A 115,343-nucleotide genomic window follows, 5' to 3' on the forward strand; every position below is an offset into this window, starting at 1 on the left:
TAGTTCCTGACGAGGGAGGCGAATTTACTGGTACATCGATCGAGTAAATTACATTACGGCTAACGCTGGGAAACTCTGTGATTCCATCTTCGTCTGCCTGATCAAAATCATTATCGCCGGATTCGTTGTTGTTCTCGCCTGCGCCTACGGAATAAGGTGCAGCCTCTGTGTCCACAATAGATCCGATAGACAGTCCTGCCAACTGTCCGTGCTGTGCGGGTACGAGATTATTATCCTTATCGCGCTCAAAACTCACGGGCAAATCACCAAAATCATAGAGGCGCGCCACGGTTACCTGGTAATCTTCGATCTCACCGGTGGGAGTCGTACCGGCGTCATTAACGACCGCGGCGCTCATGGCGCCGTTTCCAATGCTCCGTTCGTCTAGCGTCGCTCCGCCGCTTGCTGCGGTAGTAAAGTCATAAAGAACCTGACCAGACAAGCGAAGGCGCATGTACAGTTTTTCTGTGCCTGCCGGAATTGCGCCTGTTTGTGCGGCCGTCCAGGTAAGCGTGCGTGTAGTGGCACCAGTTGCGGTAAAGTTCAGTGTTGCCGTAGTTAATTCTCCAAGTTCGAATTTCCCGTTGTTGTTGAAATCAATCCATGCATACAGGTATTTGGTAGCCGTGCTTGGGCTGGTGACCGGCACTGTGATGGAATAAGCCAGGCCTTGCTTCACCGATTCAATCGGAACCGCGAGGCCGTCTTCTTCGGCTCCATCGCCATTTGGTGTATTATTGTCGGCACCGGCCGATACCGATTGCGGTGCAAGGCTGGCTGACGGCGCAAGTACGCCAAGCCGAAAACCGGCAAGGGGAATGTGTACGCCCGGCATGTAAATCCCGTCTTTGGATTGGTCGTAAACTGTGGGCGCATCGCCATAATCGTATTGTGCTGAGGATACACTCGCCCAGGTTGTGCCCACATTGATGCCGTCAATCTGCAAAGAAGGAGCGTTAGCAGCGGTGCCCTGGTAAAGGTTAACCGAGGATAACGGCACAGAAGCGGTAATATCCTCTCCGGTCGAAGCGCCGTATTCGATGCTGGCTGTCGCAGGTTCCGAGGCGAGAGCCGCCGAACTTACAAACAGCTTTGCCAGGTCATTGGTCGTGCCGGTAACAACTTCGTATTTGAGGACGATGAAGTAATTTGTATTAAAGTTTCGCACCGTTGTTTCGTATACGGGAGCCGTGGCTGCGCCTCTCGAAATACCGAAGCTAAATCCCGCTCCGTTGGAACGAATATATACCCTGGCACCATATACGAGCGGCGACGTGCTATTTCCCAGGATATAAAAATAATCCCCGGTTGCCTGGGCTGCCGATACGTTTACCACCATTGAGTTGTAGGTTGTGGCGTTAGCGGCTGTAAAATTCCGGTATACGTCTTGCCCGCTGCTTGCCAGGCTCGCTTTGTTACCAAAATCATTGCCGATAGTGGAAGCGACGGCCAGGTTGCCGGCGGTGACGGATATCGCCGGTGTTCCACTTGCTCTCACGGCCCAGTTAGCTGCGCTGAGCAAAGTACCGCCGGTATGGTTAAAACTTTCATTGAGTAACGGCTGTGCTTGAACTGCTACGGCAGCAAACAACATGAACAGCAGCCACCGCGCAAACCGCCCGAAGGACGGCTTCGGAAGTAGAAGATTTTCCATTTGAAATTGAATAAAGTTGTACTTTGATTCTTGAAAATCAGGGACAATATGCCCCCGGGGAAGCTGGATCGAGCGCAGCATCCCTTGGTGTTTCCGGAAGCAAAATCCGGACGTCGGCAGGCTTGTTTAAGTGTAAGTTATTTTTTTGCTAAGGAACACCTTGCCCGAAGCTTTTGACCAAATGCGTATTGATGCAGGCTACGTTTTTGAACGATGATGAAATGTTGCGGGTACCCTGCAAAAAGCTGAGGATTTCAACCCCACCTAAGACATAGTATGCTGCCGGGCGAGCAGGTCCCCGACTTGCGTAGCGTTGCTGCTGAACTGGGAAGGTTTTGAAAAAAAGGATGTTACCCGGGGGATTTGTAGTGCGCACGTCGTGATGGTGTGTTGAGTGTGAAAGAATTCTGCGTGTGGGTCTTTTTCAGGATAGAATTAGTGTGGGATGCTGATATTTGACGATGGCTGACATTTGCGTAAATATTACACTTTGTATAGATATAGATGGGGTGTAATTTTGTCGATTTAGTTTGACTGTTTTGTCATTATCAACAAAGCGCGCTGGAGGTGCCGAAATGCTTATGGAATTGTAGCGGGCATCGGACGATTAATTTGAAGGAATGACAGCAGCCTCTGAATGCGTACAAATATTTTTTAAACACTCATCAAGTTGATAATTGATGTAGCTAGCAAGCTGATAGTCAGTAAGCTCGGCAATATTTCGTCGATAGTCGTGCGACGATTTCAGTATCGTTTTATATCTATCGAACAATTTCTACATAAATTTCTTTTGAATAGATATGTATATAGATATATACTTGCGAAGCATTTGCCCAGTGAATGTGGTGAGTAGGTATGATGTTCAAATACCCAGACCGGGATGAAAGGAAGTGCTGGTTACGATGCTGGTGTCCAGTAGGAGTGTAAGTGAACCTTCTTCATGGGGTTGTTCTAAATCGTTGGATTAATTTAACTCATTTTTGGAAGCTTTGTTTGTCTTTTGCCGGGCAGTGCTCGTTGTTTTGATTATCTGTTCTAGTCATTTTGTTGAGGCTCAGGCCTTCCGGAATTTGGCCGGGCGGGAAGTAGGTTCGATGTCCAATGCCAGAGGGATGGTTCAGGACAAGCAGGGCTTCATGTGGTTTGCCACCTACGCCGGTCTATTCCGGTATGATTCCCACACGCTGAAAAAATACCTGCATAATTCCTCCGACCCACACTCCATTTCGTCCGACATGCTGAATGCCGTCTTCTGCGATTCGAAAGGCGACCTTTGGGTGGGTGGAACGGGTGGACTAGATCGGTACAACCGTGAGACGGACAATTTTACGCACGTCGATCACAACCTGCCCAACACCAATCCCGAAACCAATAACAACATTTATTTCATAGCGGAAGACCGGGATCGCCGGATACTGGTGGGAACGCCTTTCGGCCTGAATAGTATCAAGGTTACAAAAAATGAAATCAAGGTTACCTATATTCTTCACCGTACTTTTGAGGGGCTCGATAAGGATATTTTTTCGGTAAGCCAGACAAGCCAGGGTGATTTCTGGGCGGGAAGCGATAATGGGTTGGTGCATGTACCCGCCAATGGAGATTCTCCACGAATCTTTCGTTTCAATTCAGCCAATAAATCGCCGCTGATCAATGATTTCCGTACCCAGTACCTGGATGAGCGCAATGTAATCTGGTTGGGGCCGAGCTCTGGCGGTATTGTGCATTTCGATATAGCGACCAAGACATTCAAGCCAATGAAAGACTTCGTCGCGCCGGACGGAGGGATACCGGTCGTAAGCTGCATCCTGCCCGATGGCAAGGGTAAACTTTGGATCGCGACGCATTCCGGATTGGCCCTGTTCGACCCTGTGGACGGTAAGGCTATTTGGTACAAAAACCAGCCGGGCAACATATATAGTCTGGCCGATAACCTCATTCAATCCATGTGTGTGGACCGGCAGGGAGGAATATGGCTGGGAACCTACTATTTCGGTGTCAGCAATTTTTACCCGAATGCCCCCCGTTTTCTCCCATGGCCATTTACAGTAAACGGCATCTCCGATGTTCGCTATGCCAATTCATGGATGGGCAACAGCAGGCATGGTAAACTTTGGGTCATCGCGAAGGATCAGAAAAAGTTGCATTTGTTTGACCCGTCGGATATGCAGTCGCGCGCGTTCGATCTGAATCTACGTCCCTCCTCGGACTATTACTATTTTTATATTGACAGGGACAATACGCTCTGGGCTGCCGGAAACACGGTACTGACAAGCGTCAATCTTAATTCCGGGGACTATCACCATTATCCCATTGCGGCCACCGGAAGTTACAAGGAGCTGGAAGATGGCAGGGTACACGATGTTCTGGAAGATTCAGAGAACCGGTTCTGGCTGATAGGTACTTTTGGGGCATTGTTGTTTGACAAACCTACGGGCCGGTTCAAAAAGTACAATTCTGTCACCTACGCCCACAGTATACTGGAAGATTCGAAGCAAAATATCTGGATAGGCGGCGGCGACGAAGCTTTCGTGCTCAAACATGGGGCGGCCGATTTTGAGGAAGTGGCTACCGACAAAAGCAGGGGAGGCGGAAATTTTGCTGCGGTATGGCGACTGGCGGAAGACACCGCAGGTAGAGTATGGGCAGTCACCCGGCAAGGTTTGCAAAGCTTCGATCACGCTTCGGGCAAATTCCGGCTTGATCCGAAAATAGCGCTTTCAAAGATCGAAGATATCCAGATAGACAAATTGGGCTATTTTTGGCTTGCTACCGAGGCCGAACTGACACGTTACCATCCCGACAAAAAGACCCTGCAAACCTACGGCTACCAGGATGGCCTTCCCTTCAACGGGATTTCGCGTCCCGCGTCGAGCGTGAAGAGTACCTCAGGAATTCTATACTTTACGACCAACAAAGGGATTTTTCAGTTCTCGCCCGACCAGGTGATCGCAAGGAGTGGTACTTCGAGGCTGGTGTTTACACAGCTGAGGTTGTTAGACCGGGAGATAAAAGCGGGAGATAACACCGGTTTGCTCGCACGAAATCTTGATCAAACCCGGGAATTGACCATGCGTCATAACCAGAACATCTTCTCAATCAGCTTTGCGCTGCTAAGCTTTCCAAGGTCGGAACGAAACCGGTACGCTTACAGGCTGGAAGGGTTCGACAATACCTGGACCTACACCGGAAACCAATCCGCTACTTATATGAACCTCCCACCAGGTGACTACGTGTTTATGGTGAAAGCTGCGAATGGAGATGGTTATTGGAACAAGGAGCCGCTTCGGTTGAAAATTACCATTCTACCCCCGTGGTGGGCCACCTGGTACGCCTATCTGTGTTACATTCTACTATTCGCCTCCGCGGTTTACGCGGTTACCCGGTTTTTGTGGCTGCGCAGCTCGTTCCGGAAGGAAAATGCGCTGAACCAGGTTAAGCTCGACTTTTTCACCAATGTGTCCCACGAAATCAGGACGCACCTTTCACTGATTTCGGGGCCAATGCAAAAAGCTTTCCAGCATGCATACGATGGTAGAACCGTTGAACATTATTTGGGTTACGCTAAAAACAATTCCGACCGGTTGTTACTATTGATCAATGAGCTGCTCGACTTCCGCAAAATCCAAAGCGGCAGCGTCAGGTTGCAGGTGCAGGAGCACGATGTGACCAAAATGATGAAAAGCGTCATGGCAGCATTCGAGCATACTGCTAAGGAAAAGGGCATCGAAACGGTACTGGTATGCCCGGACACAGCCGTGCTGTTGTGGATGGATATGGCCCAGATGCAGAAGGTATTTTATAACCTGCTTAGCAATGCTTACAAATTCACGCCCGAAGGCGGTAGGGTGGCGGTGCGTATTGTGGAAATTTCCAACGAGGTGAACATTACCGTAGAAGACAATGGCAAAGGCATACAAGAAGCTCATTTACGGAAATTGTTTACCTATTATTATCAGGCAGACTCCGAAAAACCCGGCTATGGGATCGGGCTGGCGCTTTCCAAGAGCATTGTCGAGCAGCACAGTGGCGAGCTTACCGCAGAGAGCCGTCTCGCGACCGAATCCATGCTTGGTTATACAAAACTGACAATCAGGATGCTACGTGAAAACAGGCATTTTTCTCCCGATCAAATTGTTTCGAAAAGGGGCGATTACATTGCCAGCACGTTATCGGAAACGACGGCAATGTTGCCCACCGTGTACGACGGCGTCTTTGCGAAGAAGGCCAATACGATCCTGATCATCGAAGACAACGACCAGTTACGCCTGTTTATCAGGGAGCTTTTTGAAGCGGAATTCAACACGTTGGAAGCTGAAAACGGACTTCGGGGCTTGCAACTTGCAAATGAGCATCTTCCCGACATCGTCCTGTCGGACATTATGATGCCCGATATGAATGGTTTGCAGGTGTGCGGTCACTTGAAAGAGAATATTGCAACTTCACATATACCAGTCGTATTACTGACGGCAAGAGCACAGAATCAGCAAATCATCGAAGGGCTGGCCACGGGAGCGGACGACTATCTAATCAAGCCGTTCGATCCGCGAATTCTCGAATTGAAGATTGGTAATCTAATCCGGCAGCGGGATGATCTTAAAAAACGTTACCAACAGTCGGTCTTGATGGATCAACAAGGGAGTGAGCGTATTGCCCGGGACAAAAACGAGGAATTTATCGGCAAACTCAGCTCATTGGTCAAGAGGAATATTTCCGATCGCGACTTTGGGGTCAATGAACTAGCTATGCAGATTGGCATGAGTGTATCAGCATTGTATAGAAAGTTGAAGTCTCTTACGGGTATGACTATCAATGAGTTCGTTAAAATAATCCGATTTAACGAGGCCAAAAAACTGCTCGATTCGGGAGTTTACAATGTCAGCGAGGTGAGCATTATGATCGGTTTTGAGGACAGCAAGTATTTCAGCACGGAATTCAAAAAGATCTTCGGCAAAACGCCAATCGAGACGAAAAGGGGGAGGTGAGTCTAGCGACCTTGTCAGAATCCTATGATGTTGAGCGCTAATCCCGCGTAAAGCCCCGGCCTGCGGCTTTCGTCCATAAGAAATGTGGTGGCTGCGATGAAAACTCCGGGAATATTACCGCACACATTCAAGGGGTTTTGTATACAGCCAAATAGACGGATGCGATAATCTTCGTCACAAGGAAATGAGGGTTTTTGAGATTCATGGATAAGTAAACAATCTCGTAACTACTCTCGGATGTATTTCTTTGTTAACAGGCGCGGCGCGCAACCTGAAAATACTACTAGCTCATCATTTGTCTGAAAAATGTTCCAAGCAGTAGGGCAAACCGTACAATCTACAGGCCCACATTTCTCGGAAATTTCCCTCGCTGTATCTTTATTTATGACAAACCACTCCCCGTTTACCTGATACGCCTTGGGTGCGCAGCAATTAGGCAAATTCCTAGAATCTAGTATAACACCATCGTGCCTAAAACTGACGTTCGATTCTCCGGGGACAGAAACCCATTCTGGTTTGTCATTCACAATTGTTTCTGTGGCCACATATTTCCAAGTGCCAACAATGCCTTCGATTTCCGGAGCCGGTTTTGGATTATCGCTTTTACAAGCAAAAAAGGCAAACAGGAGTATTGGTGCTAGTACGAGATTTTTCATATTTTGAAGTTTTTAGATAGGATGGGTGTTGATCCGTAATAGTTGGAAACCTTGGAATTCTATTAATCACGGATGTAACGTCCTAAATTTGAACTCTTGGCTTGTCGGTGGCTATCAGCGCATAGCATGTCGAACCGGATATATACTTTGGCTTTGATTTGTATCTGGCTGAAAATCAAATTAATAATATATAATTTCCCCCTTGGTCTTATCCGCCGGCATGAAAACCTGTTTAGTCCCCATAACCGAAGTCGAACCAAAAGAAAGTTTTTGATTTGATCCGTTTTCGGACTGATCCCAAGTTTTTGATATGATCCCCGAAATTCTGAATTGCAATTTTCAGTGATTGTAAATGCAAAAAAGCCCCTCAACTTGCGTTGAAGGGCTTTTGTACCCAGAGCCGGAGTCGAACCGGCACGAGTGTAACCTCATTGGTGTTTGAGACCAACGCGTCTACCGATTCCGCCATCTGGGCATTCTCTTACTTGTTGGGAGTGCAAAAGTAGGCAGAAAAAGAGATTAAGCAAGCCTCTGGTGCAAATTTTCGCAAGATTTTTGTGAGAAAATTCCGGGAGCGTTGCTAACACGCTTATTCATAGCGCAATGCCTCGATAGGGTCCAGGCGCGATGCTTTGATCGCCGGGTAAATGCCCGAGAGCACGCCTACCATCACGCATATTGCAATGCCGACGGCCATCCATAACCATGGTACCACAAAGGTGCTTGTTTCGCTGATAAGACTGGTAATGGAGTTTCCGACGATGATGCCGAGAATCAAGCCGCCGATGCCGCCGAGGATGCAAACGACGATGGCTTCGATCAGGAATTGCATGCGGATCACGCGCGGCGTTGCGCCGAGGGATTTACGGATGCCTATTTCACGGGTCCGTTCGGTAACGGAAACGAGCATGATGTTCATCAATGCAATAGACGCGCCGAGGAGCGTAACGGTGCCGATCACGAAGCCGCCGATGCGGAGGTAACCGCTGACTTCCGCAAAATCTTTCACCATGGCATCTGCCCGGTCGATGGTAAACGAATCTTCTTTGCCAAGTTCGTCGCCACGGATGCGGCGCATCATGCCGCGCGCTTCTTCTACGATTAGGTCGCCATCGGCAACATTGGGAGCCGAGGCGGTGATATTGTAGGTAAGTGTGCGGTTGGCGGCGAGGCCGCGGCCGTTTTCGAGGGGAATGAGAATGAGCCGGTCGGAGTTGTTGTCACCTCCCAGCGAGCCCTTTTTATCGAGCACACCTATCACTTTATACCGGCTGCCCATGAATGTAATTTCTTTATTGATCGGGTCGCCGCGCTCGAAAAGCTTGCGCGCAATTTCCTGACCCAAAACTGCAACATTCAGCGATTTTTCGAGGTCATTCTTGTCGAGATTCCGGCCCAGGGCGATTTTGTAGCCGTTAATGCCCAGGTACTGGTCGTCCGAACCGACGACATTGCTGTTCGGGTTGGTTTTGTTGCTCCGGTAGTTGACCTGCACTGCACCGGCAATATTGGCCGAAAGGGAAGCGGTAGCCTGGTAGGTGGCTTTGAATTTGTCGGCGAATGCTTTGGCCTGGCGGTAGGTAATGGTCGTGTATTGTTTGCTCCGGCGGCCGCCGCTGCGGAACTCGTCGTCGTCGTGGTTGCGGACGGTGAAAGTATTGGCGCCAAGGTCGGCGAAGCTGCTGTTGACGGAGCCCTGAATGCCGTCAATGGCCGTGAGAATGCCCACGAGAGAGGTAATGCCGATGGCGATGATCATGGCCGTCAGCACGGTGCGCAGGAGGTTACTTTGGATCGAACGCAGGCCTTCTTCGATGTTTTCGCGTATAATCATGGCATTTAATGCTGGCGCACCAGAAACAGGGTTTGGTCGTTAGTAATGAAGTCCGAATGATGTCCCCGGAGAGTCCGAACGTATAAAACCGGTATAGGTTTTGTGGTAGATTTCGGAACGTGACGGTTTCTTTATTATATTTAATCTTTACCTGAATGTAAAACTGCGCATGAAAGTCGAAAGAATCAAACCAGTGATACGCCTCTATATCCCGCTCGTCATTTTTTTGATCGGCTCGCTGAACGCGATGGCAAACCGCCTGCTGATCCCGATGGACGAGTCGCAAAAGAACCATTTGAAGGCTTACGGCATATCTTACTGGATACTGAAAAATTATGAAATGGAAATGGACTGGCTCCTCAATTACCGGGGCGGCAGTTTCATGGTGGCTTATAACCAGCAGTTTGCATCGGAAATGACGGTTCGCGGCGTGAGCTTCGAGGTGATTTCGGAAGGGCAGGCCGGGCAGATACTGAACCAGATCAGCGCGCCGGACGTGAACATGGATGCCGTGAAACTGCAAAAAGCACCCCGCATTGCGGTGTATTCTCCCAAATCCAAACTACCCTGGGATGATGCGGTGACGCTGGTGCTAACCTATGCAGAGATTCCTTACGACGTCGTGTACGACGATGAAGTTTTGAATAACAAGCTGCCTGAATACGATTGGCTGCATTTGCACCATGAAGATTTTACCGGTCAGTTTGGTAAATTTTTCCAATACAAAGATTATCCCTGGTACCGCGAGCAGAAAAAGGAAGCAGAGGAAACGGCTACCAAGTTCAGCTTTAATAATGTGCCGCAAATGAAGCTGGCGGTCGCTAAACGGATCTCCGAGTTCGTGACCGGGGGCGGTTATATGTTTGCGATGTGCAATGCGACGGATACATTCGACATTGCGCTTGCCGCCGACGGCGTGGATATCGTGGATGCGATGTATGACGGAACGCCCGCCGACCCTTCCGCGAACGGAAAGCTGAATTACAGCAATTCATTTGCATTCCAGGATTTCAAAACGATCCCGTATCCTTACGAAATCGAATTTTCGGATATTGATAACCAGCCCGACGAGCGGGGTGTGATCGAGTCGAACGACTTTTTCTCGCTCTTCCAGTTTTCGGCCAAATGGGACCCGGTACCGAGCATGCTCACGCAAAATCACCAGACCATTATCAAAGGTTTTCTGGGCCAAACCACTGCATTCAAAAACCGGTTGATCAAACCCGAGGTAATCATTCTCGCGGAGAATAAAAATGCCAAGGAGGCGCGTTACATTCACAGCACGCACGGCAAAGGCTTCTTCACATTCTACGGCGGCCACGATCCCGAGGACTACCAGCACCGGGTAGGCGAGGAGCCCACCGATTTGAACCTGCATCCCAACTCGGCAGGCTACCGTTTGATCCTGAATAACATCCTTTTCCCCGCAGCAAAAAAGAAAAAGCTGAAAACCTGACGAAAAGTTAACAGCGTAAGAAAAGCGTTTGAAATCACACCGACCGTGCGTTATCGCACGGTTTTTTGTTTTTGTATTTTAATGTAATGTATTGATTATCATTGTGTTAAACATTGGCACGGATTTCGGATAAATGAAGGTGTATTAGCCATGAATTTTTCCACTTGAAAACCTCCAATCAAACCCACATGGATCGGGAAATTGCACCGGAATATGTCAAGCAAACGCGTAACCGTCGATGGGTGCTCATCGGCGCCGTGGCAATAGGGCTGGCAGTCCTGTTTTACTTTTTCAAAGAATCACTTTCCAGCACGCTCGAAAGTGCCCGAATTCGCACCGGCACCGTAGAGACCGGCGATGTCGAAAACACGCTTACCGCCTCGGGCGAAATTATTCCCGCTTACGAGCAGATCTTCACGAGCCCGATCCGCGCGAGTATCAAGCGCATTCTCCTCACGCCCGGTACCCGCGTGCAGCCGGGCCAGCCTATCGTGGAGCTGGATAAGTCACTGACCGAAATCGAATTTGAACGCTACAAGGACCAGCTAGAACTGAAAAAGAACGGTATCGATCAGCTTCGGATGAAGTTGAACAAGGATTTGTACGATGCCGAGATTAATGACAAGATCAAATCTTTGAATATCAATAAGCTAAAAGCAGATTTTGAAGATGCCAAACGGCTCCAAAAAGTAGGCGGCGGGACCGTCGAGGACATTACCCGTGCCGAGAATGCATTGAAAATCGCCGAACTCGAAAAGGGGCAGCTCGAAAACGACCTGAAATATAACCGCGAATCGATGGGGGCGAGCCTGCGGGAGACCGAACTCGGTGCGCAGATCGAAGGTAAAAATTTGCAGGAATTGCAGCATAAACTTAAAATGGCCGACATCGTGGCCGATCGCCCAGGCGTGCTTACGTGGGTGAACGAGAATATCGGTTCGTCGGTAAATGAGGGCGAAATGCTGGCCAAAGTAGCTGATCTGGGCAGTTTTCGCGTGGAAGGAAGTTGTTCCGATGTGTATGCCGAACAGGTGAAAGCCGGGCTGGGTGCTATCATCAAAATCAATGAGACGCAGCTCCGGGGCGTGATAACGCAGGTGAAACCCGCCGTGAAAGATGGCGTGATCGGTTTCACGATCCAGCTTGAAAATGCCCGGAATGAGTCGCTGAGGCCAAATATGAAGGTGGAAGTGTATGTAGTGACGAGCAAAAGTGCCAAAACTTTGCGCGTTGCAAACGGCCCGGCGTTTAACGGCAAGCGCAGCCAGTATGTGTATGTGCTTGAAAACAATGTGGCCCGCAGGCGACAGGTCGAAACCGGGCTTTCCAATTTCGATTATGTCGAGATAAAAAGCGGTCTGAAAGCGGGGGAGAAGGTGATCCTGACCAATATGAATGAGTACGAACATCTGGAAGAGCTAACCATTCAATGATTATGAAACAGCTTTTCCTCTGGATTTTTGTAATGCTTTCCGGCACCGTTTTCGCGCAAACACGCAAGCTGACGCTCGAAGAAGTGGTGCAGCAATCAAAGGAGCAATCCATCGCCTCCAAACAGGCTGTGACGCAAAAAAAGACCAATTATTGGCAGTTTCGTTCGTTCCAGGCCGATTACAAACCGCAACTGAGCCTTCTCGGCACGGTACCTGGTTTTACGCGGTCCTACATCGAGGTCGAACAGCCCGACGGTACCGTTTCATTCCAGCCGGTTTCAAAGAACAACTCCATTCTCAGCTTGTCGCTCAGCCAGAACATTGCCATGACCGGCGGTACCGTTTACGTGCAGCAGCAAATGCAGCGGTTCGACGATTTTCAGCGCGATGTGACGCGCTATAATGGCATTCCGTTTGAAATAGGTATTAAACAGCCGCTGTTCCAGTTCAATCCCCTCAAATGGGATCGCAAGATTTCGCCGCTGAAATACCAGGAGGGTAACCAGCAATACATTCAGTCGATGGAGCAGGTGGCGCTGGATGCCAGCAGTTACTATTTCGACCTGCTGGTGGCGCAGGTTAATTTGCAGATCGCCGAGAAGAACCGGAGCAACAATGACACGCTCTTCAAGATCGCCAGGCACAAGCTGGAATTAGGTAAAATATCTCAAAACGACCTCTTGCAGCTGCAAATGGGATTGCTTACTGCGCAAAAAGACCTTGCTTCCGCCCAGCAGTCGGCAGCGGTAGCATCGCTCAAACTGAAAATGTACATGGGCACACGCGATGAGCGCGAACTGGAACTGGCCATTCCGGCGGAAGCCGGTGAATTCGCGATCAATCCTCAAATCGCCCTCGACGAGGCATTTGCGAACCGCTCAGCCTCGGTGGCATTCCGGCGAAGGCTCCTCGAAGCCGAACGCGATGTGGAGAATGCCCGGCGTACCAACGGCCTCAATGCAACGCTGAATGCGACATTCGGCCTGTCCAACCAGGGTAATCTCCCGCGCGACGTGTATGTGAGCCCGCAGGACCGCGAGTTTGTAGAACTGCAACTGACATTGCCCATTCTCACCTGGGGCCGCAACAAAGCGCAAACGGAAGTCGCCCGCGCCGCACGGGAATTCGCGCAGCAGTCGGTGGAGCAGGATAAGCTTACCTTTGAACAGGAAATTTTCACCCAGGTGACCCTTTTACAAATGCTCCAAAAGCAGGTAAAACTCACGCAGGTAGCCGACGGCATTGCCGCCGACCGTTACCAGATCGCCAAAGAGCGTTTCATCCTGAGCGACCTCAGCGTAACCGACCTCGGCATCGCCACCCAGGAAAAAGACATCGCCCGCCGCGACTACATCCTCGCATTACGCGATTACTGGCAGGCGTATTACAGCCTGCGGCTGCTGACGCTGTTTGACTTTGAGCTGGGGAGGAAGATCGCATATTGACCGCCGACGGCCGACCGCTGACCGCCGATCGCGATCATAGTGTTGATTTTTAATTAAGTGATTAAAGAACAAAGAAAAGACAGGACCAGACACGATTCCCTAATGTAACAGACAACTTGTCGGCGGTCGGTGGTCGGCCGTCGGCGGTCAATAAACAAAAAACATCCAACATACCCGTGCCATGATCAAACTCCAAAACGTAGAAAAAGTGTACCGTACCAGCTCGATCGAGACGCTGGCTTTGAACAACATCAATATCGATGTGAAGAAAGGCGAGTTCGTTTCGATCATGGGGCCTTCGGGTTGCGGGAAGAGTACATTGCTTAACATTATCGGGCTGCTCGATGCGCCTTCGAAGGGCCAGATCGAGATCGATGGCTCGCCGGTGAAGCGTTATACCGACAAACACCTGGCCGAATTGCGCAACCGCAAGCTGGGCTTCATTTTTCAGAGCTTTCATCTGATAAATGATCTATCGGTGATAGATAACGTCGAAATTCCGCTGCTTTACAGGAATTCGTCGGCAAAGGAACGCCGCGAGCTGGCGCAGGAAGCATTGGAAAAAGTAGGACTGAGCAACCGGATGAAGCATTTTCCCAAACAACTTTCCGGCGGTCAGAAGCAGCGCGTCGCCATTGCGCGTGCGATCGTAGGCAAGCCCGAAATCATCCTCGCCGACGAACCCACCGGTAACCTCGACAGCGCCATGGGCAACGAAATCCTCGGCATTCTCCAAAAACTGAACACCGACGGTGCCACCATCGTAATGGTCACCCACGACGAAGCCATGGCGAAAAAGACGGACCGGCTCATCAGGCTGTTTGATGGGACGCAGGTGAGTTAGGGCCTCCGGCCCGACGGCCGACCACCGACCGCTGACCGCCGATCGGTGGTTCTGATCGTGTTTTTTATCCCAAATTAACCCAAAGTCGACGCTAACAAGCAAGTAATCGGCGGTCCGCGGTCGGCCGTCGGCGGTCAACAACCCAACTGCTCAAACCCCAGCCCCATGCTAACCAACTACATCAAAATCGCCTGGAAGGTATTGCTGCGGCATCCTTTCTATACATTCATCACGCTGTTCGGCATTACGCTTACGCTGACTGTGCTGATGGTGGTTACTTCTTTTCTTGACCACCTTTTCGGGCCGCATTATCCCGAGGTCAAGCGTGGTCGGTCGCTGTACATTGCGACTGTGATACAGACCGATTCTGCGAGTACCACCATGTCGTCGGGCCCGGCTTCGTTCGACTTTTTGACGAAGTATGCCAAGTCGCTCAAATCGGCTGAACGCGTGGCGATCATGAGCAATTTCAGCTTTTCGAACGCCTATGCAAATGGCAAGCGGATCAAGTTGAACACAAAATACACTGATGTCGATTTCTGGTCCGTGGCCGATTTCGAATTTCTCGAAGGCAAGCCTTACGACGAAACAAACGTCCGCAATGCCGACCACGTGGCGGTTATTACGGATGCATTGCGCGAACAATATTTTGGAAATGACGCGGCGCCTGTGGTGGGTAAAACCATTGATATAGAGAATATTAACTTCCGGGTGATCGGGGTTGTGAAAGGCAGTCCTCCAACGAGGCTTTATACCTATTCGGATGTTTATTTTCCCTATACAGCGCCCAAGAGCAATTACCAGGAAAAGGGAATGCGCGGCCGCTTCGTAGCCATAGTGGTAGCCAAAAGCGCGGCCGAACGGAAGGATGTGCAAGCGGAATTCGATAGCCACGTTGCCCGCATTCCAAAAGCAGAGTATTCGGAAGATAAACGATTTAATATGTTGATAGTCAAAGCGGATACTTATTTTGACCATTTTATAAATATGTTCACACGTAGTGACAAAGACCGCGTTGCACTCTACGGGATCGTAGGGCTCGTATTGCTGATGATCATGGGACTGCCGGCCGTGAACCTGGTCAATGTGAACGTGAGCCGCATTCTCGAACGTGCGTCGGAGATCGGCGTGAGAAAGGCGTTCGGAGCACCGTCGAAAGCGCTTTTGTGGCAGTTTATCATTGAAAATGTGTTCATTACCTTCATCGGGGGGGCATTTGCCCTGTTGCTAACGTTGGTGGTGATCCATTTCATCAATTCCAGCGGCTGGATCGCCTATGCCGACCTGACGATCAACCTGCCCGTTTTCGCGATCAGCATACTGGTATGCCTCGTGTTCGGGTTATTGTCGGGCGTGTTACCGGCTTTCAGGATGTCGCGGCTAAAAATAGCGGAAGCGCTGAAAGTGTAATCATTCACACATTCTCTCATTCAAAATTAATTGCCATGTTACGACATCTTTTTAAATTGATTTGGAATAAAAAAGGCACGCATTCCCTGCTGATCATCGAGGTGTGGGCCGCATTTATGGTACTTTTCGGCGTGTTGACGCTCATCGTTTTCAACCTGCGCAACTATTTGCAGCCCATCGGATTTCAGTATGAGCAGGTTTGGAACCTCGAACTGTCGTCCAACCAGGACACGACCGAACTCGCCCCGAAATTGCAGCGCGCCATTCAGCGCGTGCGGTCGTACCCACAAGTGACGGCCGCGAGCCGCATGAGCAGCAATACGCCCTTTTCGGCAAACCAGATAGGCAATTCGATCACTTACAACAAGGTCGATGTAGGCGGTGACTTTTATTATACCGACGGCGAACTGGCCAAAGTGCTAGACATACCACTCAAAAAAGGCCGTTGGTACGCCGAAAGCGACCGGGTTGGTAAATATGTCCCGATCGTGATCAACCAGGTAATGGAAAGCAAGCTGTTTCAGAACGAGTCCGGCTTGAATAAGGTGGTCAAACGCGATGAAAAGACCTCCTATAAAATTGTGGGCATCGTCGACAAGTTCAAGGCGAAAGGGCTGTTTATGTCGGATACACCCGGTCTTTTTCAGATACTGGACAAAGACGATCGCTGGAATTCGAATATATTAATCAAAACTAAACCCGGCACAGACGCAAACTTCGAAGCAAAGCTTGTGAAAGATATGGCCATGATGCTGCCGGGCTGGGGTGTAGAAGTGGGGTATCTCAAAGATTCACGTAAAAATCGTGAAAATCTGACGCTCGTGCCCGTGCTGATATTCCTGATAGTGAGCGGGTTTCTGCTGACAAATGTGGCATTGGGACTGTTCGGAGTGCTTAACCTGAACATTGCCAAACGCAAAGGCGAGATAGGCCTGCGCCGTGCCATGGGTGCCACGGAATCGGGTGTTACCAGTCAGTTTCTTGGTGAAATATGGGTTCTTGCTACATTCAGCCTGGTCATAGGCCTTATTTTCGCAGTCCAGTTTCCGCTCATGAACGTTTTTGACCTGGATCGGGAAATTTACATCATCGCTATTTTGGCCGCCGTTGCCGTAATTTATATCATTGTAACACTATGCGCCTGGTTCCCCAGCAAACAAGCCGCCGCGATACATCCGGCTGTGGCGTTGCATGAGGAATGACGTTGACCGCCGACGACTGATCGCCGATCGCCGTTCGCGTGATGCGGTCAATCGGGCCGCGACAATCAAGCAATCGGCGGTTGGCCGTCAGCCGTCGGCGGTCAAAAAAACATCGCTCACAACCAAGTACCATGCTCCTAATCGTAGACGACGACATCGCCATTCGCACTTCGCTATTGCTTCTTTTGAAAAAGGAGGGCTTCGAGGTGCGTGGGGCGGGGTCGCCGGAAGAAACTTTTGAAATACTGAAAGTGGTGACGCCCGAGCTGATATTGCTCGACCTTAATTTTTCGATCGAAACGTCGGGGAAGGAGGGAATGCAGTTGTTGCAGCGGATCAAGAAACACAATGCGGCCATCCCGGTGATCCTCATCACAGGCTGGGGGACGATCGACCTGGCTGTGCGTGGGATGAAAGAAGGCGCCGCGGATTTCGTGACCAAGCCCTGGCAGAACGATTACCTCATCCAGTCGATCCGCACGATCCTCAACCTGGCTAAACCTGCCCAGCAGGCGGGAAGCCGGCGGAAACTGGACCAGCAATACCATTTTGAAAACATAGTGGGCGAAGACCCGAAACTGCTCGACATCCTCGAAACCATCGGTCGCGTGGCACCTACGGACGCGCCCGTGCTCATTACGGGCGAGAGCGGTACGGGCAAGGAGCTCATCGCCGAGGCGATCCATTTGAACAGCCGAAGGAAAGTACGCCCGTTCGTGAAAGTGAACCTGGGCGGCATCTCTTCGACATTGTTCGAAAGCGAGCTGTTCGGACACGTGCGGGGCGCATTCACCGACGCCAAAACCGACCGCATGGGCCGTTTCGAAATGGCGCACCGCGGGACGATCTTCCTCGACGAAATCGGGGAGCTGGATCTTTCCAGCCAGGTAAAGCTCCTGCGCGTATTACAGGAGCGCACGTTCGAGCCGCTGGGAAGCAGCAAGAGCCGGACGGTGGATGTGCGGGTGATTTGTGCTACCAACCGTAATCTCGAAGAAATGGTGGCGCAAGGCACATTCCGCGAAGACCTGTATTACCGTATTAACCTCATTACGGTCAAACTCCCCGCATTGCGCGAGCGGCCGGACGATATTCCGCTGCTATCGGCGTTTTTTGCGGATAACCTGAAAACCATTTATAACCGGCCGGAGCTGAAAATCGGCAATGCGGCATTGAAATGGCTGAAAACGCTCCCGTTACAGGGCAATATCCGCCAGCTCAAAAACCTGGTGGAAAGGACGGTCCTGCTCGCAGGCAACAATTTGCTCGATATCGATGATTTTCAGCGGAATCTCAATGCGGGTAATGCTGCATCCTCGCAAAAGCACGTGCCGGAAGTAGGCAGCGTCACCCTGGAAGAAATGGAGTACCAGATGATCGTCCGGGCGATGCAGCACCATCAGAACAAAGTGAGCAAGGTGGCCCGCTCGCTCGGGATCACACGCTTTGCATTGTACAGGCGGTTGGAAAAATTTGGCATATCCTTTGATTCGGAAGAGGTATGAGGTTATCCACGAAGACGAAATACATTGCCTACATTACCATCGTGCACCTGGTGCTGGTGTTGCTGGTTTATAAGCTGCTATTTGAGAATAAGGCCTTGTTCATTGCCTCGGAAGTGTTTTTGTTGCTATCGGCGGGTATGTCTATCGTTCTCTACAACAATTTTATGCAACCTATCCAATTTGTGAAGTCCGGAATCGAAGCTATCAAGGACAAAGACTTTTCGATCAAGTTCGTTCCGACGGGCAAAGGGGAAGTCGATGTACTGATTGAGGTCTATAACCTGATGATCGATCAGCTGCGCGAGGAGCGTATCAAGCTGAACGAGCAGCACTTCTTTTTGGAAAAACTCATTGAAGCCTCGCCCATTTCCATCATCATTCTCGACTACGACGACCGCATCGAATCGTTGAACAGCAAGGCGAAAAGCCAGTTTGAGCAGGATGGTACACTGATAGGCAAAAAGCCGGAGGAAACCAATCTGCCGCTACTGATCGAGCTGGCCGGCATTCTCGACGGCGAATCGAGGATGATCAAGACCAACGGCATCGCGACGTTCAAAGCGCAGCGCTCTCATTTCATGGACCGCGGCTTCCGGCGCTCGTTTCTGATGATTGAAGAATTGACCAACGAAATCCTCGAATCGGAGAAGAATGCATATGGTAAGGTGATCCGGATGATGGCGCATGAAGTGAACAATACCCTGGGCGCTACCGATTCGATATTGCAAACTACCACACATTTGCTGCCTGACAGCGATTACCGCGATATCAAGGACGCATTGCACGTCGCCTCGGAACGCAATCACCAGCTTACGCGCTTCATGCGCAACTTCGCGGACGTCGTGCGCCTGCCTGCGCCTATGCCCGAGCGTTCGGATATGGGAATGCTTACGCGCGATGTGGCCGTGTTTATGCAGAATGCGGCATCAGTCCTGAATGTAAAGGTGGTGAGTGAATCGGAAGAAAACGTGTTCTGGAACGTCGATAAGGGGCAAATGGAGCAGGTGCTGATCAACGTGATCAAGAATGCCGTGGAGGCTTGCGAAAGCGGGCAGGAGGTACGGATAATCACTACTGTCGACCGCCTGGTAATCCGTAACAATGGCAAACCCATCGATCCCGAAGTGAGTACCAAACTTTTCAATCCATTTTTCAGCACCAAACGCGATGGTCAGGGCATCGGCCTCACCTTAACCCGCGAAATCCTCGGGAGCCACGGCTTCGATTTTGCATTGGAAACAGGGCCCGATGGCTGGACGGAATTCCGGATCAGCAAATAGGGGCATTAACCTTTGCGAATGCTTATCGCGAATGCCTTGGCTGGGTTCGCGACCATTAATGTGCGGATGTCGGCTTCTGTAAGACCTTGCGCTTTTAATGCGGGAACAAGCTTGTTGGAGATCGTCGTGAAGCCACGAAACTCGCCGCCATCCGGCTCTCCGGGACGGTACCAGCCCGCATCGTGCGAAATCAGCACCTGGCCGAGGCGGCCCTTGTTTTTCAGGAATGTAATCCAATCGACGTGCTTGCTGATATTATCTGCATTCACCCCATCCAGGCTAATCCAGCAACCGCTCCGGCCCACACTTTCCAGTTCCTCTGCGCTCCCGTTCGCATGTACCCACACGAATGCGGAAGGATGCACACCCGATGTTTTCAGTATTTCAATTTCCTCCCGTGCAGGTAACGCAGGCCCCGTGTGCGAGCAAATGGTAAGGCCTGTTTTCAAATGCGTAATCGCCGCGGCCCAGATCAATTTTTGATGAAGCTCGGACAATGCACCGCTGTTGACGCCGGTTTTGATAAATCCGGGCCGGATGCCGGTACCTTCAACGCCCTTTTCAAACTCCGCAATCCATCGGCTTGCGAGCTGTTCGGCAGTTTCGGTGAATGCCCATTTGGGTAAATACTTATTGTCGGAAGCACCATAATACCCGGTATTGGTGAGGATATTGAGGCCTGATCGTTCTGAAAGCTTTTTCAGCAAACTAACATCCCTGCCGATGAATGCCGGCGTACATTCTACCAGCGTCCGAATGCCGCGTTGTTTGATTTCCAGTAAGTAGGGCAGGACTTTCGCGATAACCTCATCATGCTTCCAGCGGTCAGGCGAAATCTTCTCCGCCCCGATGAAATCGACCAGTACATGCTCGTGGATTAATGTCGTACCGAGTTTCGAAACGGGGATTTTGCCTTGAACGGAATAGGTGTAAGGCGGATCAGCGGGCTCGATAGCTGCTATGAATGGAGCTGCACCCCATGTTGCCAGGAATTGCCTGCGAGAGATTTGATTCATTTCGAATCGTTGTTTTCGAAACTCTTTTGGTCCATACCTGAGGTTTTGGACAAGTCCATCCGTGCATTGTTCCAAAAAACAAACAATGCCTCATTATCAAGCATCATTTGTCTCAACCGGTCCATCGGTGATTTCGCTAACCAGATTTGCAATTGAAGTTGCTTGATATGTTCGGGAGTGTCAGTCATGGTTAAAAAAGATCAAATGTGTTTAGGTTTAATTTACCTGCCCAATCGTTAATATAATGCCAATCCAGTTCGTCTATTTGCATAAGATTCCGGATGTCATCCATTTGAATGGCGGATTGGAGAGATTGAATCCAAATCAGCTTGGATAATAGCAAATCTTCCGGGCTAACCACGAATATTGTTTTACCGAAATAGTCAATCGCTTTTCTACGATCAAATTCCGTTTGTCTGTACACTTCGTTTTTAAGAACTACAAAATCAGCCTTGTATCCGGAGGCGTGGTCAATAATATTGAACATACCCGGATTCCTAACAGCTTCCTTTATGGACTCTTCATGGCAATAATAGCCTACCTGAAAGTGAGCGGTAAATCTAGCAACGTCCTGAGGAGTCAGGTGTATGATAAAATCGAAATCTCTTGTCGCTCTTGGAACAACGTACAGACTCATCGCGACGCTTCCCGAAAGCATGTAAGGAATATTTAGGCTACTAAGAACACCGATAATTTTATCAAAGAATTGAAGCATGCTCTACTGATCGTTATTACCAGCGTAGAATCATGTTTCATATAAGAAACATACCAACAGATTAAAGAAAGATGTCCTTGATAATCTGGTCAAATCCTACACATTTCGAGCACTAATGTAGGATTTATGCTTCATATATAAACATACGAAGTGATTGGGAACTACTCAATCACAATAAACGGCATAGGGCTGAACGAGATCACGAAGATGATGAATGCGACGATGCCCAGGATCATCCGTCGTGAGTCGAGTGGAGTGTTGTCTTCGGTTTCTGGGTGGCGAATGCCGAGGAAGCGGCCGAGGATTAATACGAACGGCAGCAAATTGACAGAGCCGTCCCAATCCGGGCGGACGTAGGTCACGGCGAACTGGCCGACGACGATCAGCAGGCTGATCATCAAGGCTGTCGATGGATTATCGAATGCCCTTTTGAAACAGATATAAAGGAAATAAATGTAAATCCCGAGGTACAATAGCCGCTCGTAAAATTCCGCATCGCTGCCCGTCGCGAATGACTCCGTGCGAAAAACGCCAAGGCCTGCGTAGAATGTGAAAATGCCGAACAGGACCGGCGCAACGATATCAAAGCGCTTCTTGCCGATCATGCCATACAGAATGTGCCCGCCGTCGAGCTGGCCGATCGGGATGAGGTTCAGCGAGGTGAAGAACAATGCCAGATATCCTGCAAAAAGGTAGGGATAGTGTATGATCTCATATGCGTGCGGAAGGCGCGCGGGATCGGCCACGTAGTTTTTAAAAAGCCAAAACAGGATATTATCGCCAAGGATCAGGTTCCCGGCCGGGTTTTCGTACGCGAATTGGGGATAGTTGAGACCAAACCGCTCGTACTCAGGATGTATCTTGAAAATGTAATCCGGTGGCGGCAAATGGGTGAAACCGTACCAAAGCACTACCAATGCAGCCACAAAACCCGCCAGCGGCCCCGCAATGCCGATGTCAAAGAATTTTATACGCGATTTTACAACCTCTTTAATTCGGATAAACGCACCGAGCGTTCCGATACTTTGCGAAATGCCAAACCATAACGGAATGTAAAACGGCAGGGTAACCTTCACTTTATGCGCCTTCGCGACAAAGTAATGCCCGAATTCGTGGATCGTCAGGATCAGCAGAAAGGGAATCGAAAAATGGAAGCCTTGTACAAATTCCGCCCAGCCCATAGGTTTGGTGGGAACGGGTACTTCCTTGCCGTCGGGTTTGCCGATCAGGAAAAAGATCATGTCGTACACAAAACCGAATATGTTCCCGAACATCCATTCCGCACCGGCCATCGTCGTGGTGATGATGGTGATGATAAAAAGTGCTGCCTGGATGATGTGGGTTCGTGTGTTAGACTGCATAGTCTTTGAGGTATTCCAGAATTGTGACCGGCTTTTGGACGTGGATGGTTTCGATGCCGAGCTCCGCGGCGGCGCGGATGTTATCCGCATTGTCGTCGAGGAAAAGCGTTTCTTCCGCTTTCAGGCCGGCCTGGTCGAGCACTTGCTGGTAAATGCGGGTATCGGGCTTCATCAGGCCCATTTCGTAGGATAGGAAAACGATTTCGAAGAGATCTTCGAGCTTTTCAACGCCCGTCGATGCTTTCAATATCTTGTTGACCTGTGTAATGTGGATCGAACTGGTGTTGCTGAGCATGAATATGCGGTATTGCGTCGCGAGCTTTTTGAGCAGCTCCACGCGCTCGGGCGGGAGGTCGAGCAATAGGCTGTTCCATGCGGTGTCGATCGCTTCGTCCGACAGATCAGGAAAACTCAAAATCTCGCGCACGTAGTTCCGGAATGTGGGTTCGTCCATTATCCCGGTTTCAAACTGGCGGAAAATTTCGCTCTCTTTGAAAATAGTGAGTATCTCGGTCTGTTCCCGCCCGCTCAGATCGGCGAATGATTTGGAAGCAATAGGTACATCGATGTTGAGAATGACGTCACCGAGGTCAAAAATGATATTCCTGATCTTGTCGTTTTTCATGGAAATGCTTACGCTTCAACTACTACACCCATTGCACAGAATTTCTCGATACGCTGATCGATCCGGTCTTGTTGTTCAATGGCCGAGAGTTCGGCAATATTTTCGAGAATTGATTTTTTCAGCTCGTCGGCCATCCATTTGTGGTCGAGGTGGGCGCCGCCCAGCGGCTCGGCGATAATGCCGTCTACAAGTTTGTAGTTGGTCATATCTTTCGCCGTAATTTTCATTGCTTCGGCCGCCTGCTCCTTGAAATCCCAGCTTCTCCAAAGGATCGCCGAGCAGTTTTCAGGGGAAATTACTGAGTACCAGGTGTTTTCGAGCATGAGCACACGGTCGCCAATCGCAATCCCCAATGCACCACCGGAAGCGCCTTCACCGATCACGATACAGATCACGGGCACTTTCAGCATGAACATTTCTTTCAAATTGCGAGCGATCGCCTCGCCTTGTCCGCGCTCTTCGGCTTCCATTCCGGGGAATGCTCCCGGGGTGTCGATCAGCGTCACAATAGGCTTGTTGAATTTCTCGGCCAGCTTCATCAGGCGCAATGCCTTGCGGTAACCTTCCGGGTTCGGCATGCCGAAGTTACGGTGCTGGCGCTGCTTGGTATTGCGGCCTTTTTGCTGCCCAATGAGCATAAATGATTGCCCGCCGACATTTGCCAAACCACCGATAATAGCCGGATCGTCGCGCACCTGGCGGTCTCCGTGCAATTCAATGAACTCGTCGCAGATCAGTTCGATATAGTCGAGCGTGTAGGGGCGATCGGGGTGGCGGGAGAGCTGCACACGCTGCCAGCGCGTGAGATTTTCAAATATTTCTTTTCGAAGGTTGGTGATGTTGCCTTCCAGCAACGCAATGGCATCCGAAAAATCCACATTGTTTTCATTTGCCAATGCTTTCATTTCTTCGAGCTTGCGTTCGAGCTCGGCCATAGGCTTTTCAAAATCCAGGTATGTTCTCATAATTCAGGTTCTGGTGTGGGTTATTAACAGGCGAAATCAGGGGCGTCAGAGTTCATAGGTATTGCCCCGTAACGGCGTTTCCACCGAATGATAGCCGATTTCTTGAATTTTACTTTGGAATTCAGCCATGCTTTGCTGCTCTCCGTGGACGAGGAAAATGCCTTTCAGTTTTTCCGGATCCTGCATTTTTACAAAATTAATTAAGTCGTTTTGGTCTCCGTGGCCGCTAAATACGTCAATTTTTTCAATATTAGCCAAGACCGGGTACTGCTTTCCGCGAATCGAGATCGTGTCCTGCCCATTCAAAAGCCGCCAGCCGAGCGTCCCTTCCGACGCATAGCCAATCATCAGGATCGTCGCATAAGGATTGCCGATATTGGCCTCCACGTGCGCTTCCACGCGCCCACCCTGTACCATTCCGGACGACGAAATGATAATGCAGGGTTCGTTATAATTCGAAACCGCCCGGCTCGCATCGGAACTTTCAAGGTAGATCAGGTTCTCGAAATCGAAGAGCATGTCATTGTCGTCCTGAAACGTCCGCGCTTCCTTATTGAGCATCCGAACATGCTTTTGATAAACCTTGGTGCTGCTATGCGCCAACGGGCTGTCGGAGAATACTTTAATGACAGGAAACGAGCGGTCGAGGTAGAGCTGGTTGAGCGTGTAGAGCAACGCCTGCGTCCGGCCGACGCTGAACGATGGTATGATAAGCCTGCCCGGAATGTCGATGCACGTGCGTTTGATCACATCGGCAAGCGTCTCCACAGGCCCGCGCTGGTCTTCATGCAGGCGGTTTCCGTAGGTCGATTCACAGATCAGGTAATCCACCGGCGGTATTTCCTGCGGGTCGGTCAGCAGCGGATAGTTCTTCCGGCCGATGTCGCCCGAAAAGCACAGCCGTTTTTTCTCCCCATTTTCATACACTTCCAGCACGATATGCGCAGCGCCGAGCAAGTGGCCGGCTGCATAGTAGGTTACCGTCACATTGTCGGCAATGCGGTAGCGCTGCCCGAATGCAACGGGCACGAAGTTGTCCAATGCCTCGATCACATGCTTTTCAACATAGTAATCCATCGGCACCTCCCGCTTCTTCTTGCCGCTTCGTTTCTTGGAATTGATGCGCGAATTGAGCCGTTTCTGGTGCAGGTTGGCCGCGTCTTTCAGCAAAAGCGACGTCAGTGCCATGGTAGGCTCGGTGCAAACCACCCGTCCTTCGAAACCTTCCTTGTACAGGTTCGGAATGTTACCCGAGTGGTCGATGTGCGCGTGTGTGAGCAGTACGGTGTTGATCAGACTGGGTTCAAACGGGAAAACGCTCTTCTGCTGTTCGTATCTTGTTTTCTTGCCGATCTCATCCAGATCAAAATCGGAGCCGCAGTCGATCAGGATGCGATAGTCGTCCGATTCCAAAAGGAACATACTACCTGTGACCTGCTGCGAAGCCCCCCAAAATGTCAATTTCATATAAATAGTATGGGGTGAAAGCTATATTGGTATTTTTCGTCTGGCGGAAAAATCAATATGACTATTGTCTCATTTCTTTGTAAACTACTAATCAATTGTCTAATATCTTACAAAAGTACCAAAAAACAGCCTGAGATGCGGACATTAGTTACTAGTTTAGACGAAGCGGCACCATTTTTGTGCCCTGCGAATATTTAATATGATGAGAACCACCCTTCTTGCGCTTTACATACTACTCACTATCCGAATTGCATCGGCGCAAGTCATCGACAGCGCCGGACTTGTGCGTTTCTCTGACGCCGTGCTCGAACTGCAAAACAGCGAATTCATGCGAAGCGGCTCGCTGGCTGTGAGTGTGAAGGCCGTCAAAGAAGGCAAAAATGTATTTGCATTGAATGCAGAACGTTCGCTGCCGTCCGCATCTACACTAAAACTCGTTTCCACAGCAACCGCGCTCGCCCTCTTCGGTGGCGATTTCCGGTTCCAGACCTTCCTCGAATACGACGGTATACTTCGCGGTGACACGCTCGCGGGCAACCTCTACATTCACGGTACCGGAGATCCGTCCCTGGGAAGCGATCGGTTTAAGGGTTATCCTGCGGCGCCGGAAATGATTAGTCGGTGGATAGCGGCGGTGAAAAAATCGGGTATCAAATACATCAAAGGCAAAGTCCTCGCCGACGCCTCATTTTTCGACAAGGAAGCCGTTGCCAGCACCTGGATCTGGGGCGATATGGGCAACTATTACGGCGCAGGAGTACAGGGACTGAATTTCAATGAAAACTTGTACCGGGTCAAATTCAAACCCGGAGCGGACGTGGGCGACCCTACCACCGTTCTCGGCACCGAGCCGGCTATTCCATACCTGTCGTTTACGAACCAGGTCACCACGGGCGAGCGGGGCTCCGGCGACAAAACGATTATTTACAGCAGTCCATTGGGCAATAATGTGGTCTTTACGGGCACTGTACCGGCCGGTAATGCCACTTTCACCGTCAAAGGCTCGATTCCAGATCCTGCATGGTACGCGGCTTATGCCCTGAAAAACGCATTATCCGGCAATGGCGTCGTGGTAGCAGAAGCCGGGCAAGTTCCTGGCAATACGGTCTTGCTTACACCCAATCCGAAGAAGATTATCGACGAATACAAATCGCCTCCCTTGCGCGAACTGTGCCAGCAAGCCAATTTTTGGAGCATTAACCTTTTTGCGGATGTTTTTTTCAAACAGTCGGGCAAGCGGCTATCGGGCAGTTCCGGTTTCGACGATGCGGCTACGGCCATTACCGGCTATTGGTCGGGAAGGGGAGCCGATTTACGGGGTTTTTATATTAAAGACGGGAGTGGGTTATCGCCTTCGGGCTCCATCACCGCCGGCAGCCTGACCGACATTTTAAATCTGGCCAACAAGGATGCCGGTTTTAAAGACTTTTACCAAAGCATTGCCGTGCTCGGGCAGAATGGCACGGTGCGCAACCTGGGAAAAGGCACGCGTGCCGCGGGTAATGTGCATGCAAAAAGCGGGTCTATTGAAGGTACGCGGGCGTTCGCCGGTTATGTGACTGCGAAATCGGGGACGCTGTTGAGCTTTACGATCATTGCACACAAGTATGTCCCGGGGAGTAATAGGGTGATTTCCGATTCGCTTGTGAAGCTGATGACGCTGATGGCGGAGTTGTGAGGAATGGGAGTAAAGGGAGGATGGAGGAAAGGGAGGATGATTGTGGCATTTGAAAAATTGTATTTGTTGTGGTATCCCTAATGGGATTTTTACTCGCAGATGGTACATTGTTTACTACCAACATTACGTGCCTGACGGCACTCGGCGCTTGATGTGCGAAGTCGCGTTAGCGACGTGATATTGGTAGCACGTCGAAATTTTATTAGTGAGCGGAAATGCCGTAGGCATGTAACAACAGGCGCTGTGAAACGAATAGCGAGACCAATCTGTGTTCACGATTTTATTTTAAAGCCAAGCAATCAACGGGCAGGTTTTGTGAAGGAAAATAACCCGAGAGCACAGGAACGCTGCTTTTTGAGGTGTTCTGACCGGCCGGAGGCCTGCGAATAGCGGGCACGAAGCAAGAGCTTCGCGCCATTCGTTTCACTACTGAACAACTTTTTCGATCACCAGATTATGATTGGTATAAATGCAAAGATCAGCCGCGATCGTCAGCCCTTCCCGTACCATTTCCTCCGCGGTCAGGTGACCCGCATGCTTTTTCAATGCCTGCGCTGCCGATAATGCAAAATTCCCGCCCGAACCGATCGACGCAATGCCGTTCTCAGGCTCCAAAACATCACCAGTTCCCGAAATGACGAGGATTTCATCTTTGTTAGCCGTAATCATCATCGCTTCCAGCTTGCGCAGGTAACGATCGGTGCGCCAGTCTTTGGCCAGTTCAATGGCCGCGCGTTTCATATTTCCGCCGTAGCCGTTCAGTTTTTCCTCAAAACGGTCGAGTAAGGTGAATGCATCGGCCGTCGAACCTGCGAAGCCGACGAGGATTTTGCCGCCTTGCAGCGTGCGGATCTTTTTGACATTACTCTTGGCAACGGTATTGCCCATTGTAGCCTGACCATCCGCGCCCAGGGCGACCGTGCCGTTATGCAGTACACCCAGGACGGTGGTAGCGTGTATTTTCTCCATATGAATGTTAAATGACTCGATATTCTTTGCGAAACAATTGAAAACCCTCTGAAAACAAAAGTGCCAGACCTTGCGGGCCTGACACTTTTTCATGCATTCGTATTTTGGTTAAACCAGCATGCTCATCGGCTCTTCCAACAGTTTCTTCACCGTCAAAAGGAATTGAGCAGCGGTCGCGCCGTCTACCACGCGGTGATCTGCCGAAAGCGTCACTTTCATGATATTGGTCGGGTAAACCGTTCCATCTTCCTTGAAAGCAGCTACTTTCTTGATCGTACCGATCGCCAGGATACAGGAATCCGGCGGATTGATGATCGCTGTGAATTCGTCTACACCGAACATACCGAGGTTGGACACCGAGAATGTGTTGCCTTCCCAGTCTTTCGGTTGCAGTTTTTTATCTTTCGCTTTGCCGGCCAGGTCTTTTACTTCACCTGAAATGGCAGAAAGCGTTTTCTTGTCAGCTTCGCGGATTACCGGCACGAGCAGACCTTCGTCCACTGCCACGGCTACGCCGATGTTGACATAATTGTATTTACGGATCTTGTCACCCAGCCATGCGGAGTTCACGGCAGGATGTTGCTTCAATGCCACGGCGCAGGCCTTGATCACCATGTCGTTGAAAGAAATCTTCGCGGTAGCCACTTCGTTCAGCTGCGGGCGCAGTGCCATTGCCTTGTCCATGTTGATTTCCATGGTCACGTAGAAGTGAGGCGCAGTGAACAAGCTTTCGCTCAGGCGGCGCGCAATGGTCTTGCGCATTTGCGAGATAGGCGTATCGGTATAGTCGCCGGGCGTCGCCGCGCCGGTTGCTGGTGCAGATGCCGCAGGAGCTGCTTCGGTTTTCGCGGCAGTTGCAGGTTGCGCAGCAGCCGGAGCTTCTGTTTTAGCAGCCGGTTTGAACTCGTCCACATCGCGTTTTACGATGCGACCGTTGTCACCGCTTCCTGCTACTTCGCTCAGATTAATGCCTTTTTCGTCGGCCAGGCGTTTTGCCAATGGCGATGCTTTCACACGGTCGCCGGAATCCGCTACTGAAACGGCTTTCTCAGAACCATTTACAGCAGGGGCAGCCTGTGCAGGAGCAGCAGCCGCAGTTTCAGCAGGCGCTTCGCCGTTTTCACGGGCCAGCAATGCTTCCACGTTCGCGCCTTCTTCACCGATTACGGCAATGATTGCGTCCACAGGAACCGCTTCGCCTTCTTTAATGCCTACGTAAAGCAGCGTACCGTCTTCGTATGCTTCCAGTTCCATCGTTGCCTTGTCGGTTTCGACTTCGGCCAGGATATCGCCTGATTTTACTTTATCGCCTACTTTTTTCTGCCATGAAACCAGCGTACCTTCTTCCATGGTATCGCTCATTTTCGGCATGCGCACTACCGCAGCATTGATTTTCTCGGTAGAAGCGGCAGCAGGGGCTGCGCCAGCAGGTTTCGCAGCTGGTGCGGATTCTGGTGTTACCGTTTCAACGGCAGGGGCCGCCCCGGCAGAGGCAGGAGCTTCTGCTTTCGGAGCTTCGGCGGCAGGAGCAGCAGATCCGTTTCCGGCACCGTCGAGCAGCGATTGATAGTCTTCACCCTCAGCGCCCACGATCGCCATGATACCGTCGATAGGTACCGCGTCGCCTTTTTTTACGCCTATATAAAGAAGGGTACCGTCCCAGTAAGATTCAAGGTCCATGGTTGCCTTGTCGGTTTCAACCTCAGCAATCACTTCACCGGATTTAATTTTATCACCTACTTTTTTGTGCCATTCCGCGATAACACCTTCTTCCATGGTGTCGCTCATTTTGGGCATACGAATTACTTCTGCCATATCGCTTGTTAAGGTATTTTTGTTCTTGGTCGAAATTCAGACTTTGGTCAAAATTACAATAAAAGGTGAATAGGAGAGAGGTTTAACATTATAAAATTGCCCCTCTCCATCGCCGAAGTCATCCTTTGGATAATTAACCGGTCTTGTAATGCTTGATAATCAATGCGGTATGGCCGATTAGCGCCGCTTTGCCATTTCCCGGCGCGGAAAACAGCGCACCAACACGCCGCTTTCATGGCTTCCGGGCGATATAGGAATGATCCGCCAAAAGATGTGAATTAAGCCATTCTGTGGGTTTCGGGCCCGGATCCATTTTCGGAAGCCGCAGCGTTCTGAAAAAGCTCTTCGCGACGCGCATACGCTTTTTGAATGTGTAAGAGGTTTCACCAAATGCATTACCCGGCCGCTGCACAGTTACGGCGGCGCACTTTAAACCAGCTTTGGCAATCAACCCGATCAGATAGGGGGAATAGGGTAAGTAGGGAGCAAACCGGACGGCCGCATCTTTTTTCAGCACCATAAACAACCCTGCATTCATCGGCACCTTCCTTCCTGAAAACCAATGTACCATTCCTTTGAAAAAATACGAGGTAAGCAGCCGGCCGGGCGATTCATACTGGCCCTGACGTTTGGCAAACACAACATCTATACCCGGTTGCATTGCATTGATCAGCGTCGACAAATTCTCAGGCTCGTCCTGCAAATCGGCGTCCATGGTAGCGACCAGTTCTCCGTGGGCGAATGCCATTCCCACGATCAGCGCATTGCTCTGGCCGGCATTCTTTTTTAGATTAATAATATGAAATGCAATATCGGGCGGCAACTCGCGAAGAATAGCCAGTGAATTGTCCGGTGAAGCGTCGTTGACATATACAATCTCGCATGCAATGGGCAACGACGCGGCTACCTGGCTGATCCGCTTGTGTAAAGCCGCCAGCGTCGAAGCGCTCTTGTATACCGGAATGATAATGCTGATCATCAATAACCCTTTGTGTAGTCGACGATATTCAGGAGCGTTTCCCCACGCATGTAGCGCGCGAGATTTTCTTCAAAAAGAGGCTGCCATTTAAATTCCGGGCCTTCGAGGCTGCGGCCTACGTGCGGGGTGATCAAAATCCCCGGCTCGGCCCACATCGGATGCGACGCGCGCAATGGTTCTTCTTCGAAAACATCCAGCGCGGCCCCGGCCAGTTTGCCGCTCCGCACACTTTCAAGTAACGCCTGGTCGTCGAGCGTGCCGCCTCTTCCTATATTGACCACAAATGCGTGGCGGGGCAGCTGATCCAGGATTGCACTGTTCACGAAATGGTGCGTTCCCGGGGTTTTGGGCAGGCAAATGATCAATGCGTCCGTTTCGGGTAATTGCGCCTGCCAGTTTTGCTGTCCGAAGAGAGTAATACCTTGCTCTTCCGAGTCATCGGGCCGGTTTCGTACTGCCGACACCCGTCCGCCCATCGAAGTGATCATACGTGCAATCTCCTGCGCCAGGCTTCCCCATCCGAGGATCAGGCACCGGCTGCCGTGCAATGTGCGTAGCCTGTGTCGTTGCCACGACCGCTCACGTTGCTCGTCGCGGAGCAGATGGAGGTTGCGGAAAAGCGCAAGCAGCAGCGTGAGGGTATGCTCTGCCAATTCGGCATCGTATACGCCCCGGGCGCAGGTAAGGGTGATGCTTTTATCGAGCAGTCGTTGTTTTTCGGTTAAAATAATGTCGACACCGACGGAGTTGGACTGCATCCAGCGAAGCTTTTTTGCAAAAGGTAGACTTTGAATGAAGTAGCGGTTCCCAAGCACTATTTCGGCATCCTCTATAAACCTGCAAGCTTCTTCCAACGAGTGCGCAACTGCTATTTCGTGACCCGGCGCGGCTTGCCGCAATCGCTGCAAATGGGCCGCTACCGGCTCGTACATGAGTAGGATCATGCGTGATGCGGATTGGTGGTCCAGCGTTCCACTTGCTCGCGGAATGCCTGGAAATCGGCATGTGCCTCTTCTTGCGACCGGTTCCGGGCTTCGTCGTAAGCTTTGCGGATATGATGTACCATGTGTTCCATGCTGTGGGTGGCGTGGTCCTTGATGAACGTGCGGCGCAGGAAGCTGAAATCGATTCCTAGGCGGGCATATTCGTTGATAAGGTACTTGCTGGCGATAGGCATTCCGTTGGGTGGGTAGGTAACGCCGCCAGCTCCAAGAGGTATTTCGAAATGCCTGCGAATGTCGGTTACGGTTTCGTTCATAAGCGGAACGAAGATATTCCGGCTGTTTTGCTGGATATGCAGGTCGTTCAATCCAATATAGGCCCGGCGAAGGGGCAGCTTGCTGAGTTCGGCCATGCAGTCGAGCGCCGAAATCGTTTCGATCAGGATATTAAAACCGGCCCTGCCGCCGATCATTTGTAATGTGTCGCGGGCCTCGGAAACGGTTTGTACCATCGGTAGAAAGATCTCGTCTGCACCCGCGCGCAATGCAAGCTCCACCTCCTCGTGCGTATGCTCGTGTGAAAAGCCATTGATCCTGCATATCAGCTTACCTTCCGGGGTTGCTTCCCGGACACGGCAGAGGTCGTCATACGTATCGTAGTTGATCTGCGTGTCGAAATTTTCCTGCCGTAACTTTTTCCCCTGATTTTCCCAATCGACAATAATGCCGTCCACCCCGGCAGCAATGGCCGTTCGGACGATCTCCGGGTCTTTCGAGAATAGAAACAGCTGAAAATGGTTGGGTAAATTTGGATTCACAAGGCTCTTGTTTTCTGTGCAACGATCAGACAACTGGTACCAAAAGGGATCTTCTTTTTCTTTCGAATGGCATTCACCTCCCAGCTTAGCAAACCTCTCAGCAAGCGTGCGGTGGTCGGGCGGCCGGCCATGTGCTCGTTTCGTTTTTTGTCCGGAGTATTATCTTTTTTGATGCCAAATTTTTCAGGTAATACCCGCGCAAGCCACATGGGCGCCCACACGAGTGAGAAAAAATAGGTCGCATAAGTAACTTTGAAACCCGTTTTAGCCAGCAATACGGTGAGCTGCGGGAGCGTATACCGCCTGAAATGCCCAAGCTGCACATCGTTTTCCGACCACAAGCTCTGGAATGCGGGGACGGTCAGCATGATCCTTCCGTCGGGAGTAAGCAGGCGGTTGATGTTTTCGAGAAACGCCTTGTCGTCTTCAATATGTTCCATCACATCGAAGAACCCCGCTGCGGGAGCGGTTCCGTTCACCTGGGCCGCGTATTCTTCCAGCGTGCTTTGGATGGTCGACCGGATGCCTCGCTTCCTCGCATTTTCGATACCGGTGGCATAAGGTTCCACCAGCGTCACATTGTAGCCTGCATTTTGCATGGCCAATGCGGTAATGCCGTTCCCTCCGCCAATGTCGAGGAAATCCTGTGGGAAGTCGTTGGCCTTCATGGTTTCTACAAGGCATCCATTCCGGTGCTGGTACCAGAACGACATGTCCTCCATTTCAAAACACACCGAATTCCCGTCGTCCGGATAGGAAACAAGCCATTTTTCTCTGTTTTCTTCAATCATCGTTTTTCTGCTGTGATGATCTGGAAAGGCAGAAATGTGTTCAGTCCCGGGATTTTTTCAAGGACCGGCTCACTTTTCTGGCCTAATGCCGTATTGGAGAAGAAGGGTGGGTAAAAGCCAAATCTTTTGATATTCAAATTCTTCCAGCCCGCGTATTCCGCCGCACTGAACAGTTTCTTTTTGGTCATGTCGGCCACGCCTTTGTCGCCTTCCCACGACATCCCGGGCGTGAGCGCGATTTGCAGGTAGTAAAGCGGATTGTAGGCGTTGGGTTCAAGAAACACGAGTTTGCCACCCGGTTTCGCGATGCGGTACATGGCCTGGAAGCATGCATGCAGGCTGTGAAAATGGTGCAGCGCCATAAAACCCATTACCACATCAAACTGGTCGTTCAGCTCCTCGGGCGCGTCGAGGATGTCGGCGGCGTGGAGTTTAACGGGAAACTTGTTGTCGTTGTACACGAGCAACTGCTGCAAAAGGAACGGCGAAAGGTCGAGCCCTTCCACCTTGTAACCCTGGGCAAGGAAGTTCAGCGTGTATTTTCCCATTCCACACGCGACGTCGATGATCCGGTCGTTTTTTTTGATCCCCGCAAAATCGATGACCTCCTTCACATGCCTGCGCACGTAAGGCGAGGCAACCGGTATCATGGTTTTTTTGATTTTGTGCCCGAAATAATCGAGTTGCTGGTTGTTGTGGAATTTGATGTTGGAAACGACGATGCTCATAAACAATGGGATTCCGTTTTTGTGTGGTAATATACGCAAAAATGCTCCCGGAGAACAACCGCCAGCCAACGAGTTTTCTATCGGTTACGAATAATTCCTATCGAATATACTTCATTGATTATTAGTAACTTCATATAGACTTACGTGCCATATCGCCGAATTGAATATCGCCAGCTTGCGCAAACCGGACTTTTCGGGATCACGAATGTTTTCTACGGATAAAATATAGTCGCATTGCAGGTCGCGCAGTGCATCGTGCGAGAGCGTGATCGTACGGTCGTGAGGGGGCATTCCGCGCGTCATGTGTGTTTCAAAATAGGGGAGTTGCTGGTCGTAAACGATCAGGCATTGGCTGCCCCAGAAATCGAAGAAGCCCTTGTTACTACCATTCTTTTCGAGTTCGCCGGCGATGATTTTGCGGAACTTGTGCTTGTAGGGCAGTGGATAATTGCTCGAATATCCGTCGATGGTACGAAGGCCATTGTATTGCGCCACAGCCGGTGGAATGCCGATACTAGCCACACGGTAACTTTTCTGTGGTTTACCGATGGCTGTTTTGATGTTGTCGAACATCCGTTCGGCGTAATAATCTTCGTAGGTGAAAATGTAGTGGTAAGGAACGATTGTGATGATCTTTTTGAAAAAGCGCTCGTAGTAGGTAGGCTGGTAGGCGAAACAAACCGTTAATTGGAGTGCGGCCACGACCACCAGCGTGCGGGTTTGGTATTTTGGAATAATAAGCAGAAAAGCCTGCGCTGCCGCAATGTGCCAGAGCATTTGCAGGAAAATATGAAACCTTTCCAGGCTGAACATCCGGAGCACGTCAGAGCCATTCCGGAGTGCAACCAGCGGCCCCCAGTTTAGTAATGCAATGTAAAAGCATATCACCACGATAACAGACAACGTCGCGGTAAGCGCGCGTGGGACCTCCCTTCGCCGAAGAACATGCAGTGCATAAGTCAGGCACACAAACGGCAGCAGCACGAAAGTATGCAGCGACAGCGCCACATCGACATTGCCGAGCAGGAAGTACCGCGCGAATATTTTCAGGCAAACGCCTAACGATACGGGGAACCGCTGCATTTCAGTGCGGTGCGAAACAAACCCTTCGCCGCCGAGCAAGTTCTGGATCAGGTCGATTTTCGTGGCGAGGTATACCGCCAGCAGGATAGCAAATGCAAGAAGCAGCCGCCTGACCGGCCGTTTTTGAACAATATCCCAACCGATCAGCACCCCGAATGCAAAGAGAATGAATACACCGGCAGACTGAAAATTGGAAGTAAACGGAAACGCCGCCAAAATCAGCCAGTTCCAGATCGCGGGCTTCGCATTCCGGATGTTAAGGATCACAAAAAGGAGGAGAGGCTGGCCCGCAATGCTCAGTCCCCAGGTAGGAAGAAAAGGCGTAAACGCAAACGACAATGCCAAAAATGCCGAAACGGAATCGCTAACCCCTAAATGTCGGCGGCATAACAACCACATACCCACCAGCGCAGCCGCGCTGATGAAGATATTGTAAACTTGAAAAGCGTAAAAGGTAGGCAGCAGGAGGTTGAGCCAGTAGTATACATTATAGGTACTTACGAGCGTGAATTTCGGTACACCACCCATAAAAGGCTCGATGATCGCGTACGGGGGTGCCCATGCGTACGCGGGCTGCGTGGCGAGGCGGTACCATACCACAAAGGAATCGAGCGAGTCGAAGGCGTTGAAGAATGCGCCGGGACCGAGGAAAATGGTGGGCGCGTGATAAAGCAAAAATACCAGCAATAACCCCCTGAGGTAGTACTGCTGGTATTTTGCTTTCATATTTGAATTTGCTAGTTGATCTTCAAAACAGCCATAAATGCTTCCTGCGGAATTTCTACATTACCAACCTGACGCATCCGCTTCTTCCCTTTTTTCTGTTTTTCAAGCAGCTTGCGCTTGCGGGAAATATCACCACCATAACATTTGGCCAAAACGTCTTTCCGCATCGCTTTTACTGTTTCGCGGGCGATGATTTTCTGACCAATGGCCGCCTGGATAGCGATCTCGAACATCTGACGCGGGATCAGCTCGCGCAGTTTTTCGCAAAGCTTCTTGCCCCATTCATACGATTTCGATCGGTGTACGATGGCCGACAATGCATCCACCGCCTCGCCATTGAGCATTACGTCGAGCTTCACCATGTCCGACTCCTGGTAACCTGCCAGTTCGTAGTCGAGCGAGGCGTAACCTCTCGATATGGTTTTGAGTTTATCAAAGAAATCAAATACCACCTCGGCCAGCGGAATGAGGAATTGGAGCTCCACGCGCTCGGCAGTGAGGTATATCTGGTTTTTGAGAATACCACGCTTGTCCATACACAGGTTCAGGATCGGGCCGATGTAGTCCGATTTGGTGATGATCTGTGCATTGATGTATGGCTCTTCGATGTACTTAATGTGGTTAGGCTCAGGCATTTCTGACGGCGCGCTGATATTCAGCAGTTTGTCTTTCGTCGTCAAAACCCGGAACTGTACCGATGGCACCGTCGTGATCACAGTCATATCGAACTCGCGTTCCAGACGTTCCTGGACGATCTCCATGTGCAGCATTCCGAGGAAGCCACAACGGAAACCGAAGCCGAGCGCCGCGGAAGTTTCAGGTTCCCAAACCAATGCCGCGTCGTTCAGCTGCAATTTCTCCATCGCCTCGCGAAGCTCTTCGAACTCGCTGGTATCCACTGGGTAGATTCCGGCGAATACCATCGGTTTAACCTCCGAAAAGCCGACGATCGCTTCGCTGGCAGGACGGTCGATATGGGTGAAAGTATCACCTACCTTCACCTCTTTGGCCACTTTGATACCCGAAATCAGGTAACCCACGTCGCCGCATTCTACCACTTGCTTGGGGATTTGCTGCAAACCGAGCGTACCGATTTCGTCGGCGAAATATTCCTTGCCGGTCGCCATGAACTTCACCTTGTCGCCTTTCTTGATGCTGCCGTTTTTCACCCGGAAAATTACCTCGATACCGCGGTAAGAGTTGAAAACCGAGTCGAAGATCAATGCCTGCAAAGGTCCTTCCGGATCGCCGACGGGCGCTGGGATACGCTCCACGATCGCATTCAGGATGTCCTCGATACCAATTCCTTCCTTGCCGCTGGCCGGGATAATATCGGCACGTTCGCAACCCAAAAGGTCAACCATTTCATCCTTGATCTCCTCGGGCATGGCACCGGGAAGGTCGATTTTGTTCAGAACGGGGATGATGACCAGATCATGGTTGATCGCCAGGTAGAGGTTGGAGATCGTTTGCGCTTCGGTACCCTGTGAAGCGTCCACGAGCAGCAATGCGCCTTCGCAGGCGGCGATCGAGCGGGAAACTTCGTAGGAAAAGTCCACGTGCCCCGGGGTATCGATCAGGTTCAGTATATATTCTTCTCCTTTATAAATGTAGTTCATCTGGATCGCGTGGCTCTTGATCGTGATGCCGCGTTCGCGTTCCAGATCCATATTGTCGAGCAATTGCGCCTGCATTTCGCGCTGCGATACAGTTTTGGTAAATTCCAGCAGACGGTCCGCCAGGGTACTTTTCCCGTGGTCAATATGGGCAATAATGCAAAAATTACGGATTTTCTTCATGAAAGTAGTTCCTATTCCAATGCTTTGAATATATAGTTCAGGTCAAAGCAATCACAAAATTACGAGGGTAATTAATATTTCAAGATGTTTTCAAACAGAAGTTGAAACTAAAAATGACAACCCTGCTCACAAGCTCGCGGGACGGACCGCCTGCGCGATACGCTTACGCTGCGGCCAGGCGTAAAGACAGAACGCGAGGATCGTGAGCATGACAAGGGGTAATAATTTGCCATAACGGACCATTGCGGCAGTCAGGACGGTCATTGTCAGTAGGATAGCGGGATGGGGTAAAAAGTGCAGGGCGGTTCTCAGCCAACTGGCCGGGGATTCTTTCGGGTTCTCAGTACATGGACTGATCTGATCATTAAAATCGAATATTTTTAAGCATTTCAGGAGCACGCCACTGTGCAACCGGCTGTTGCAAGCCAGGTGCCGGGGCCAGGTCAGTAAAGAACCATAGGCCGTTACCAGCGCGAAAAGGAACGGCCCGAAAGTCATGTGCATCAATAAAACCATCGGCAAGTGCAGTACCAGCGCCATGAGCATGGCGTAGATGATCGTTTTGCGGCGGAGCAGCAGGATGGCAATGGCCATTTGCAGTACAATAACCCCGATCCCCATGATCTGGGACAGAAAACCTGCCGGGAATGCACGGGCCAGTTTCATATAGGACGCTATCTGATGTTTGGTCACGAGCAGTGTTTCCATGCTGGCGCCAGTCCACCAATCGTTATCGGTAACCTTGTTCAGGTCGGCGCCGAGGTAGAGTACCACCAGCTGGAAACGGATCAGGTCGGTTCCGGTGACGTCGTTGCTGAGTGCAGTACACAGGAATACGCAGCCGGTAAATAGGTGTGCGACAGAAATGCATATCTGGCAAGAAAGCAGCCCGGTAAGGAATGCCATGCCGACGCCCAAAGCACCCAGCCGCACAAACTGCGAGAACATCATTAATGCAATACCGCCCATAAATAGCAGCCTGACGCCCGTATTGAACTGCTCGTCGGTACCCAGCTGATCGAGCAAACCCACGAGGGGATAGAACCGGCCGCTGCCCTGGTTGCCGTTGAAAGGGAATTCTTTCGTGAGCATGAGGTAAACAGCCAGAAACCGCACGGCGAGGACCAACTCCGGCGCGACAGCTTTTCCTTTGATATAGAAAGGGTTGAAATGGCGCATAAGGCTCAGCGGCTGGCTTTCCACAAATAAGTCCGTTCCGGCGCCCCATTGCGGCGGTAGGTAATCCTGACGCTGTCGGGGTTGCCTGGTTTTTGCGCTTCCACCGACTCGACCAGCCGCCGCAGATTGCCGGATGCGTGTGCTTCCCACTGCGATTGCGCTATACTATAACGTGACTCAACAGCCTGTTTTTCCCAGGTTTGGCCATTTTCAAATGCATCGATCCGGTAAAATACCTGCGTGGTATGCGGCGCCCAGGAGAGCGTCCGGGTGTCCTGTGTGAGTTCGTAAAGTGTGTTAATGAGCTGCGCCGACAGAAAAAGCAGCCCGGGAAGCCATTTTTTGAGTGTGGAAGAAGTCATGGGTGTATAGTAAATTTTCAGATCATAGTGGATTACAGCAATTTGGGTAAAAGGTAATGAAAAAGCATTAACCAAAATATTTAATCAAATGATTAAATATTTTGGTTAAATCAAAAACAGGTTTTACCTTTGGCAAAACAAACTGAAAATGGACTGATGGCGAAAGCGAAAAAGACGCAGCTGGACCAGAGCACGGAGGAGAAGATCAAGGCAGCGGCGGGCATTGTATTTACCAAAAAGGGTTATGGCAATGCGCGTACGAGGGATATTGCGGAGGAGGCGGGTATCAACCTGGCGTTGCTGAACTATTATTTTCGCAGTAAGGAAAAGCTTTTCCAGATCGTGATGGCCGAGCGGATCGAGAAGTTGTTCGGCGTATTGGCGCCGGTACTGAACGATGCCGAAACGACATTGGACGAAAAGCTGGAAAAGATCACGGAAAATTACATCGATATGCTGCTCGAACATCCCGACCTGCCGATTTTCGTGCTGAGCGAGATCCGGAGCAATCCCGAGCAGCTTGCCAACCGCGTTCAAGCGCCAAAGCTTTTGAAGGATTCGGTATTTGTGAAGCAGCTGGCCGAGCGGAGGAGCGATATAAACCCATTGCATTTTATCATTAACCTGCTCGGAATGAACTTGTTCCCGTTTGTGGCAAAGCCGGTTTTACAGCCTGTTCTCGGCAGTGAAGATTTTTACCGGCAAATGATGGTACAGCGCAAGAAGCTCATCCCGGCGTGGATGAAACTCATGCTGGATCACGGCTAAGCAGCGCTGACAAGTGCAGACAGGAGGGGAAAAACCTCCCTTTTTTTAACCCACATATTAATCAAATGATTAAATAAAACGAATAAATAAAATGATTAATGGATTGAAAATTATTAAGCTAACCGCCTGTTTGGTACTCGTTGCCATGCATTTACGGGCACAGGAAAAGCCCCTGACGATCCGGGAGGCCTACCAGCTGGCCCGGAAAAACTACCCGATGATCCGGCAGCAGGGACTGATCGAAAAGACGCGGGATTACTCGGTAAGCAATGCTGCTAAGGGTTATTTACCGCAATTCACCGTGCAGGGACAGGCTACTTACCAGTCGGCAGTGACGGAGTTTAAGCTGCCGGTTTCCATCCCCGGCGTGGAATTCCCGACTATCAATAAAGACCAGTACAAAGTTTACGGCGAGCTGAACCAGACGATTTACGACGGCGGCAATGTTCGCACACAGGTACGCTCGCATGAGGCGAATGCGCAGGTGGAATCGCAGAAGCTGGAAGTGGAACTGTACAAGCTGAACGAGCGCGTGAACCAGCTGTTTTTCGGCACATTAATGCTGGATGAGCAGTTGAAACAGAACGATTTGCTGAAAAAGGATATCAACCTCGGCATTCGTAAGGTGCAGGCATTGATCGATAACGGTACCGCATTCAAAAGCAATGCAAATACATTGAAAGCCGAGTTGCTGAAAGCCGACCAGCGCATGATCGACCTGAATGCGAGCCGCAAAGCCTACACGGAAATGCTCGGATTACTGACCGGGCTGCCATTGGGAGATTCGGCGGTGCTCGAAAAACCTGCGAACCTGGCGGCCAGCGGCGATATCAGCCGGCCGGAACTCAAATTATACGAGGCTCAGAACCGCAGTCTCGATATTCAGTCGCAGCTGTTGGATGTGCGCAACCGCCCGAAACTCAACTTCTTCTTTCAGGGAGGTTATGGCCGGCCTGCATTGAATATCCTCAGCAATGGTTTCGACCCCTATTACATTACCGGCGTGCGTCTGAACTGGTCGCTTTCAGGGTTATATACCATTAAGAAGGACCGCGACCTGATCCGTAACAACCGGGATGCCATTCAGTTACAAAAAGAGACCTTTCTCTTCAATACGAACCTGGCTGCCCGGCAGCAAAATGCCGAACTCGACCGTTTCCGACAGTTGCTGACGACCGACGACGAGATCATTACCCTACGCGAGAGCATTAAAACCACCGCCGCCGCCCAGCTGGAAAACGGGGTGATCAATACCAACGATTTCCTGCGGGAGGTGAATGCCGAAGACCAGGCGCGGCTGAACAAGATCCTGCACGGCATTCAGCTCCTGATGTCGCAGTATAACCTCGATAACACCCTGGGAACCAATATTGAATAAGCATTAATTACAAACTCATGAAAACATATTCTTACATGATGATATTGGCCGTGGCGATGGCGGCCTGCAATGGAAAAGAGAACCCATACGACGCTTCCGGCACATTCGAGGCCGTGGAAACGATCGTATCCGCCGAGGCAACGGGCCGCATTATGGTGCTGACCCTGGAAGAGGGCCAGCGGCTGAAAGCCGGCCAAACGGTGGGTTACATCGATAGCCTGCAACTGCATTTGCGCAAAAAGCAGCTTGAAGCGCAGATCAGGGCCACCGGCAGCCGCGTGCCCGACATTGTGGCGCAGACCAATGTTTACAAACAGCAGATCGCCGTTTCGCAGGTACGCCTCGATAACCTGCTGCATGAGCAGAAACGCGTTCAAAACCTGTTGAAAGCCGATGCGGCGACACCCAAGCAGCTCGACGATATCAATGCGCAAGTGGAAGAACTGCAAAAGCAGCTGGACGTAATCCGTAAGCAGGATGCCGCGCAAACCTCTGTTTTGAAAACACAAACCTCCGGCCTTAGGGCGGACGTTCAGCCGCTGGTTGTTCAGATCGAGCAGATTAATGATCAGATTTCGAAGTCGAAGATTGTCAACGAAGTGAATGGAACGGTTTTGACCAAATATGCCGAAGCGAACGAAGTGGCCGCTGCCGGGAAGCCATTATATAAAGTCGCTGATCTCTCGACGATCATTCTGCGCGCCTATGTGACGGGAGACCAACTGACGGGTGTCAAGCTGAATCAGCAGGTTAAAGTGCTCGTAGACAGTGCCAATAGCCAATACCGCACATTGCCGGGCACGATCGAATGGATCAGTAATAAAGCGGAATTTACCCCCAAAACCATTCAGACGAAGGACGAACGCGCTAACCTGGTTTACGCGGTCAAGATCCGTGTGAAGAATGACGGGTATTTGAAAATAGGGATGTACGGAGAAGTCGCATTGAAATAATGGAAGCGGTTGTTGTCAAAAATCTGGTCAAAACCTACGGTAAAGAGCAAACCGTGGCCGTGGACAATGTGTCGTTTTCCGTCGAGCAGGGCGAACTTTTTGGCCTCATAGGTCCGGACGGGGCCGGTAAGACGAGCATTTTTCGCATGCTTACCACGTCGCTTTTGCCGGATGGCGGCTCGGCGAGCGTCGACGGGCATGATATTGTGCAGGATTTCAGGCGCATACGCAGTTCGGTAGGGTATATGCCGGGAAAATTTTCGCTCTACCAGGACCTTACCATTGAAGAAAACCTGCATTTTTTCGCAACTGTTTTCGGGACTACGATAGAGGAGAACTACCATTTGATCAAAGACATTTACGTGCAGATCGAGCCGTTCAAAAACCGGCGGGCAGGTAAGTTATCCGGCGGGATGAAGCAGAAACTCGCATTGTGCTGCGCATTGATCCACAAACCGACTACATTGTTTCTCGACGAACCCACCACCGGCGTCGACCCGGTTTCGCGGAAGGAGTTCTGGGAAATGCTCAGGAGATTGAAAGAACAGCGCATTACCATTCTTGTTTCCACGCCCTATATGGACGAAGCCTCACTTTGCGACCGCATTGCGCTGATCCAGGGCGGCAAAATACTGTCGATCGACACGCCGCAGAACATCGTAAACGCCTATCCCGACAAGCTGCTGGCCATTAAAGCCAATGAAATGTACAAGCTGCTGAAAGTTTTGGAGAGTCATCCCGGCGTAATCAACAGCTACGCGTTCGGCGAGTACGCACATGCAACGTTCCACGATACGGATACGCACGCGTTGCAGGCATACCTGCGCGGTCACGGGCTCACGGGCGTGGAAGTGAAGGGCGCGGAGGTAACGATCGAGGACACATTTATCAAATTATTACATTAAAACCGTCACAGCCATGATGCAGGACGATAGAGTGATAGTCTGCGAGAAGCTCACGAAGCGCTTCGGGGACTTTATAGCCACCAACGAAATCACATTCGACGTACATAAAGGGGAAATTTTTGGCTTCCTCGGCGCGAACGGCGCCGGCAAAACCACCGCCATGCGCATGCTATGCGGGCTTTCCTCGCCCAGTTCGGGCAAGGCGACCATTGCAGGTTACGATGTGTACACGCAAACAGAGCAGATCAAGAAAAATATCGGCTACATGAGCCAGAAGTTTTCGCTTTACGAAAACCTGACCGTGCGAGAAAATATCGAGTTTTTCGGCGGCATTTACGGCCTTTCCGACGAGCAGATCAGAACAAAAACAGCGCAGTTGTTGCAGCGATTAGGCATGCAAAACGAAGCAAACAAGTTGGTCGCGTCCCTGCCATTGGGCTGGAAACAGAAGCTGTCCTTTTCGGTAGCCGTGCTGCACGAGCCCAAAATCGTATTCCTCGACGAGCCTACCGGAGGTGTAGATCCGGTGACGCGGCGGCAGTTCTGGGATATGATTTACGAAGCGGCCGACAGCGGCATTACCGTGTTCGTGACCACGCATTACATGGACGAGGCCGAATATTGCCACCGTATATCCATTATGGTGGATGGCAAAATGGAGGTACTCGACACGCCCACAAACCTGAAAAACAGCTTTCATGCGCGGTCGATGGATGAAGTATTTTACCAACTCGCGCGCGGCGCCAAAAGAGGGGATTAGTTATGAAACAGTTTCTAGCATTTGTCAGAAAGGAATTTTACCACGTGCTCCGCGACCGCCGCACGCTGCTGATCCTCTTTGGCATGCCCATCGCGCAGATATTGATCTTCGGTTTCGCACTAACCAACGAGGTGAAGGATTCCGAAATCCTGGTTGTGGATTATGCCAAAGACAATGCTTCGCAGGAGCTGCTGACGAGGATCGGTGCGAGCCGGTACTTCAATATCCGGCAGGCTGCATTGAGCCATAAGGAGATATTGGGCACGTTTCAGAAAGGGAAAATCAAAGCGGTAGTCGTGTTTCCGGTGAATTTCAATGAGGATTTACTGCATCACAACAAGGCCCAAGTCCAGATCATTACAGATGCCAGTGACGTGAATACGGCGAATATGATTACGAACTACCTTTCGTCGATCATTATGGATTACCAGAACCAGGTTAACCAAAACCTGGAAATTCCTTACCGCATTACGCCCGAGGTACGCATGCTTTATAACCCGCAGCTCAAAGGTGCGCACGGCTTCGTGCCGGGCGTGATGGCGCTGGTGCTGCTGCTCGTTTCGGTGATGATGACGGCCATTTCCATTGTCCGCGAGAAGGAAACCGGTACGATGGAAATCCTGCTTGTATCGCCATTCAAGCCGGTGCTGGTGATTTTTGCCAAAGCATTCCCTTACCTCGCATTGTCGCTCGTGAATGTGACGGCGATATTGCTGCTGAGCGTTTTTGTGCTCGATTTGCCGGTGAAAGGAAGCGTAGCACTGCTGTTTGCGGAAAGTACGCTGTTTATCATCACCTGTCTGGCGCTGGGCATTTTTATATCCATTGAAACTGATTCCCAGCAGATTGCGATGCTCATTTCGCTGATGGGTATGCTGCTGCCGACGATGATGTTCAGCGGTTTCCTGTTCCCGATCGAGAATATGCCGTTGCCATTGCAGATCATTTCGAATATTGTGCCTTCCAAATGGTTTTACATTATCGTCAAATCGATTATGATCAAAGGATTAGGGATCTCGGCGCTTTGGAAAGAGACGCTGATTTTGCTCGGTATGACGGTATTTCTGTTGCTGGTGAGTTTGAAAAGCTTTAAAATCCGTTTGCAATGAGGACATTACGATTTTTGTTACGCAAAGAATTCCGGCAGATTTTCAGGGACAAATCCATTGTGGCGATGATCTTCTTCATGCCCATGGTGCAGTTGATCCTCATGCCGCTAGCAGCCGACTATGAGGTGAGGAATATCAATTTGTCGATTGTTGATCATGATAAATCACCTTATTCTCAAAAACTGATCTCCAAAATTGTAGCATCCGGCTACTTCCGGCTTACGGGCTACAATGCGTCATTTAAAGAGGCGTTCGGCCTGATCGAATCCGATAGGGCAGACCTGATCCTCGAAATCCCGCATGATTTTGAAAGAAACCTGATACGCGAGGACCATCATGAGAAACTGTTTGTGGCGGTGAATGCGATCAATGGTACGAAGGCAAGCCTGGGCGGTTCGTATCTCGGCAGCATTATCGGTGATTTCAATGCGGATATCCGGATGCAGCTCGTTACGCCGCCAAGGTTCAGCCAGTTTCCGATGATCGAAGTAGTAGCTTCCAATTGGTTCAACCCGGTTTTGAACTACAAGGTGTTTATTGTCCCGGGCATTCTTGCGATCCTGGTAACGATGGTCGGCGGGTTCTTGTCGGCATTGAATATCGTGCGGGAAAAGGAGATAGGCACCATCGAGCAGATCAACGTGACGCCTATCCAAAAGCACATTTTTATTTTGGGTAAACTAATTCCCTTCTGGGTTTTGGCCAATATCGTTTTCACAATAGGCCTGCTGGTGGCGCGGTTTGTGTACGGAATTGTGCCGGTAGGAAGTTTGCTGACACTCTATGCATTCATTTCCGTGTATCTGCTGGCCGTTTTGGGCTTCGGGTTGCTCGTATCGACGTTTTGTGACACCCAGCAGCAGGCTATGTTCATCATGTTCTTTTTCATGATGCTCTTCATACTGCTGGGCGGTTTGTTCACTTCTATCGATAGCATGCCCGACTGGGCAAAGGTGATCACACGCGTGAATCCGGTGCGCTACATGATCGAAGTCATGCGGATGGTCATTCTCAAAGGCAGCAGTTTCAAGGATGTGCTGCCACACGTAGGGGTAGTAGCCCTGATGGCATTGGTACTGAACAGCTGGGCGGTTTTGAATTATAAGAAGACGAATTGAGTTTTTGACCGCCGACCGCCGACCGCCGACCGCCGACCGCCGACCGCCGACCGCCGACCGCCGATGGGCCGACCATGGTCTATGGTCCCAATGTCGCAAGTCATCTCACAACCCGTCGGCGGTCAGCGTTCGGTGGTCGGCGGTCACCTAATCCATCTCCACCATCGCCTTAATAACCCCGTTTGCCGGGTCTAGCCAGCTTTCGAATTCGTCTTTCACCCGGCCGAATGTTACGCGGTGGGTGATGTATGTTTTGGGGTCGACGAGGCCGTTTTTCATGCTGTGGATCACGTGCTCGAAATCGGCGCGGGTGGCGTTGCGGCTGCTCATTAAAGTAGCCTCGCGCTTGTGAAATTCGGGATGGTTGAATGCGATTTCGCCTTTTTGAAGACCTACGAGCACATATTTGCCGCCGTGCGCGAGGTAAGCGAATGCGTTATTGATGGCACGCAGGTTGCCGGTAGCGTCGATAACGACGGTCGGCATATCGCCATTGGTGATTTCTGCAAGGCGTTCTGCGACGTTTTCCGTCATGCCGTTTATGGTATGCTCCACGCCGATGCGCTCCCGGCAGAAGGCCAGGCGCTGGTCGTTGATATCCAATGCGATCACTTTCCCACCGGCAATGCGGGCAAATTCCATGGTTCCTAATCCGATAGGCCCTGCACCGACTACCAGCACAAATTCATCCTTGCGTACATCCGCGCGACGTACGCCATGCGCGCCTATCGCGAGCGGCTCCACGAGGGCGAGCTCATCGAAGCTGAGGCCGTCGCCATGTACGAGCGAGTAAGAGGGAACGGAGAGATACTCCACCATCCCGCCGTCGATATGCACGCCCGACACTTTCAGGCTGGTGCAGCAGTTGGGCTTGCCATTGCGGCAGGCCACGCATTTGCCGCAATTGAAATAGGGTACAAATGTAACCGCCTCGCCTTTCACAAAGCCCGGTGCATCGGTTTCGACGATCTCGCCTGCCAGTTCATGGCCGAGGATTCTCGGGTAGTTGAAGAAAGGCTGCGTTCCCTCGAACGCGTGCAAATCGGTTCCGCAAATGCCTATTCTTTTGATTTTCAGTATGCTATGTCCCGGCGTGGCTACGGGCGCTTCGGCTTGTTCATAGGAGAACGAGCCGGGTGTGGTACAAACGAGTATTTCCATCGATCGTGATCAGGAGTTGGCCAGCGCGCGGTCGAGGTGGACGTAGCCGCCGTCGACGTAAATGAGCTGCCCGGTAGTGTGGCTTGATTTTTCAGAAAGCAGGAAAACGGTCATATTCGCGATTTCTTCTGCCGTGGTCATGCGGTTTTCCAAGGGAATATTAGCCGTAATGGAAGCCAGTTTTTCTTTCGGGTTCGGTAATGTCTCGATCCATTTTTCGTACAGCGGCGTCCAGCATTCGGCTACGATCACCGAGTTGACGCGGATGCCGTATTTCAACAATTCCACCGCCCATTCGCGCGTCAGCGCATTGCGACCGCCGTTGGAAGCGGCATATGCCGACGTTCCACCCTGGCCGGTGTCCGCCGTTTTGGAACTGATATTCACGATAGAACCTTTGGAAGCCTTCAATGCCGGTAATGCATAATGCGCCATCAGGTAGTAATGCACCACGTTTTTGTGCAATGAGGCGATAAAGCCTTCATAAGTACCGTTTTCAAGTCCCACACCATCATTCACACCTGCATTATTGACGAGTCCGTCGATCCGGCCGTATTTTTCAAGCACCGCATTCACTGCTTTTTCAGATGCTTCGGGCTGGGTAAGCTCCGCCGCCACCTGGAATGCCTCTTTTCCCTGTGCCGCCAGCGCGTAGACTACTTTCTGGTTGTCTTCGGCATTTCTGCCGACGATTACGGGAATTGCACCTTCGGATGCCAGCACCTGTACGATGCCCTCGCCGATCCCTTTGGCCCCGCCGGTGACGATAATCACCTTATTTTGAAGTTTTAAATCCATTATTTTTTAAATAAATACTTATAAATGAATTGCTTATGCTTAATGCGAAGTGCCCAGCGTCACCTGTTTCACCGAGCTGTTGCGGATCGCGAAGTATAGTACTACGAGGAAACACACGGCAGGGACTATGTAAGCCGTTTGAATGGACGAAATATCCGATACCTGCCCCATAATAACCGGGAAAAAAGCGCCGCCGACAATCGACATGATCACGAGCGACGAACCGATTTTGGTTTTTTCACCCAATCCGCGGATACTCAATGCGAAGATCGTCGGGAACATGATCGACATGAAGAATTCGACGCCTACCAATGCGTAAACCGAGAACATACCGTCTGTAAGCACCGCAATTATGAGCAATACGATGTTGGCAACGCTGTAAATGGCCAGCAAACGCGGCGGCGCAACGAAGCGCATCAGGTAAGTACCGATAAACCGGCCGATCATGAATGCCAGCAATGCGCCGGACAATAAATAGGCTGCCGTTTTCTCATCAATACCAGCCACATGATCAGCGAAACGGATAAAAAAGCTGCTGATACACACCTGTGCGCCTACGTAAAAGAACTGTGCTGTGGTACCGAGAATGAGGTTCTTTTCGCCCCAGATAGAGCCGGACGGTTTTTGTTCAACCTCTTCTTCCTCCTTGATTTCCGGCAACGAAGTCCGCCAGATCATTACCGCAACCAGCAATACCACCAAGCCGATCAGTATAAACGGAATCTGCACCGACGATGCTTCTTCGTTCAGATACGCATTCAGCTGGTCGGGAGACATCGCCGCGTGCTCGGCCTCGCTGAGCGTTTTCCCCGAAAGAATAAATTTCCCACCCATCAGCGGCGCCAGAAATGCCGCCAGCCCATTGAACGATTGCGCAAAATTGAGGCGCTGCGTGGCCGAATCGGCGTCACCCAGCACGGTAATGTAGGGATTAGCTGCCGTTTCGAGCATTGTTAACCCGCTGGCAATCACAAATAAGGCAAACAAAAAGAACCCGAAATGCCGCATTTCAGCGGCAGGGTAAAAGAGGAATGAGCCAGCGGCAAAAAGTAGCAATCCAAAGGCGATACCGGCCTTGTATCCGTACTTTTTCATGAAAAGCCCGGCGGGCAATGCAATCAGGAAGTAGGCGATGTAGGAAGCGGAGTCGATCAGCGCCGATTGGAAGTCGCTGAGCTGACAGGCTTTCTTTAAATGCGGGATCAGGATCGGGTTAAGGTTGAGCGCGAAGCCCCATAGAAAAAACAGTGACGTGATGAGGATGACAGCCAGCCGCGTCTTACGATCGGTCATAAGGTTAAGTTATTAATAGATGCAGGAACGGCTGTAAAGTAAAACAAAACAATGCAAAGGAATTCTATTTTTTTACGGGGAAATACTGCTTCCCCTCATAAATATTCCAATACATTGTTTTGCAAACGCTGGTTGTCAGATATTCAGCTGCCGCTGCACTTCGTCCTTTTTCCGGCGCGATACCTCTATGCGCGAGCCGTCGGAGAGGATGATAAACTCGTTGTTGTTACTGATCCGGATAATATGGTCGATGTTGACCAGGTGCGACTTATGGGTCCGTACAAAACGGAACTTGGCCAGCATGTCCTCGAAATATTTAAGCGTTTTGCTGGCAATGAACGGCCGTTTGTTGATCAGATGGATGATCGTGTAGTTGCGGTCGGCTTCGAGGCGCAGGATTTCGTGTACCATAAAGAAGAAAACCCCTTCGCTTGAAGGTACCGCCAGCCGGAAATCCTTGATGTCCCGCTTGTCGATATTGGCCGCGAGATTGTCGAAAAGCAATTTTCGCTGACGGAAGCTCTCGCTTCTGGTGTAATGCCGTTTCACCGCCTCCTGCAAATCTTCCGGATCAATCGGTTTCAGCAGGTAATCCAGGGCACTGAAGCGGATTGCCTGAATGGCGTAGCTGTTATGTGCCGTGATGAAAATGACGTCGAAATCGGGATTGTTGGGTAGCTGTAAAAAATCAAAACCGTTCTGATGCGGCATTTCCACGTCGAGGAAGACCAGATCGGGCAGGTAGAATTCCATCAGGCTTTTGGCTTCGTCCACCGATCCGGCAGTCCGTACCTCCGAGATATCGGGTACGTAAGTGAGGATAAGTTGGTGCAAAACATTGCGGGCTCTTGGCTCGTCGTCGATGATCAGCGCTTTTATCATAGTGGGTACAGCGTTAAAATACCTTGTGACCACAGCTCACCCGGCTGCGATTTTTTTACAAAGTATGATAACGGACACAACCGCGCCTACTCCAATGTCCGTATGGTAGCAAACGGTTATTGAAAGGAACGGAGCCTGCTGATACACCCGATTTTATGGGGTGTTGGAGGGGGAATTCTAATGCGCTTCGCCTCCGTAGCCGACGGGTTTTTTCTGGAAACTGTAAATCAGGTAGAACAGCGCAGGCAAAATCAGGATGCTGCCCAGCAAGAGCGCCCAGCCGAGCGCTTCGATCGTTTTTTCCTGACCGGCATGCTGCGTGAGCGACAAATAGCCGCCGTCTTTCAGGATAACGATATTCGGAAAATGTTTGAAAGTGGTGGTAAGCAGGATCATCGTCACCTGAAAACCAGCCAGCGGCCTGAGTAGCCCGATTTTTCCCTGATAAAGCAAGGCCCACATCCAGACCAGCGAGAGCGTGGCCGAAAGAATGGCAATGCGGCCCACCCAGTTGCCGAACACCCAGTCGAACAGCGGGATATGCTCATACCACGCGGCGGCAAACACCAATGCACCGCAAATGACCGCAGCGATATTGAAAAACTGTGCTTTATGCGCAAACCGCAGCCGTTCGTGCTCAACCGTGGTTTCGCCGATGAGGTAAACCGACGCCAGGAACCCGCAGATCGACACCGTGAACAATCCTACCGTAACGGAAAACCAATGTAGCCAACTGAAAATATAGGCATCGACAAACGTCGCAGCCTGCGGATCGATATGCCCGGAAACGGCGCTTCCCGCGATAATACCCAGAAAAAGCGGCGTGGTGAAGCTGGAAATCGCGAAAATGGTATTGTATAAGTGCTGCATATCATCCACGACGGCATCGTAATGCCTGAAAGTGAAAGCGGTACCGCGTGCGATAATGCCGATCAGCATGACCGTCAGCGGAATGTGCAGGTTCACCGACATGGTCGAGTAAATCACCGGGAAGCCTACGAACAGGATTACGATTGCAATGATCAGCCACATATGATTGGCTTCCCAAATAGGCCCGATGGCCGAATAAAGCGTTTTGCGGGTCACCTGCTTGTTCTTTTGCGAAGTGAAAAGTTCGATAATCCCCGCACCAAAATCCGCCCCACCTAGCAGCAGGTAAAGCAAAATCGACGCCCAGAGATATGTGATGACGATGTAGAGCATTGTTTTTGTGATTGGGTTGTTGAGTTGACCGCCGACGACCGACGGCTGACCGCCGAATGCTTGTGGCCAGCGTTGCCGGCTGACTATGGACCATCGACGATAGGCAATCGACCATGATTTTTGTTCTTAATCCAGCGGACGATCGGCGGTCGGCGGTCGGTGGTCGGCGGTCAATGTTCCATGGTCGCTGTTATCATACAACGCCCCAACCATCTTAATCTGCCGGTACAGCATGAAAACCACGAATGCGGCTAGCGAGACGTAAATGGCTGTGAACAAGTAGAATGAATAGGCGATGCCGGGCATGGGCGTTACGGCGTCGGCGGTGCGCATGATGCCGTAGATGATCCACGGCTGGCGGCCTACTTCGGTGACGGTCCAACCGGCTTCTACGGCGATGAAACCGAGCGGCGTCGCTAATGCAAAGATTTTGAGCAGCCACGGTGCTTGCAGCCAACTCCGTTTCTTCCATAAAGCCGCAAAATAGAGCACGGACACAAGCATCATCGCCATGCCCATTCCTACCATAATCTGGAATGCATAATGCGTTATCGAGACGGGCGGGTGGTTTTCTTCCGGAATGCGGTCGAGGCCGGTTACTTCGGATTTGAAATCCCCGTGCGCAAGGAAGCTCAGGAAGCCTGGCAGTTTGATGGCGAAATCGACCTTTTTCTCGGCTTCATTGGGGATACCCCCTACAATGAGCGCTGCTGATTTTTCGGTGTGAAAATGCGCTTCCATCGCCGCCAGCTTGGCCGGTTGACGAATAGCGACGTCTTTGGCAGAAATATCACCGCTCAATGGCTGTACCAATGCGGCCACGCAGCCGAATGCCGCCGCGATCGTGAAGGATTTGGTATGGAAGAGCACATTGCTCCCGCGCAGGATCATGAGCGCGTGTACCCCCGCAACCGCGAAGCCCGTGGCGGCGAATGCGGCGATCGTCATGTGCAATGCCTGCGAGAACCACGCTTCGTTGAACATCGCCGCAATCGGGTCGATATTGAGGTATTGTCCGTTAATGTACTCGAAACCTGCCGGGCTGTTCATCCATGCATTGGCTGCGACCACGAGTATGCCCGACGCGAGCCCGCTCACCCCCACAACCACGCCCGTGAACCAGTGGAACCACGGATTGAACCGGTCCCAACCGTAGAGGAAAAAGCCAAGCGCGATCGCTTCAATAAAAAATGCCGTTCCTTCGAGGGAAAACGGCATTCCGAAAATCGGTCCGGCATGTTTCATAAACTCCGGCCATAAAAGCCCGAGCTCGAACGACAGCACCGTACCCGACACTGCACCGGTTGCAAAAAAGATCGCAACGCCTTTACTCCATGCTTTTGTAACGTTTTTATAGACCGTCTGGCTGGTTTTGAGATAGTAATAATGGGCAACGGCCATAAAGAACGGCATGACCATTCCGATACAGGAAAATATGATGTGAAACCCCAGCGAGAGGGCCATTTGGGATCTGGCGGCTATGAAGTCGTTCATGGGAATAGATTTACTGAAAAAATATCGTTTTCCGGGTTAGGAACAGCCTGCCAAAGGGTATTTCAAAACTAGTCAAGACTTTTTAGAACAACCATCATTTCTGCTAAAATGATCGGGTTTTTGGCCTTTTTTTATCAAAATGTTTCAAGCGTTAACAAAACCATGAACAGGGTGAAAAAAATCATTGCCATTCTGCTATTGCTGGCGGCCAATGCGCACGCACAATTCCAGCAACCATGGGTGATCGACGCCCGGCACATCAAGGTCGACACGTTGCTATGGGACCTGACCGACCTCAGTAAAGCCCCGCAATCCCGCTGGCTCGACGATAGCAGTGCCGTGCGATCGCTGTTGTATACGAGCGTGGATTTCGAAGGCAAGCCGACGGAGGTATTCGCTTACTATTCCAATCCGGACATCATCGCTGGCCGACCGGCAACTAACCAGAAGTTCCCGGGCCTGGTGCTGATCCACGGCGGCGGCGGCAAAGCATTCCGAGAATGGGTGGAAAAATGGGCAAACGAGGGCTATGCGGCTATTGCAATGGACCTCTCGGGCAATGGCGCCGATGGCCGGAAGGTGGAGCAGCCCGGGCCGGAGCAGTCCGCTGAAATCAAGTTTCAGAATATCGAAAAGGGTAATTTAAAGAACGTGTGGACCTACCACGCCGTTGCGAGCGCTATTCTGGCGCATTCGCTGTTACTAAGCTTCCCGGAAATCGATCCGCTGCGTACAGGCGTGACCGGCATTAGCTGGGGAGGGTACCTTACCTGCCTCGTGGCCAGTCTCGACAGCCGGTTCATCGCCGCCGCGCCGGTGTATGGATGTGGGTACTATGATGAATCGGATGTTTTCAAGCAAAACCTGCATGCATTGTCACCTGCTGCGAAAAAGCGGTGGATGAAGTTTTTCGACCCATCGGCCTACCTGCCTTATTCCAAGCCATTTATGTTTTTTATTAATGGAAATAAAGACAAACATTACAACGTGGGCCCTTACATTAAGACCTATGAATTGAGTAAAAACAAACAGATCTGCATCATCCCCGACATGCCGCACAGCCATAAAGACGGCTGGGAGCCCGTGGAAATCAAGACTTTTTTCGACGGCGCATTAAATGGAAATCCGCGCCCATTTGTGGCAACGAGCGCCATTACTTCCGATAAAAACCAGTTGACAGTGCTGCTGAAACCGGTCGCCAGCAAGCAGGTAGCATCGGCGGAATTTTACTATACCAATGATGTGACTTCCGACAACGAGCACCGCGCCTGGAACCACATCCCGGCAACGATCAACGAGGACACACAAACCATCGTCCAACCCATCCCGAAAGAAGGCTACAAGTATGCGTTTTTCTATTTGAAAGATGCGGACGGCGTTTCGGGAACTACGGTGTTTTTGAAGGATGGGAAAATGGATTAGCTTTTTTCGGCAGATTCCTGATTCTTTTTCTCCGCCAGCCGCCGCTTCACAATATCCCCGGGATATTTCAATGCCAGCTCACGAATATCATAAGTAAACTCCTTGAAAGTCTCTTCCCAAACCTCAGCCTCACCTGGCGCATACTCGTAAAAACCATGTGAATTGAGAACGCCCTTGCCGCCTTCCCGCACGACTTTATCGATCAGCTCGGGTACTTCGGTGCTGTTGTTGAGGGTAGGGAGCAGGTTTTTCATAACGGTGTGGTATGCGGGAACACCCGTGAGATCCATCCAGCGGAACACGCCGACCAATGTCATAAAATAGCCCGCATTGTTGCGGCACGAGCGGTCTACGTCTTCGATGGTGGCATAACCATTCTCTACCAGGCTGATCGCCTCGCGGTACATCGCGTACATGAGGCGGTTGGTGATGAAGCCGGCAATGTCTTTCCGCACCAGAATGGGCTCTTTGCCCCACAAATGCGAGAGTTCGTACAGGTACTCGCCGTTTTGAATGTCCGTCTCATCCCCGCAGATGATTTCCAGAAAGCGGGTCGTATGTGCGGGCTCGGTCCAATGCAGGCCGAGGAAGCGCGAAGGATGTTGCGTGAGTTTTTGAAGCTGGCTGATCGGAATGGCGGAAGTATTGCTGGTGAGCAGCGCGTCCGGTGCTATTTCCTTTTCTATTTTTTGATATACCGCATGCTTAATATCGATGTTCTCGATCGTGCATTCATTGACGAGTTTGCAAGGATGGAGCACGGAGTAGTCTTCGGTAATGATCAGTTTCCGCAGGTAAAACTCGGGTTCATTATCGATAATGCCGTTTTGCCAGGCATTCTGCAAATGCTCCCGGATACGGCGTTCGGCATGGTCGAGGTCGGCGGGGATGGGCGCGATGGCCGCTACCGGGTGACCGGCGATGAGCAGGCAGGTTACAATACTGCAACCCATTAGACCTAGACCTACGATGCCGACGGGTATTTCATTTGGATTCATTGCAAAAAGCGGATTTAGGATTTGATGCGGGAAAGATAATGTTAAAAGCGCATCCCGGCGGCCGGTTACTACAAAAAAGCCCCGAAACCATTGGCTCCGGGGCTTATATCGACCTATCTAAGATCTAGCGTGACCAGCTGTCCACTTCACTTTCCACTTCCTCTCTGGTTTTGCCGATCTTCTTCTGAATCTTTCCAAGAAGTTCATCTTCTTTTCCTTCTTCATAAAGCAGGTCGTCGTCGGTCAAGTCAGCGTATTGTTGCTTGAACTTTCCTTTGAGTTCGTTCCAGTTGCCTTTAACTTGTTGTGTGAATGAGCTCATGATTGTGTGGTTTTTGGTTTGATAATGTCGCTTTTTGCAAGCGTTTGGTACACTATCAGGTTAAACAACCATTCCAATGGGAAAACAGGCTTCCTGGCCGTATCGGCACGAATCAATGAGCAAAAATTTACACGAAACGTCCAAAATCGTGGTTAGTGAGCCGCGAAAAATGCGAGTTTGACATTACCCGATTAGCTTGTTCAAACGCACAATGCCCTGCACCATCGAGCGCACCGAGTGGTAATTCACTTTCCACGAATGGCTCATGTGCTTCCAGATCGGTTCACCCTGACGAGTTAGCAAAGGGAGCCATTCGCCTACCGAATGGTGGATCATTTTGTCAAATACAAAACGGTGGGTGGCGTCATAGGCTTTCAAATACTTTTCATCGCCGTAAACCCGGTAGGCATCGAGCATCCCGATAATGACCTCGGCCTGCTGCCAGAATTCCTTCTCGCGGTCGTACACCTCGCCCGCGTGCGAGCCCTCCACGTACACGCCCCCGAACTCCCAGTCGATGCCGTACTCCACAGCGTGGTCGTAGGAGGCTTTTAACTGATCGTGGTATTTGTCATAGGGAATGCCGGCGATGTCGAGCGCGTGCATGAGCAGCCACGCGAACTCTACATTGTGGCCGTAGCTGGTGTTGTCCTCGGCGGCGCTTTTGAGGCCATCCTCGGTGAAGCGGTCCCAGCCCCAGATAATGTCGAATTTGATCTGCGGCGCCACGGTCCAGTCTTCCCAGAACTGCGGAATGCCCGTTTTGTATTGCGGGTGCATGATCTTATTGATGAGCAAATTGATGATTTCAATGAGCTTGCGGCGGTGAACCTGCTTGCCCGACGCTTCATATAATGTCGTAAATGCTTCCATAAGGTGCATGTGTGCATCGAGCGTCTTCCGATCGCCCCCGGCAGCACCAGGCCCTTTCAAGTCCCAGTTGCGGTGGAACATTTCGAAATAGCCGCCATAATAGGTATCCGCGCCGTGTTTTTGGAGTAAATCAAAAACCTTTTCTGCGTATTCCAAACCGCGCGGATCGCCGGTGGCTAATGTATATTCCGCCAGACTGTAAATCGCGAAACTGTGCCCGTAGACGATTTTTTCATCGATTTTGACATTGCCTTTACGGTCCATCAACCAGTAAAACCCGCCGTACTCGTTATCCCACATCTTGTCGATCAGAAAATCCACCCCGTGACGGGCAATTTCGGCAAAGCGGCCCTCACCGTGGCCCGCGCGGTGTGCCGAGGAGAAGGTATAAACCGTGCGCGTCTGGGCGATCAGCGACTTTTCGTCCTCTCCCGAATCATTGCCTGCATTATCGAAATGGGTGATAAAACCGCCGTTTGCCTTGTCCACAGCGCGATTTTCCCAGAAAGGAAGCAATTCGTTGGTCAAATGCTGGCGGATCTCCTCGCGGTAGCTTTTCAATTGATCTACATTCATTGGATTAAAATATGGTCAGAGTTTTTGAAATGGTTGTTGGATATACTTCAATGGGACCCGCGTCGGCTATCGATGCGCGTCGATTATCACTATAAATATTTTTTTCTGGAATATTTACTCTACAATGGTCGCTACTGCGGGCCGTGCGCTTGCAAATGCTGATCCATACGTCGTAATTCGCAATGAATTCATCAATCCCGATCCCCATGAGCAACTCTGAAATCGTAGAAGTCCTCGAACTAACCGCCAAGCTGCTGGAACTGCATAATGCCGATCCTTTCAAGATCAAAGGCTATTCCGTAGCGGCTTTTTACCTGGACAAATACAAGGAAGGCGAGCTGCAATTGATGACCGAGCAGGAGCTTACCAAATTGCAGGGGGTTGGGAAAAGTACCGCCACGAAAATTGCGCAGATCGCGAAAACCGGCACATTCCCCGAGCTCGAAGAGCTGATCGCCAATACGCCGCTGGGTGTGATGGAAATGTTCAATATCAAAGGCATCGGGCCCAAAAAGATCGCCGTTTTGTGGCAGGAGCTGGGTATCGATAACCTGCACGAGCTGGAACTGGCTTGCTTGAATGGTACGGTTGCCAAAGTGAAGGGTTTCGGGGCGAATACCCAGCAAAAAATCCTCGACTCGCTGGCATTCCTGAAAGACCAGGCCGGGAAGTTGCGCATGGATAAGGCCGAGGCCGTGGCGAAATTGATTGTGGATGAATTGAAAAAGACATTCGATCAGGTGGAAGTGGCAGGGGAGGTCAGGAGGAAAGCGGAGGTGGTCGAATCGATCCGCATTCTTGTAGCGACCGATTCTCCGGCGCTTTTGCAGGCTACCATCGGTGCTATTGAACTGCTGGTGCAGGATGAAAAGATATCATCGCCATTTGTGTGGCGGGGCAATGTGCAGGATGTAGCGGTTGCTATTGAAATCGTGGCCGTAAAACCTGAGCGATTAGTTAATGAACTCTTCCTTGAAACCGCCGGTGCCGATCACCTTGGCCTGGCCGGAACATCGGGCAGCGCTATCTGGCGCCATGCCTACTACGAAACCGCCGACACCGAGCACGCCATTTATGAAAAAGCCGGCTTGCCTTACATCGTACCTGAAATGCGCGAAGGGGCAGGGGAACTCGCCTGGGCGGAAACCCGCACGCCCGATCAACTGGTAACCTGGGATGACCTCAAAGGTATTCTGCACAACCACAGTACCTACTCCGACGGTCAGCATACCCTTGAACAAATGGCGCTGTATTGCCGTGAACTCGGTTTCGAATACCTCGGCATCGCCGACCATTCACAAACCGCTACCTATGCGCAAGGATTGAAAGTAGAAGAAGTGATCCGCCAGCATGAGGAAATAGCCAGGCTGAATGCACGTTTCGCCTCTGAAAATCCTGCAAAGCCATTCAAAATCCTGAAAGGTATAGAATCCGACATCCTCGGCGACGGCTCGCTCGACTACCCGACGGACGTGCTGGCTTCATTCGATTACATTGTCGCTTCCGTACACAGCAACCTCTCGATGACCCTCGAAAAGGCAACAACACGCCTGCTGAAAGCCATTGAAAACCCATATACCACCATTCTGGGTCACCCCACGGGCCGCCTGCTCCTTTCCCGGGAGGGCTACCCGATCGACCACCAGGTGATCATCGACGCCTGCGCCGCCAACGGTGTCGTCATCGAAATCAACGCTTCCCCCTGGCGCCTCGATCTCGACTGGCGCTGGATATCCTATTGCATGGAAAAAGGCGTGATGCTCAGCATCAACCCGGACGCCCACGCCATGGAAGGCTACCTCGATATGCATTACGGCGTAGCCAATGCAAGAAAGGGCGGTTTGACGAAGGATATGACCTTTAATGCGTTGAGTCTGGGGCAGATGGGAGAGTATTTGAAAGGGCGGGCGAGCAAGGTATCGTAACCTATTCTTAAAGTGTAGTTGTAATATAGTTATACTATTTTGAGAGTGCAGTTGCAAAATAGTATAACTATATTTGCAGTGTTTCGACCTTGCATGGCTGGCCGACGTCCGCAATCCCACCAATTTGTTTAAGCTCATTAAACTGCTATCAGTGAGGATAGGAACCAAGCTTGATATTTCCAAACTGACGAGCTTGACAGGGATGGCGAGGCAGACAGTTGAAAACCATCTCGATTTGCTGGAAAAGACGTACCTGATTAAAACGATTCCAGTTCTGGCAAATAGCCCTGACCGCGAAATAGTCAAAGCAAAAAAGGTTTATTTCCTCGATAACGGCATTGCATCGTTAGCGGCAGAGCTAGGCAGCGGATCTAAATTCGAAAATGCTGTATTTAACCAATTAATGCATAGCGGTGAAATTGCCTACTACCAACTCAAAACCGGCCGTGAAATCGATTTTATCCTTGATCAGAAGCAATGTTTTGAAGTGAAAGAAACCGCGACGGAGGCCGACTTGAAGAATACAGAGTCACTGGCAAGGAACCTGGATATCAGCGAGTCGTATGTGATAGGCAGGCACCCTGTTCGGGTATTTGAAGGATTTATCTGGGGAGGCTTTTTACAATAAGCTTCCCCAAAGCGCTCTATAAAACCTTTACTTCCACATCCTTACCCAAAATCCCCTCGGGCAAATTCGTCATAATGCCTTCCTGCAATGCGCCGATGAGCCGGGCTTTCATTTGCTCGCGGTTGACGACCAGGCATACTTCGCGGGCGGGCTCGGGGAAGCGGAAATGGCGGATGTGCTTCCGGCGCTCTTCGGAGAGCTCCATGACGGCCATTTCGGGCAGGATAGTAATGCCGCCATTGCGCTCGACCATGCGGATGAGCGTTTCGATGCTGCCCGAGCGGTAGCTGAAACTGTTGCCGAACTGGCTGCTGCGGCTCAGTTCGCACAAGCGTTGGATCTGCGTGCGGAAGCAATGGCCTTCTTCTAGTAGCCAAAGTTCGTTGGGTTCGATGTCGGTAGGCAGGATGTATTGTTTGGAATACAAATCTGTTTTTTCAGAAACATAAGCGTAAAACCGCTCCTTGTATAGCGGGATTTCCTGCAAACTGTTCTCCTCGGAAACGGACGCGATAATGCCGACGTCGAGATTCCCCATTTTCAGCGCGGTAATAATGCGATCCGTGATCATTTCCGAAACATGGAGCTTGATATCCGGAAAACTCGAAATAAAAGGATTGACAAAATGCGGAAGCAGGTAAGGCGCGATCGTCGGAATGACGCCCACATGCAGCTCGCCGGAAAGGTCGCCGTTGAAATGCTTGGCGATTTCGTTGATCCGCGACGTCTCGCGCAAGATCGTCTTGGCCTGATCGATAATTTCGCGCCCGATGCTCGTGGGCACAATCGGCTGTTTCGTCCTGTCAAAGATTTTAACCGATAATTCCTCTTCCAGCTTCCGGATCATCATCGAAAGGGTAGGCTGCGTAACATTACAATGCTCCGCAGCCTGAATGAAATGGCGGTGGTTGTCTACTGCGACTATATATTCCAGTTGCTGGATATTCATGATCTAATAAGGCGATGCTATAAATTCTATTTATGCAAATATAATAGCTATTACTTTGGTTGATCTAACGGGAGCGGTGCTTTTTGTAATGATTGATTGGCAACCAGCGATTTCATTTGGATAATGGCGATCCTGTTAAGCTCCATCGCCCGTTCCATCACGGAGCGTCCCTGTCCGATCAGCATGGCATTGATACTTTCCAGATTGGACAGCACTACGAGCTGTTCGATCGTAGCAGTTTCGCGCAGGTTGCCACGTTTGGGATGAACGCTCGCCCATTCACGGGCCGTCAAACCAAATAATGCGAGGTTCAAAATGTCGGCTTCTTCGGCATAAATTTTACCCATTGCAACCGGATCCAGTTCTTTCGGGATCAGATTTTCCTTGATCGCGTCGGTTTGAATGGTGTAGTTAATCTTCGCCAGGCTGCGGCGTAAGTCCCATTCGAGGCCCAGCTGTTTGTTTTCTTCATCTTTTAATCGCTGGAATTCTTTGATGAGGTAGAGCTTGAATGAAGGAGAAATCCAGGAAGCGAACTCGAATGCAATGTCCCTATGAGCAAATGTTCCTCCATGATGCCGTCCTGATTTGGAAAAGATTCCGATTGCGTTCGTCTTTTCAACCCAATATTTGGGTGTCAGCACGTAACTGTTGCTCCCGGACTCATTTTTAACATACTCGAATTCGAGTATGTTAAAATCGGGATTATGTAGTTGCTCCCACAAGCCGTTAAACTCAATTGTAAACCTGTTACGCATCCAGTTTGCAATTACCAGCCCTGGGGCTCCGTTCTTTTGCTTCGCAATGTCTGTTAAAGAAATGAAGTCCCCGTTTGGTAGGCTGAGTACGCTAACTTCCTGATCATTTACAAAAAGCTTTTGATTTTTCATTTTCAAAGAATGTTTTCCGTTTTACATTCTCCTTGATACGAGCGCTTCTGGAAAAGGTAACAGCTTGTAGTAGTATTAAACTGCAATTAAATTTCACTGGATGAAGAAACAGAATTCTTGCATTTCCCTGAGGAATTGTAACTTAGGCCTGCTTAAACTATCACTCACATAAATAATGTCAACTATGAAAAACCTGAAAGCGTGGATGTTGCTGGCCCTGATGGCGGTGGCGACGCCGATTTTTGCGCAGACGACGGCAGAAAAACAGAAAACGGAAGCGAAACTGAAAAAGGACGGCACGCCCGATAAACGTTACAAGGAAAATAAACACCTCAAAAAAGACGGCACGCCCGATAAACGTTACAAAACAAATAAGGCCGATACGACAAAAGCGGCAAAGAAAAAGTAACAAGCTGAGGACATAAGCCCGAATATTTTTTCGGCGAAAATTAGGGTAAGCGCCCGACCGGTTGTCAATATACCGTACAACCCGAGTCGGGCGCTTATTTTTTTACATAAACCAGTCGGTGCAATGAATGCAGCCTTAGCGGATGACCACGTAACGGTTTTGAGCAGGGACAGGGAATTGGAGTTTGAGAAGGTTTTCAAGAAACATTTCAAAGGACTGCACGCCTACGCCTGCACCATTTTGAAGGACGATATCATGGCCGAAGAGATGGTCCAGAATGTGTTTTGCAGGTTGTGGGAAAAAACAGACCATATCGATATCCGCGAATCGGTCAGCGGGTATCTGTACCGGTCGGTGTACCACGAAAGTTTGAATTATCTCAAACACCTGAAAGTACGGGAAGCACACCGCGATTTTACGCTGCAACAGGAGCAGCAGAGCGTGAGCGCCTCGCAAGCCCTCGAACTGTCGGAGCTCGAAATGCGCCTGGACATCGCATTGCGCGAACTGCCCGAGAAATGCCGGACGATTTTCCAGATGAGCCGGTTCGAAGAATTGAAATACCAGGAAATCGCGGATCGCCTGCAACTACCGGTTAAAACGGTTGAAAATCAAATGGGTAAGGCATTGCGGCTGCTGCGCGTCAAGCTGGCCGACTTTCTTCCGGCATCCTTTTTACTTTTTTTCCTCAGCTGATCAGTCATGAAAACAGAACACAACCCGAACATAGATGAATTGCTGGTGAAGTCGATGCTCGACGAAGCCAGCGTAGCCGAGCAGATCGAGATCAAACAATGGCTGCTCGACGACGACGATAACCAGCGGTATTTCGAGCATTTCGAACTCATCTGGAACGAAAGCAAACGCTTCGCACGCACGAGCACCGTGGACGAGAATGCAGCCTGGGAACGATTTAAAGCACGTACAACTGCCAAAGAGCGTGAAACGGAGGTGCTGCCGATGTACCCCAAACCCGTGTTCCGGATATTGCGTATGGTGGCGATGGTGCTCATGACAGCCGGCGTGGGCTGGCTGAGCTACATCTTTGCCACGCGGAGCTCGTCCGACGAAATGCTGACGATCAGTTCAGGTATGCAGACGCTCACCGATACGCTGCCCGATGGTTCGGTGGTAACGCTTAACAGGAAGTCGAGTATCAGCTTCCCACAGGATTTCAAGGGGAAAACACGTGACGTCAGGCTCATAGGAGAGGCGTTTTTTGATGTAAAACCGGATAAGTCTAAACCGTTCCTGATCTCGGTCAACGATGTGACGGTGAAAGTGGTGGGTACTTCCTTTAATGTGAAGGACAATGCAGAAAAAACGGAGGTGATCGTGGAGACAGGCATTGTGGAAGTTGCGACAGACACCCAAAAGGTGCGCATTACGCCACGTGAAGAAGCGACAGTATTAAAGGCCAGTTCAAAAATGCGTAAAGGCATTACTGCCGACGAATTCCATAACTACTACCGCACCCGCAGGCTGTTTTGCGACGGTACACCGCTCTGGCGACTGGTAGAGATCCTGAACGAAGCCTACGAAGCGGATATCGTAATCGGTAACGAACGGTTAAGAAACCTGCCGATCAACACCACTTTTGACCAGAATTCGCTGGAAAGTATCCTGGGTGTCGTTAGCGAAACTCTTTCACTCAAAGTTGAACAACATGGCGACCAGATCGTTTTGAAATAGCCTTATCTTTCGGGATGAATCAAAATTCTATATTCCGTAGTGTTTTAAGGCTGGCTGTGATAATGGTAATGATCCCGTGCGGAAGTTTTGCCCAGCAGATTTTGAATAAACCGGTTGATATCTCTGTAAAGGGGCAGCCGGTTTCTGCTGTTTTGAAATCCATAAGCGACCAGGGGAAATTCTATTTTTCATACAATAGCAACCTGATCACCGGCGACAGCCTGGTTACATTAAATGTTACCCGGGAGCCGGTGCGGCAAGTGCTCGACCAGCTTTTTCACAACAAATTTCAATACAAGGAAAAAGGCGACTACCTGATCATTCTGCCTGCGGCAAAAGAGAAGTCGTTCCATATCAGCGGCCTGATCGTCGATGATGAAACCGGGAAGCCTGTCGATTACGCCAGCGTTTATTCGCGGCAACTGCTGGTATCCACGCTTTCGGAGGACGATGGCGGTTTCCGGTTACGCATCAAGGAGCGGGCCTTTCCCATTTATCTGACGGTCAGTAAAGTCGGATACGGCGACACGACGATGGTCATCAACAGCACTGAGGAATCGGCCCGGACAATGCGCATTCAACCCAAAGCCGTGGACCTCGACCCGCTGATCGTTCGCTATTCGGAGGGAGAATCCACTTGGTTGGGTCGCCTGTTCCTGTCGCAGCGCCTTCGTGCGCAAAGCCAGAATATCGGCCGGATTTTCGTCTCATTGCCCTATCAGGCGTCGCTCACGCCCGGGTTGGGTACGCACGGGCGTATGAGCGGGCAGGTAGTGAACAAGGTTTCACTCAATGTCGCAGGTGGCTACACAGCCGGGGTGAATGGCGTGGAAATTGCCGGTGGTTTTAATATTTCAAAGGAAAATGTGCGTTATGTGCAGCTTGCAGGGGCATTTAATGTGGTGTCGGGGCATGTTAATGGTGTGCAGGTGGCGGGTTTCAGCAACAATGTCCTCGATTCGCTGCATGGCGTTCAGCTCTCGGGTTTTAGCGGAATGGTACGCAAACACGTCGGTGGCGTGCAGGTAAGCGGCTTTTTGAGCCGGGCAGGAGGTGGTATTGCAGGCGCACAGGTAACGGGCGCCATCGGGCTCATCCGCAACGGCGGACACGGCGCGCAGATTTCCGGCGGGTATAACCAGGTACGCGGCGTTTTCGAGGGTGTGCAAATTGCCGGAGCGGCCAATAATGCACGTGATTCAATTCGTGCGACGCAGATTTCCGGCGGGCTCAACATGGCCAGGAACATCAAAGGCGTGCAGCTCGCTCCATTTAATTATGCCAAAGTCATGCGGGGAGTGCAAATAGGCATAGTCAATATCGCCGACAGTTCTTCCGGCGCGAGCATCGGCCTTTTTAACATTATCAAAAAAAGTACTTCGAATATTTCAGTGTACGCGACAGACTTTGCGCCGCTTAATGTGGCCTGGAAGATGGGGACGCATAAATTTTACAGTTTGCTAATGGCCGGTACCGGCATTAGTAATGATAAAAAAATACAAACCTTCGGTGCCGGCTTCGGCCGGGAGTTTTTCCCGTTTAAAAAAGCAGGGTTCTTTGTGGAGATATTAAACCAGAATATCTATTTGGGAGATTGGGACAAAATGCCCTCGCTATACCGCCTGCAAATTGCCGCTACTTATAAGCTTAATAAGCGCCTTATGATTTTTGGCGGGCCTTCCTATTCCATTTATGACCACGACGGCATTGAAACTAAAAATGGCTACAAGCAATTTCCGCCCTCCGGCTACCCCGATATCGATCTGGGAAGTACAAAGGTTTCGTCGTGGATTGGCTGGCAGCTGGGTGTCAGCTGGCGGTATGGCAGGTTGTAGAGGTCTGAAAGCAAAAGAGGGTGCCTCATCGCGAGACACCCTCCTTTTATTTTCAGTGATATTGAATCACATATTACAGCTTCCTCACAGACCAAACAATACCGTTGGTAGTGCCTGTACCTCCCAAATTAACGTTTAAGGTCAGACCATTTGCTATGTATTGAAGATCCAGTACGTCGCCAGCATTCAGCGGAAGGTCTCCCGCGATGACAACCGTACCGCTTCCCAGGATAACCCTCAATGTCAGTACCAGCACGACGTTAACGTTCAGAATCGGGAAAAGCCCCGATAATGTTTCAGCATTGTTTACCCGCAAGGCTATCCTGGGGTTAACACCTGCTCCCAAAGTTACCGCAAGCGCCGCAAGCGTGGAATAGTTAACTGTGGCAGATACGTGATACCTGCCGGTGGTTGGTACTGTGTAGGTACCTGCTACGGTGTTCAAGCCTGTTCCATCAGCATATAGCTGGTTGTATCCGGCAATCGTGCTACTTCCAGTCACGGACAGCGAAGCCAAAGTAGCGGTAAATCCGGCAGGAGCGGCAGCAACACCGTACATGAATGGTTGCCAGGTAGTTCCGTCAAAATAGTAGAAGCCTGCAGCGCCGTTGGTCTGATAAACCAGCAAACCTGTTGCCGGGCTTGCGATCGCTGTTCTTTCTGAATCAAGCATACGTGGAATCAAGGCACCTTTTGTGGTCGATTGCACGTCCAGTTGGGCACTGGCGTTAGGGCTGATCGTTCCTACACCCACCTGCGCTTGCGCCGTAAAGGCGAGAAGCAAAAGCAGGGCTGCAAGTAATGATTGATATCTTTTTTTCATTGTAGTAGAGATTTAATGTTGTCAATAGTTCAGCTAGTTGATGCCAACACCCGCACTCGCATAGCCGGCGATGGTCGTTGCGATAAAGGAACCTGGTGCCGTTGCCGAATAGACCAGCAGCAACCGTGTACCCGCGGTAACAGGTATACTAAGGCCCGTGGTTAAGCCGGAGCTCACGGTACCGATTGCTACAAGACCCGTTAATGCGGGTGCCAGTGTTACAATCGCTCCCGGAACCGGTGTGAAAATGTTACTGCTGGCAGGCGCGGAATAAAGCTGGGCCTGAATGGTCGCCGAAGCCCCTATGAGGGTCAATGCTACGGTGTTGCTGAAAAATCCGGACATGGATGTGATCGTCCCATTGCGTGGCACCGCGAATGCCATGTTTGTCAGGGAAGTCGCATCGATCGTACCTCCCAGCAATGACACCCCGGTAGCATTAGTGCCGAAGCCTAACACCGAGGTAGTTCCCACGAGCCCGCCGAGAAGGGTGGTCATCACAACCGGCGTACCGGATGCGTAAGGGATAATAGCCGGATTCGCAACTGCCGGAGCGGTTTTCAGCGGAACCCATTCCGAACCGGTGTAATACCAGAAGCCCGCATCGCCATTGGTTTGATAAACCAGCAAACCGGTTGCCGGAGAAGCGATGCCGGCACGCTCGGTGTCGAGCATACGCGGGATCAGCAAACCCTTGCCGGTAGACTGGATGTCGAGTTGCGAACTACCATCGGGTGTGATAGTGCCGATACCTACCTGGGCATTGGCCGCGAAGGCAAACAATGCGAGCATCGCGGTCAGAAGAGCCCCTCGCCATTTTAAAGAACTATTAAGTGCGTTGAAGATATTTGATCTTTTCATTGGAATGCAGGAGTTTATTGTTTGACAACTTTGAGGATCTGGGTCTTACCGGTTGCGGTTTCTACTTTCACCAGATAAGTACCCGCCGGATAGTTTTTCAAACTGAACTCCTGGCCCGGCTTGGGCTTCGACAATTCCAGGACCGAACGGCCCGTCAGATCGATCACTTTCACACTCGCGAGTGCTTCTTTCGAACCAATGCGCAGCTTGTCTACCACCGGGTTCGGATAAGCGCTTACCATGCCCGCGTCTTCAAGTTTGAGCGATTCGATCGTGCTGTACGCGAAACTTCCGTCAAGATCCACCATTTTGAGGCGGTAGTATTGCCTGCCGTAGCGGTCGGCAATATCCCTGAACGAATACTCCCGTTTTCCAAAGCTCTCGGTAGCGGCTTTTACGGTACCCAGCGCGTTCCATTTTTTCAGGTCCTCGCTTTGCTGGACCTCAAAATGGTCGCTGTTTTTCTCCTCGGAAGTCTGCCAGTAGAGCATAGTCGCATTCTCGACCCGTTTCGCCTGAAACACAACGAGGTTCACCGGTAGGGCGTCTTCCTGCCCTGCGGTAAGCGACGTAAAATTGGTCAGCGGCAGTGTGTTCGAAATGTAATGCTGGACGCCATTCACCGTGCTTCCCGTGGTCGATACGAAGTTGGCATTACCGTGTTGAAGCTGTAATGTGCTTTCGGTGTTGCCGTTAAGCTCCGAGGCGCGGTAGAAAAACCCTGCAACGCCTGTGAAATCAACCGGTGTGGTGAGGTTGTAAACCCTCGCAATGCCCGGCGGGTTACCCGCAATAGGCGTTGACGAAATCGTAAGCGTTTGCGATGTAAGCGTAAAATCGACGCTAGGTAGTAGCGTCAGGCTGTCGATAAAGACTTGCGTATTCCCCGCAACAAAAAAACCATCGGTCCCTGCGGTAAACTGCGCTTGCGCAGTTAGTGTGGAAAGTAAAGCAAGCTGGCAAAAAAATAGATAACGTTTCATCATAAGGACTGGGGTTTGTGAAAAAGAGAATATGATAATCAACTAAATGTATATAATCATTTGAAGATTGTCACATTTTTTGATAAAATTATTTCTATAAATTAATCTCAATGGTGAATGTAGTTTGTAGAGATATATTTATAAGTAACCACTATACTAGTTGTAAAAGGATTTTTTTGAGCAAAAAATTAGGGTAAGGTGCATTCCGGTTGTCGGTTAAATGCACACGGTTTGAAACCGGTCGAATTGAAGGCCTGCAAGGGAATCGGGGCGCGTGTGCATTTCAACAATCTGTATAAATGCATTATCCATGAAAAATTTGCTTAATAATCCATCCGCACTGTTTGCAGCCATCCTATTGATCATGACGCTCCCGTTTCGCGCCACAGCCCAGCGCGACAGCACGGCCGCGATACATATCGGTTTTATTTATCCGGTAAGTTCCAATGGCAAGCAGGCCGCTTCCATTACCAACCGGTTTTCCTTACATGCAATCGCAGGTCTTTCCAAAGCGGAAACAGGTGCTTCGATTGCCGGAGTCGCCAATGTGGTGAAACAGGATGTGGGCGGCGTACAAATGGCCGGTGCGGCTAATGTGATCGGAGGATCGGCGAGTGGGGTACAAATGGCGGGCGTAGCAAACGTAATCGGCGGCTCAGCCAAAGGCGCTCAGCTGGCTGGCTTTGCCAATGTTACCGGCGGCGAGGCACAGGGAGCGCAGCTTGCGGGCTTTCTGAACCTCTCAGAATCAGCAGGTGCCGCGCAAATAGCCGGTTTTGCCAACATTGCCAAAAAGAATGCAAAAGGTTTGCAGCTCGCTGGATTTGTGAATAAAGGGAATGAGGTAAATGCCCAGGTAGCCGGTTTCGCCAACGTAGCCAAAAAAGTGAAAGGCATTCAGCTGGCCGGTTTCATCAATATCGCCGATAGCAGCGATTACCCGATAGCGATCTTCAACTTCATTAAAAACGGTGAAAAATCGGTCGCGTTTACCATCGACGAAACGATGACCGGCATTGTTTCCTTCCGCTCCGGCGGGCGCGTGCTGTACGGGATCGCGGGTGTCGGGTACAATTTCAAAGACAATCCGAAGGCCATGTATGCCGCAGAGGGTGGGTTAGGGGCTCACATCCCGTTGGCCAGCAGCTTGCGAATTAATTTGGAGGCTGTCGGTACCGCGCTTACGGATTTCCACGGAGGAAGTTACAACAAGAATTCGCTTCGCGTGCTGCCTGCATTGAAGCTGGGCAACCGTTTCGAAGCATTCGCCGGCCCGACGCTTAATTATGTGTCGTACGAGCGTGAGAACGACTATGATTTTATCAAAAAATACATCTGGAAAAATAATAGCTCCAAAGACTTCCAGGGCGTTTTCGTAGGGTTTAACGCGGGCTTGCAGTATATATTCTGATGCAGGCGCTCCGGTTCAGGCTGGCCCTCTGGGGCTGGCGCTCCCTTTCTGACCTGATTTTCCTGGTCCTGTTCAAACTATGGCCCTACCGTCGCCATATGGTGCTCCTGAACATGGCCCGGTGCTTTCCGACACGCTCCGAAAAGGAAATCCGCCAAATGGTCACGGCATACTTCCGCCACCTGGCCGACCTCATCGTGGAGCCGTTCATGATCGGCGGCGTCACGCGGGGCAGTCTCGGGAAGTTGGTCAGCTACGAGAATACCGCGTTGATCGACCGGCTCTTGCGTGAGAAAAAGCATATTGTCCTTATGGCCTCGCATTATGGCAGTTGGGAATACCTGCTGTCGCTGCCGCTCCAAGCCGATTGCCAGGTGCTGGCGGCGTACTCGCCCGTTTCGAATAAATGGCTGAACAACTTGCTCCTGAAAATGCGGGGCCGTTTCGGGGCGGTAATGATCCCGAAATCGGAATGGTACCGGCGCACATTGGGCTGGAATGCGAATGCTTCGGCCATATTCGTCACCATCGCGGACCAGCGACCGCCGGAGTCGGGCAAGTATTATCTCAACTTCATGAACCGTAAAACCTTCGTGCAATCCGGAGCGGCACGCATTGCGGTGCATCGCGACTGCGCGGTGGTGTACCTCGATGTGACCAAAAAGGAGCGGAACGCTTATCATTTCAGGTTCCGGCTCATCACCTCCCAGGCCCGTGAACTGGGCGAGGCAGGCATTATGGAACATTATTATAAAGCGCTGGAAAACACTATCGAACGCCAGCCGGAGCTTTGGCTTTGGTCGCATAACCGCTGGAAATTTCACTCGCGGCAGGGCCAGAAGCCGGTCAACGCCCTGAAATTGTTGTAATATTCAGCAAAGGGTAGGTCTTTTCCCCAACCTGCGATTTTTACATAGTTTTTATAAATAATTTAAAATGAGTGTTTTGTGTAAAATAGGTTTTTGTAGGAACCATAATTTTACGACGGGGCGGTCAAACCAATTATTTACAAAAACAAAGCATTATGAGAAAATTAGCATTCATGGGTGTGTTTGTGATCGCCGGGATGGTGGCTGCATGTAGTGACGACGACAATCCGACAGACCCGACTCCCGTATTGCCCGAACTGAAAGTGTCCACAACGCTTTCCGGCGCAAACGAGGTGCCCGCTAATCCATCAACAGCTACCGGTTCAGTAGATGGAACGCTCGACCAGGAGACGAGGATTTTGAGCCTCAACATCATGTACAGCGACTCCGCGGCATCGGATTCGGCATCGTCCGATTCGGTATTCACGCCTACGGCATGGCACATCCACAAGGCGCCGGTAGATTCGGCAGGTGCGGTCGTGATCGACTTCGGCACCGATTTCAAAACACCCTTCACATTTAAAGACACTCTTACCGAGGCACAAGTGGCCGACCTGAAAGCTGGTTTGTATTATGTAAACATCCATACAGCCAAATATCCGACCGGCGAAATCAGGGGCCAGCTGAAAGCTGAGGAATAACCCACCGATTGTGCACTGTTATGGTGCAAAAAAAGAGAGAGCGGCTCCGCGAGGACGCCGCTCTTCTTGTTATGAGCTGATAAGTAGTAGTACTTGTTTAAAAAAGGCCTTTCGCTTTGTCAAGAGCCGCATCCAGCCCGCTCGCATCGGAACCGCCCGCTGTGGCGAAGAATGGCTGGCCGCCGCCGCCGCCGCGGATATCTTTCGCGAGATCTTTCACGATCTTGCCTGCGTTAAGCCCGGTTTCCTGCACGATATTCTCGGCGATGAATACCGAAAGCTGCGGCTTGCCGCCGATCTCGGCGCCAAACACGGCGATCAGGTTCTCTACCTGGTCACGGAGCTCGTAGGAGAGTTGTTTCAACGAATCCGCGCTTGGTACATCCACTTTCTGCACGATCAGGTTGAAAGTGCTGTGGGACTCCATATTTGTTACCAATGCAAGTTTCAATGCCTGGATCTTCTCGTTTTCGAGCGCGGCGATCTTTTTCTGCAATGCAGAGCGCTCTTCGATCAGGCTTTCTACCGCTTTCACGAGATCCGATGGTCCTTTGAGCAAATCTTTGATTGTATTCAAAGTCTCCTCCTGCTGGCGCATCAGTTCCAATGCCTTTTCACCGGTTACGGCTTCTACACGGCGCACACCCGCCGATACGGAACCTTCTGAAATGAATTTGAACACACCGATCTCGCCCGTCGAAGGCACGTGCGTACCCCCGCAAAGCTCGAACGAGAATTTAGGGTCGAAGATGATCAGGCGCACGAAATCGCCATATTTCTCTCCAAAAGTAGCCGTAGCACCCGCATCCAGCGCCTGCTGAATAGGCACATTGCGTCTTTCATCCAATGCAATGTTCTCACGGATTTTCTCGTTCACACGGTCCTCGATCTTCCGCAACTCCTCGTCAGTCACTTTCGAGAAGTGGGCAAAGTCGAAACGCAGTACTTCATCGTTCAGGAAAGAGCCTTTCTGGCTCACATGCGTACCCAGCACCTCGCGCATAGACGAGAGCATTAGGTGCGTAGCCGTGTGGTTCGACTTGATTTTGTTGCGGCGCCCGGTATCGATTTTTGCAGTAACAATGCCCGCTCCCGACAATGCCTCATCCAGGTTCTTATCCCGCGAAACATGCACAAAAAGGTCGTTCTCCTTCTTGGTGTCCACAATCGCAATCGTCCTTTCTCCTTCCTCCTTACTCCCCAAAATTAAAGTACCGGTATCTCCAACCTGTCCCCCCATTTCGGCGTAGAAAGGCGTGCGGTCCAATACAATATGGTATTCTTCACCCGTCTTGGTTTTTACCTTGCGGTATTTTACGATGTGGCTGTGTGTTTCTTCGAAATCATAACCGAGAAATTCCACGCCGTCGGACTCGCGGAGCTCGATCCAGTCGGTCGCTTCTTTAGCGGCATCCTGGCGGGAGCGTTTTTTCTGCTCTGCCAATGCGTCCTGGTAACCGGTTTCGTCGATCTGGAAGCTTTTTTCACGGGCGATCAACGCGGTAAGGTCGACGGGGAAGCCGAAAGTGTCGCTCAATTCGAACACCTCGTTGCCCGGAATTGTGTTAATGCCCTTTTCTTTCAAACCGGACATAATGCTGTCGAGTCTTTTCAAACCCGATTCCAGCGTGCGCAGGAAGCTCTTTTCTTCTTCCAAAATCACGCGCGTCACAAATTCTTCCTGGTCTTTCAATTCCGTGAACACATCCTTGAACTGCTCGGCCAGTACCGACACCAGCTTGTGGAAGAATGGCTCCTGGAAGCCCAGGTAGGAGTACCCGTAACGTACCGCGCGGCGCAGAATGCGGCGGATCACATAACCCGCTTTTACATTCGAAGGCAACTGCCCGTCGGTGATCGCGAACGAAACCGCGCGGATGTGATCGGAAATCACGCGCATCGCGATGTCCGCGAACGGCTCGTCGTTTTGTCCGTATTTTTTGCCCGAAAGCGTTTCCAGCACCTGAATGGTATTCTGGAAAACGTCGGTATCATAATTCGATGTTTTTTGCTGGATAGCCATGCAAAGGCGCTCGAAACCCATGCCGGTGTCGACGTGCGTCGAAGGAAGCGGGATCAGCGAACCGTCGGCCTTGCGCTCGAACTGCATGAATACCAGGTTCCAGATTTCGACCACCTGCGGGTGGTCGTTGTTCACAAGCGACTTGCCCGACACTTCTGCTACTTCCGCCGGTGAACGTAAATCGATATGGATTTCCGAGCATGGGCCGCAAGGACCGGTGTCGCCCATTTCCCAGAAGTTGTCCTTTTTATTACCGAGGATAATGCGCTCTTCGCCCACAATGCCTTTCCAGAGATCCCAGGCTTCCTGGTCAAATGGTACGCCATCGGCTTCATTTCCTTCAAATACAGATACATACAGCCTGTCTTTCGGGAGTTGGTATACGCCCGTGAGCAGCTCCCACGCCCAGGCGATCGCCTCTTTCTTGAAATAATCACCAAACGACCAGTTGCCGAGCATTTCGAACATCGTATGGTGATAGGTATCAAAACCCACATCTTCGAGGTCGTTATGCTTTCCTGACACGCGCAGGCACTTTTGCGTATCGGCGATCCGGCGCGAAGGAGGCGTGCCGTTGCCGAGGAAAAAGTCCTTGAACTGCGCCATCCCCGAGTTGTTGAACATCAGCGTGGGGTCGTTCTTGGCTACCAGTGGCGCCGAGGGTACTATTAAATGCTCTTTGCTGCGGAAAAAATCAAGAAAAGCCTGACGTATTTGATGCGAGGTCATTGTGTCTGTTTTGGTACTGCTAAATCCAATATGAAATTGGGCGCAAAGGTAACTAAAAATCTCGATCATTCAGGTTGATAGACGAGCTTTCCGGCATTGTATGCCCCAAAACAGCCGAGGCCGCCTTCGATGTTGGTAAAGATCAGGTAAGGTTCTGTAAATGGATTCGCGTTGTCTTCCCGCTCGTCCAGCGAGTGGTGGTATTTGAAATAATTTTCATCGGTATTGAACAATTCTATCGTAATTGACTTTAATGTTGGCTTTGGCTTTACCTGACTTTCCACTCCATCGCTGTAAGTCCGTGGTGTAGGCATAGCCAACTGGCCAGGTGGCGAAAAGAAGGTAGTCCCGTCCAAATCCTGATCCTGCTGCAATTCTTTATTGACTGAATGTCGGTCCCAATAAAAACCTAATCGGCTTGTCATCCTTTTTTCGGTTTCCTTGCCGTTTACAAACCCATCGCCGACGCTATGTTCAATTGTCATGTAGGCATTAGTCCTGTAATAGTTTTTTTCGCCGGGTGTGTCCTTCCAATTCATATTCAATTGCACCAATTCTATCCCATCCAACTTGTGATGCCTGGCTTCTAATGGGCTGATTTCGTAGGAATTAATGACTGGTGTGACGCCCGGTACTTTACACTGCGCTTTCACAACTCTTACGCCATGAGAAACTTCTAAATGGTAGGTGCCGCCGGCCAGGATTGTGAATTTGTCGGCTGGGAGTGTGTAAGTTTTTGTCGTTTCATTAAAAGGCACTATTGCTTCGTGCGCATCGTCTGAGATTTTTACCGTCGCATCTTCAATGGATTCAACAGAGGCGTTGGACCGGTGAAATAATGGTAATGACTCAGTTACCAATACATTGATGTATTCGGCCTGAGGAGAGATAAATGATTGCACTACGAGTTTCGACCCGGCTTTGGGTAGTTTGGATGGAGAGATGTTGGTCACCATGGATTCGCAACCGACGATGAGCGCCATTTGCAGAAGTAAAATGAAGCGGGATGTTTTCATGGCTCAAAATTTGAAATTATAACTCACAGATGGCATTACGGGGAAAAGCGAATATTTGGTCAGCACAAATCGTTCGGTGGCCGGCGTATCTGAATTGAAATTTTCTTTCATATTGTAGAAAAATGGATTCTTCCGATTGTAGACATTATAGACAGCCACTTCCCAGGTTCGCTCATATTTCTTTTTCTTCTTACGGAATTGAATGGCCAGATCAAGCCGGTGGTAGGATTCGCCCCGGAAGTTGCTTACGCCGTCGTACTCTGTTAAGGGCAGATCGAAAAAGCCGTCGTTCGTCGCATCGGTGGGGTCAAATCGGGCATACAGGTACTCTTCCGCTCCCGTGAAAGTAGCAACGGGCAATGTTACCGCATTTCCGGTGCCGTACACCCAGGTTGAGGAAAGTGTGATGTGATCATTAAGCTCGTAAATGCCTACGAGTGAAACATCGTGGCGGCGATCATACCGCGGGAAAAACCTGTTGCCCTGATTCAGTTCGGGGAATTTCCAAAATGTCCACGACAAAGTGTATCCGATCCATCCTGAGAGTCTGCCGGTCTTTCGTTGGAGCAAAAGCTCTGCTCCGTACGACCAGCCCTTTCCATCTGTAATATTATCTTGCCAGCTCAATGCTCTCGCATTGTCGCCATTTATTCGAAGGAATGAAGCACCTTCCTTGTAATTCAGGATATTGGACATGTTTTTGTAATAGCTTTCGAGCGTTAAGGTCAACGCCGGATTTTGAAGGTTTTTTGCGATGCCCAGGGCAACTTGCCGGGACCGTTGTGGAGCAAGGCGGTCGGTGCTCGGTACCCAGAGATCGGTCGGGAGTCCCAGTCCCGTGTTGGACAGTAAATGCACATATTGCGTCATGTAAGCATAGGAAGCCTTTAATGACAAATTTTTTGATAACCGAAGCGCGGTAGAAAGCCTGGGTTCGGGCTGATGGTAGTTCTTTTTGCCCACTTTGAAACTCGTGAAGCGGAGACCCATATTCAGCTTCAAGATGTCAAACGGCTGCCAGGTATCCTCAATGTATAATCCCGTTTCCAGCGCGGATACAGCTGGGTCGGATTGCTCGACCGGGTTTTCTGAAAAAGAACCTTCAATCACCATAGCTGACGGTAAAAAGCGATGGAAGGTTAGTTGGCCTCCAAATTTGACGGAATGCCTCGGTGAAGGATAGAAATCGAAGTCGGTCTTCCATCCGATATCATGAATGGACGAGGCATATTTCAGCTCAAAAGCCCGATCACTGGCCGGTGCCCCTGGTTTCTCCTTCGTATAGTTGGAAACACCGAACCGGAAGTTGCTTGCGATCACGGAAGTGTTCATGAACAGTCGTTGTGAGAAAAGGTGGTTCCATCGTAGCGTCGCAGTCGCATTCCCCCAGTTCAGGCCGGCAGATGATTCGCCGCGATCGTTCTTTTGTCGTTCGTAATATTTATCTCGCCCGAAATAGCTGCTGACATACAACTTATCTGTTTTGCCAAGGTCGAAATTGACTTTTGCATTCAGGTCATAGAAATAATAGCCCAACTTTGCCTTTTCGTCTGTACCCTTCTGACGCATAGATATGAAAGGCATGGCAATAATATCCAGATAGGTTCGTCTTGCGGAAATCAAAAATGAGGATTTGTTTTTCCTGATCGGACCTTCCAGCGTGAGCCGCGATGCGATTAATCCTATTCCGCCTTCCCCATGAACCTGATCTTTGCTTCCTTCTTTCATATGCATTTCAACAACCGAAGATAGCCGCCCCCCGTACCGCGCAGGAAACCCACCCTTTGTGAGTTCTACACTTTTAATGGCGTCGCTGTTGAACACTGAAAAGAAGCCGAAAAGGTGGTTGGCGTTATAAACCACTGCATCGTCGAGAATAATGAGATTCTGGTCCGGCCCGCCGCCTCTTACGTAAAGACCTGTTTGCCCTTCGGTCCCCTTTTGCACGCCAGGCATGAGTTGCAGTACTTTCAGCACATCCTTTTCGCCGAAAATGGCCGGTATTTTCCTGATTTGTTGAATTGGCACATTAATCTGGCTCATTTGCACACTGCTTAACGGGTCGTCACGATGCGTTTTCACGACTACTTCATTGAGCTGGTTGTCGGGTACGAGCCAGACATTTAACTGTTCGTTTCCATTGATCCGGATTGTGCGCTCCTGCTTTTGGTAACCCACGCAGGAAATGGTGACGACCGCTGAGTCGGCCATTGGAATAGTAAGCGAGTAAAAGCCGTAAGTATTGCTTTCCACACCATAGGGCGACCCCGCAATATACACGCTGGCTCCCGGCAATTGCTCTTGGCTTTTGGCTTCCTTGATAAAGCCGCTAATGGTTATACGTTGGGCACACGCGCTAGCATGTATGCATAGTAACGCGATCAAAAGAAATCGTTTCATGACTTTGTGTTTATAGTGTGATGGTAAATGTGGAAATGATGCCGCGCCCGCGATCTGGTCAGCTTTAAGGCATGCCCTAAAACTGCGCAATAGCGTGAAGTGTGCAATTGTTTGAATACCAGCCTATCATCAGATGATAATGATGACATTAATTCCTCTTCGGTAACACTTGAAAGCTTTCTCAAAGTAGTAAACAGGATAGTGAGTGCCGGGAAACCGTTCAAAATACATGCGAGAAATCGGCTGAAAATCGGGTTGTACGCTGAATGATACTCAACGGTTGTTTCGGGATATTGACCGGTTTATGTGAACCAGTCTTCGCCATTTCCACAGCACCCCATAGTACAGGATGGCTTTTTTTGAAATAATTTTCTGCGGACCCCAAAAGTGAGTATAAACCCGGAAACGCCTCCTTTTTTGTACATAAAGCTTAACAAACAGATAATGCCGGCGCGATTGAAATCCGGATTAATGTTGCAGAAGCCCTAAAATTCAATCTACTAATATCGATGAAACCGTTTTCAGAGTTATCGGCTGAGGAGTTGGCAATGGAAAACCTCTTCATAAGATGGGTACGGTTTCCCGATGATCCGCCCATCCGCTCTTTTTGGGAAAACTGGATCCTCAAATATCCCGCGCAAAAGGATACGGTTGCAAAAGCCCGCGAACTGGTGCTCATCGCCTCCGACTGGCGGCCCGATGCGCTTTCCGGTCAGGATGTGAATTCCATATGGGGGCGTATTATGAGCTCTCTCGACATTATGGGCGACCGCGACGGCCGGAAGAATGCGCAGGACCGGCCCGCAAGCGGCCTCTCGGCCGGCAACATCGTCCTGATCCTGATGTCGGTAACATTCCTGCTTTTTATATTTTACGTTATATTGGGCAACAACTAAGCCCGCACCTTCCTCGCTGCTGATTTTATTATTTCCTGAAAAAAAATGACTTTTTTAAGGGTGATCGGAATATTCTGCGTCACCTAAAAAATCATTGTGCAGTTACATAACGCATAGGGTTTTCCCGAACCGAAACTTGGCCAATCTCAGCGAACATGGAAGCTATTAACCTGACTAACAACCGGGAAACGGACCCCGGAGCATCTCAACCGGGCACACGCCAGCCGGCCGCGCATGAGCCGCTCTGGGATAGCCTCAGGGCCGGAAGCGGCGAAGCTTTTGAACAGATATTCAGGCATTACTACCCGTCGCTGCTCAATTACGGGCTGCGGTTCAACAAGGACGACGAGGAGGTGAAGGACTGCATTCAGATATTGTTCATGAATATCTGGGAGAGGAAAGCATTTCTCGGCAACTCGGATTCCGTCCGGAATTACCTGCTGGCGTCGCTTCGCAGGCTGATCCTGAAAAGGGCAAAGGCAAGCCCGATGACGATTGCGCTCGAAGACGACGATTCGCTGTTTCATGTAGAACTGTCGGTGGAAATGCAGATGATCCACGACCAGACGCTCAAAGAAAATGTGCTTTCATTACAAAATGCGATTCAAAATCTTCCGGCCCGGCAGAAGGAAGCATTGTACCTCCGGTTCTATAACGAGCAGTCGTTCGGGGAGATCGCGCTGATTATGAATATCTCCACCAGGGCAGTTTACAAGCTCATTTACAAGGCACTGGATGCGCTCAATGAAGAGCTCGCGCCGCAAGGAAGGGATGTGCCGTTTGTGCTGGGCGTTTATCTTTCGCTGCTGGCATCCGGCGCCGTGCTGACAGAGCATGTAGAAGTTGTTAAGGAATTAATATAAAAATTTTTACAAAAAATTTAACCGGTCGAGGGTCACTCCGTATTTATTCTGGCTTTATCAAAGTAAAGAATAAATATTATCCTATTGGAAGCGCACAAATACGACCGGTTTGGCTACAAGGATTTCGTCCTCGACGACGACTTCCGTGCGTGGCTCAACGGCACCGCCCCCGAAAATGACCATCTGTGGGAGAAATGGCTTCTCGCCAACCCATCCCGCCACCCCGAAATTGAAAAAGCCCGGAAAATCGTCCTTGCCCTGCATTTCCAGGACAGGCCGGTTGCATCGTACGACATCGAGCAGCAATGGAAGCGGCTCGAATCGTCCGTCGCCGCTTCGGATGCGCACAAACCTACCGCGTCGCAGCCGCGCCGGATCGGGTTAAGCCGTGTGTTCAAACTCCTCGCGGCCGCCTGCGTGCTTGTGGGAGCGTTTTTTATGGTGAACCGTTACCTGTCAAAGCACAATGTGCCTGCCGCTGCGTTGGTACCGGTTGAGCACAAGTCGGCGAATGGCCAGCAGGTGAAACTGGTGCTTCCCGACGGCACCCGCGTGACGCTCAACGCAGGTTCCAGCATTTCCTACCCCGAAGAATTTGAAGAAAGCATCCGGAAAGTAAGCCTTACCGGCGAGGCGTTCTTCGATGTTACCCGCAACGAAAAGGCCCCGTTCGTGATCAGCACCGGCGACGTGTTGACCAAGGTGCTAGGCACGTCCTTCAACATCCGCGCTTACCCCGAAAACAAAGCCGTGCAGGTAGCGGTGGTGAGCGGCAAAGTGAAGGTAAATGCCAAAATAGGCTCCGAGGACCAGAATGCCTGTGTCTTCCTGAGCAAAAGCGAAATGGCGACTTTCCAGCAGGAAGCGGGCGAGCTCATTGTGAGCACCTACGACGAAAAAGAGCAGATCGGCTGGAAAGACGGAATGCTGTACTTCCAGAAGTCGGATTTTCAATCGACCATTCTCAAACTCGAACGCTGGTATGGCGTGCAGTTCGAGGTGGCGCCGGGTGTGCGCATGGACGCCGACTGGCGGTTCAGCGGCAAGTTCCAGGACAAACCGCTCGATTACATCCTCGGGGTAATGAGTTATCCCAACCGGTTTTCATACAAAGTGAACAACAGCATTGTAAAACTTCAATAACCGAAACCTCCTATGCAGGCTGATACCTCCTGAAAAAAGAACCGGTAACCATTGCTGATTACCGGTCCGTGTGACTTTCCCGTGCTAAGAGTTGGCGCTCAATCAGGTAACGGGGAAAGTCACGTGTAATGAATGTGCTATTCAAAACGATCAAAAATATGCAATATAAACTACTACGACAAATTGTAGCGATGTCTAGGTATGCGGTTATCGGGACGGTTTTGCAATGCATTTTCGCTGGGTTACTGTCGGCTTCCGACGGCAAGGCCCAGGAGCAAAGCATTGAGAAAATCTACATTTCCATCGATCTGCACAACGTGCCGCTGGAAGATGCCTTTGTGGTGATCAACGACAAAACCAATTTTAATTTCCAGTACGATCAGAAACTCGTGCGGGACAAGACCGTCGACCTTAACTTCCCGCAGGCCAGCGTGGGGAAGCTGCTCAGGCACATTTCGCAGGAAACGAGCCTCAGTTTCAGCAGGGTCAACGAAACCATTTATGTCTCCAATGCCAAAAAACACGCGGTTACGGAGGTGCTGAACGGCACTTCGGTGTTCAAATCGTCGGCGGTAGGCAAGCGGGAGACATTCACCGGGTCGATGGAGGCCTATCACGCCCAGCGGCTCCGCGAGGTAATGGACAATGCGATCGCTTCGCTGACCGTGACGGTAGCCGGGGTGATCAGGGATGAAAATGGCAACGGCCTGCCGGGGGTGAATGTAGTCGAGAAGGGAACCCTCAACGGGCTCTCGACGGATACCGACGGCAGATACAAAATTACGGTCACCAACAATGCCTCGGTATTGGTATTCAGTTATATAGGATACACTTCACAGGAAATCCAGGTGGCTGGCCGCAGGTCGCTGGACGTGAAGCTGATACCTGAAAACAAATCATTGGAAGAGTTCGTCGTGGTGGGCTACGGCACGCAGCGGAAGGAGAGTGTGGTAGGCGCCATTTCGCAGGTCGATAACAAAGCCCTCATGCGTGCGGGCACGTCCAACGTCACCAACGCGCTCGCGGGCAAGCTCTCAGGCGTGCTCACGATGCAGCAAAGCGGCGAGCCGGGCAGCGACCATTCCGAAATCGTCATCCGTGGGCTTTCGAGCTGGAATGGCTCACAGCCGCTGGTAATGGTGGATGGCGTGGAGCGTGATTTTCGCGATATGGACCCGAACGAGATCGCCACCATTTCGGTATTGAAGGATGCATCGGCCACGGCCGTTTTCGGTGCGAAAGGGGCCAATGGGGTGATTATCGTTACTACCAAACGCGGCACGATCGGTAAGCCGAAACTGGATTTCACTGGTTCCTATGGCCTGGCCAAGGCGACGCGCATTCCGGATCACATCAGCTCCTACCAGACGATGTCGATGTACAACCAGGCGCTGATGAACGGTCAGCAGTTCACCGACCTCATCCCGCAATACGCACTGAACGAATACCGGAATCCGTCGACACCGCTGAATAGCCTGCGCTACCCGGATGTTAACTGGTTCGACCTGATGACCAAGCCATTTGCTACCAATGCCAATGCGAATTTCAATGTGTCGGGCGGTACCAATTTTGTCAAATACTTCGCCTCGCTGGGCTATGCTTACCAGGGTGATTTTTTCAAAGCCTATCACGAAGGTTACGACGACACACGCTACTGGTACAACCGGTTCAATTACCGCACCAATATCGATTTTAACCTCACCCGAAACACCACATTGACGCTCAATGTAGGTGGTGAAACCGGCGTAAAGAACCAGCCGAGCAGCTCGCCCTGGCGCAACCTGTACTCGACGGGGCCATCGCGGTACCCGGCTTATTTCCCGGCGTGGGTGCTCCAACAAGTGCCCGATCCGGATTATCCCGGCGCTACCGGCGACCGTCTTGCCATGAACTTCGGAGAGTTTACGGGTAACCCCTACACTTCCATGAACCAGGGATCTTTCAACCGATACCTGGATTCGAAGCTTTTTACCGACCTCATTCTCGACCAGAAACTGGATGCGATCACCAAAGGGCTTTCGGTCAAAGGAAAGGTGTCCATGAGCACCTACTATCGCAACCGCTCCCTTACCGCCAGCTACTCTTTTCCCGAATACCAATTGAATTACGACAAGATCGGGACCGAGGAAAACCCGTGGTTCAGGGCGGGGCAGGGCAACGAGGTTTTCGAGCAATCGCCGCTGGATATCAATGTAGGCGAGTTGGAAAATGATTATTACAAAGATTTCTACTATGAACTCTCGGCCAGCTACAACCGGGCGTTTGGAAAACATAGCGTGACCGGGCTGGTGCTCGTGAACCGTCAGCAGAAGGACAAGACGATCGACTTCCCGTATTACAATCAGGGCCTCGTGAGCCGCGCTACCTATGATTATGCCAACAAATACCTGGTCGAACTGAATGTCGGCTACACCGGTTCGGAGCGTTTCGCGCCGGGCAAGCGGTATGGTTTCTTCCCGTCGGGGGCCGTTGGCTGGGTGGTTTCGGAGGAGAAGTTCTTCAAACAGAGTGTACCCTGGATCAGCAAACTGAAACTGCGCTATTCGGACGGCAAGGTAGGAAGCGACATTGCCGACAACCGGTGGCTGTACCTGAGCGAGTTCTTCAAGGATAATGCGGGCTACATTCACGAAGATCTGGGCCCGAACCTTGTTTCGCAATGGGAAGAAGCCCGCAAGCGCGACTTCGGGATCGAGCTGGGGCTGTGGAACGACACCTTCACATTCGGCATCGACCTTTTCGACGAGCACCGCAAGAAAATGCTGCTGATCCCGCAAAGCGTCACCATGCTGGTGGGCAATTCATTCAAGGAGCTGAACCTGGGCCGGTTGAAAAAGCACGGTATCGAGATCGAAACGGAGTACCGCAACCACACCGCTTCGGGTTTGAACTATTTCGTGAAGGGTATTTTCGGGTTCAACGAAAACCGCATTCTGTTCAAGGACGACCTGCCGTACGCATTCGATTACCAGAAAGCAGCCGGCAAGCCATTGGGCGCGCAGCTGAGCGGGGTGGAGCTGACCGGCAGCGGATACTATACTTCAGTGGACGATATTCATAATAACGTGTCGGCGATCGATCTGCAAAAATTGAATGTAGGCGATTACAAATTCCTCGATTACAATGGCGACGGTAAGGTAACCAACCTGGACAAATACCCGATCCCGGGCTCGGATTATCCGCCGATCACCTATTCATTCTCAGCGGGTTTCTCCTGGAAAAAGTTCGATTTTAACTTTATGTTCCAGGGTAATGTGGGTAAATATGTGGAGTTCAACCAGCCTTACGAGGTGGAATTCATCAAAGGCGACTGGCGCGTACACGCTTCGCAGCTCGACTACTGGACGCCCACCAACCCGAATGCCAATCATGCCACCTTGCATTACTCCGGCGGCGGGAGTACCGACAATCTCTTCTGGGGCGGCGGCGAGGCCGACAGGGGCTTTGATATTATGATCAAAAACCGGTTCTGGCGCAACTCCAACTATTTGAGATTGAGAGAGGTGTATGCCGCTTATACATTCAATTCCAAATTCCTCCGGCGGGTGATCGGTACCTCGAACCTGGTGTTTTTCGTCACCGGCAATAACCTCTGGACGTTCACCAAGCTCATCGAGGGCGATCCGGAAAGGAAAGATTTCAATCAGGGTTTTTACCCCCAAATGACCACCGTGAAGTTTGCCATCAGGGCTGCATTCTAACCCAAACCAACTCATGATGAAAAGATTCATTACGATACTCTTTGTACCGGTGCTGCTGATTGCGCTGCTTGGTTCGTGCGTGGAAGATTATCTCGACAAAGCACCAGAGTCGGGACTTACACCTGACGACGTTTTTTCCAAATACGAAAACTTCAAAAAGTTCTTCGATGATATTTATGAGGGCAATCGGCTGGATGGTAAAGATTGGCGTGCCTATAATATCAAAAATGCCTACTCCCTCTACTTCGACTTCTGGGACCAGAAGTACACCCTGGAAGCGCTCACAGATATGAGCGATATGGGCCGGGTGATGGATGCCCAGGTGATCAAAACCGGGCAAATTTCCGCGATCATCAACAAAATGACCTATGACCCGCAGCGCAGGCCGATCCTGGGGTCGATGTTTTACATTATCCGGAAGTGCAACACCGCGCTGAAAAACATCGGAATGCTGAAAGACGCGAGTCCGGTCGATATCAACGATTTCAAAGGGCAGGCGCATTTCATCCGGGCGTTTGCGCATTTCGAGCTTTTCAGGTTGTGGGGGCCGATGCCTTACCTGACTAGCGTGCTGGGCCAGGATGATGAATGGGACATCCCGCGGCTCTCGAAACGCGAGACGCTGGTTCGCATTGCGATGGATATGGATTCGGCCGCCATGTATTTTGAGCAGGCGAGCCTCATGCGCCGCGACCCGGGCCCGGGCGTGGCGGGGCATTTGAACAACCCCGAACAAAAACGTCCTACCGGCGTGGCAGCCAAGGCATTCAAAGCGCGGGCGCTGCTGTACGCGGCCAGCCCATTGAATAATGAAAAGGGTAATGTCGACTGGGAAGATGCCGCGAAGGCCAATTGGGAAGCGATCCAGATCGCCGAAAGGCATGGTTACCAGCTGCTTTCGCTCGACGATTACAAGAAAAATTACATTGGTACTACTTATTCCAATGAGCAGCTCTGGGCTTGGTATGCCGGCACGAAGCCTTACAACAACGGCGACCTGAACGGCCAGATGAACGGGGTGTTCGGTGGCGGTAAAACCGGCTGGTCGGGCGAATGCCCTACGCAGAATACCGTCGATAAATTCGAAACGAAATGGGGCGAACCGTTGAACACGCCCGCCGACCGGCAAGCGGCTACGGCGGCAGGGCATTACAGCGAGCAGGACCCTTACAAAGACCGCGACCCCCGTTTTTACATCGATATCATCTACAACACCGCGCCGGTACCGGGTTATGGCAATGCCAAAATCTACTACGAAACCAAAGACGGCGCCGCCATTTACGGCCAGCTGCTCGACCAGTCCTACGCAGGCATTACCCGCACCGGCTACTACGAGCGGAAAACCTGGGGCGAGCAAAGCGTGAACAACAAAACGACCCCGCAGTACACCGATCCGCTGATTCGACTGGGCGAGTTGTACCTCAATTACGCCGAGGCTGCCAACGAAGCATACGGGCCGAACGGCTCGGCTCCCGGCGCGTCCATGACCGCCTTGCAGGCGCTCAACCGCATACGTACACGCGTAGGCATGCCCAACGTGCTGCCCGCATACGCGACGAGCAAGGACAAGCTCCGCGACCGCATCAAGAACGAGCGTACCATCGAGCTGTGCTTCGAGGGCGGCCATTACTACCACGACATCCGCCGCTGGAAAGACGCGCCCAAAGTAATGGGCGGCACGCTCTACCGCGTGGACGTGGAGAAGGTGCCTGTGAGCACCACTTACCCGACGGGCTTCAAATACGTGCGCATGCCGCTCTCGGCCGACCGCCAGGTGCGCTGGAAAGAAGCCATGTATTACCTGCCGTTCAACACGGAGGATATGTACAAGATGAAAAATTTCGCCCCGAACGAAGTTTGGTAAATCCCTAACGCTCAATTCAATGATGAAGAAAATAATGCATTATGTAGGGCAGGGGCTTATCGGGACGATAATGCTGTGCCTGCTGGGCGGCGGTAATGCGCTGGCCCAGGACAAGCCTGCCAAAAAGCAGAAGCCGGTAAATGTGAGCCTGAAAGTGACCGACGAGAACGGCAACCCGATCCCGAATGCGTCGGTGATAGTGGGGGAAGGGCAGATCCATGCCGAAACCGATGCCGGCGGGGATTTCACTTTTGAAGCATTACCGGAAGATTTTGTGACGGTTTCGTCCTATGGTTACAGCAAATCGGTTTCGCTCGTGGGCGACATTGCTTCCAATAGTGTGGTGGAACTGAAAAAGGCCAAACTCTTCGCCACGCCCGACGACGCCGTGCCGATGCCTTTTATGAATATGCCAAAGCGCCTGGCCACGGGAAGTTATGTGACATTGAAAACCGCCGATCTTGAAAAATACCCTACCAACGACCTCCGCAATGCATTCGCCGGGCTGGTGAATGGTCTGGAAGTGGTGGAGCGCGACGGCTCCCCCGGCCTGACCGCCGAGGAGGAACTCGGGAATTTCAGGATCACCGAAAAAATCGGTATCGCTACCCGCGGCCGCAGCCCGATTTTTATCATCGACGACGTCCCGACCGACATTACCGAAATGCCGATCGACCCGCAGGAAATCGAGTCGGTGACGATCATCAAGGACATTGTAGGTAAGGCAATGCTCGGCCCACGGGGCGCGGACGGCATTATTTACATTAAAACAAAACGGGGAAAGGTAAACGAGCGCGTGCTGAGCGTGAATGCCGAACAGGGCGTAAGCGTGGTGGACCGGTTCCCCGGCTGGGCCTCGGGCGCGGAATACGCACAGCTGAACAACGTCGCCAGAACCAACAGTGCCCTCACGCCGCTGTACAACGAGAACGATATTGCGGCATATGCGAAAAACAATCCGTACGATCTTTACCGCCCGAGCGTGGACTTCCGTAACCTGATGCTGAAAAACTCAAAGCCATTCACGAGGGTCAACCTTTCGTCGACGGGCGGGAACGAGACGGTACAGTACAGCGCCTACCTGGGCTACAATGGCGAGGGGGATATTTACAAAATCGGTGCGAAATCGGACTACAACCGGATCAATGTGCGGTCGAATATCGATATCAAAATCAACCCGCTGATCAAGGTCAAGTTCGACTTTTTCGGTGGGCTTACGCTCCGGCGGTCGGCCAACTATGGGTATAACGCCAACTTTACCAACGAAGACGGCAATACCAATACCGCGCTCGACCTGGTGGAGTTCAACTCGGCCATCAACGACATTACCAACACGCCGCCGATCGCATTTCCGGTGTACGCCGCATTCGCCGACAACCCCGTGGCGCCTTGGTACGGGGTGAGTTCCAATTTCAAGACCAACCCGATCGGTAACCTCATGCACAATGGCTATTACACCGAAACCGGCCGCACGGGTGCTTCCAATATCACATTTGAATATGATCTGAGGGAATTGGTACCCGGCCTGAAATCGACTACCTACGCCGGCTTCAACCTCTTCAACAGCCTGCGGATCGGTAAGGCAGAGGATTACATTGCCTATATCGTTACCCCCGGGAAAACCGACGCGGGCATGGATACCATTCGCCTTTCCAAAGTGCATGACGGCGTGGATATGGCCGGCCAGGCGAAGCTTCACGACTATTATTCGCAGCGTTTTGTGGTGTATGAAAATTTGAGCTACGAAAAAAACTGGGGCATTCACAGCATTCAGGCAGGGCTTACCTATTACCTCGGCAAATCGACGCGAAACGGTATTGAAGAGCCTCAGCGCCAGCAGAATGCGGTTTTTAATGGGGTGTATTCTTTCAAAGACCGTTACGTATTCCAGGGCGTGCTCAATTACGCGGGTACTTACAGCTTTGATAAAGGTAAACGCTATGCCATGTTCCCGGCGGCCGGTGTGAGCTGGGTAATTTCGGAAGAAGGATTTTTGAAAAACCTGAAAGCGATCGATTACCTGAAAATCAGGGCGGAGGCGGGAATGCTAGGGTATGAAGGCTTCCTGCCGCCATTCTACTACCTGGATCGCTGGGCCGTCAACTCGACCGGTTCCGCATTTGGTCCTTACTCGACCGGCCAATGGTTCGGCAGCAATACCGATAACCTCGCATACCGCACCACGCAGGGGCGCGTCGGTAACCCCGACCTGACCTGGGAGAAACGCAAGGAGTTCAACATCGGGATCGACGGGTTGTTCCTGAAACGTCGGCTTTCGGTGGAGATAAACTATTTCAATCAACTGCGTGACGGCATTGTGTCGCAACTTGCCAACACGCTGCCGCTGGTAGTAGGGGTGTCAGGTGCACGGCCGTGGTATAACTATAATAAAATCAGGACTTTCGGGGTCGAAATGGCATTGCAATTCACGGAGCGCGTGGGCGACGTGCGTTTCTCGCTTGGCGGTAATGCCACCGTGCAGAACAGCAAAGTCCTGAAATGGGACGAACCCAATTACCGCTTCGATTATCAGACGCGCGTAGGTAAGGCTGCGGACGCGTATTGGGGCCAGACCTACATCGGTAAATTCGCGACCGATGCGGAACCCGGCGTCATCCGGCAAGTTTACGACGACAACCTCAAAGCCGGCGACCTCAAATACCTCGACCGGAACGGCGACGGCATTGTGGACGACAACGACCAGGTGCAGATCGGCTACACCACGCCGCGGCTGGTCTACGCAGTGAACCTGAAACTGGCTTTCCGCAACCTCGAACTCACCGCCATCGGTACCGGCCGCGCATTTTACCAGATACCGCTTACCAACAAGTATTTCTGGAACGGCTGGGGCGATAATAATTACTCCAATTTCGTGAAGGAGAATATGGACGGGCAATATCCGCGCCTGACCTATTACAAGGTGAACAACAACTTCGTAGCCTCGGATTTCTGGATGCGTGACGGCGGTTTTTTCAAGATCCAGAATGTGGAACTGGCTTATAATGTGCCCGTTCGCCTGGGTAACCTCATCGGTGCGCGTGCCCTGCGCGTGTATGTGCGCGGCGCCAATGTGCTCACTTTTTCGAAGATCAAAGATGTGGATCCCGAGTCGATCAACTCGGGGATTACCAGCTATCCGTTGTTCCGCACATTTACAGGCGGGGTTAAACTGACATTTTAAAGCCAGAGCTATGCATTTGAAATCATTTTATATCAAAAACATCCTGTCGCTGGCGCTTGCCGCATTTGCACTGACATCCTGCGTCGACTATCTGGAACCTTACCCCAACGGGAACCGCACCACCGAGGACATCTGGAAGTACCAGGACATGGTGCAGGGACTTGTGGGACAAAACTACGACGTAATGCCCCGCGGCTACAACGATAACGAGGGCGTGTACCTCGATGGCGCCACCGACGACGTGGTGATCACCAGCACCACCCACGCATTGACCCGCTTTGCATTGGGTTCCTTGCCCACCAGCCAGGACCCCTTCCGCACCTATTGGGACAGGGATTACCGGGCTATTTTCCTCGTGAACCTGTTTTTGAAAGACCGTCGGGGCTACAATACGCGTTTCCTGGTGGACCCGCACCTGGATAGCCTGGTTAAAAACCGCTTGCAAGGCGAGGCTTATGCATTGCGGGCGTGGTTCCAATGGGATTTGCTGCAAAAGTTCGGCGGTACGGCCAACGGCCAGCTCCTCGGCTTCCCGATCGTGCTCGAACCGGTGGACGTGAAAGCGGAAACGAACCTCAAACGCAACACCTACGAGGAATGCGTGAAGCAGATCATCGCGGATTGCGATTCTGCCTACAAATACCTGCCCATCGCCCACCGCGATTTCCTCGTCAAGAATGCAAACGACAGGGCCTATGCCGGCGGCCGTTTCTGGGGCCGGATGGACGGCATTAGCACCAGGGCCATCAAAGCATTGGTGTACCTTACCTGGGCGAGCCCGCGTTTCAATCCATCCAACGATAGGTCGCGCTGGGACCTGGCCGCACAGAATGCCAAAGAGGTAATCGACTTCAAAATGACCACCGACGCCGTTACCAATGGCTTCAATGTCAAAAAGGGCGTGAACTGGTTCGATCCCAACTATCCGGGCATTGTGTGGGCATCGCGCTATAACAATGCCAACGACGCCATGGAGCGGATGTTCTACCCCGGCGGTTTCCAGGGAACAGGGTCGGTAGGGGCCACGCAGGACCTTGTAGATGCGTTTCCGATGAAAAACGGCTATCCCATCACCGATCCGCGCAGCAAATACGACCCCGCCAATCCCTATGCCGACCGCGACCCGCGTTTCTACGCCACCATTTTCCACAATAATGCCAAGGCCGTGAGGATCAATTCGGAAAACGTGATGTACACTTTCGAAAACTGGCAGAATGCCAAGGATGCGGCGGGGCCCGCGGTGAACAGCCGTACCAACTACCACATCAAAAAGATGGTGTTTATGGGACTCAACTGGTCGGACAACTCGATCAACCGCCAGCCGCATTCGAAGTCCTTCATCCGGTGGGAGCACATGCTGCTCACATTCGCGGAAGCGGCCAATCAGGTGGAAGGGCCGGACGGCGGCAAATATGGTATGTCGGCCAAGGAAGCGATGCAGCACCTGCGCCGGAAAGACAACTCCGACGGGGGAAAAGGCTTCGATACCGATCCCTATTTCACCGAAATCGCGGCGAAGGGCAAGTCTGTTTTCGGCGAATTTATCAAAAATGAGAGACGGATCGAGACGTGTTTCGAAGGTTTGCGCTTTTTCGATATCCGCCGCTGGACGACGAATCTCACGGACTTGAACAGGCCGGTACGGATGGCTAAAATCACCCGCAATTCAGACGGTACATTTCAATACAAGCTCGACGAAGTGGTGGAAACGCGGTCGTATTCGTCGGCATTCCTGCCGATCCCTTATGACGAAATGCTGAGAATGTCTAACCTGGTACAAAACGATGGCTGGGAGGCCTGGAAATAAATATGAATGCTATGAAAAAGAAAATTGCCGTCGCCCTCGGGCTGACCATGGCCCTGAGCGCCTGCTATGACGATTATATCAAGGATTTCGATTACACGTCGGTGTATTTTATGTACCAGACCAACGCGCGCACGTTCGTGGTGGGCGAGGGGATGCGCATAGAGGTGGGTGCCGCGCTCGCAGGGGTACGCGAGAACCGGCAGGACCGCGTGGTTGGCTTTCAATTGGACGCGTCGCTGGTGAATGCCAATGCACTCGCAGCGATGAAAGCGGGGGCAGGGTACGTCAAGGAGGCGGTGAGCGGCGTCGACACGCTGAAACCGATGCCCGCCGACTATTTTACCATTTCCGACAATTCCAAAATGGTGATCAAGGCCGGTGCGCATATGGGCTCGGTGGTGATCACAGCAGATTCGGCGCGGTTTCTGAAAGACGCCGCGACGATCCGCGCCGGGTACGCAATTCCATTTTACATCACCTCCGCCGACGCCGATTCGATCGTACGTGCGAAACGTTCGGCCGTGGTGGCGCTCAAATACGAGAATATGCTTTTCGGTAACTACTGGCACGGCGGCGTGACGACCGTGAAGGACGCCACAGGCAAGGTGGTGAACACCGTCAGGTACTACACGACGATCCCGTCGCCGGAAGCCAAGATTTTTAAACTGAAAACAGTGGCCCCCGACGCGCTCGTGACGAACATGGTCAGCGATAAGGAAGGATCATTCAAAATCACACTCGACGGAAATGCCATTAAAATCAGCAAAGCCGACGGTTCCTCCATCGAAGTAAAGCCCGATGGCGCGAGTACTTTCAACCGCGCGAAGCTGTTGCAGGAGCGCAAATTGTTTTTGAGTTATAAATATGAAAATGAGGATGGTACCACCTCCTTCGCTCAGGATACGCTTACTTTCCGTAACCGTATCCGTGACGGTGTGAACGAGTGGCAGGATGAGAATCCGGACCATTATAAATAGGTGTCAGGTTACCACTTCGTCAGCAAATTTTGCTCCGTATCTGCTTGGTAAAATTCTTACTTAATATTGTTTAAGTGCAATATTTAAGAAAGGTTTATCAGGCGGATATGGCATTTTTGTATTTGTTTTTGCAAATATCTTATAATAAAATGTTGGAACCCGCCTATTTTGGCAACGTTCCCGATAACGATTGCATAAATAAACTTCGTCTTTCGTTTTCGTTTTTCTCCCCGAATCTCTATTCTCCGATTGATTTCAAAATTGTATTATAAATACAATTAATAGGCTTATTGGAATTGTTCAAATAAGCTTGTTGGCAGAAATCAAAAAATACCTTTCGTCCCTAAGCTCTTTCCAAATAAAATATTTCAACAGATTGGTTACAAATCTGTGCTAAGTAACCGCGCGCATATTTGTAACTATTGCAAGAAAAAATATAATTATTTGTAAGGGGCAATCTATCGAGTGATCGTCAGAATTGACAGTTTATGGTGAACTACTATTAATGGTTAAACAATCAATGCGTATGAAAAGAAACTTTACAAGTATTGGCCACTGTATGATGCGTTGGGCAATGGCTGGTGCGGTGATGACGGGTTTTACAGGGCAGGTCTATGCAATGAGACCTTCAAATCCGTCCATCAGGGTTATCGACAGGACAGTTTCAGGAAAGGTAACGTCCGTAGAGGACAACCTTCCTATTCCCGGTGTTTCGGTGGTACTGAAAGGGAGTAAAACCGGGACGAACACCGATGTCGACGGTGCTTTCAAGATGAGTATTCCGGAAGATAATGCGGTGCTCGTATTTTCAGCAGTAGGTTTCGTGACGCAAGAAGTTACTGTTGGTAACAAAAGTATAGTGGATATCGTGCTGGCGAGTGACCAGAAGATATTGACCGAGGTGGTGGTGGTGGGTTATGGTACGCAAAAGAAAAGTCAGCTGACGGGTGCTATTTCGTCGGTGGGTTCAAAAGAAATCAATGAAATGCCTATTACCAACCTCGGGCAGGCCTTGCAGGGCCGCGCAGCCGGGGTGGACGTGACGCAGGCGGGTTCCAAGCCAGGTACTGTTCCGAAAATCCTGATCCGTGGTCGTCGTTCGTTCAATGCCGGTAACGACCCATTATATGTAGTGGATGGTATCCCGCTGGCCGGAGGTTATGAAGATATGAACCCCAACGATATCCAGTCGATGGAGGTTTTGAAAGATGCAACCGCCACGGCGATCTACGGTTCACGCGGTGCGAACGGCGTGGTGATCGTGACCACCAAGCGCGGCGGACAGAAGGGCAAAACGACTATCAGCTACGACGGTTATGTGGGGGTTTCGAAATCATTGGATAAAGTAGAACTGTTTAACGGACCCGAGTTTGCGGAATTCGTCCGTGAAGCCTATCGTGCTACCGGCGGCTACAAGGATGCCGCGGGTAACGCAATCCCGACCGGCGTAATCAATGCGGAGGCCGATGCGAAAGTGGCGGTACTCGGCGGTGACCCTAATGTTGCAAAAGGTATCGCCAACGGAACCAGCACCGATTGGCAGGATCTCATCGTGAAAACCGGTGTTATGCAGAACCATTCAATAGGTGTGCAAGGTGGGAACGACCGTACGCAGTTTTACATTTCAGGCGGTTTCTTCCGTGATAAAGGTGTGGTGAAAGAGGCAAACTTTACCCGTCTTTCACTACGCTCGAATATTGATCATCAGGTAAACAAATGGTTGAAGGTTGGTTTGTCTTCTTATATGATGAACAGCATCCGCAACGGTGACTCCCTCAATACTTACGGAATGACGATCAACCAAAATCCGTTGGCCGTACCATATGACGATAACGGCAAGCTGATTTTCTCGCCAACCAATGATGCGTTGCTGACCAACCCGCTTGCGGAACTGGTTCCAGGCGCGCAGATAGCGGAACACAAGCGTTACCGTATTTTCAATAGTCTTTATACCGAGTTCAATATTCTGCCGGGTTTAAAATACCGCGTCAATTTTGGCCCCGATTTTACCCTCAGCCGTTATGGGAGGTTTATTGGCTCACAAACAAACGCTCGAAAAGGAGGCGATACCCAGGCGAAAGTGATACAAGGGTTTGCATTCAACTGGACTTTGGAAAATATTATCAATTACAATAAAACTTTCGCAGGAAAGCATAATTTGAATGTGACATTACTACATTCTTTCCAGAAAGATCGCGCAGAAATTTTTAGCGCGAGTGTTCAGGGTGTTCCGGTGGAGGCGCAATCGTTTTACAATCTCGGAGCGGCAACGACCATATTCTCTCCTACGAGCGGCTTCCTTCCATGGCAGATCAACTCTTTCATGGGTCGCGTGAATTACGACTATAATGACAAGTACCTATTGACAGTAACGATGCGTCGCGACGGATCTAGCCGTTTCGGGGAAAATAGTAAGTATGGTAACTTCCCCGGCGTTGCGGTAGGTTGGAACCTGGCCAATGAAACTTTCCTGAAAGGCGTTAGCTGGATCGATCTGCTTAAAATTCGTGCCGGTTGGGGCAAAGTAGGTAATACCGGCTTGGCTCCTTATCAGACACAGGCGTTCCTTGGCCGGACTAGTTATGCATGGAACACGAATCCGGCTTATGGTTATCGCGGCGACAGGATCGGAAATCCTGATCTGCGCTGGGAGTCGTCGGCTACTTCCAACGTAGGCTTGGATTTTAGCTTAATACGTGGAAAGGTGCAAGGTTCAGTGGAATTTTACCAAACCAATACCACCGCTTTGCTGCTATCGGACCAACTGCCCGGATCAAGGGGATATCAGGCCGTTACACGTAACGTTGGCGAAACACGTAACCGGGGTTTTGAGCTGAGCGTCACCACGAATAACATCAACTCGTCGGGCGGTTTCAAATGGACTACTGATTTTACATTTACTAAAAATACAGAAGCGATCCTGTCACTCTACAATGGCAAGGTTGACGACATAGGCAACGGTTGGTTCATAGGTCGTCCGCTCAGCACGGTTTATGACTATCGGAAAATCGGTATCTGGCAAACCAACGAAGCGGATGCTGCAAAAGCGGTGAACAGTGAAGTAGGCCAGATCAAACTGAAAGACATCAATGGTGACGGCAAGATCAATGCGGACGACCGCGAAATCATCGGTTCCGATGTGCCTGATTTTAGCGGCGGTATCACCAACCGTTTGAGTTTTAAAGGGTTTGACCTTTCGTTCTTTTTCTTTGCCCGCGTAGGTAACCTGATCCGCAGCGAGTTCCACCGGAACAACAATGCATTGGCAGGCCGCTATCAGCAAATGAAAGTGGACTACTGGACGCCCAACAACCCGACCAACGAATTCCCTCGTCCAAAAAGCAACCAGGAATTCCCGGTTTACGGCAGCACACTCACTTACTTCGACGGTACGTTTGTGAAGCTGAGAAACGTGAACGTAGGTTACACTTTTACGCCGGAATTGTCTAAAAAACTGGGAATGGAATCGCTGCGCCTTTATTCAAGCATTCAGCAGCCGTTCATCTGGGCGAAATACCGCAGCAAATATAACGGTGTTGACCCTGAAACTACCGGTCTCGCGGCAGGCGGAACAGGTATCACACCTGCTACGATGGTAATCACATTCGGATTGAACGCTAAATTCTAACGGCCTGGTCCTGAAATTTTTAAAAGATACTGACAAATGAAAAATATAAGAAAATCGATTGTGGTGTGCGGCATGGCGGCATTGATGCTCGCAGGGCAGGGGTGTAAGGATGTGCTCGACGAGAAAATTATCTCGGGTGTCGGTACAGACTACCTGAATACGCCCAAAGGCTTTGAGGACGGGGTGAAAGCAGCTTATTCATCGCTCCGTTTTTACTACGCAACCCAGCAGGGGCTCACGATGAGTGAATTTGGTACCGACATTTACGCAACCGGCGCGGATGGAGGTTACAAAGGCTTCCATTTTTACGATGGTCAGTTGAACCCGACCGTAGATTACCTCGCAACAACCTGGGACGAGCTTTACAAAGGGATCAACACCTGCAATGCAGTGATCGAACGCGCCCCTAATGTGACGGGAGTTGCTGATAATATCAAGAAGCTGCGCGTGGCAGAAGCCAAGTTCCTGCGTGGCCACTACTACTACATCCTCCACCAGCAATATGGTGGAGTAGACCTTTATTTTAACGAAACGTTGACGCCTACCAAGGAAACCAAGCGTGCAACCGATGCTGAAATGTACACGGCGATCATCAAGGACCTGAGCGAGGCGGTTACCGACCTGGAAGCAAAAGCACAGTCGAGCGACTATGGCCGGGCTACCAAGCCGCATGCGCAGGCATTGCTGGCAAAGGTGTATTTGGCAAAAGGGTATTCCAATGAAAAAGCAGCTGATGATTTTACCAAAGCAGCTGATTTGCTGAAAGAGGTTTCTACCAAATACGGCTATAAAATGCTGGACGACTTCTCGGCTGTGTTCGATGAAAACAACCAGAACCATTCCGAAGTAGTGTTCGCGGTGCAATACACTACCGACGCATTGACCAACGGAACCGGTAACAGCTTGCACCTTTATTTCGGGATGCAGTACGACGTGCAGCCGGGTATGAAACGGGATACTTACTGGGGACGTCCATTCAAACGCCTCAGACCGACCGAGTACCTGATCAACACGATCTTCGCCGACCGCGTGAACGACTCGCGCTACAAGAAAACATTCCGCGATACCTGGATTTCCAACAACCCCGGTACGTATAATGCAGCTTCTTTCGATGATTCCAAAACGAAAGTGACGTTTGCTTCGGGCGATACGACGATCTTCATCCCGGGTTATGAAATGACCAAGGAAGAGCGCGCCAAGAAGCCATACCAGGTGCTTGTGCCCAGCAAATACTCGGAAGCATTGTTCCCTACATTGCAGAAGTTCTTCGATTCAAAACGTCCGGACATGACGTACGAGCCCGGTAGCCGCGATTATTACGTGGTGCGTCTGGCGGATGTATACCTTATGCTGGCGGAAGCATTGCTGCAATCGGGTGATAAAGCGGGCGCGGCAGAGGCATTGAATGTGGTAAGATACCGCGCGGGCTGGCCTGGGAAAAAGGATAAAATGCTCATTGCTGCCAAAGACCTTACGATGGAAACGATTATTGAAGAGCGTGCGAGGGAACTGGCCGGCGAGCAAACCCGCTGGCTGGACCTGAAACGCTGGGGACTGCTCGTGGAAAGGGTGAAAAAATACAACCCTCAAGCCTCGGCTATCCAGGCGTACCACGCGCTGAGACCGATCCCGCAAACACAGATCGACCGGAGCGCGAAAACTGCCGACGGCAAGTCGGTGTTCCCGCAAAACCCGGGGTATTGATCCGTTGCCGGAAGTAGACAAATCGAGAGGATGGTTGCATGTTGCAGCCATCCTTTTTTTGTTTTGAAAGGAGTATTTGAAAAAAAACTTACCATAGAATCAATGGTACTAACCGGTTGAAAATTAGGGCCTAATCTGAGTGCGGGAGGGCTGGAATGGCTGGCGTCAGGGTGGTATATTTCACCCAGAACATCATCTTAATTCAATGACCTATGCACATCACCAAAGGATTTTTCACCTCTTTGCGGCGCATAAGCGGAGTATGCATATATGCAATATGTATGTACCCGCCGGTGCCCGCCAGTGTCGTCGCGAGCCCGCTCGCAAGGGTTGGCCATGTAATGCAAGCTGATAGGACTGTCACCGGAACAGTACTGGCCAAAGAAGGAAATGCAGCCATTCCCGGCGTAACGGTGGTGGTGAAAGGAACGAACCAGGGCACGACCACCAATGCCGACGGGAAGTTCACCATCGAGATTCCCGGTAACTCGGCGGTGCTGGTGTTTTCGGCCGTCGGGTATGTTACACAGGAGCAGGAGACGGGCAATGCCAGCGTGCTCGACGTAGTGCTTGCTACCGATCAGAAAACGCTCAATGAAGTGGTCGTGGTAGGTTACGGCACACAAAAGAAACGTGACCTGACCGGCGCGGTATCGCAGGTGAACGCAACCCGGCTTGAAAACGAAAACCCGCAGTCGGTGCAGGATGTGCTGCGCGGTAATGTGCCGGGAATGAATGTCGGTTTTTCGACCTCCGCGAAAGGCGGCGGAAATGTGTCGGTGCGGGGCCAGAACTCTATCAATGCGGGCTCCACGCCGCTGATCGTGCTCGACGGTACGATTTACTACGGTGGCATGGAAGATATCAATCCCAATGACATCGAGACGATCGACGTACTGAAAGACGCGAGTTCGTCGGCCGTTTTCGGTGCCAAAGCAGCCAGCGGTGTTATTTTGATTACCACCAAAAAAGGCAAGGAAGGCAAGCCGCTGATCAATATCAACAGCAATTTCGGGTTTGCGGAAGTGGCTAAGAACCAGCCGGTATTGAGTCCGCAGGGCTTCATCAATTGGAGGCAGGAGGTAATGCGCAACATCAATGCCACAGCCGAGCCTGAGCGTTTTGCCGATCCGAACCATCTTCCGGCCGGCGTCACACTTGATCAATGGCTCGGCTACGATGGCTCCAAAGGCGACCCGACGACCGTTTGGCTGCAACGCCTTGGAATGCAGCCGGCCGAGATCCAGAATTACAAGGACGGCAAAAGTGTGGATTGGTATTCCAAAGTGTTTCAAAAGGGCTTCCGGCAAGACCATACGGTGAGCCTTTCGGGGCGCAGCGACCGAATCTCCTACTATATGTCATTGGGATACCTGAATAACGAAGGCATTATCGTTGGCGATAAATACAGCACTGTCCGCGCCCGCCTGAACCTCGAAGGCAAAGTGAACAAGCATTTGACGGTAGGGATGAATACACAGTTCGCTCGCCGCGACGAGAGCCAGGTACCCGTGAACTACGATCTGGCGCGCACCATTTCGCCTTGGGGTTCGGAGTTCGATGCGAATGGTAATTATGCCTGGCGGCCCAACGGAGAGGCCAGTGGCGGTAACCATCCCTACTACGCACGGAGTTTCATCCAACGCGACCAGGGTGCTCAAACATTGAATTCAGTGCTTTTCGCGAAGGTTAACCTCCCTTTCGGATTTACTTATCAAATCAATTTTACGCCCCGTTTCGACTATACACACCGCTACAATGCCGAATCCGCCAAACACGCCGAATGGGCTGCCGAGGGCGGCCGTGCTTCCCGCAAAGATTCGACGGTGTTCAACTGGCAGGTTGATAACATCCTCAAATGGAACAAAACGATCGCCGGAAAGCACCAGATCGACCTCACGTTCCTCGCCAATGCCGAACGTTTCAAAAGCTGGCGGGATAGTATTTCCAACAAAGGTTTCGCACCGACCGACGTGTTGGGCTACCACAACATCCAGGCTGGCGGAATACCGGTAGTTTACACCGACGACCAGACCAGCACCGCCGACGCATTGATGGCCCGTCTGTTTTATTCATTCAAAGACAAATACATGCTCACGGTATCGAGCCGCCGGGACGGCTATTCCGCATTCGGGCAGAAGAACCCGCGGGCTGTGTTTTCTTCGGCTGCATTGGGCTGGGTATTTACGGACGAAGGCTTCCTGCATTCAAAATGGCTCAGCTATGGAAAACTGCGGGTTTCGTATGGTAACAATGGTAACCGCGATATTCCCCGCTATGACGCCCTGGCCGATCTCGCGAGCGGGAAATACCTGCACGTGAAGCCGGATGGCACGGTGTACCAGGTAAGCCAGCTTTACGTAAGCCGTATGGCGAACCCGAATCTGAAATGGGAGAAAACCAATGCATTGAATGTCGGGCTGGACTTTGCATTGTTTAATAACCTCGTCGATGGAAGCGTCGAGTTCTACAAATCGACTACCAAAGACTTGCTCGTGAAACGTGCATTACCGAATGTATTGGGTTTTGACAACGTTTGGGATAACCTCGGCGAAGTGCAGAACAAAGGGCTGGAAATCAGTCTGAACTCCAACAATATACGCCGCGAAAATTTCACTTGGCGCAGCACCTTCAACTTCCAGCTCAACCGCAACAAAATCGTGCATTTGTACGGGAACATGATTGATCTCAAAGACGGTACAGGCAAAGTAACCGGCCGCAAAGAGGCTGACGACGTGACCAACCGCTGGTTTATCGGCCATGCGCTCGACGCGATCTGGAATTACCGCATTCTGGGCGTGTGGCAGAAAGAGGAGGAAGCCGAAGCGGCCAAATACGGCGTAAAACCGGGAGATTTCAAATTGAAAGATGTGAATGGCGACGGCAAGTTTACCAACGACGACAAGGAGTTTCTCGGCTACACCACCCCGCGCTTCCGCTGGACATTCCGGAACGAGTTCAAGCTTTTCAAAAGCCTGGATGTTTCGTTCATGATCTATTCTTATTGGGGACAAAAAGGCACATTCAACCAGATGAAGAACCGGGACGGCTTTGTGGATCGCACGAGTTCTTACGTATTTCCCTACTGGACCGAACAAAACCGCCAGAATGAATGGGCGAGGCTCTATTCCAGTGAAGGCTCGGCGACGGGTTACGCAGTTTACCGGAGCAAATCTTTCGTGCGGTTCGAAAACCTTTCCGTGGCCTACACCGTGCCGAAGGCCGTTTCGCAGAAAGCGGCCGTACAAAAGCTGCGCATTTATGGTAATGTCCGCAATATCGGCTTCTGGGCGCCGCAATGGAACTTCTGGGACCCTGAGAACGGAACGAATGGCACCACCAACAACAGCATTGCCACTTCGGTACCGAGCCCGCGCATTTACACCATCGGCCTCGACATCACCCTGTAATCACTATCACACAAAACTATATGCATTATGTTTAACCAAACATCCAAATATATACTCGCATTGGTCCTGCTCGGAGCGGGAACTGCGATTACGTCCTGCAAGGAAACCTGGCTGAAACCCGAGCCGCTTTCGTTTTATGAGCCCGATCTGACATTCAAAGACCTCGGTGGCCTGAAAGCGACGCTCGTAGCGTGCGAGCGCAACCTGCGCCTGGAATGGTACGGCGACGCCATGCCGATGATCACCGAATCGATCTTTTCGGACATTGCCGTGGAAGGCACTACCGATAAATCCGGCCCGGCGCAGAACCTCAACCTGCTCATCACACCCGATGCCCAGCTGAACCACATCGATTACAACCGAATCGGCTGGTACTGGCTGGAAGGGTACAAAGGCATCAAGTATGCGAATACGGCTATTTCCCGGATCGATTTGCCTAAGTATAAAGATGAGCAGGAAAAGAACGAGTTGCTCGGAGCGGCCTATTTCCATCGTGCGGCACGTTATTACCGGCTGACACAGCAGTTTGGCGATGTACCATTGATTTTGGAAGAAATAAATGGCCCGAAACTGGATTTCCAGAGCACGAAACGTGAAGTAATCCTCAAAAAAATGAAGGAGGACCTGGAATTCGCGGAGCAATGGGTACCTGCCGTTACCGACAAGGGAATGGTTAACAAAGGATCGGTGAGCCACTTGCTGACAAAAGTTAATCTCGCGCTGGGCCTTTTCGATGACGCGATCAAATCGGCAACCAATGTGATCGACGGCGGTACGCATAAGCTGATGACTTCACGTTTCGGCGCGACTGCGAATGATGCCAGCCGGAATGTGATATGGGATTTGCACCGGCCACAAAACAAGGCCATTGCCACGAATACCGAAGGGCTGATGCTGGTGATCGACCGGTTGAATATCGAGGGGAATGTAGAGGGCGGGATGCTTATCATGCGCAATGCGGTTCCGCTTTGGTTCAACAATATCAACACGCCGAATGGAAAGCGTGGAACGATCGATACCTATGGCATCGAGATTGACCAGGTAAGTAAGCTTGGGCGCGGCATCGGACGCCTACGACCAACCGATTACTCGCAGAATCAGGTATGGGACGATAAAAACGACCTTAGGCATGCTCCGGGAAACTGGGTCCGTATGGAAGATATATACTACAACAATCCGGGTATCAAAGAGGAGGACAGCTATTACGGCAAGCCTTTACAGCTGAAAAATGCCGAAGGCGTGGTATTGACGATCGATACCATCCGCTGCTGGTTCGACTGGCCGCATTACAAGCTGTTCGTCGAAGACCCGCTGCGCGTGCAGCCGCAGGGAGGTAATTCCGATTGGTATGTGTTCCGCCTGGCTGAAACGTACCTCCTGCGTGCGGAGGCGTACGCGTGGAAAGGTGATCTTGCCAAAGCGGCCGACGATGTGAACGCCGTACGCACCCGCGCCAATTGCGCGCCGCTTGCCGCCGGTAAAATCAACATCGGTACCATCCTCGACGAGCGTGCACGGGAGCTGTATTTCGAAGAACCGCGCAAAACCGAGCTGACGCGCATTGCCTACATTTTTGCGCAAACCGGCAAAGCGGCACCGAATGGTAAAACGTACACGCTCGACAAGTTTTCAGAAGATAATTACTTCTATGATCGGGTGATGGAGAAAAATGATTTTTATAACAAAGGTGTCCAAACGCGCCATGCAGATGAATACACCATGAGCCCTTACCACGTGCTGTGGCCCATTCCGCAATCGGCGATCGACGGGAATACGCAGGCGAGGATCAACCAGAACAAGGGATATGCGGGGCACGAGAAGAATGTGCCGCCGCTGACGGCAATCCCGAAATAAATTTACACGCAATGACCCGTAGATAGCGGGTCATTGTTGTTTTATATCGTCTGGGAGTTATGGATTTTTACATTAATCTAAACCTGAAATGAACAGACGGAATTTTCTACAAAACACTTCACTGGCCATGGCCGCTACCATGGCGGGGACCAGCTGGCTCGAAGCAGCGATAAAAAAAGGAGATGTTAAAATCGGCTACTCGGCTATTACGTGGGGTGGAAAAGACGAGCAAGCGATGGCTGACCTGTCAGGACTGGGCTTCAAAGGCATTCAACTGCGGGCCAATACATTTGCCCCTTACCGCAGCAAGCCTTCCGAATTGAAAGAGGCATTAATCAAAAGCAATCTCACACTCTGCATGTTTTCAAGTGGTAATGTGGAGATCGATCCGGCGAAATTTGAAAGTACTGTGGATACGCACGTCGCTCACGCGAGCTTTGTGAAGGCTTTGGGCGGCAATGCCATGCAGCTCACGAACAGCCTCCGTCCGAAAGACCGCGCGCCTTCCACGGAAGAGCTCAAAAAGCTGGCACAGGTAATGAACGAAATCGGCAAGCAAACGGCCGATCAGGGTGTGCAGGCGGTGTATCATAACCATATGAACCAGCTCGGCGAGACGCCCGAAGAAGTAGACGTGATCGTGCAGGCAATGGACCCGCGTTACATTAAGCTGCTGCTTGACATTGCGCATTACAAGCAGGGTGGTGGCGAACCACATGAGGCGATCGTCAAATACAAAGACATTCTGCATTCCCTGCACTTGAAGGATACCAAGCCGGCGGAGACAAAAAGCGGCTACAAGTTTGTGGAGCTCGGCCAGGGTAGGGTGGACGTACCGGCGGTTTTCAAGGCATTGGACAAAGTGAAATTCAAAGGCTGGGCGGTAATAGAACTCGACGGCGTGCCTGATCCGGAGAAATCGCCGCTGATCTGCGCCGAAATCAATAAAAAGTACATCACCGAGGTTTTAAAATATCCGGTCTAGTCTGAACTGGATTTGTAAGGGTATTCCTATTAATATTTCGTTATTAATCAATAACTGATATTAGATTGGGATACCCTTTTGCATTTTTCAGTTATCATCACCATTAATCAACACAATGAAAAAATTAAGATTACCGCTGGTCGCGATGGCCGCGTTCCTGCTCAGCGCTCCCCTGCAAGCCCAGAAGTCGAAAGACGGGTGGGTAGACCTCTTCAATGGCAAGGACCTGACGGGCTGGAAGCAACTCAACGGCCAGGCTAAATATGAAGTGAAAGACGGGGCGATTGTCGGTACTTCCGTAATGGGTACGCCGAATTCCTTCCTGACAACCGAAAAAGATTACGGCGATTTTATCCTTGAACTTGATGTAAAAGTCGACAATAAACTAAACTCGGGCATTCAGATCCGCAGCTTGTCGAAACCGGATTATATGAACGGCCGTGTGCATGGCTACCAGGTGGAAATCGACCCGAGCGACCGTGCGTACTCCGCAGGCATTTACGACGAAGCACGTCGCGGCTGGCTTTACCCGCTCGATCTGAACCCGGAAGGTAAAAAGCATTCAAAAGAGATGCCTGGAACAAATACCGCATCGAAGCGATCGGTAACTCGATCCGCACCTTCCTGAATGGTGTGCCTGTGGCGCACGTCGTGGATGATATGACACCCGTAGGCTTCATCTGTCTGCAAGTGCATTCGATCGGCAGCAAGGAAATGGAGGGTACACAGGTGAGCTGGAAGAATGTGCGCATTAAAACCGCGAACCTGAAACCGAGCCCTGCGACGAATGTTCGTATTGTGAATATGATACCCAATAACCTGGATGCGGCGGAAAAGGCACAGGGCTACTCGCTGTTGTACGACGGCAAATCGGTAGGCCAATGGCGTTCTTACGGCGGCACGGAGTTCCCTGCCAAAAGATGGAGCTACCAGGACGGCGTGATCAATATCTCAAAATCCGACGGTTCTGAAACAGGTAACGACATCGTGACGCGCAAACTCTACGGCCCTGCATTCGAGTATGAGTTCGAGTTTAAACTCACCGAAGGCGCCAACAGCGGTGTAAAATATTTTGTAGATCAGAAATTCAATTCCAATGGCAAATCGGGCATCGGCTGCGAGTACCAGGTGCTCGACGACGAACGTCACCCGGATGCGAAGCTCGGCAAGAACGGTAACCGTACCATCGCTTCATTTTACGATGTGATCCCGGCGGACCGTCCGAAGAATGCCGTGAAAAAGATCGGCGAATGGAACCAGGGCCGCATTGTGGTGCAGAAAGACGGTACCGTACAGCATTACCTGAATGGCTATAAAGTAGTGGAATATGTGCGCGGTTCCCCGCAGTTCAAGGAGTTCGTGGCAGGTTCGAAATTCGCGAAATTCGAAGGTTTTGGCCTTTCGCAGGAAGGTAATCTGCTGTTGCAGGACCACGGCGACAATGTGTTTTTCCGCAGTTTGAAAGTAAGGGAGATCAAATAGCCCGAACCGCCGGAAAAAAGGTAAAAAATTACAGTAGATAAACGGGCGTCCGACATTTAGAAACGATTGCCCGCAAATCAGACGCTCAGGCAATCAAAAATCAACTTTTATTCAAATCCAATATCATGACCAGTAGGAGGGATTTTCTTAAAAATGCAACACTGGCTTCTGCGGGTGTCGCAGTAGGCGCGAATGCTTTCAGTGCGGCCAGCTACCGCCGTATCGTGGGGGCTAATGATCGCGTAAGGGTAGGTATCATCGGTTTCTCGGACCGTTTCCGCAGCTCGCTGGCACCTTCTTTCTCGGATCACGCCAAGGAACTGAACTTTGAGTTTATGGGCGTTTCCGACCTTTGGAACCGTCGCCGTGATGAGGCGGAGGCATTCATGAAGGGGAAGCCTTATGCTGCCACTGAATTCGCAAAGGCACGTAATAACGAAGAGTTGCTCGCCCGCAAGGATGTGGACGCGGTGATCATCAGTACTGCGGATTTCCAGCACGCATTGCATTGTGCGGAAGCCGTGAAATCGGGGCGTGATGTGTATGTGGAGAAACCATTTGCGGAAACCCTGGAAGATGCGAAAGTAGCATTGAAAGCGGTGGAGGCTTCGAAACAAATCGTGCAGGTTGGTTCGCAGCGCCGCAGCGCGCCTAACTATTGGGCTGCTTACGAATACATCAAGTCGGGTAAATTCGGCGACATTACTACCGTTGAAATGACCTGGAATGTGAACCAGCCCGGCCGTTGGAGACGTAAAGAACTCGTTTCACAAATCCGCAAGGAAGATACCGACTGGACGCGCTTCCTCATGAACCGTCCGAAAGTGGAATGGAACCCGCGCTACTACCTTGAATTCCGTTTGTTCTACCCTTATTCATCGGGTATTCCGGGACAATGGATGGCGCACCAGATCGATACCGTGCACTGGTTCTCGGGCCTCGACGCGCCGCGTAATGTGGTAGCTAATGGCGGTATTTATACCTGGAAAGACGGTCGTACCAATGTCGATACGTTCAGCGCCGCATTTGAATACGGTCCGTTTGATGATAAGAGCAAAGGGTTCCAGGTGATTTATTCTTCCCGTTTCAACAACGAGGCAGGCGGTGTGAAAGAGTACTATTATTCCAATGGCGGGATGATCAACCTCGATACCAACAAAATCACTTCCGAGGGCGGTTTGAAAGAAAGAGATGCAAAAGGAATGGGCTTGCAGGCGAATTTGCTTCCTGAAATGTCCTTGAAAACCGGTGATAAAATCGCGACCGACGCCAACACCGGCGCCGATCCGATGACTTCGCTGCACATGCGCAACTGGATGGAGTGTATCCGCAGCCGCAAGGAGAGCAATGCACCTGCGCGTGTGGGCTTCAACCACTCGGTGGCGAATATCATGGCAACCCAGGCGTTGCATACCGGCAAACGCGTGAGTTGGGATCCGAAGAAAAAGGAAATCGTGCTTAGCTAACTTTTAAAAGATCGAACAGTGAATTTAAAACATACTGCTTTGGCACTGACCGCCGTGGCTTTCGCCGGAAGCGCTTTTGCGCAGAAAGTGGATCTCGTCCGGAATGACAAGGACAAAAAAGTGGAGGTAAAAATCGACGGGAAGCCATTCACGGCTTACTATTACCCCGGCGAACAGAAGCTGAAAAAGGCCGTCCTCTACCCGGTAATGACTGCCAAAGGCACCGTCATCACCCGCGGCTGGCCGCTGGACCCTCGTGCAGGCGAGCGCGTAGATCACCCGCACCACGTGGGTATCTGGCTGAACTACGAGGATGTGAACGGTAACGACTATTGGAACAACTCCGACGCCGTGAACCACGAAAAGCGCGCCTACGGAACGATCATCCATACCGGCATTACCTCCGTGAAAAGTGGTAAGGATAAAGGCGAGCTCACCGTAACGGCCGACTGGGTAGATAAAGACGGTACGCTGACCCTGAAAGAAGTGACTAAATACACTTTCAGCGGCAAAGGCGATTCCCGCATCATCGATCGTACCACTACGCTGACGGCCGTGTTGCCGGAAGTGAATATGCCCGACGTCAAAGACGGCATGTACGCCATCCGCGTGGCGCGCGAGCTGGAATTGCCTTCCAACAAGCCCGAGATCTTCACCGACGCAAGTGGTATCGCCACCAAAGTGCCCGCATTGAACAACGAGGGCATTACCGGCAACTACCGCAACAGCAACGGCATCGAAGGTGAAACGGTATGGGGCAAACGCGCGATTTGGTGTAACCTGACCGGCAAGATCAAGGACGAAAACATCAGCATCGCGATGATCGACCATCCCAAGAACGTCGGGTATCCAGCTTATTGGCACGCGAGAGGTTATGGCTTGTTCGCGGTGAATCCATTAGGCATGAAAGCGCTCAGCGACGGAAAGGAAACGCTTAATTTCAAACTGAAAAAAGGTGAATCGACGACCTTCCGTTACCGTCTGGTAATTGCTTCCGAGCATTTGAAAGATGCCACGCTCAACGACCTCGCAGCCGCGTACGCGAAGACGGAATAGTTTGTATTATAGCAGATTGAAAGGGTAGCCAGCGACTTTCGCTGGCTATTTTTTTACCCTAAACAATCTGTCGGTATGAGTTTGGAACGTTACGAATATGACCAGCTGGACGAGTTCACGTATCGCTTTTACAGCGTCGGGCGAAATGGTACTTTTGAAATGCGTGTCCGGTTCACCGAAATGGCCTTTAACTATTACAACCTTGGCTTTGGCGTGCTTGATCCGGGGTCGGAATGGCTGGACGATCGCGTAGAGTTGCGGAATGGGGACAGTCAAATAATACTTGCGACCGTTGCGAGCATCGCACTTAGATTCATGGACGTGCATTTAGGGGTAGGTCTTTACGCCTCAGGGAGTACACCTTCAAGAACAAGATTGTACCAAATGGGCCTCAATCGGGTTTTACCACATTTAACAGAGTACTCAATTACCGGACTCATTGCAAAGCAGGAAGGATCGTCAATTCTACCCGAAAACAAACCTGAGCAGTATGGCGAATGGCAAGAATTTCAAACCGGCATTTCGTACCGCGCTTTTTTGATTTTTAAGGGCAAATGATTAAATTAGTAAGACAAAATCGCAGATAGCTATGTCAGAAACGAAAACCTACAAATTGAGACCAGGCCGTCCTCCCGTAAGGCATATACCTAACGAGGACGAGTTCTTCGAAAAGAAAGCTGCCAAAATGAAAGCGCTTCTCGAAAAATACCCCGTCCCGGAAGAACTGCTGCGAAGAGAAAAATAACCCTACTTATCCTTCGTGCCCGGTGAATGCCAGCTGATCACATGGTAAGTCGCAGGTGTTTTGCCTGCGTTGCGAACGGCGTGCATTTGATTGGACGCCTGGAAAATGACGGAACCCGGGCCAACCTTCTTCTTTTCTCCGTTTACAAGCGCCTCCACGGTGCCTTCTTTAATTATTATCACTTCTTCTTCGGGATGTTTGTGGGGCGCGTGTGATGCTTCACCCGGATTCAATGTAGTTACGTGGCATTCGAGCTCGTCGGTGGTGGCGGTTTGGGAGCGAAAAAATGTTCTCACCGAGCCGATGGCGGTGTTCTTCACGGCGATATTGTTCCAGTCAAAAACGGACGATTCGAGGATACTGCCTTGTGGTCGGGCGATAATGCAGGTCAATGTGGAGCAAACTGAGATAGAGGCAACGATCACGTCTCTTTTAGTAATTTTCATAGTAGGGGGTAAATTGAGTATTTATAGTAGAAAGACTTCGATTAACGCGGTTTACCTTGACTGTTTTATCAAAATAATTTAAAATCTTAATGGATTAGTTTTAAAAGGCATGACCGGAAGCTTTACTATTTTGATAATGGGCAAATAAACGTTATCCTTGAAGCTGAAACGCGGAAAACTCTCCGCGGTCTGTTTTGCGTTCAATTCATGGAAGATCAATCAAGAAGAAAGTTTCTGCAAAATGCGGGATTGGCTTCGCTCGCCGCAGTTTCCCCCGTCGCCGCTGAGCCTGAAAGGAGTAAGGAGTTGTTTATCCATCACGTTTTTTTCTACCTCAAAGAGCCCAATAATGCACAGCATGAGGCGCAGCTCCTCGAAGGGCTCCACAAGCTGGCCAAGGTTCCGGCAATCGAATATGTGCACATCGGCAAACCGGCGGTAACCAGCCGCCCGGTGATCCTCAAAGATTATACAATTTCCTGGATGTGCTTTTTCAAGAATATCATCGAGGAGGAAATCTATCAAACCCATCCGATCCACCTGGAATTCATCGAGCAATATTCCCATTTGTGGGAAAAAATGGTGGTTTACGATTCGGTAGGGCCGAAGAAGGTTGGATGAAATGCCGCGGGTGAATAGGACTGATGTTTTGAAGCAGTAACGATATGAAAGAGAATTTCAAGGAAAATCACCCCGAATGCCGGGAAATGATCCTCCCGGTACGGGACGCGCTGGATGTGATCAGCGGAAAATGGAAGATTTCGATCCTCATTGCCATGAGCCTCGGCAACAGGCGCTTTATGGAATTGCAGAATGCTATCCCGAACATCACGCCGCGTATGCTGTCGAAAGAGCTGAAAGAGCTGGAAATGAACCTGCTGGTTGAACGAAAAGTGTACGATTCGTTTCCTCCGGTGATCGAATACGAGCGTACTGCGCACGCACATTCGCTCGAACCGTTGATTGAAGAGCTCCGCCGATGGGGCGAATACCACCGCCTGGTGATTACCGGCACCAATATCGAACACCCGGTGAAGGAATTGCAGGATTGAGCTAACATGAGTCTGGCTTTGTAATCTTGATGAAATCTGTTTTTAAAAAATCAATGAAGTTATTCCCGCATTTGGCCGCATCGCTGGCCGCATTTGGTTTGTATTTCTCGCCTGCGCAAGCGCAGCAGTATTCGGACGCGATCCGTTTGAACCAGGTCGGTTTTTACCCGGCGGCACCGAAAGTAGCTGTTATAGCCGGGGATGCGGGCGATGCGTTCGAAGTCAAGGATGCTAAATCGGGAAAAACGGTTTTAAAAGGAAAGCTCGGCGCTGAGCGTACGAGCCAGCATTCAGGCAAGCATACCAGGTTAGCGGATTTCAGCACGCTTAGGAAGCAGGGCTCTTACATTATTGAAGTAGCGGGCCTGGGAAAATCTGCGCCTTTCCGCATTAGCAACAAGGTTCACAGAGATGTGGCTGAGGCCGCATTGAAAGGATATTACTACCAGCGCGCTTCCATTGAACTTCCCGAAAAACACGCGGGCAAGTGGGCGCGGCCCGCCGGGCATCCGGATGATAAAGTGCTTATCCACGCGTCAGCAGTGTCGGAAGGAAGGCCTGCGAATGCGGTAATCTCATCGTCAAGAGGTTGGTATGATGCGGGTGACTATAACAAGTACATCGTCAATTCGGGTATTACAATGGGTACTTTGCTCTCGTTGTACGAAGATTACCCGCTCTATTTTGAAGATTTTAATACGAACATTCCTGAAAGCAACAACGGTGTCCCCGATTTGCTGGATGAGGTAGTCTGGAACCTGCGCTGGATGCTCACCATGCAGGACCCTGCTGACGGCGGCGTTTATCATAAGCTGACAAACCCGCGTTTCGATGGCATGATCATGCCCGATGCTGCGAAAAATCCACGGTATGTGGTGCGGAAAGGCACCGCGGCAACGCTCGACTTCGTGGCGGTAATGGCGCAGACGTCGCGGGTTTTCAAAAATTTTGATAACAAATTTCCCGGCCTCGCCGACTCCTGCATTACAGCGGCTGTAAAAGGCTGGCAATGGGCGGGCAAGCATCCTGCGGTGATGTATAATCAGGAAGCGATGAACAAGGAATTCGATCCGGACGTCGTCACCGGCGCTTATGGGGATAGATCGGTAAAGGACGAGTGGATTTGGGCAGCGGCGGAAATGTACGCCACGACCGGCAAGCCGGAGTACATAAAGGAAGTCGATCTGGAATTGCAGCAGCCCATGGCTTTGCCTACCTGGGGACAGGTGAAAACATTGGGATACTATACATTACTACGGTTTGCCGAGAAATTGAAATTACCCGCAGAACAATCCGGCGCATTGCGGAAATGCATTTTGAATTATTCCGATCAACTCCTAACCGACCTTGAAAAGCAGCCCTATCACACGGTAATGGGCAAAGTCGCGCAGGATTACGCCTGGGGCAGCAGCTCGGTTGCGGCAAACCAGGGTGTTGCATTACTATGCGCCTATCGCTTGTCGAAAGACCAGAAATATCTTCACGCGGCCTTGGGTAACCTCGATTACCTGCTGGGCCGCAATGCTACGGGCTACTGTTTCCTGACCGGCTTCGGTTCCAAACGCGTAATGCATCCGCACCACCGGCCTTCCATTGCCGACGGTATCGTGGACCCGATCCCGGGCTTACTTTCCGGCGGGCCTAACCCCGGGCAGCAGGACAAATGCGCAGGCTATCCTAACAAATTTGCCGACGAGTCGTTCACCGACAACGACTGTTCCTACGCATCCAATGAGATCGCGATCAACTGGAATGCGCCCATGGTATACCTCGCGGCTGCACTGGAAGCGACATTGAAATAGCCGGCTTTCAGGCGCTTTTCCCTTTTACCGGAATCGTTTCGGGCGTTTCGTTATAGCCCTTCTTTTTCGTCATATTCCCCTTTTCCGACTTCTGAATGGATTCCTGTTTCAGAACTCCCGAAGGTTTGCGGCTATCGTCTTTCTGTTTCGACTTGCCTTTCGGGCCGCCCTGGCTTGGCGAGCCGCCTTCTACATTCTTGGTTTGCGTTTTCATAGTTTTTCAGGTTTGGGTTGATACTTGCAAAATTCATTCCTGCTGGCCCTACTTTTTAAGCATTGTGCAGTAGAACCGCCTCCGGGGCCGACTCTTTATCAAATCACAATCCAACAAACAGTATGAACCTCTTCAAATCCATATCTCAACTACGCAGCCTCCTCCAAACGATAGACATCGAAGCCGTCGCCAAACTTTCCCAAAAAGTAGATCTGAACAAGTTAATGGGCATTGTTTCCAAAATGAGTGAAGATGACCTGGGGAAAATGCTCAAATTCATGCAGGCCGGTTCTGGTAAAAAGAAGGCGCCGCCCGTCGTGAATGGCGATTTTTATGAACTGGCCTCGACACTCACACCCGAGGAGCGGGAAATACAGCTAAAAGTGCGGGAGTTCATGGAAACGGAAATCAAGCCGATTGCTAATTATTATTGGAACAATGCACAGTTTCCCAAGCACATTGTTCCGCTTATGGCGAAGCTCGATATCTGCGGCCTTACCTACCAGGGTTATGGCTGCGCAGGGCGTTCCGCATTGTTGGAAGGTTTCATCGCGATGGAAATGGCACGCATCGACTCGTCCATCTCTACATTCTTTGGTGTGCACAGCGGCCTGGCGATGGGCTCCATTTACCTCTGCGGTTCGGAACAGCAGAAGCAACAATGGCTGCCGGTCATGCAACGTATGGAGCTGATCGGTGCATTCGGCCTTACCGAGCCGGAAGTGGGTTCGGGTGCTGCGGGCGGCCTCACGACTACTTGCAAACGCGAAGGCGACGAATGGGTCATCAACGGCCAGAAGAAGTGGATAGGCAATGCCACTTTCTCCGACATTACGATTATCTGGGCACGCGATCTGGCCGACAACCAGGTGAAAGGATTTATCGTGCGGAAAGAAAACCCCGGTTTCAAAGCGGAGAAAATGGAAGATAAAATGGCGCTGCGTACCGTGCAGAATGCATTGATCACCCTCACCGACTGCCGCGTGCCGGAAGCCGACCGCCTTCAAAACGCGAATTCATTCAAGGATACCGCCAACGTCCTCCGTATGACGCGTGCGGGTGTGGCCTGGCAGGCGGTCGGGTGCGGGCGCGGCGCGTACGAGCTGGCATTGAAATACACGATGGAAAGAAAACAATTCGGCCGTCCGATAGCAGGGTTTCAGTTGGTGCAGGACTTGCTGGTGACCATGCTCGGTGATCTAACGGCCATGCAAACGATGGTGTACAGGCTATCCCAATTGCAGGATGCGGGCGATTTGGCGGATGAGCACGCGTCGCTCGCGAAAGTATTTTGCACGCTGCGTATGCGCTCGATCGTCGATCACGCACGCGAGCTTTTCGGCGGCAACGGCATATTGCTCGAATACGACATCGCACGCTTCGTCGCGGATGCCGAGGCCATTTACTCGTACGAAGGCACGAAAGAAATCAATTCGCTGATCGTCGGGCGGGCCATTACGGGGGAAAGTGCATTCGTATAGCATAGAAAAGGGCAGTCAAGCTGCCCTTTTTAGTGTCATTTGAGTGTTCCGGCCTTCATTTCGTTGAGATCCTTTTCCATCGAAACCCACGACATACCGGTTACTTTTTGTGCCTCCACGGCTTTGGCCTGCCATTCGATCGCCTCGTCTTTCCGGCCAAGTTTGTAAAGTAAGTGTGCGTAAGTGTCAAAGTAAGCAGGATTACCCAGCGGCATGTGATGTTTATCCCTGCGCAATTCTTCATGCCATTCTATCGATCGTTTGGACCACATTAATGCACGTTCCAGATCGCGTGGTTTATTATTAAGCAGATAGAATTGCCACGCATGGTTATTCAATTCCATTTGGTACTGTTGAGACGGCGGTGCAAACCGGACGGCCTGTTTTTCACCGGCAGGCCCCAGGGGTGTCTGATCGGCAAGATTCTTTTGCAGTGCCGCCTGATCCATTCTTTTAAGCGAGTCAACACTGAGCAGGAGATGATTCTGTTCAAGGAAATGCCGGCATTCCATGAAATAGTTGGCAGTGTCCTTTACTTGCTGATAATACCATATCATGTTTCGCCGGAAATGAAGATTGCCCAGCATATAATTTTCACGATAAGTTTGCTGGGTATAATTTGAAGCCTGAAAAGCTAATTGCTGATCTTTGATATCAACAGCCTTTTTCAATGTACTTCCTATGATACCATTATTGAATGCGACTGCTTCGCCCGGGGAAACGGATTTGTACAAACTATCTATCATGGAACGCGGCACGAGTGCCTGCACCAGCTTATATGCGCGGCTGTCCATTGTCGGCCCCTGCTGATAGATGAATTTAACTACCTGGAAGTTTTTGATCGAATCGACCGGTAGTTTACCAACATATTCATCGAGCAAATCGGATGTCGGCATGTTAACTTCCCGACGTTTTTGAATATATGCTTTTAAAAACGCAGCCGACCTTTCACCGTTTTGATATTCCTTTTCGAAATCGCTGAGTTGTTTGCCGCCTTTTCGGCCAAGCGCGATTTGTGCAAAATCGAGATAGGCCTTGGAATGGCTCGTGGAGCCGTTAAAACGATGAAGGATATTGCCTTCCGCATCAACATAGAGTGAAACCGACGCACCTTTAACCTGAAATTTCTGAGCCAGATTCCGGCCGTTATCGGTCTCTACATTGCTTCGGATGGCGATGAAATTCTTTTGGTAAACATCTTTAAGATCAGCGCTGCTGAAACCCTTGGAAGCGACATCGTTGCAATGCGTGCAATCATTGCTTTCAAGATGTATAAAAATAAGCTTTCGCTCTTTTTTTGCTGTTTTAGAAAGCGATTCCCACGAGGTATTACTGTCGATGAATGTAATTTGACCGCGGCTTTGAAACGAAATGATCAGCGCAAATGCCAGTACAATTTGCTTCATTATTTGTAGGGGTTGATGAGGTTTTTCAAATGTAATTCAAATTTTGTAACCGTTTGTTAAAATAATGTAAATCTCAATAGCGCATTGTAATTCGAAAAAGCCGGTTACAACTGTTTTTGTAAATAGAGTGTCTCATTTTCAATTCACTTACACCATTCCCTGACCCATGAAAAAACTTCTGCTCTTCTTCTCCCTGATACTGGTATTTTCCTGCAAAGACAAAACCGTTTCCTCAACCTTGGAAGTCTGCGGTGTGAAAGATCCTGTCCGTAATTTGCCCTGGCTGAAAGCGAAGATCGATTCTTCGAAATCCAAAAAAGCCGCTGAAATGCTGACCATAACGCTCGCTAAAATCAAGGGTGAAA

Annotated in this window: 90 protein-coding genes, 1 tRNA gene and 1 pseudogene (2 of these 92 running past the window's edge); 50 read left to right on the plus strand and 42 right to left on the minus strand. The window is 50.9% G+C overall.

Annotated features, from left to right (window positions below; translation table 11 throughout):
* Positions 1 to 1,654 carry the 5' end (the start) of a GEVED domain-containing protein gene (locus BLQ88_RS09180; RefSeq protein WP_090148624.1) on the minus strand. The gene continues 9,086 nt to the left of window position 1, outside the view, so the window shows 1,654 of its 10,740 coding nt (coding positions 1–1,654); it begins with the start codon at positions 1,652 to 1,654; its stop codon lies beyond the left edge, outside the window.
* A 1,094-nt stretch (positions 1,655 to 2,748) separates the two neighbouring features.
* On the opposite strand from BLQ88_RS09180, the gene BLQ88_RS09185 reads away from it, so the two are divergent.
* Entirely contained in the window at positions 2,749 to 6,636 is a 3,888-nt protein-coding gene (locus BLQ88_RS09185; protein WP_090148626.1) for a hybrid sensor histidine kinase/response regulator transcription factor, read from the plus strand.
* A 227-nt stretch (positions 6,637 to 6,863) separates the two neighbouring features.
* Here the strand turns inward: BLQ88_RS09185 and BLQ88_RS09190 are convergent, their stop codons facing one another.
* From BLQ88_RS09190 to BLQ88_RS09200, 3 genes are all read right to left on the minus strand, one after another.
* Entirely contained in the window at positions 6,864 to 7,292 is a 429-nt protein-coding gene (locus BLQ88_RS09190) for a hypothetical protein (protein WP_090148628.1), read from the minus strand.
* 391 nt (positions 7,293 to 7,683) lie between these two features.
* Positions 7,684 to 7,767: transfer RNA gene (locus BLQ88_RS09195), tRNA-Leu, on the minus strand.
* Between the two features lie 114 nt (positions 7,768 to 7,881).
* Positions 7,882 to 9,126, minus strand: a complete 1,245-nt coding sequence (locus BLQ88_RS09200) for an ABC transporter permease (protein ID WP_090148629.1) — start codon at positions 9,124 to 9,126, stop codon at positions 7,882 to 7,884.
* A 169-nt stretch (positions 9,127 to 9,295) separates the two neighbouring features.
* Here BLQ88_RS09200 and BLQ88_RS09205 point away from each other — a divergent pair, with 169 nt between their 5' ends.
* The 8 genes from BLQ88_RS09205 (at position 9,296) to BLQ88_RS09240 (ending at position 19,701) form a co-directional block, all read left to right on the plus strand.
* Entirely contained in the window at positions 9,296 to 10,582 is a 1,287-nt protein-coding gene (locus BLQ88_RS09205; RefSeq protein WP_229212637.1) for an asparagine synthetase B, read from the plus strand.
* Positions 10,583 to 10,770: 188 nt separating this feature from the next.
* On the plus strand, positions 10,771 to 12,015 hold the full coding sequence (locus tag BLQ88_RS09210) for an efflux RND transporter periplasmic adaptor subunit (protein ID WP_090148631.1): 1,245 nt from the start codon (positions 10,771 to 10,773) through the stop codon (positions 12,013 to 12,015).
* On the plus strand, positions 12,012 to 13,460 hold the full coding sequence (locus tag BLQ88_RS09215) for a TolC family protein (RefSeq protein ID WP_090148633.1): 1,449 nt from the start codon (positions 12,012 to 12,014) through the stop codon (positions 13,458 to 13,460). Before BLQ88_RS09210 ends, BLQ88_RS09215 begins: the two co-directional genes overlap by 4 nt.
* 181 nt (positions 13,461 to 13,641) lie before the next feature.
* On the plus strand, positions 13,642 to 14,304 hold the full coding sequence (locus tag BLQ88_RS09220; protein ID WP_090148634.1) for an ABC transporter ATP-binding protein: 663 nt from the start codon (positions 13,642 to 13,644) through the stop codon (positions 14,302 to 14,304).
* A 165-nt stretch (positions 14,305 to 14,469) separates the two neighbouring features.
* Complete coding sequence (locus BLQ88_RS09225; protein ID WP_090148636.1) at positions 14,470 to 15,714, plus strand: ABC transporter permease; 1,245 nt, start codon at positions 14,470 to 14,472, stop codon at positions 15,712 to 15,714.
* 35 nt (positions 15,715 to 15,749) lie between these two features.
* A complete protein-coding gene (locus tag BLQ88_RS09230; RefSeq protein ID WP_090148637.1) occupies positions 15,750 to 16,916 on the plus strand; it encodes an ABC transporter permease in 1,167 nt (388 codons plus the stop codon).
* Between the two features lie 131 nt (positions 16,917 to 17,047).
* Positions 17,048 to 18,421, plus strand: coding sequence for a sigma-54-dependent transcriptional regulator (locus BLQ88_RS09235; RefSeq protein WP_090148639.1), 1,374 nt, complete (start codon positions 17,048 to 17,050; stop codon positions 18,419 to 18,421).
* Positions 18,418 to 19,701: a sensor histidine kinase gene (locus BLQ88_RS09240; protein WP_090148641.1), complete on the plus strand. Its 1,284-nt coding sequence runs from the start codon at positions 18,418 to 18,420 to the stop codon at positions 19,699 to 19,701. The genes BLQ88_RS09235 and BLQ88_RS09240 overlap by 4 nt, the downstream gene beginning before the upstream one ends.
* Positions 19,702 to 19,706: 5 nt before the next feature.
* Here BLQ88_RS09240 and BLQ88_RS09245 read toward each other — a convergent pair whose 3' ends face one another.
* The 7 genes from BLQ88_RS09245 to BLQ88_RS09275 form a co-directional block, all read right to left on the minus strand.
* Positions 19,707 to 20,717, minus strand: coding sequence for a phosphotriesterase family protein (locus BLQ88_RS09245; protein ID WP_090148642.1), 1,011 nt, complete (start codon positions 20,715 to 20,717; stop codon positions 19,707 to 19,709).
* Positions 20,714 to 20,905 carry a hypothetical protein gene (locus tag BLQ88_RS09250; protein WP_090148644.1) on the minus strand — a complete coding sequence of 64 codons (192 nt, stop codon included), beginning with the start codon at positions 20,903 to 20,905 and terminating at the stop codon, positions 20,714 to 20,716. Before BLQ88_RS09250 ends, BLQ88_RS09245 begins: the two co-directional genes overlap by 4 nt.
* Positions 20,906 to 20,907: 2 nt before the next feature.
* Positions 20,908 to 21,432 carry a hypothetical protein gene (locus tag BLQ88_RS09255; RefSeq protein ID WP_090148645.1) on the minus strand — a complete coding sequence of 175 codons (525 nt, stop codon included), beginning with the start codon at positions 21,430 to 21,432 and terminating at the stop codon, positions 20,908 to 20,910.
* 161 nt (positions 21,433 to 21,593) lie between these two features.
* Positions 21,594 to 22,793 carry a site-2 protease family protein gene (locus BLQ88_RS09260; RefSeq protein ID WP_090148647.1) on the minus strand — a complete coding sequence of 400 codons (1,200 nt, stop codon included), beginning with the start codon at positions 22,791 to 22,793 and terminating at the stop codon, positions 21,594 to 21,596.
* Positions 22,783 to 23,418 carry an HAD family hydrolase gene (locus tag BLQ88_RS09265; protein ID WP_090148649.1) on the minus strand — a complete coding sequence of 212 codons (636 nt, stop codon included), beginning with the start codon at positions 23,416 to 23,418 and terminating at the stop codon, positions 22,783 to 22,785. The genes BLQ88_RS09260 and BLQ88_RS09265 overlap by 11 nt, the downstream gene beginning before the upstream one ends.
* Positions 23,419 to 23,426: 8 nt before the next feature.
* A complete protein-coding gene (locus tag BLQ88_RS09270; RefSeq protein WP_090148650.1) occupies positions 23,427 to 24,383 on the minus strand; it encodes an acetyl-CoA carboxylase carboxyltransferase subunit alpha in 957 nt (318 codons plus the stop codon).
* A 45-nt stretch (positions 24,384 to 24,428) separates the two neighbouring features.
* Positions 24,429 to 25,850 carry an MBL fold metallo-hydrolase RNA specificity domain-containing protein gene (locus BLQ88_RS09275; RefSeq protein ID WP_090148652.1) on the minus strand — a complete coding sequence of 474 codons (1,422 nt, stop codon included), beginning with the start codon at positions 25,848 to 25,850 and terminating at the stop codon, positions 24,429 to 24,431.
* Between the two features lie 199 nt (positions 25,851 to 26,049).
* On the opposite strand from BLQ88_RS09275, the gene dacB reads away from it, so the two are divergent.
* Positions 26,050 to 27,528 carry a D-alanyl-D-alanine carboxypeptidase/D-alanyl-D-alanine endopeptidase gene (dacB, locus tag BLQ88_RS09280; RefSeq protein ID WP_090148653.1) on the plus strand — a complete coding sequence of 493 codons (1,479 nt, stop codon included), beginning with the start codon at positions 26,050 to 26,052 and terminating at the stop codon, positions 27,526 to 27,528.
* Positions 27,529 to 27,954: 426 nt separating this feature from the next.
* Here the strand turns inward: dacB and hslV are convergent, their stop codons facing one another.
* From hslV to BLQ88_RS09335, 11 genes are all read right to left on the minus strand, one after another.
* On the minus strand, positions 27,955 to 28,497 hold the full coding sequence (gene hslV / locus BLQ88_RS09285; protein WP_090148655.1) for an ATP-dependent protease subunit HslV: 543 nt from the start codon (positions 28,495 to 28,497) through the stop codon (positions 27,955 to 27,957).
* Between the two features lie 108 nt (positions 28,498 to 28,605).
* Positions 28,606 to 30,312, minus strand: a complete 1,707-nt coding sequence (locus tag BLQ88_RS09290; protein WP_090148657.1) for a pyruvate dehydrogenase complex dihydrolipoamide acetyltransferase — start codon at positions 30,310 to 30,312, stop codon at positions 28,606 to 28,608.
* Between the two features lie 232 nt (positions 30,313 to 30,544).
* Positions 30,545 to 31,291, minus strand: coding sequence for a glycosyltransferase family 2 protein (locus BLQ88_RS09295; protein WP_090148658.1), 747 nt, complete (start codon positions 31,289 to 31,291; stop codon positions 30,545 to 30,547).
* On the minus strand, positions 31,291 to 32,235 hold the full coding sequence (locus BLQ88_RS09300) for a D-2-hydroxyacid dehydrogenase (protein WP_090148660.1): 945 nt from the start codon (positions 32,233 to 32,235) through the stop codon (positions 31,291 to 31,293). Before BLQ88_RS09300 ends, BLQ88_RS09295 begins: the two co-directional genes overlap by 1 nt.
* Complete coding sequence (locus BLQ88_RS09305) at positions 32,232 to 33,050, minus strand: aldolase/citrate lyase family protein (protein WP_176884953.1); 819 nt, start codon at positions 33,048 to 33,050, stop codon at positions 32,232 to 32,234. Before BLQ88_RS09305 ends, BLQ88_RS09300 begins: the two co-directional genes overlap by 4 nt.
* A complete protein-coding gene (locus tag BLQ88_RS09310) occupies positions 33,047 to 33,841 on the minus strand; it encodes a class I SAM-dependent methyltransferase (RefSeq protein WP_090148663.1) in 795 nt (264 codons plus the stop codon). Before BLQ88_RS09310 ends, BLQ88_RS09305 begins: the two co-directional genes overlap by 4 nt.
* The gene (locus tag BLQ88_RS09315; protein ID WP_090148664.1) at positions 33,838 to 34,569 is read right to left on the minus strand and encodes a class I SAM-dependent methyltransferase; all 732 of its coding nucleotides are present in this window, start codon (positions 34,567 to 34,569) and stop codon (positions 33,838 to 33,840) included. Before BLQ88_RS09315 ends, BLQ88_RS09310 begins: the two co-directional genes overlap by 4 nt.
* Positions 34,570 to 34,680: 111 nt before the next feature.
* On the minus strand, positions 34,681 to 36,378 hold the full coding sequence (locus tag BLQ88_RS09320; protein WP_090148666.1) for a DUF6044 family protein: 1,698 nt from the start codon (positions 36,376 to 36,378) through the stop codon (positions 34,681 to 34,683).
* An 11-nt stretch (positions 36,379 to 36,389) separates the two neighbouring features.
* On the minus strand, positions 36,390 to 38,177 hold the full coding sequence (gene lepA / locus BLQ88_RS09325) for a translation elongation factor 4 (RefSeq protein WP_090148668.1): 1,788 nt from the start codon (positions 38,175 to 38,177) through the stop codon (positions 36,390 to 36,392).
* Between the two features lie 126 nt (positions 38,178 to 38,303).
* Positions 38,304 to 39,356 carry an HTTM domain-containing protein gene (locus tag BLQ88_RS09330; RefSeq protein ID WP_090148670.1) on the minus strand — a complete coding sequence of 351 codons (1,053 nt, stop codon included), beginning with the start codon at positions 39,354 to 39,356 and terminating at the stop codon, positions 38,304 to 38,306.
* A gap of 5 nt (positions 39,357 to 39,361) precedes the next feature.
* Entirely contained in the window at positions 39,362 to 39,718 is a 357-nt protein-coding gene (locus BLQ88_RS09335) for a hypothetical protein (protein WP_143016821.1), read from the minus strand.
* A gap of 129 nt (positions 39,719 to 39,847) precedes the next feature.
* On the opposite strand from BLQ88_RS09335, the gene BLQ88_RS09340 reads away from it, so the two are divergent.
* The 7 genes from BLQ88_RS09340 (at position 39,848) to BLQ88_RS09370 (ending at position 46,709) form a co-directional block, all read left to right on the plus strand.
* Positions 39,848 to 40,486: a TetR/AcrR family transcriptional regulator gene (locus BLQ88_RS09340; protein ID WP_229212639.1), complete on the plus strand. Its 639-nt coding sequence runs from the start codon at positions 39,848 to 39,850 to the stop codon at positions 40,484 to 40,486.
* Between the two features lie 103 nt (positions 40,487 to 40,589).
* Complete coding sequence (locus BLQ88_RS09345) at positions 40,590 to 41,864, plus strand: TolC family protein (RefSeq protein ID WP_229212640.1); 1,275 nt, start codon at positions 40,590 to 40,592, stop codon at positions 41,862 to 41,864.
* A gap of 17 nt (positions 41,865 to 41,881) precedes the next feature.
* A complete protein-coding gene (locus tag BLQ88_RS09350) occupies positions 41,882 to 42,817 on the plus strand; it encodes an HlyD family secretion protein (protein ID WP_090148677.1) in 936 nt (311 codons plus the stop codon).
* Positions 42,817 to 43,722, plus strand: a complete 906-nt coding sequence (locus BLQ88_RS09355) for an ABC transporter ATP-binding protein (protein WP_090148679.1) — start codon at positions 42,817 to 42,819, stop codon at positions 43,720 to 43,722. The genes BLQ88_RS09350 and BLQ88_RS09355 overlap by 1 nt, the downstream gene beginning before the upstream one ends.
* Positions 43,723 to 43,735: 13 nt before the next feature.
* Entirely contained in the window at positions 43,736 to 44,482 is a 747-nt protein-coding gene (locus BLQ88_RS09360; protein ID WP_218132900.1) for an ABC transporter ATP-binding protein, read from the plus strand.
* Positions 44,483 to 44,484: 2 nt separating this feature from the next.
* The gene (locus tag BLQ88_RS09365; RefSeq protein ID WP_090148681.1) at positions 44,485 to 45,591 is read left to right on the plus strand and encodes an ABC transporter permease; all 1,107 of its coding nucleotides are present in this window, start codon (positions 44,485 to 44,487) and stop codon (positions 45,589 to 45,591) included.
* Positions 45,588 to 46,709, plus strand: coding sequence for an ABC transporter permease (locus tag BLQ88_RS09370; RefSeq protein WP_090148683.1), 1,122 nt, complete (start codon positions 45,588 to 45,590; stop codon positions 46,707 to 46,709). Before BLQ88_RS09365 ends, BLQ88_RS09370 begins: the two co-directional genes overlap by 4 nt.
* A 147-nt stretch (positions 46,710 to 46,856) precedes the next feature.
* Here BLQ88_RS09370 and BLQ88_RS09375 read toward each other — a convergent pair whose 3' ends face one another.
* The 6 genes from BLQ88_RS09375 to BLQ88_RS09400 all read right to left on the minus strand — a co-directional run bounded on the left by BLQ88_RS09375 (position 46,857) and on the right by BLQ88_RS09400 (position 53,540).
* Complete coding sequence (locus tag BLQ88_RS09375) at positions 46,857 to 47,870, minus strand: zinc-binding alcohol dehydrogenase family protein (protein ID WP_090148685.1); 1,014 nt, start codon at positions 47,868 to 47,870, stop codon at positions 46,857 to 46,859.
* 9 nt (positions 47,871 to 47,879) lie between these two features.
* Complete coding sequence (locus BLQ88_RS09380; RefSeq protein WP_090148686.1) at positions 47,880 to 48,668, minus strand: L-fucose dehydrogenase; 789 nt, start codon at positions 48,666 to 48,668, stop codon at positions 47,880 to 47,882.
* A gap of 39 nt (positions 48,669 to 48,707) precedes the next feature.
* The gene (gene fucP / locus BLQ88_RS09385; RefSeq protein ID WP_090148688.1) at positions 48,708 to 49,961 is read right to left on the minus strand and encodes an L-fucose:H+ symporter permease; all 1,254 of its coding nucleotides are present in this window, start codon (positions 49,959 to 49,961) and stop codon (positions 48,708 to 48,710) included.
* A 135-nt stretch (positions 49,962 to 50,096) separates the two neighbouring features.
* Positions 50,097 to 50,843, minus strand: a complete 747-nt coding sequence (locus BLQ88_RS09390; protein ID WP_090148690.1) for a LytR/AlgR family response regulator transcription factor — start codon at positions 50,841 to 50,843, stop codon at positions 50,097 to 50,099.
* A 177-nt stretch (positions 50,844 to 51,020) separates the two neighbouring features.
* Positions 51,021 to 52,046, minus strand: a complete 1,026-nt coding sequence (locus BLQ88_RS09395; protein ID WP_090148692.1) for a cytochrome d ubiquinol oxidase subunit II — start codon at positions 52,044 to 52,046, stop codon at positions 51,021 to 51,023.
* A 126-nt stretch (positions 52,047 to 52,172) separates the two neighbouring features.
* Positions 52,173 to 53,540 (minus strand): cytochrome ubiquinol oxidase subunit I, encoded by a 1,368-nt coding sequence (locus BLQ88_RS09400; protein WP_090148694.1) that lies wholly within the window; start codon positions 53,538 to 53,540, stop codon positions 52,173 to 52,175.
* 171 nt (positions 53,541 to 53,711) lie between these two features.
* On the opposite strand from BLQ88_RS09400, the gene BLQ88_RS09405 reads away from it, so the two are divergent.
* On the plus strand, positions 53,712 to 54,962 hold the full coding sequence (locus tag BLQ88_RS09405) for an alpha/beta hydrolase family protein (protein WP_176884954.1): 1,251 nt from the start codon (positions 53,712 to 53,714) through the stop codon (positions 54,960 to 54,962).
* Here BLQ88_RS09405 and BLQ88_RS09410 read toward each other — a convergent pair.
* From BLQ88_RS09410 to BLQ88_RS09420, 3 genes are all read right to left on the minus strand, one after another.
* Entirely contained in the window at positions 54,959 to 55,960 is a 1,002-nt protein-coding gene (locus BLQ88_RS09410; protein WP_090148697.1) for a 3-hydroxyacyl-CoA dehydrogenase family protein, read from the minus strand. The two genes, BLQ88_RS09405 and BLQ88_RS09410, sit on opposite strands and share 4 nt — an antisense overlap.
* Positions 55,961 to 56,084: 124 nt before the next feature.
* Positions 56,085 to 56,282: a CsbD family protein gene (locus BLQ88_RS09415; RefSeq protein ID WP_090148699.1), complete on the minus strand. Its 198-nt coding sequence runs from the start codon at positions 56,280 to 56,282 to the stop codon at positions 56,085 to 56,087.
* A gap of 183 nt (positions 56,283 to 56,465) precedes the next feature.
* Positions 56,466 to 57,731, minus strand: a complete 1,266-nt coding sequence (locus BLQ88_RS09420; RefSeq protein ID WP_090148701.1) for a beta-1,2-mannosidase — start codon at positions 57,729 to 57,731, stop codon at positions 56,466 to 56,468.
* 206 nt (positions 57,732 to 57,937) lie between these two features.
* Here BLQ88_RS09420 and BLQ88_RS09430 point away from each other — a divergent pair, with 206 nt between their 5' ends.
* A complete protein-coding gene (locus tag BLQ88_RS09430; RefSeq protein WP_090148704.1) occupies positions 57,938 to 59,656 on the plus strand; it encodes a DNA polymerase/3'-5' exonuclease PolX in 1,719 nt (572 codons plus the stop codon).
* Between the two features lie 73 nt (positions 59,657 to 59,729).
* Positions 59,730 to 60,284, plus strand: a complete 555-nt coding sequence (locus BLQ88_RS09435; RefSeq protein ID WP_229212641.1) for a DUF8612 domain-containing protein — start codon at positions 59,730 to 59,732, stop codon at positions 60,282 to 60,284.
* A 16-nt stretch (positions 60,285 to 60,300) separates the two neighbouring features.
* On the opposite strand, the gene BLQ88_RS09440 is transcribed toward BLQ88_RS09435, so the two are convergent.
* Complete coding sequence (locus BLQ88_RS09440; RefSeq protein WP_090148705.1) at positions 60,301 to 61,233, minus strand: hydrogen peroxide-inducible genes activator; 933 nt, start codon at positions 61,231 to 61,233, stop codon at positions 60,301 to 60,303.
* 50 nt (positions 61,234 to 61,283) lie between these two features.
* Complete coding sequence (locus tag BLQ88_RS09445; RefSeq protein WP_090148706.1) at positions 61,284 to 62,123, minus strand: KilA-N domain-containing protein; 840 nt, start codon at positions 62,121 to 62,123, stop codon at positions 61,284 to 61,286.
* Positions 62,124 to 62,307: 184 nt separating this feature from the next.
* On the opposite strand from BLQ88_RS09445, the gene BLQ88_RS09450 reads away from it, so the two are divergent.
* The 4 genes from BLQ88_RS09450 (at position 62,308) to BLQ88_RS09465 (ending at position 66,059) form a co-directional block, all read left to right on the plus strand.
* Positions 62,308 to 62,532 (plus strand): hypothetical protein, encoded by a 225-nt coding sequence (locus BLQ88_RS09450; protein WP_090148710.1) that lies wholly within the window; start codon positions 62,308 to 62,310, stop codon positions 62,530 to 62,532.
* Positions 62,533 to 62,655: 123 nt separating this feature from the next.
* Entirely contained in the window at positions 62,656 to 63,228 is a 573-nt protein-coding gene (locus tag BLQ88_RS09455; protein ID WP_090148711.1) for an RNA polymerase sigma-70 factor, read from the plus strand.
* Positions 63,229 to 63,234: 6 nt separating this feature from the next.
* Positions 63,235 to 64,224 (plus strand): FecR family protein, encoded by a 990-nt coding sequence (locus tag BLQ88_RS09460; protein WP_090148713.1) that lies wholly within the window; start codon positions 63,235 to 63,237, stop codon positions 64,222 to 64,224.
* 14 nt (positions 64,225 to 64,238) lie between these two features.
* Positions 64,239 to 66,059, plus strand: coding sequence for an STN and carboxypeptidase regulatory-like domain-containing protein (locus tag BLQ88_RS09465; protein ID WP_229212642.1), 1,821 nt, complete (start codon positions 64,239 to 64,241; stop codon positions 66,057 to 66,059).
* A 73-nt stretch (positions 66,060 to 66,132) separates the two neighbouring features.
* On the opposite strand, the gene BLQ88_RS09470 is transcribed toward BLQ88_RS09465, so the two are convergent.
* Genes BLQ88_RS09470 through BLQ88_RS09480 form a run of 3 tightly spaced genes read right to left on the minus strand, consistent with a single transcriptional unit; the run spans position 66,133 to position 68,729 of the window.
* The gene (locus BLQ88_RS09470; protein WP_090148716.1) at positions 66,133 to 66,882 is read right to left on the minus strand and encodes a phage tail-like protein; all 750 of its coding nucleotides are present in this window, start codon (positions 66,880 to 66,882) and stop codon (positions 66,133 to 66,135) included.
* A gap of 33 nt (positions 66,883 to 66,915) precedes the next feature.
* Positions 66,916 to 67,743, minus strand: a complete 828-nt coding sequence (locus BLQ88_RS09475) for an exosporium glycoprotein BclB-related protein (RefSeq protein ID WP_090148717.1) — start codon at positions 67,741 to 67,743, stop codon at positions 66,916 to 66,918.
* Between the two features lie 14 nt (positions 67,744 to 67,757).
* Positions 67,758 to 68,729 (minus strand): T9SS type A sorting domain-containing protein, encoded by a 972-nt coding sequence (locus BLQ88_RS09480; protein WP_090148719.1) that lies wholly within the window; start codon positions 68,727 to 68,729, stop codon positions 67,758 to 67,760.
* Between the two features lie 307 nt (positions 68,730 to 69,036).
* On the opposite strand from BLQ88_RS09480, the gene BLQ88_RS09485 reads away from it, so the two are divergent.
* The 3 genes from BLQ88_RS09485 to BLQ88_RS09495 all read left to right on the plus strand — a co-directional run bounded on the left by BLQ88_RS09485 (position 69,037) and on the right by BLQ88_RS09495 (position 71,647).
* On the plus strand, positions 69,037 to 70,137 hold the full coding sequence (locus BLQ88_RS09485) for a hypothetical protein (protein WP_090148720.1): 1,101 nt from the start codon (positions 69,037 to 69,039) through the stop codon (positions 70,135 to 70,137).
* Positions 70,137 to 71,006 (plus strand): lysophospholipid acyltransferase family protein, encoded by an 870-nt coding sequence (locus BLQ88_RS09490; RefSeq protein ID WP_090148722.1) that lies wholly within the window; start codon positions 70,137 to 70,139, stop codon positions 71,004 to 71,006. Before BLQ88_RS09485 ends, BLQ88_RS09490 begins: the two co-directional genes overlap by 1 nt.
* A gap of 155 nt (positions 71,007 to 71,161) precedes the next feature.
* Positions 71,162 to 71,647, plus strand: coding sequence for a CHRD domain-containing protein (locus tag BLQ88_RS09495; RefSeq protein WP_090148723.1), 486 nt, complete (start codon positions 71,162 to 71,164; stop codon positions 71,645 to 71,647).
* A gap of 97 nt (positions 71,648 to 71,744) precedes the next feature.
* Here the strand turns inward: BLQ88_RS09495 and alaS are convergent, their stop codons facing one another.
* The 3 genes from alaS to BLQ88_RS09510 all read right to left on the minus strand — a co-directional run bounded on the left by alaS (position 71,745) and on the right by BLQ88_RS09510 (position 77,815).
* Positions 71,745 to 74,399 (minus strand): alanine--tRNA ligase, encoded by a 2,655-nt coding sequence (gene alaS / locus BLQ88_RS09500; protein ID WP_090148725.1) that lies wholly within the window; start codon positions 74,397 to 74,399, stop codon positions 71,745 to 71,747.
* Between the two features lie 65 nt (positions 74,400 to 74,464).
* Positions 74,465 to 75,382 carry a DUF4249 domain-containing protein gene (locus tag BLQ88_RS09505; RefSeq protein ID WP_176884955.1) on the minus strand — a complete coding sequence of 306 codons (918 nt, stop codon included), beginning with the start codon at positions 75,380 to 75,382 and terminating at the stop codon, positions 74,465 to 74,467.
* A 36-nt stretch (positions 75,383 to 75,418) separates the two neighbouring features.
* Positions 75,419 to 77,815, minus strand: a complete 2,397-nt coding sequence (locus tag BLQ88_RS09510; protein ID WP_090148728.1) for a TonB-dependent receptor — start codon at positions 77,813 to 77,815, stop codon at positions 75,419 to 75,421.
* A gap of 509 nt (positions 77,816 to 78,324) precedes the next feature.
* Between BLQ88_RS09510 and BLQ88_RS09515 the strand changes: the two genes are divergently transcribed.
* From BLQ88_RS09515 to BLQ88_RS36715, 18 genes and pseudogenes are all read left to right on the plus strand, one after another.
* A complete protein-coding gene (locus tag BLQ88_RS09515; RefSeq protein ID WP_090148730.1) occupies positions 78,325 to 78,711 on the plus strand; it encodes a hypothetical protein in 387 nt (128 codons plus the stop codon).
* A gap of 155 nt (positions 78,712 to 78,866) precedes the next feature.
* The gene (locus BLQ88_RS09520; protein WP_090148731.1) at positions 78,867 to 79,574 is read left to right on the plus strand and encodes an RNA polymerase sigma factor; all 708 of its coding nucleotides are present in this window, start codon (positions 78,867 to 78,869) and stop codon (positions 79,572 to 79,574) included.
* Positions 79,575 to 79,658: 84 nt separating this feature from the next.
* A complete protein-coding gene (locus BLQ88_RS09525; protein ID WP_090148733.1) occupies positions 79,659 to 80,717 on the plus strand; it encodes a FecR family protein in 1,059 nt (352 codons plus the stop codon).
* A gap of 158 nt (positions 80,718 to 80,875) precedes the next feature.
* Positions 80,876 to 84,418: a SusC/RagA family TonB-linked outer membrane protein gene (locus BLQ88_RS09530; RefSeq protein ID WP_229212643.1), complete on the plus strand. Its 3,543-nt coding sequence runs from the start codon at positions 80,876 to 80,878 to the stop codon at positions 84,416 to 84,418.
* Between the two features lie 13 nt (positions 84,419 to 84,431).
* Entirely contained in the window at positions 84,432 to 86,282 is a 1,851-nt protein-coding gene (locus BLQ88_RS09535) for a RagB/SusD family nutrient uptake outer membrane protein (RefSeq protein ID WP_176884956.1), read from the plus strand.
* A gap of 19 nt (positions 86,283 to 86,301) precedes the next feature.
* Positions 86,302 to 89,463, plus strand: coding sequence for a SusC/RagA family TonB-linked outer membrane protein (locus BLQ88_RS09540; protein WP_229212644.1), 3,162 nt, complete (start codon positions 86,302 to 86,304; stop codon positions 89,461 to 89,463).
* Between the two features lie 10 nt (positions 89,464 to 89,473).
* Positions 89,474 to 91,270: a RagB/SusD family nutrient uptake outer membrane protein gene (locus tag BLQ88_RS09545; RefSeq protein ID WP_176884957.1), complete on the plus strand. Its 1,797-nt coding sequence runs from the start codon at positions 89,474 to 89,476 to the stop codon at positions 91,268 to 91,270.
* Positions 91,271 to 91,281: 11 nt separating this feature from the next.
* A complete protein-coding gene (locus BLQ88_RS09550; protein ID WP_090148977.1) occupies positions 91,282 to 92,247 on the plus strand; it encodes a DUF1735 domain-containing protein in 966 nt (321 codons plus the stop codon).
* Positions 92,248 to 92,821: 574 nt separating this feature from the next.
* Positions 92,822 to 95,875 (plus strand): SusC/RagA family TonB-linked outer membrane protein, encoded by a 3,054-nt coding sequence (locus BLQ88_RS09555; RefSeq protein ID WP_090148736.1) that lies wholly within the window; start codon positions 92,822 to 92,824, stop codon positions 95,873 to 95,875.
* 36 nt (positions 95,876 to 95,911) lie between these two features.
* The gene (locus BLQ88_RS09560) at positions 95,912 to 97,579 is read left to right on the plus strand and encodes a RagB/SusD family nutrient uptake outer membrane protein (protein WP_090148738.1); all 1,668 of its coding nucleotides are present in this window, start codon (positions 95,912 to 95,914) and stop codon (positions 97,577 to 97,579) included.
* A 281-nt stretch (positions 97,580 to 97,860) separates the two neighbouring features.
* Positions 97,861 to 100,989: a SusC/RagA family TonB-linked outer membrane protein gene (locus BLQ88_RS09565; protein ID WP_229212645.1), complete on the plus strand. Its 3,129-nt coding sequence runs from the start codon at positions 97,861 to 97,863 to the stop codon at positions 100,987 to 100,989.
* A gap of 27 nt (positions 100,990 to 101,016) precedes the next feature.
* Positions 101,017 to 102,843 carry a RagB/SusD family nutrient uptake outer membrane protein gene (locus BLQ88_RS09570; RefSeq protein WP_090148742.1) on the plus strand — a complete coding sequence of 609 codons (1,827 nt, stop codon included), beginning with the start codon at positions 101,017 to 101,019 and terminating at the stop codon, positions 102,841 to 102,843.
* Positions 102,844 to 102,931: 88 nt separating this feature from the next.
* Positions 102,932 to 103,828, plus strand: a complete 897-nt coding sequence (locus tag BLQ88_RS09575; RefSeq protein ID WP_090148743.1) for a sugar phosphate isomerase/epimerase family protein — start codon at positions 102,932 to 102,934, stop codon at positions 103,826 to 103,828.
* A gap of 115 nt (positions 103,829 to 103,943) precedes the next feature.
* Positions 103,944 to 105,310 (plus strand): annotated as a pseudogene (locus BLQ88_RS37520) (3-keto-disaccharide hydrolase).
* 125 nt (positions 105,311 to 105,435) lie between these two features.
* Complete coding sequence (locus BLQ88_RS09585; protein WP_090148745.1) at positions 105,436 to 106,776, plus strand: Gfo/Idh/MocA family protein; 1,341 nt, start codon at positions 105,436 to 105,438, stop codon at positions 106,774 to 106,776.
* A 39-nt stretch (positions 106,777 to 106,815) separates the two neighbouring features.
* On the plus strand, positions 106,816 to 107,832 hold the full coding sequence (locus tag BLQ88_RS09590; protein WP_090148746.1) for a DUF6807 domain-containing protein: 1,017 nt from the start codon (positions 106,816 to 106,818) through the stop codon (positions 107,830 to 107,832).
* Positions 107,833 to 107,913: 81 nt separating this feature from the next.
* Positions 107,914 to 108,390 (plus strand): DUF6934 family protein, encoded by a 477-nt coding sequence (locus BLQ88_RS09595; RefSeq protein WP_143016822.1) that lies wholly within the window; start codon positions 107,914 to 107,916, stop codon positions 108,388 to 108,390.
* Between the two features lie 31 nt (positions 108,391 to 108,421).
* Positions 108,422 to 108,577 carry a hypothetical protein gene (locus BLQ88_RS36715; RefSeq protein ID WP_176884958.1) on the plus strand — a complete coding sequence of 52 codons (156 nt, stop codon included), beginning with the start codon at positions 108,422 to 108,424 and terminating at the stop codon, positions 108,575 to 108,577.
* Between the two features lie 2 nt (positions 108,578 to 108,579).
* Here the strand turns inward: BLQ88_RS36715 and BLQ88_RS09600 are convergent, their stop codons facing one another.
* Positions 108,580 to 109,023, minus strand: a complete 444-nt coding sequence (locus tag BLQ88_RS09600) for a cupin domain-containing protein (protein ID WP_090148750.1) — start codon at positions 109,021 to 109,023, stop codon at positions 108,580 to 108,582.
* A 207-nt stretch (positions 109,024 to 109,230) separates the two neighbouring features.
* Here BLQ88_RS09600 and BLQ88_RS09605 point away from each other — a divergent pair, with 207 nt between their 5' ends.
* Genes BLQ88_RS09605 through BLQ88_RS09615 form a run of 3 tightly spaced genes read left to right on the plus strand, consistent with a single transcriptional unit; the run spans position 109,231 to position 111,877 of the window.
* Complete coding sequence (locus tag BLQ88_RS09605) at positions 109,231 to 109,644, plus strand: Dabb family protein (protein WP_090148751.1); 414 nt, start codon at positions 109,231 to 109,233, stop codon at positions 109,642 to 109,644.
* Between the two features lie 44 nt (positions 109,645 to 109,688).
* On the plus strand, positions 109,689 to 110,075 hold the full coding sequence (locus BLQ88_RS09610) for a winged helix-turn-helix transcriptional regulator (protein WP_090148753.1): 387 nt from the start codon (positions 109,689 to 109,691) through the stop codon (positions 110,073 to 110,075).
* A gap of 53 nt (positions 110,076 to 110,128) precedes the next feature.
* The gene (locus BLQ88_RS09615) at positions 110,129 to 111,877 is read left to right on the plus strand and encodes a glycoside hydrolase family 9 protein (RefSeq protein ID WP_090148755.1); all 1,749 of its coding nucleotides are present in this window, start codon (positions 110,129 to 110,131) and stop codon (positions 111,875 to 111,877) included.
* Positions 111,878 to 111,884: 7 nt separating this feature from the next.
* Here BLQ88_RS09615 and BLQ88_RS09620 read toward each other — a convergent pair whose 3' ends face one another.
* Entirely contained in the window at positions 111,885 to 112,091 is a 207-nt protein-coding gene (locus BLQ88_RS09620; protein WP_090148756.1) for a hypothetical protein, read from the minus strand.
* A 122-nt stretch (positions 112,092 to 112,213) separates the two neighbouring features.
* Here BLQ88_RS09620 and BLQ88_RS09625 point away from each other — a divergent pair, with 122 nt between their 5' ends.
* Positions 112,214 to 113,572 carry an acyl-CoA dehydrogenase family protein gene (locus tag BLQ88_RS09625; RefSeq protein ID WP_090148758.1) on the plus strand — a complete coding sequence of 453 codons (1,359 nt, stop codon included), beginning with the start codon at positions 112,214 to 112,216 and terminating at the stop codon, positions 113,570 to 113,572.
* Between the two features lie 35 nt (positions 113,573 to 113,607).
* Here the strand turns inward: BLQ88_RS09625 and BLQ88_RS09630 are convergent, their stop codons facing one another.
* Positions 113,608 to 114,978: a thioredoxin fold domain-containing protein gene (locus BLQ88_RS09630; protein WP_090148759.1), complete on the minus strand. Its 1,371-nt coding sequence runs from the start codon at positions 114,976 to 114,978 to the stop codon at positions 113,608 to 113,610.
* A 166-nt stretch (positions 114,979 to 115,144) separates the two neighbouring features.
* Here BLQ88_RS09630 and BLQ88_RS09635 point away from each other — a divergent pair, with 166 nt between their 5' ends.
* Positions 115,145 to 115,343 carry the 5' portion of a hypothetical protein gene (locus BLQ88_RS09635; RefSeq protein WP_090148761.1) on the plus strand. It continues 170 nt past the right edge of the window, so 199 of the gene's 369 nt are visible here — the first part of the coding sequence; its start codon is at positions 115,145 to 115,147; its stop codon lies off the right edge, out of view.

Origin of the sequence: Dyadobacter soli, from assembly GCF_900101885.1 — a bacterium.
GTDB lineage: Bacteria > Bacteroidota > Bacteroidia > Cytophagales > Spirosomataceae > Dyadobacter > Dyadobacter soli.

Bases quoted from the DNA above. Each gene is read 5' to 3' on its own strand.
- BLQ88_RS36715 (WP_176884958.1), top strand. From the start codon at position 108,422: ATGTCAGAAACGAAAACCTACAAATTGAGACCAGGCCGTCCTCCCGTA.
- BLQ88_RS09250 (WP_090148644.1), bottom strand. From the start codon at position 20,905: ATGACTGACACTCCCGAACATATCAAGCAACTTCAATTGCAAATCTGG.
- BLQ88_RS09380 (WP_090148686.1), bottom strand. From the start codon at position 48,668: ATGGATTTAAAACTTCAAAATAAGGTGATTATCGTCACCGGCGGGGCC.
- BLQ88_RS09335 (WP_143016821.1), bottom strand. From the start codon at position 39,718: ATGACTTCTTCCACACTCAAAAAATGGCTTCCCGGGCTGCTTTTTCTG.
- BLQ88_RS09215 (WP_090148633.1), top strand. From the start codon at position 12,012: ATGATTATGAAACAGCTTTTCCTCTGGATTTTTGTAATGCTTTCCGGC.
- BLQ88_RS09390 (WP_090148690.1), bottom strand. From the start codon at position 50,843: ATGATAAAAGCGCTGATCATCGACGACGAGCCAAGAGCCCGCAATGTT.
- BLQ88_RS09350 (WP_090148677.1), top strand. From the start codon at position 41,882: ATGAAAACATATTCTTACATGATGATATTGGCCGTGGCGATGGCGGCC.
- BLQ88_RS09530 (WP_229212643.1), top strand. From the start codon at position 80,876: ATGCAATATAAACTACTACGACAAATTGTAGCGATGTCTAGGTATGCG.
- BLQ88_RS09360 (WP_218132900.1), top strand. From the start codon at position 43,736: ATGATGCAGGACGATAGAGTGATAGTCTGCGAGAAGCTCACGAAGCGC.
- BLQ88_RS09265 (WP_090148649.1), bottom strand. From the start codon at position 23,418: ATGAAAAACGACAAGATCAGGAATATCATTTTTGACCTCGGTGACGTC.
- BLQ88_RS09330 (WP_090148670.1), bottom strand. From the start codon at position 39,356: ATGCGCCATTTCAACCCTTTCTATATCAAAGGAAAAGCTGTCGCGCCG.
- BLQ88_RS09225 (WP_090148636.1), top strand. From the start codon at position 14,470: ATGCTAACCAACTACATCAAAATCGCCTGGAAGGTATTGCTGCGGCAT.
- BLQ88_RS09600 (WP_090148750.1), bottom strand. From the start codon at position 109,023: ATGAAAATTACTAAAAGAGACGTGATCGTTGCCTCTATCTCAGTTTGC.
- BLQ88_RS09540 (WP_229212644.1), top strand. From the start codon at position 86,302: ATGATGAAGAAAATAATGCATTATGTAGGGCAGGGGCTTATCGGGACG.
- BLQ88_RS09505 (WP_176884955.1), bottom strand. From the start codon at position 75,382: ATGGCGCTCATCGTCGGTTGCGAATCCATGGTGACCAACATCTCTCCA.
- BLQ88_RS09460 (WP_090148713.1), top strand. From the start codon at position 63,235: ATGAAAACAGAACACAACCCGAACATAGATGAATTGCTGGTGAAGTCG.
- BLQ88_RS09485 (WP_090148720.1), top strand. From the start codon at position 69,037: ATGAAAAATTTGCTTAATAATCCATCCGCACTGTTTGCAGCCATCCTA.
- BLQ88_RS09295 (WP_090148658.1), bottom strand. From the start codon at position 31,291: ATGATCAGCATTATCATTCCGGTATACAAGAGCGCTTCGACGCTGGCG.
- BLQ88_RS09495 (WP_090148723.1), top strand. From the start codon at position 71,162: ATGAGAAAATTAGCATTCATGGGTGTGTTTGTGATCGCCGGGATGGTG.
- BLQ88_RS09315 (WP_090148664.1), bottom strand. From the start codon at position 34,569: ATGAGCATCGTCGTTTCCAACATCAAATTCCACAACAACCAGCAACTC.
- BLQ88_RS09625 (WP_090148758.1), top strand. From the start codon at position 112,214: ATGAACCTCTTCAAATCCATATCTCAACTACGCAGCCTCCTCCAAACG.
- BLQ88_RS09270 (WP_090148650.1), bottom strand. From the start codon at position 24,383: ATGAGAACATACCTGGATTTTGAAAAGCCTATGGCCGAGCTCGAACGC.
- BLQ88_RS09445 (WP_090148706.1), bottom strand. From the start codon at position 62,123: ATGAAAAATCAAAAGCTTTTTGTAAATGATCAGGAAGTTAGCGTACTC.
- BLQ88_RS09245 (WP_090148642.1), bottom strand. From the start codon at position 20,717: ATGAATCAAATCTCTCGCAGGCAATTCCTGGCAACATGGGGTGCAGCT.
- BLQ88_RS09565 (WP_229212645.1), top strand. From the start codon at position 97,861: ATGTACCCGCCGGTGCCCGCCAGTGTCGTCGCGAGCCCGCTCGCAAGG.
- BLQ88_RS09230 (WP_090148637.1), top strand. From the start codon at position 15,750: ATGTTACGACATCTTTTTAAATTGATTTGGAATAAAAAAGGCACGCAT.
- BLQ88_RS09400 (WP_090148694.1), bottom strand. From the start codon at position 53,540: ATGAACGACTTCATAGCCGCCAGATCCCAAATGGCCCTCTCGCTGGGG.
- BLQ88_RS09420 (WP_090148701.1), bottom strand. From the start codon at position 57,731: ATGAATGTAGATCAATTGAAAAGCTACCGCGAGGAGATCCGCCAGCAT.
- BLQ88_RS09410 (WP_090148697.1), bottom strand. From the start codon at position 55,960: ATGAATCCAAATGAAATACCCGTCGGCATCGTAGGTCTAGGTCTAATG.
- BLQ88_RS09430 (WP_090148704.1), top strand. From the start codon at position 57,938: ATGAGCAACTCTGAAATCGTAGAAGTCCTCGAACTAACCGCCAAGCTG.
- BLQ88_RS09605 (WP_090148751.1), top strand. From the start codon at position 109,231: ATGGAAGATCAATCAAGAAGAAAGTTTCTGCAAAATGCGGGATTGGCT.
- BLQ88_RS09455 (WP_090148711.1), top strand. From the start codon at position 62,656: ATGAATGCAGCCTTAGCGGATGACCACGTAACGGTTTTGAGCAGGGAC.
- BLQ88_RS09185 (WP_090148626.1), top strand. From the start codon at position 2,749: ATGTCCAATGCCAGAGGGATGGTTCAGGACAAGCAGGGCTTCATGTGG.
- BLQ88_RS09630 (WP_090148759.1), bottom strand. From the start codon at position 114,978: ATGAAGCAAATTGTACTGGCATTTGCGCTGATCATTTCGTTTCAAAGC.
- BLQ88_RS09440 (WP_090148705.1), bottom strand. From the start codon at position 61,233: ATGAATATCCAGCAACTGGAATATATAGTCGCAGTAGACAACCACCGC.
- hslV (WP_090148655.1), bottom strand. From the start codon at position 28,497: ATGGAGAAAATACACGCTACCACCGTCCTGGGTGTACTGCATAACGGC.
- BLQ88_RS09190 (WP_090148628.1), bottom strand. From the start codon at position 7,292: ATGAAAAATCTCGTACTAGCACCAATACTCCTGTTTGCCTTTTTTGCT.
- BLQ88_RS09240 (WP_090148641.1), top strand. From the start codon at position 18,418: ATGAGGTTATCCACGAAGACGAAATACATTGCCTACATTACCATCGTG.
- BLQ88_RS09395 (WP_090148692.1), bottom strand. From the start codon at position 52,046: ATGCTCTACATCGTCATCACATATCTCTGGGCGTCGATTTTGCTTTAC.
- BLQ88_RS09510 (WP_090148728.1), bottom strand. From the start codon at position 77,815: ATGAAACGATTTCTTTTGATCGCGTTACTATGCATACATGCTAGCGCG.
- BLQ88_RS09415 (WP_090148699.1), bottom strand. From the start codon at position 56,282: ATGAGCTCATTCACACAACAAGTTAAAGGCAACTGGAACGAACTCAAA.
- BLQ88_RS09480 (WP_090148719.1), bottom strand. From the start codon at position 68,729: ATGATGAAACGTTATCTATTTTTTTGCCAGCTTGCTTTACTTTCCACA.
- BLQ88_RS09310 (WP_090148663.1), bottom strand. From the start codon at position 33,841: ATGATTGAAGAAAACAGAGAAAAATGGCTTGTTTCCTATCCGGACGAC.
- BLQ88_RS09260 (WP_090148647.1), bottom strand. From the start codon at position 22,793: ATGCAGTCTAACACACGAACCCACATCATCCAGGCAGCACTTTTTATC.
- BLQ88_RS09560 (WP_090148738.1), top strand. From the start codon at position 95,912: ATGAAAAATATAAGAAAATCGATTGTGGTGTGCGGCATGGCGGCATTG.
- dacB (WP_090148653.1), top strand. From the start codon at position 26,050: ATGATGAGAACCACCCTTCTTGCGCTTTACATACTACTCACTATCCGA.
- BLQ88_RS09235 (WP_090148639.1), top strand. From the start codon at position 17,048: ATGCTCCTAATCGTAGACGACGACATCGCCATTCGCACTTCGCTATTG.
- BLQ88_RS09620 (WP_090148756.1), bottom strand. From the start codon at position 112,091: ATGAAAACGCAAACCAAGAATGTAGAAGGCGGCTCGCCAAGCCAGGGC.
- BLQ88_RS09375 (WP_090148685.1), bottom strand. From the start codon at position 47,870: ATGGAAATACTCGTTTGTACCACACCCGGCTCGTTCTCCTATGAACAA.
- BLQ88_RS09300 (WP_090148660.1), bottom strand. From the start codon at position 32,235: ATGATCCTACTCATGTACGAGCCGGTAGCGGCCCATTTGCAGCGATTG.
- alaS (WP_090148725.1), bottom strand. From the start codon at position 74,399: ATGACCTCGCATCAAATACGTCAGGCTTTTCTTGATTTTTTCCGCAGC.
- BLQ88_RS09585 (WP_090148745.1), top strand. From the start codon at position 105,436: ATGACCAGTAGGAGGGATTTTCTTAAAAATGCAACACTGGCTTCTGCG.
- BLQ88_RS09210 (WP_090148631.1), top strand. From the start codon at position 10,771: ATGGATCGGGAAATTGCACCGGAATATGTCAAGCAAACGCGTAACCGT.
- BLQ88_RS09555 (WP_090148736.1), top strand. From the start codon at position 92,822: ATGGCTGGTGCGGTGATGACGGGTTTTACAGGGCAGGTCTATGCAATG.
- BLQ88_RS09355 (WP_090148679.1), top strand. From the start codon at position 42,817: ATGGAAGCGGTTGTTGTCAAAAATCTGGTCAAAACCTACGGTAAAGAG.
- BLQ88_RS09610 (WP_090148753.1), top strand. From the start codon at position 109,689: ATGAAAGAGAATTTCAAGGAAAATCACCCCGAATGCCGGGAAATGATC.
- BLQ88_RS09465 (WP_229212642.1), top strand. From the start codon at position 64,239: ATGAATCAAAATTCTATATTCCGTAGTGTTTTAAGGCTGGCTGTGATA.
- BLQ88_RS09570 (WP_090148742.1), top strand. From the start codon at position 101,017: ATGTTTAACCAAACATCCAAATATATACTCGCATTGGTCCTGCTCGGA.
- BLQ88_RS09200 (WP_090148629.1), bottom strand. From the start codon at position 9,126: ATGATTATACGCGAAAACATCGAAGAAGGCCTGCGTTCGATCCAAAGT.
- BLQ88_RS09475 (WP_090148717.1), bottom strand. From the start codon at position 67,743: ATGAAAAGATCAAATATCTTCAACGCACTTAATAGTTCTTTAAAATGG.
- BLQ88_RS09290 (WP_090148657.1), bottom strand. From the start codon at position 30,312: ATGGCAGAAGTAATTCGTATGCCCAAAATGAGCGACACCATGGAAGAA.
- BLQ88_RS09220 (WP_090148634.1), top strand. From the start codon at position 13,642: ATGATCAAACTCCAAAACGTAGAAAAAGTGTACCGTACCAGCTCGATC.
- BLQ88_RS09490 (WP_090148722.1), top strand. From the start codon at position 70,137: ATGCAGGCGCTCCGGTTCAGGCTGGCCCTCTGGGGCTGGCGCTCCCTT.
- BLQ88_RS09450 (WP_090148710.1), top strand. From the start codon at position 62,308: ATGAAAAACCTGAAAGCGTGGATGTTGCTGGCCCTGATGGCGGTGGCG.
- BLQ88_RS09370 (WP_090148683.1), top strand. From the start codon at position 45,588: ATGAGGACATTACGATTTTTGTTACGCAAAGAATTCCGGCAGATTTTC.
- BLQ88_RS09470 (WP_090148716.1), bottom strand. From the start codon at position 66,882: ATGAAAAAAAGATATCAATCATTACTTGCAGCCCTGCTTTTGCTTCTC.
- BLQ88_RS09545 (WP_176884957.1), top strand. From the start codon at position 89,474: ATGCATTTGAAATCATTTTATATCAAAAACATCCTGTCGCTGGCGCTT.
- BLQ88_RS09365 (WP_090148681.1), top strand. From the start codon at position 44,485: ATGAAACAGTTTCTAGCATTTGTCAGAAAGGAATTTTACCACGTGCTC.
- BLQ88_RS09520 (WP_090148731.1), top strand. From the start codon at position 78,867: ATGGAAGCTATTAACCTGACTAACAACCGGGAAACGGACCCCGGAGCA.
- BLQ88_RS09515 (WP_090148730.1), top strand. From the start codon at position 78,325: ATGAAACCGTTTTCAGAGTTATCGGCTGAGGAGTTGGCAATGGAAAAC.
- BLQ88_RS09575 (WP_090148743.1), top strand. From the start codon at position 102,932: ATGAACAGACGGAATTTTCTACAAAACACTTCACTGGCCATGGCCGCT.
- BLQ88_RS09535 (WP_176884956.1), top strand. From the start codon at position 84,432: ATGATGAAAAGATTCATTACGATACTCTTTGTACCGGTGCTGCTGATT.
- BLQ88_RS09550 (WP_090148977.1), top strand. From the start codon at position 91,282: ATGAAAAAGAAAATTGCCGTCGCCCTCGGGCTGACCATGGCCCTGAGC.
- fucP (WP_090148688.1), bottom strand. From the start codon at position 49,961: ATGACCGATCGTAAGACGCGGCTGGCTGTCATCCTCATCACGTCACTG.
- BLQ88_RS09255 (WP_090148645.1), bottom strand. From the start codon at position 21,432: ATGCTTCAATTCTTTGATAAAATTATCGGTGTTCTTAGTAGCCTAAAT.
- BLQ88_RS09320 (WP_090148666.1), bottom strand. From the start codon at position 36,378: ATGAAAGCAAAATACCAGCAGTACTACCTCAGGGGGTTATTGCTGGTA.
- BLQ88_RS09205 (WP_229212637.1), top strand. From the start codon at position 9,296: ATGAAAGTCGAAAGAATCAAACCAGTGATACGCCTCTATATCCCGCTC.
- BLQ88_RS09275 (WP_090148652.1), bottom strand. From the start codon at position 25,850: ATGAAATTGACATTTTGGGGGGCTTCGCAGCAGGTCACAGGTAGTATG.
- lepA (WP_090148668.1), bottom strand. From the start codon at position 38,177: ATGAAGAAAATCCGTAATTTTTGCATTATTGCCCATATTGACCACGGG.
- BLQ88_RS09615 (WP_090148755.1), top strand. From the start codon at position 110,129: ATGAAGTTATTCCCGCATTTGGCCGCATCGCTGGCCGCATTTGGTTTG.